Source organism: unidentified bacterial endosymbiont, assembly GCF_918797525.1.
GTDB lineage: Bacteria > Pseudomonadota > Gammaproteobacteria > Enterobacterales > Enterobacteriaceae > Enterobacter.
Map to the genome: position 1 here is coordinate 2,066,785 of NZ_OU963893.1, position 113,438 is coordinate 2,180,222.

Annotated in this window: 109 protein-coding genes, 1 other RNA gene, 5 pseudogenes and 1 other annotated feature (1 of these 116 running past the window's edge); of the genes and pseudogenes, 67 read left to right on the top strand and 48 right to left on the bottom strand. The window is 53.3% G+C overall.

Going from position 1 to position 113,438, the window contains the following annotated elements; all coding sequences use genetic code 11:
- The first annotated feature begins 226 nt into the window (after positions 1–226).
- From NL510_RS09835 to NL510_RS09845, 3 genes are all read left to right on the top strand, one after another.
- A complete protein-coding gene (locus NL510_RS09835) occupies positions 227–481 on the top strand; it encodes a putative hemolysin (RefSeq protein WP_253384116.1) in 255 nt (84 codons plus the stop codon).
- Positions 482–560: 79 nt separating this feature from the next.
- Complete coding sequence (locus NL510_RS09840) at positions 561–866, top strand: hypothetical protein (RefSeq protein ID WP_253384118.1); 306 nt, start codon at positions 561–563, stop codon at positions 864–866.
- A 144-nt stretch (positions 867–1,010) separates the two neighbouring features.
- The gene (locus NL510_RS09845) at positions 1,011–1,718 is read left to right on the top strand and encodes a CTP synthase C-terminal region-related (seleno)protein (RefSeq protein WP_253384120.1); all 708 of its coding nucleotides are present in this window, start codon (positions 1,011–1,013) and stop codon (positions 1,716–1,718) included.
- A gap of 30 nt (positions 1,719–1,748) precedes the next feature.
- Here the strand turns inward: NL510_RS09845 and NL510_RS09850 are convergent, their stop codons facing one another.
- Positions 1,749–2,936 carry a CynX/NimT family MFS transporter gene (locus NL510_RS09850; protein ID WP_253384121.1) on the bottom strand — a complete coding sequence of 396 codons (1,188 nt, stop codon included), beginning with the start codon at positions 2,934–2,936 and terminating at the stop codon, positions 1,749–1,751.
- A 99-nt stretch (positions 2,937–3,035) separates the two neighbouring features.
- On the opposite strand from NL510_RS09850, the gene NL510_RS09855 reads away from it, so the two are divergent.
- Positions 3,036–3,827, top strand: coding sequence for an AraC family transcriptional regulator (locus tag NL510_RS09855; protein ID WP_301308597.1), 792 nt, complete (start codon positions 3,036–3,038; stop codon positions 3,825–3,827).
- Here NL510_RS09855 and NL510_RS09860 read toward each other — a convergent pair.
- Positions 3,811–4,257 carry a DUF441 domain-containing protein gene (locus NL510_RS09860; RefSeq protein ID WP_253384123.1) on the bottom strand — a complete coding sequence of 149 codons (447 nt, stop codon included), beginning with the start codon at positions 4,255–4,257 and terminating at the stop codon, positions 3,811–3,813. The genes NL510_RS09855 and NL510_RS09860 overlap by 17 nt on opposite strands.
- Before the next feature lie 424 nt (positions 4,258–4,681).
- Between NL510_RS09860 and yoaI the strand changes: the two genes are divergently transcribed.
- Positions 4,682–4,786: a small membrane protein YoaI gene (gene yoaI / locus NL510_RS09865; RefSeq protein ID WP_253384125.1), complete on the top strand. Its 105-nt coding sequence runs from the start codon at positions 4,682–4,684 to the stop codon at positions 4,784–4,786.
- 424 nt (positions 4,787–5,210) lie between these two features.
- The gene (locus tag NL510_RS09870) at positions 5,211–5,582 is read left to right on the top strand and encodes a phage tail fiber protein (protein WP_253384126.1); all 372 of its coding nucleotides are present in this window, start codon (positions 5,211–5,213) and stop codon (positions 5,580–5,582) included.
- A gap of 353 nt (positions 5,583–5,935) precedes the next feature.
- Here the strand turns inward: NL510_RS09870 and NL510_RS09875 are convergent, their stop codons facing one another.
- The 4 genes from NL510_RS09875 to NL510_RS09890 all read right to left on the bottom strand — a co-directional run bounded on the left by NL510_RS09875 (position 5,936) and on the right by NL510_RS09890 (position 14,075).
- Entirely contained in the window at positions 5,936–7,189 is a 1,254-nt protein-coding gene (locus NL510_RS09875) for a hypothetical protein (RefSeq protein ID WP_253384128.1), read from the bottom strand.
- Positions 7,190–7,639: 450 nt separating this feature from the next.
- Complete coding sequence (locus NL510_RS09880; RefSeq protein WP_253384130.1) at positions 7,640–8,923, bottom strand: YeaH/YhbH family protein; 1,284 nt, start codon at positions 8,921–8,923, stop codon at positions 7,640–7,642.
- 111 nt (positions 8,924–9,034) lie between these two features.
- Positions 9,035–10,969: a protein kinase YeaG gene (gene yeaG, locus NL510_RS09885; RefSeq protein ID WP_253384132.1), complete on the bottom strand. Its 1,935-nt coding sequence runs from the start codon at positions 10,967–10,969 to the stop codon at positions 9,035–9,037.
- 1,831 nt (positions 10,970–12,800) lie between these two features.
- Positions 12,801–14,075: a type III secretion system effector gene (locus NL510_RS09890; RefSeq protein ID WP_253384134.1), complete on the bottom strand. Its 1,275-nt coding sequence runs from the start codon at positions 14,073–14,075 to the stop codon at positions 12,801–12,803.
- A gap of 374 nt (positions 14,076–14,449) precedes the next feature.
- On the opposite strand from NL510_RS09890, the gene NL510_RS22800 reads away from it, so the two are divergent.
- The 5 genes and pseudogenes from NL510_RS22800 to NL510_RS23005 all read left to right on the top strand — a co-directional run.
- Entirely contained in the window at positions 14,450–14,581 is a 132-nt protein-coding gene (locus NL510_RS22800; protein ID WP_301308598.1) for a hypothetical protein, read from the top strand.
- Positions 14,542–14,625, top strand: a pseudogene (locus NL510_RS23000) (reverse transcriptase); the annotation flags it as partial. The gene NL510_RS22800 and the pseudogene NL510_RS23000, both read left to right, overlap by 40 nt.
- A 251-nt stretch (positions 14,626–14,876) precedes the next feature.
- Positions 14,877–15,623: a MipA/OmpV family protein gene (locus NL510_RS09895; RefSeq protein ID WP_253384136.1), complete on the top strand. Its 747-nt coding sequence runs from the start codon at positions 14,877–14,879 to the stop codon at positions 15,621–15,623.
- Positions 15,624–15,714: 91 nt separating this feature from the next.
- Positions 15,715–15,834, top strand: a pseudogene (locus NL510_RS09900) (aldo/keto reductase); the annotation flags it as partial.
- A 1-nt stretch (position 15,835) separates the two neighbouring features.
- A pseudogene (locus tag NL510_RS23005) lies at positions 15,836–15,916 on the top strand (hypothetical protein); the annotation flags it as partial.
- Positions 15,917–15,954: 38 nt separating this feature from the next.
- Here NL510_RS23005 and NL510_RS09905 read toward each other — a convergent pair.
- A complete protein-coding gene (locus NL510_RS09905) occupies positions 15,955–16,839 on the bottom strand; it encodes a D-hexose-6-phosphate mutarotase (RefSeq protein ID WP_253384138.1) in 885 nt (294 codons plus the stop codon).
- 74 nt (positions 16,840–16,913) lie between these two features.
- Complete coding sequence (gapA, locus tag NL510_RS09910; RefSeq protein WP_119934614.1) at positions 16,914–17,909, bottom strand: glyceraldehyde-3-phosphate dehydrogenase; 996 nt, start codon at positions 17,907–17,909, stop codon at positions 16,914–16,916.
- A gap of 341 nt (positions 17,910–18,250) precedes the next feature.
- On the opposite strand from gapA, the gene msrB reads away from it, so the two are divergent.
- Positions 18,251–18,664, top strand: coding sequence for a peptide-methionine (R)-S-oxide reductase MsrB (gene msrB, locus NL510_RS09915; protein WP_253384140.1), 414 nt, complete (start codon positions 18,251–18,253; stop codon positions 18,662–18,664).
- 41 nt (positions 18,665–18,705) lie between these two features.
- Positions 18,706–18,981 carry a YeaC family protein gene (locus NL510_RS09920; RefSeq protein WP_253384142.1) on the top strand — a complete coding sequence of 92 codons (276 nt, stop codon included), beginning with the start codon at positions 18,706–18,708 and terminating at the stop codon, positions 18,979–18,981.
- Positions 18,982–19,030: 49 nt separating this feature from the next.
- On the opposite strand, the gene chiD is transcribed toward NL510_RS09920, so the two are convergent.
- The 4 genes from chiD to sppA all read right to left on the bottom strand — a co-directional run bounded on the left by chiD (position 19,031) and on the right by sppA (position 24,039).
- Positions 19,031–20,284: a chitinase ChiD gene (gene chiD / locus NL510_RS09925; protein WP_253384144.1), complete on the bottom strand. Its 1,254-nt coding sequence runs from the start codon at positions 20,282–20,284 to the stop codon at positions 19,031–19,033.
- 169 nt (positions 20,285–20,453) lie between these two features.
- A complete protein-coding gene (gene pncA, locus NL510_RS09930) occupies positions 20,454–21,095 on the bottom strand; it encodes a bifunctional nicotinamidase/pyrazinamidase (RefSeq protein WP_253384146.1) in 642 nt (213 codons plus the stop codon).
- Between the two features lie 9 nt (positions 21,096–21,104).
- Positions 21,105–22,121, bottom strand: coding sequence for an asparaginase (gene ansA, locus NL510_RS09935; protein ID WP_253384148.1), 1,017 nt, complete (start codon positions 22,119–22,121; stop codon positions 21,105–21,107).
- A gap of 61 nt (positions 22,122–22,182) precedes the next feature.
- Positions 22,183–24,039, bottom strand: coding sequence for a signal peptide peptidase SppA (sppA, locus tag NL510_RS09940; protein ID WP_253384150.1), 1,857 nt, complete (start codon positions 24,037–24,039; stop codon positions 22,183–22,185).
- 165 nt (positions 24,040–24,204) lie between these two features.
- On the opposite strand from sppA, the gene NL510_RS09945 reads away from it, so the two are divergent.
- The 3 genes from NL510_RS09945 (at position 24,205) to NL510_RS09955 (ending at position 27,828) form a co-directional block, all read left to right on the top strand.
- Positions 24,205–24,756, top strand: a complete 552-nt coding sequence (locus tag NL510_RS09945) for an NAD(P)H nitroreductase (RefSeq protein WP_253384153.1) — start codon at positions 24,205–24,207, stop codon at positions 24,754–24,756.
- Positions 24,757–24,872: 116 nt separating this feature from the next.
- Positions 24,873–25,916, top strand: coding sequence for a selenide, water dikinase SelD (selD, locus tag NL510_RS09950; protein WP_253384155.1), 1,044 nt, complete (start codon positions 24,873–24,875; stop codon positions 25,914–25,916).
- Between the two features lie 4 nt (positions 25,917–25,920).
- Positions 25,921–27,828: a DNA topoisomerase III gene (locus NL510_RS09955; protein WP_253384157.1), complete on the top strand. Its 1,908-nt coding sequence runs from the start codon at positions 25,921–25,923 to the stop codon at positions 27,826–27,828.
- Positions 27,829–27,877: 49 nt separating this feature from the next.
- On the opposite strand, the gene gdhA is transcribed toward NL510_RS09955, so the two are convergent.
- Positions 27,878–29,221, bottom strand: coding sequence for an NADP-specific glutamate dehydrogenase (gdhA, locus tag NL510_RS09960; RefSeq protein WP_253384159.1), 1,344 nt, complete (start codon positions 29,219–29,221; stop codon positions 27,878–27,880).
- Between the two features lie 226 nt (positions 29,222–29,447).
- Here gdhA and NL510_RS09965 point away from each other — a divergent pair, with 226 nt between their 5' ends.
- From NL510_RS09965 to NL510_RS09975, 3 genes are all read left to right on the top strand, one after another.
- The gene (locus tag NL510_RS09965) at positions 29,448–29,708 is read left to right on the top strand and encodes a YnjH family protein (protein WP_436299120.1); all 261 of its coding nucleotides are present in this window, start codon (positions 29,448–29,450) and stop codon (positions 29,706–29,708) included.
- Between the two features lie 83 nt (positions 29,709–29,791).
- A complete protein-coding gene (locus NL510_RS09970) occupies positions 29,792–30,361 on the top strand; it encodes a carboxymuconolactone decarboxylase family protein (RefSeq protein ID WP_253384849.1) in 570 nt (189 codons plus the stop codon).
- The gene (locus tag NL510_RS09975; RefSeq protein ID WP_253384164.1) at positions 30,354–30,971 is read left to right on the top strand and encodes a CDP-alcohol phosphatidyltransferase family protein; all 618 of its coding nucleotides are present in this window, start codon (positions 30,354–30,356) and stop codon (positions 30,969–30,971) included. The genes NL510_RS09970 and NL510_RS09975 overlap by 8 nt, the downstream gene beginning before the upstream one ends.
- On the opposite strand, the gene NL510_RS09980 is transcribed toward NL510_RS09975, so the two are convergent.
- The 6 genes from NL510_RS09980 to xthA form a co-directional block, all read right to left on the bottom strand.
- Positions 30,968–32,275, bottom strand: coding sequence for a sulfurtransferase (locus tag NL510_RS09980; protein ID WP_253384165.1), 1,308 nt, complete (start codon positions 32,273–32,275; stop codon positions 30,968–30,970). The genes NL510_RS09975 and NL510_RS09980 overlap by 4 nt on opposite strands.
- Positions 32,276–32,348: 73 nt before the next feature.
- A complete protein-coding gene (locus tag NL510_RS09985; protein ID WP_253384167.1) occupies positions 32,349–32,969 on the bottom strand; it encodes an ATP-binding cassette domain-containing protein in 621 nt (206 codons plus the stop codon).
- Positions 32,969–34,504: an ABC transporter permease family protein gene (locus tag NL510_RS09990; RefSeq protein WP_253384169.1), complete on the bottom strand. Its 1,536-nt coding sequence runs from the start codon at positions 34,502–34,504 to the stop codon at positions 32,969–32,971. Before NL510_RS09990 ends, NL510_RS09985 begins: the two co-directional genes overlap by 1 nt.
- Positions 34,477–35,589, bottom strand: a complete 1,113-nt coding sequence (locus NL510_RS09995; RefSeq protein ID WP_253384851.1) for an ABC transporter substrate-binding protein — start codon at positions 35,587–35,589, stop codon at positions 34,477–34,479. The genes NL510_RS09990 and NL510_RS09995 overlap by 28 nt, the downstream gene beginning before the upstream one ends.
- A gap of 63 nt (positions 35,590–35,652) precedes the next feature.
- Positions 35,653–36,285 (bottom strand): TVP38/TMEM64 family protein, encoded by a 633-nt coding sequence (locus NL510_RS10000; protein WP_436299132.1) that lies wholly within the window; start codon positions 36,283–36,285, stop codon positions 35,653–35,655.
- Between the two features lie 57 nt (positions 36,286–36,342).
- Positions 36,343–37,149, bottom strand: coding sequence for an exodeoxyribonuclease III (gene xthA, locus NL510_RS10005; RefSeq protein WP_253384173.1), 807 nt, complete (start codon positions 37,147–37,149; stop codon positions 36,343–36,345).
- Positions 37,150–37,580: 431 nt separating this feature from the next.
- On the opposite strand from xthA, the gene astC reads away from it, so the two are divergent.
- From astC to ves, 7 genes are all read left to right on the top strand, one after another.
- Positions 37,581–38,801 (top strand): succinylornithine/acetylornithine transaminase, encoded by a 1,221-nt coding sequence (gene astC, locus NL510_RS10010; protein WP_253384175.1) that lies wholly within the window; start codon positions 37,581–37,583, stop codon positions 38,799–38,801.
- Entirely contained in the window at positions 38,798–39,832 is a 1,035-nt protein-coding gene (astA, locus tag NL510_RS10015) for an arginine N-succinyltransferase (protein ID WP_253384177.1), read from the top strand. The genes astC and astA overlap by 4 nt, the downstream gene beginning before the upstream one ends.
- Positions 39,829–41,316: a succinylglutamate-semialdehyde dehydrogenase gene (gene astD / locus NL510_RS10020; RefSeq protein ID WP_253384179.1), complete on the top strand. Its 1,488-nt coding sequence runs from the start codon at positions 39,829–39,831 to the stop codon at positions 41,314–41,316. Before astA ends, astD begins: the two co-directional genes overlap by 4 nt.
- Entirely contained in the window at positions 41,303–42,628 is a 1,326-nt protein-coding gene (astB, locus tag NL510_RS10025) for an N-succinylarginine dihydrolase (protein ID WP_253384181.1), read from the top strand. Before astD ends, astB begins: the two co-directional genes overlap by 14 nt.
- 10 nt (positions 42,629–42,638) lie before the next feature.
- On the top strand, positions 42,639–43,604 hold the full coding sequence (astE, locus tag NL510_RS10030; RefSeq protein WP_253384184.1) for a succinylglutamate desuccinylase: 966 nt from the start codon (positions 42,639–42,641) through the stop codon (positions 43,602–43,604).
- Positions 43,605–43,933: 329 nt separating this feature from the next.
- Complete coding sequence (gene spy / locus NL510_RS10035) at positions 43,934–44,416, top strand: ATP-independent periplasmic protein-refolding chaperone Spy (RefSeq protein WP_253384186.1); 483 nt, start codon at positions 43,934–43,936, stop codon at positions 44,414–44,416.
- Positions 44,417–44,701: 285 nt separating this feature from the next.
- Positions 44,702–45,259, top strand: a complete 558-nt coding sequence (gene ves, locus NL510_RS10040; RefSeq protein WP_253384188.1) for an environmental stress-induced protein Ves — start codon at positions 44,702–44,704, stop codon at positions 45,257–45,259.
- On the opposite strand, the gene cho is transcribed toward ves, so the two are convergent.
- Positions 45,237–46,115, bottom strand: a complete 879-nt coding sequence (cho, locus tag NL510_RS10045; RefSeq protein WP_253384190.1) for an excinuclease Cho — start codon at positions 46,113–46,115, stop codon at positions 45,237–45,239. The genes ves and cho overlap by 23 nt on opposite strands.
- Before the next feature lie 145 nt (positions 46,116–46,260).
- Positions 46,261–47,088 (bottom strand): NAD(+) synthase, encoded by an 828-nt coding sequence (gene nadE / locus NL510_RS10050; protein ID WP_253384192.1) that lies wholly within the window; start codon positions 47,086–47,088, stop codon positions 46,261–46,263.
- Positions 47,089–47,309: 221 nt separating this feature from the next.
- On the opposite strand from nadE, the gene osmE reads away from it, so the two are divergent.
- The 7 genes and pseudogenes from osmE to chbG all read left to right on the top strand — a co-directional run bounded on the left by osmE (position 47,310) and on the right by chbG (position 53,164).
- Entirely contained in the window at positions 47,310–47,654 is a 345-nt protein-coding gene (gene osmE / locus NL510_RS10055; protein WP_253384194.1) for an osmotically-inducible lipoprotein OsmE, read from the top strand.
- 273 nt (positions 47,655–47,927) lie between these two features.
- Complete coding sequence (chbB, locus tag NL510_RS10060) at positions 47,928–48,251, top strand: PTS N,N'-diacetylchitobiose transporter subunit IIB (RefSeq protein ID WP_301308603.1); 324 nt, start codon at positions 47,928–47,930, stop codon at positions 48,249–48,251.
- 83 nt (positions 48,252–48,334) lie between these two features.
- On the top strand, positions 48,335–49,693 hold the full coding sequence (chbC, locus tag NL510_RS10065; protein WP_253384196.1) for a PTS N,N'-diacetylchitobiose transporter subunit IIC: 1,359 nt from the start codon (positions 48,335–48,337) through the stop codon (positions 49,691–49,693).
- A gap of 46 nt (positions 49,694–49,739) precedes the next feature.
- Positions 49,740–50,087, top strand: coding sequence for a PTS N,N'-diacetylchitobiose transporter subunit IIA (chbA, locus tag NL510_RS10070; RefSeq protein WP_253384198.1), 348 nt, complete (start codon positions 49,740–49,742; stop codon positions 50,085–50,087).
- A gap of 6 nt (positions 50,088–50,093) precedes the next feature.
- A complete protein-coding gene (chbR, locus tag NL510_RS10075; RefSeq protein ID WP_253384853.1) occupies positions 50,094–50,936 on the top strand; it encodes a transcriptional regulator ChbR in 843 nt (280 codons plus the stop codon).
- Between the two features lie 110 nt (positions 50,937–51,046).
- Entirely contained in the window at positions 51,047–52,402 is a 1,356-nt protein-coding gene (locus tag NL510_RS10080) for a 6-phospho-beta-glucosidase (RefSeq protein WP_253384200.1), read from the top strand.
- Positions 52,403–52,413: 11 nt separating this feature from the next.
- A pseudogene (gene chbG, locus NL510_RS10085) lies at positions 52,414–53,164 on the top strand (chitin disaccharide deacetylase).
- Positions 53,165–53,239: 75 nt separating this feature from the next.
- Here chbG and katE read toward each other — a convergent pair.
- Positions 53,240–55,489, bottom strand: a complete 2,250-nt coding sequence (gene katE, locus NL510_RS10090) for a catalase HPII (RefSeq protein ID WP_253384202.1) — start codon at positions 55,487–55,489, stop codon at positions 53,240–53,242.
- 188 nt (positions 55,490–55,677) lie between these two features.
- Between katE and cedA the strand changes: the two genes are divergently transcribed.
- Positions 55,678–55,932 carry a cell division activator CedA gene (cedA, locus tag NL510_RS10095; RefSeq protein WP_301308599.1) on the top strand — a complete coding sequence of 85 codons (255 nt, stop codon included), beginning with the start codon at positions 55,678–55,680 and terminating at the stop codon, positions 55,930–55,932.
- Positions 55,933–56,062: 130 nt separating this feature from the next.
- Here the strand turns inward: cedA and NL510_RS10100 are convergent, their stop codons facing one another.
- The 4 genes from NL510_RS10100 to hxpB form a co-directional block, all read right to left on the bottom strand.
- Complete coding sequence (locus tag NL510_RS10100; protein ID WP_253384206.1) at positions 56,063–57,454, bottom strand: L-cystine transporter; 1,392 nt, start codon at positions 57,452–57,454, stop codon at positions 56,063–56,065.
- A 127-nt stretch (positions 57,455–57,581) separates the two neighbouring features.
- On the bottom strand, positions 57,582–58,172 hold the full coding sequence (locus NL510_RS10105) for a metal-dependent hydrolase (RefSeq protein WP_253384208.1): 591 nt from the start codon (positions 58,170–58,172) through the stop codon (positions 57,582–57,584).
- A gap of 92 nt (positions 58,173–58,264) precedes the next feature.
- Positions 58,265–59,026 (bottom strand): 2-dehydro-3-deoxy-D-gluconate 5-dehydrogenase KduD, encoded by a 762-nt coding sequence (kduD, locus tag NL510_RS10110; protein ID WP_253384210.1) that lies wholly within the window; start codon positions 59,024–59,026, stop codon positions 58,265–58,267.
- A gap of 131 nt (positions 59,027–59,157) precedes the next feature.
- On the bottom strand, positions 59,158–59,829 hold the full coding sequence (hxpB, locus tag NL510_RS10115; RefSeq protein WP_253384212.1) for a hexitol phosphatase HxpB: 672 nt from the start codon (positions 59,827–59,829) through the stop codon (positions 59,158–59,160).
- Positions 59,830–59,967: 138 nt separating this feature from the next.
- Between hxpB and NL510_RS10120 the strand changes: the two genes are divergently transcribed.
- Positions 59,968–60,504 carry a YniB family protein gene (locus tag NL510_RS10120; RefSeq protein WP_253384214.1) on the top strand — a complete coding sequence of 179 codons (537 nt, stop codon included), beginning with the start codon at positions 59,968–59,970 and terminating at the stop codon, positions 60,502–60,504.
- 33 nt (positions 60,505–60,537) lie between these two features.
- On the opposite strand, the gene NL510_RS10125 is transcribed toward NL510_RS10120, so the two are convergent.
- The 3 genes from NL510_RS10125 to pfkB all read right to left on the bottom strand — a co-directional run bounded on the left by NL510_RS10125 (position 60,538) and on the right by pfkB (position 62,833).
- Positions 60,538–61,401 (bottom strand): fructosamine kinase family protein, encoded by an 864-nt coding sequence (locus tag NL510_RS10125; RefSeq protein WP_253384216.1) that lies wholly within the window; start codon positions 61,399–61,401, stop codon positions 60,538–60,540.
- 105 nt (positions 61,402–61,506) lie between these two features.
- Positions 61,507–61,797 carry a type V toxin-antitoxin system endoribonuclease antitoxin GhoS gene (gene ghoS / locus NL510_RS10130; protein WP_253384218.1) on the bottom strand — a complete coding sequence of 97 codons (291 nt, stop codon included), beginning with the start codon at positions 61,795–61,797 and terminating at the stop codon, positions 61,507–61,509.
- Positions 61,798–61,900: 103 nt separating this feature from the next.
- Positions 61,901–62,833 carry a 6-phosphofructokinase II gene (pfkB, locus tag NL510_RS10135; protein ID WP_253384220.1) on the bottom strand — a complete coding sequence of 311 codons (933 nt, stop codon included), beginning with the start codon at positions 62,831–62,833 and terminating at the stop codon, positions 61,901–61,903.
- 295 nt (positions 62,834–63,128) lie between these two features.
- On the opposite strand from pfkB, the gene NL510_RS10140 reads away from it, so the two are divergent.
- Both NL510_RS10140 and NL510_RS10145 read left to right on the top strand, forming a co-directional pair.
- Positions 63,129–63,887 (top strand): DUF481 domain-containing protein, encoded by a 759-nt coding sequence (locus tag NL510_RS10140; protein WP_253384223.1) that lies wholly within the window; start codon positions 63,129–63,131, stop codon positions 63,885–63,887.
- A gap of 259 nt (positions 63,888–64,146) precedes the next feature.
- Positions 64,147–64,380: a YdgH/BhsA/McbA family protein gene (locus tag NL510_RS10145; protein WP_253384224.1), complete on the top strand. Its 234-nt coding sequence runs from the start codon at positions 64,147–64,149 to the stop codon at positions 64,378–64,380.
- A 191-nt stretch (positions 64,381–64,571) separates the two neighbouring features.
- Here the strand turns inward: NL510_RS10145 and yniD are convergent, their stop codons facing one another.
- Together yniD and yncL are read right to left on the bottom strand one after the other, a co-directional pair.
- Entirely contained in the window at positions 64,572–64,679 is a 108-nt protein-coding gene (yniD, locus tag NL510_RS10150) for a small membrane protein YniD (protein WP_008500658.1), read from the bottom strand.
- Positions 64,680–64,775: 96 nt separating this feature from the next.
- Complete coding sequence (gene yncL, locus NL510_RS22885) at positions 64,776–65,117, bottom strand: stress response membrane protein YncL (RefSeq protein ID WP_366518950.1); 342 nt, start codon at positions 65,115–65,117, stop codon at positions 64,776–64,778.
- A 74-nt stretch (positions 65,118–65,191) separates the two neighbouring features.
- Here yncL and thrS point away from each other — a divergent pair, with 74 nt between their 5' ends.
- The 9 genes from thrS (at position 65,192) to btuC (ending at position 73,432) form a co-directional block, all read left to right on the top strand.
- The gene (gene thrS / locus NL510_RS10160) at positions 65,192–67,120 is read left to right on the top strand and encodes a threonine--tRNA ligase (RefSeq protein ID WP_253384228.1); all 1,929 of its coding nucleotides are present in this window, start codon (positions 65,192–65,194) and stop codon (positions 67,118–67,120) included.
- Positions 67,121–67,123: 3 nt separating this feature from the next.
- The gene (infC, locus tag NL510_RS10165) at positions 67,124–67,666 is read left to right on the top strand and encodes a translation initiation factor IF-3 (protein ID WP_106993634.1); all 543 of its coding nucleotides are present in this window, start codon (positions 67,124–67,126) and stop codon (positions 67,664–67,666) included.
- Positions 67,667–67,763: 97 nt separating this feature from the next.
- Complete coding sequence (gene rpmI / locus NL510_RS10170) at positions 67,764–67,961, top strand: 50S ribosomal protein L35 (RefSeq protein WP_003030583.1); 198 nt, start codon at positions 67,764–67,766, stop codon at positions 67,959–67,961.
- A 51-nt stretch (positions 67,962–68,012) separates the two neighbouring features.
- Positions 68,013–68,369 carry a 50S ribosomal protein L20 gene (gene rplT / locus NL510_RS10175; RefSeq protein WP_000124850.1) on the top strand — a complete coding sequence of 119 codons (357 nt, stop codon included), beginning with the start codon at positions 68,013–68,015 and terminating at the stop codon, positions 68,367–68,369.
- A 118-nt stretch (positions 68,370–68,487) separates the two neighbouring features.
- Positions 68,488–68,611 (top strand) — a sequence feature (Phe leader region).
- Positions 68,493–68,537, top strand: a complete 45-nt coding sequence (gene pheM, locus NL510_RS10180) for a pheST operon leader peptide PheM (protein WP_153053952.1) — start codon at positions 68,493–68,495, stop codon at positions 68,535–68,537. (Overlaps the previous feature by 45 nt.)
- Before the next feature lie 40 nt (positions 68,612–68,651).
- A complete protein-coding gene (gene pheS, locus NL510_RS10185) occupies positions 68,652–69,635 on the top strand; it encodes a phenylalanine--tRNA ligase subunit alpha (protein WP_253384230.1) in 984 nt (327 codons plus the stop codon).
- A gap of 15 nt (positions 69,636–69,650) precedes the next feature.
- Complete coding sequence (gene pheT, locus NL510_RS10190) at positions 69,651–72,038, top strand: phenylalanine--tRNA ligase subunit beta (protein ID WP_253384232.1); 2,388 nt, start codon at positions 69,651–69,653, stop codon at positions 72,036–72,038.
- A gap of 4 nt (positions 72,039–72,042) precedes the next feature.
- On the top strand, positions 72,043–72,342 hold the full coding sequence (gene ihfA / locus NL510_RS10195) for an integration host factor subunit alpha (protein ID WP_003857805.1): 300 nt from the start codon (positions 72,043–72,045) through the stop codon (positions 72,340–72,342).
- A gap of 103 nt (positions 72,343–72,445) precedes the next feature.
- Positions 72,446–73,432: a vitamin B12 ABC transporter permease BtuC gene (gene btuC / locus NL510_RS10200; protein WP_253384234.1), complete on the top strand. Its 987-nt coding sequence runs from the start codon at positions 72,446–72,448 to the stop codon at positions 73,430–73,432.
- Here the strand turns inward: btuC and NL510_RS10205 are convergent.
- Positions 73,395–74,438, bottom strand: a complete 1,044-nt coding sequence (locus tag NL510_RS10205) for a pentapeptide repeat-containing protein (protein ID WP_253384237.1) — start codon at positions 74,436–74,438, stop codon at positions 73,395–73,397. The two genes, btuC and NL510_RS10205, sit on opposite strands and share 38 nt — an antisense overlap.
- Positions 74,439–74,872: 434 nt before the next feature.
- On the opposite strand from NL510_RS10205, the gene NL510_RS10210 reads away from it, so the two are divergent.
- The 5 genes from NL510_RS10210 (at position 74,873) to selO (ending at position 79,225) form a co-directional block, all read left to right on the top strand.
- A complete protein-coding gene (locus NL510_RS10210) occupies positions 74,873–75,424 on the top strand; it encodes a glutathione peroxidase (RefSeq protein ID WP_253384239.1) in 552 nt (183 codons plus the stop codon).
- Entirely contained in the window at positions 75,424–76,179 is a 756-nt protein-coding gene (gene btuD / locus NL510_RS10215; protein ID WP_253384241.1) for a vitamin B12 ABC transporter ATP-binding protein BtuD, read from the top strand. Before NL510_RS10210 ends, btuD begins: the two co-directional genes overlap by 1 nt.
- 74 nt (positions 76,180–76,253) lie before the next feature.
- Entirely contained in the window at positions 76,254–76,718 is a 465-nt protein-coding gene (locus tag NL510_RS10220; protein ID WP_253384243.1) for an NlpC/P60 family protein, read from the top strand.
- Positions 76,719–77,007: 289 nt separating this feature from the next.
- A complete protein-coding gene (locus tag NL510_RS10225) occupies positions 77,008–77,721 on the top strand; it encodes an EAL domain-containing protein (protein ID WP_253384245.1) in 714 nt (237 codons plus the stop codon).
- Between the two features lie 61 nt (positions 77,722–77,782).
- Positions 77,783–79,225 (top strand): protein adenylyltransferase SelO, encoded by a 1,443-nt coding sequence (gene selO / locus NL510_RS10230; protein ID WP_253384247.1) that lies wholly within the window; start codon positions 77,783–77,785, stop codon positions 79,223–79,225.
- On the opposite strand, the gene NL510_RS10235 is transcribed toward selO, so the two are convergent.
- The 8 genes from NL510_RS10235 to ppsR all read right to left on the bottom strand — a co-directional run bounded on the left by NL510_RS10235 (position 79,222) and on the right by ppsR (position 87,301).
- Complete coding sequence (locus tag NL510_RS10235; protein WP_253384249.1) at positions 79,222–80,001, bottom strand: heme ABC transporter ATP-binding protein; 780 nt, start codon at positions 79,999–80,001, stop codon at positions 79,222–79,224. The two genes, selO and NL510_RS10235, sit on opposite strands and share 4 nt — an antisense overlap.
- Positions 79,994–80,986: a FecCD family ABC transporter permease gene (locus tag NL510_RS10240; RefSeq protein ID WP_253384251.1), complete on the bottom strand. Its 993-nt coding sequence runs from the start codon at positions 80,984–80,986 to the stop codon at positions 79,994–79,996. The genes NL510_RS10235 and NL510_RS10240 overlap by 8 nt, the downstream gene beginning before the upstream one ends.
- Positions 80,986–81,807, bottom strand: coding sequence for a heme/hemin ABC transporter substrate-binding protein (locus tag NL510_RS10245; RefSeq protein WP_253384253.1), 822 nt, complete (start codon positions 81,805–81,807; stop codon positions 80,986–80,988). Before NL510_RS10245 ends, NL510_RS10240 begins: the two co-directional genes overlap by 1 nt.
- A complete protein-coding gene (locus tag NL510_RS10250; RefSeq protein WP_253384255.1) occupies positions 81,804–82,832 on the bottom strand; it encodes a hemin-degrading factor in 1,029 nt (342 codons plus the stop codon). Before NL510_RS10250 ends, NL510_RS10245 begins: the two co-directional genes overlap by 4 nt.
- Positions 82,833–82,876: 44 nt before the next feature.
- Positions 82,877–84,862, bottom strand: a complete 1,986-nt coding sequence (locus tag NL510_RS10255; protein WP_253384257.1) for a TonB-dependent hemoglobin/transferrin/lactoferrin family receptor — start codon at positions 84,860–84,862, stop codon at positions 82,877–82,879.
- A gap of 72 nt (positions 84,863–84,934) precedes the next feature.
- Complete coding sequence (gene hemP, locus NL510_RS10260) at positions 84,935–85,123, bottom strand: hemin uptake protein HemP (RefSeq protein WP_253384259.1); 189 nt, start codon at positions 85,121–85,123, stop codon at positions 84,935–84,937.
- 146 nt (positions 85,124–85,269) lie between these two features.
- Positions 85,270–86,316: a 3-deoxy-7-phosphoheptulonate synthase AroH gene (gene aroH / locus NL510_RS10265; protein ID WP_253384261.1), complete on the bottom strand. Its 1,047-nt coding sequence runs from the start codon at positions 86,314–86,316 to the stop codon at positions 85,270–85,272.
- A gap of 151 nt (positions 86,317–86,467) precedes the next feature.
- Positions 86,468–87,301, bottom strand: coding sequence for a posphoenolpyruvate synthetase regulatory kinase/phosphorylase PpsR (gene ppsR / locus NL510_RS10270; protein WP_253384263.1), 834 nt, complete (start codon positions 87,299–87,301; stop codon positions 86,468–86,470).
- A gap of 335 nt (positions 87,302–87,636) precedes the next feature.
- Here ppsR and ppsA point away from each other — a divergent pair, with 335 nt between their 5' ends.
- Complete coding sequence (gene ppsA / locus NL510_RS10275) at positions 87,637–90,015, top strand: phosphoenolpyruvate synthase (protein ID WP_253384265.1); 2,379 nt, start codon at positions 87,637–87,639, stop codon at positions 90,013–90,015.
- A 107-nt stretch (positions 90,016–90,122) separates the two neighbouring features.
- Here ppsA and NL510_RS10280 read toward each other — a convergent pair whose 3' ends face one another.
- Positions 90,123–90,377, bottom strand: coding sequence for a hypothetical protein (locus tag NL510_RS10280; protein ID WP_253384267.1), 255 nt, complete (start codon positions 90,375–90,377; stop codon positions 90,123–90,125).
- Positions 90,378–90,746: 369 nt separating this feature from the next.
- Here NL510_RS10280 and NL510_RS10285 point away from each other — a divergent pair.
- From NL510_RS10285 to NL510_RS10295, 3 genes and pseudogenes are all read left to right on the top strand, one after another.
- A pseudogene (locus NL510_RS10285) lies at positions 90,747–92,148 on the top strand (MFS transporter).
- A gap of 3 nt (positions 92,149–92,151) precedes the next feature.
- Positions 92,152–94,527: a glycoside hydrolase family 3 N-terminal domain-containing protein gene (locus tag NL510_RS10290; RefSeq protein WP_253384269.1), complete on the top strand. Its 2,376-nt coding sequence runs from the start codon at positions 92,152–92,154 to the stop codon at positions 94,525–94,527.
- Between the two features lie 568 nt (positions 94,528–95,095).
- Positions 95,096–95,338 carry a hypothetical protein gene (locus NL510_RS10295; RefSeq protein WP_253384271.1) on the top strand — a complete coding sequence of 81 codons (243 nt, stop codon included), beginning with the start codon at positions 95,096–95,098 and terminating at the stop codon, positions 95,336–95,338.
- Between the two features lie 80 nt (positions 95,339–95,418).
- Here the strand turns inward: NL510_RS10295 and rprA are convergent.
- Positions 95,419–95,526: antisense sRNA RprA (gene rprA, locus NL510_RS10300), an RNA gene on the bottom strand.
- Positions 95,527–95,727: 201 nt separating this feature from the next.
- Positions 95,728–96,843 (bottom strand): AI-2E family transporter YdiK, encoded by a 1,116-nt coding sequence (gene ydiK / locus NL510_RS10305; protein ID WP_253384273.1) that lies wholly within the window; start codon positions 96,841–96,843, stop codon positions 95,728–95,730.
- 197 nt (positions 96,844–97,040) lie between these two features.
- Here ydiK and ydiJ point away from each other — a divergent pair, with 197 nt between their 5' ends.
- The 3 genes from ydiJ (at position 97,041) to NL510_RS10320 (ending at position 100,784) form a co-directional block, all read left to right on the top strand.
- Positions 97,041–100,097: a D-2-hydroxyglutarate dehydrogenase YdiJ gene (gene ydiJ / locus NL510_RS10310; protein ID WP_253384275.1), complete on the top strand. Its 3,057-nt coding sequence runs from the start codon at positions 97,041–97,043 to the stop codon at positions 100,095–100,097.
- Complete coding sequence (gene menI, locus NL510_RS10315) at positions 100,094–100,504, top strand: 1,4-dihydroxy-2-naphthoyl-CoA hydrolase (protein WP_253384277.1); 411 nt, start codon at positions 100,094–100,096, stop codon at positions 100,502–100,504. The genes ydiJ and menI overlap by 4 nt, the downstream gene beginning before the upstream one ends.
- A gap of 85 nt (positions 100,505–100,589) precedes the next feature.
- On the top strand, positions 100,590–100,784 hold the full coding sequence (locus NL510_RS10320) for a YdiH family protein (RefSeq protein WP_253384279.1): 195 nt from the start codon (positions 100,590–100,592) through the stop codon (positions 100,782–100,784).
- Positions 100,785–100,830: 46 nt separating this feature from the next.
- Here NL510_RS10320 and NL510_RS10325 read toward each other — a convergent pair whose 3' ends face one another.
- The 5 genes from NL510_RS10325 to ycgZ all read right to left on the bottom strand — a co-directional run bounded on the left by NL510_RS10325 (position 100,831) and on the right by ycgZ (position 104,906).
- A complete protein-coding gene (locus NL510_RS10325; protein ID WP_253384281.1) occupies positions 100,831–101,460 on the bottom strand; it encodes a helix-turn-helix domain-containing protein in 630 nt (209 codons plus the stop codon).
- A gap of 231 nt (positions 101,461–101,691) precedes the next feature.
- Positions 101,692–103,842, bottom strand: a complete 2,151-nt coding sequence (fdhF, locus tag NL510_RS10330; protein ID WP_253384283.1) for a formate dehydrogenase subunit alpha — start codon at positions 103,840–103,842, stop codon at positions 101,692–101,694.
- Positions 103,843–104,033: 191 nt separating this feature from the next.
- Positions 104,034–104,312, bottom strand: coding sequence for a biofilm development regulator YmgB/AriR family protein (locus NL510_RS10335; protein ID WP_253384285.1), 279 nt, complete (start codon positions 104,310–104,312; stop codon positions 104,034–104,036).
- A gap of 29 nt (positions 104,313–104,341) precedes the next feature.
- A complete protein-coding gene (locus tag NL510_RS10340) occupies positions 104,342–104,662 on the bottom strand; it encodes a hypothetical protein (RefSeq protein ID WP_253384287.1) in 321 nt (106 codons plus the stop codon).
- 4 nt (positions 104,663–104,666) lie between these two features.
- On the bottom strand, positions 104,667–104,906 hold the full coding sequence (ycgZ, locus tag NL510_RS10345) for a regulatory protein YcgZ (RefSeq protein WP_148418990.1): 240 nt from the start codon (positions 104,904–104,906) through the stop codon (positions 104,667–104,669).
- 339 nt (positions 104,907–105,245) lie between these two features.
- On the opposite strand from ycgZ, the gene NL510_RS10350 reads away from it, so the two are divergent.
- The 9 genes from NL510_RS10350 to ldtE form a co-directional block, all read left to right on the top strand.
- Positions 105,246–106,466, top strand: coding sequence for a diguanylate phosphodiesterase (locus NL510_RS10350; protein ID WP_253384289.1), 1,221 nt, complete (start codon positions 105,246–105,248; stop codon positions 106,464–106,466).
- 193 nt (positions 106,467–106,659) lie between these two features.
- Complete coding sequence (locus tag NL510_RS10355; RefSeq protein ID WP_253384291.1) at positions 106,660–107,388, top strand: MerR family transcriptional regulator; 729 nt, start codon at positions 106,660–106,662, stop codon at positions 107,386–107,388.
- 321 nt (positions 107,389–107,709) lie between these two features.
- Positions 107,710–108,078 (top strand): Fe-S cluster assembly scaffold SufA, encoded by a 369-nt coding sequence (gene sufA / locus NL510_RS10360; RefSeq protein WP_253384293.1) that lies wholly within the window; start codon positions 107,710–107,712, stop codon positions 108,076–108,078.
- 8 nt (positions 108,079–108,086) lie between these two features.
- Positions 108,087–109,577 carry a Fe-S cluster assembly protein SufB gene (sufB, locus tag NL510_RS10365; RefSeq protein ID WP_253384295.1) on the top strand — a complete coding sequence of 497 codons (1,491 nt, stop codon included), beginning with the start codon at positions 108,087–108,089 and terminating at the stop codon, positions 109,575–109,577.
- Between the two features lie 9 nt (positions 109,578–109,586).
- A complete protein-coding gene (gene sufC, locus NL510_RS10370; protein WP_253384297.1) occupies positions 109,587–110,333 on the top strand; it encodes a Fe-S cluster assembly ATPase SufC in 747 nt (248 codons plus the stop codon).
- Positions 110,308–111,579: a Fe-S cluster assembly protein SufD gene (sufD, locus tag NL510_RS10375; protein WP_253384300.1), complete on the top strand. Its 1,272-nt coding sequence runs from the start codon at positions 110,308–110,310 to the stop codon at positions 111,577–111,579. Before sufC ends, sufD begins: the two co-directional genes overlap by 26 nt.
- A complete protein-coding gene (gene sufS, locus NL510_RS10380; protein WP_253384302.1) occupies positions 111,576–112,796 on the top strand; it encodes a cysteine desulfurase SufS in 1,221 nt (406 codons plus the stop codon). The genes sufD and sufS overlap by 4 nt, the downstream gene beginning before the upstream one ends.
- A gap of 14 nt (positions 112,797–112,810) precedes the next feature.
- Positions 112,811–113,227: a cysteine desulfuration protein SufE gene (gene sufE / locus NL510_RS10385; protein WP_253384304.1), complete on the top strand. Its 417-nt coding sequence runs from the start codon at positions 112,811–112,813 to the stop codon at positions 113,225–113,227.
- A 97-nt stretch (positions 113,228–113,324) separates the two neighbouring features.
- Positions 113,325–113,438 carry the start of a L,D-transpeptidase LdtE gene (gene ldtE / locus NL510_RS10390; protein ID WP_253384306.1) on the top strand. Its footprint extends 900 nt past the window's final position, so 114 of the gene's 1,014 nt are visible here — the first part of the coding sequence; it begins with the start codon at positions 113,325–113,327; its stop codon lies off the right edge, out of view.

Genomic DNA, 113,438 nt, shown 5'->3' on the forward strand with positions numbered 1-113,438 from the left:
TGACGGACCAGGGAAAACAAAATTGTGCAACGGAAAGCGCGAGCGAAAAAAGCCCCGTTGTTGAGAACGGGGCAAAGACATCTTGATTACGGAATGATGCTCTCTGGTCATATCGAGAACATCCGCACTATAGTGTTGAAAAGTGCAGGTATGATGGAGAAATCATGGAGAAAGCGGCGCTGAACCGTTACCCTAAGATTTCATTAATGTCACAAGGAGCACGAAAATGAGATTACTGCTTCTGGCGCTGGCGCTGCCCCTTGCCGCCTGCGTTAGCAAAACAACGCCCCCTGATGCGCCACCGCACCCACGCGCGATCGGCATGGCTAACCCGGCTTCCGTTTATTGTCTGCAAAAAGGGGGGGAGCAGATCCCAGTTCAAAGTCCGCAAGGCGTTCGCACCGAGTGTAAGTTACCGGGCGGTGAAGTGATCGATGAATGGGAACTCTACCGTCGCGATCGCCCCCAACCTGCCAGGTGACAGCATCAGGTTAATTGCGTTACACTTCTCTTTAGGAATATTCTTAGTTAAATCTGGCTACATCACCCGCGAGAGAAGTATGTTTCAGTTAAAACCGGGCTGCATGGCGATTATCGTTGGCGCTCGTACGATGGCAGGCCGTCGTAACATCGGTAAATCAGTCGAGTTGTTTGGTCTTTGCCAGCCCGGCCAGCGTTTCGTCAATCCGGTGAATGGCATAATGACCCAGTTACCAGCCACTGCGGATCGTGCGCTTTGGCTGGTGACGGGCGATATTTACGCGTTTGATAATCAGCATGGCTTTGCATTTGTGCGCCCGGAACATCTGCTGCCGATTACGCCGGATGAGGCATCACAAACGCACGATGAGCTAATGCTCAGTTGATTGCCGGTGGCGCATGAATTTGCGCCGTATTACGTTAACACCTCACTTTCCCCACCCAATTTAGCGTATTGTGATAATGACAAAACATCGGTAGTTTGAGGTTCCTTATGTTATCTGAAAATACTCTGGCATAAGGAACCTTTCATGGAACACCTCCCGGCTAAAACGACGTTACGCATTGCCCTGGTTGGCGATTACAATCCCGATGTCATTGCGCATCAGGCAATCCCTTTGGCTCTCGATGACGCTGCGGCTGTACTGGAACTCACCGCCGACTACGACTGGCTTGCTACCCCAGAACTGACCAGCCCCGAAGACCTGGTGGGATACGACGCCATCTGGCTGGTTCCTGCAAGCCCTTATAAAAATACGGCGGCGGCATTTATTGCTGCTCGTTACGCACGCGAAAACAGTACGCCTTTCCTGGGAACCTGTGGCGGGTTCCAGCACGCGTTGATTGAGTATGCTCGCAATGTGCTGGGCTGGAAGGATGCCGCGCACGCAGAAACGGACAAAGAGGGCAGAATGGTTATCGCGCCACTGACCTGCTCGCTGGTGGAAAAAACCGACGCTATTGAGCTTCGCAAGAACACTTTTATTGCCAAAGCCTATGGCAGGCCTGAAATTGAAGAGGGATATCACTGCAACTATGGCGTGTCGCCGGAATTTGCACAGGTGCTGGAAACGGGCGATATGCGTGTCACCGGCTGGGACAATCGCGGCGAAATCCGCGCGGCAGAACTGATCACCCATCCCTTCTTTGTGATCACCTTATTCCAGCACGAACGTGCTGCCCTGGATGGGCGTCCGGTGGTGCTGGCGCAGGCGATGCTGCGCGCCGCGCGCGGGTAAAAAAAGGCAGATCTTCGGTCTGCCATGCGATTAACGGGGTGTGATTTCCCGGTCACGCCCGGCAAGCATACCGCACAGGGCCATGATGATTGAGGCCAGCGCGCACGTCATTAGCGGGATACGCCAGTCTGCCGTCGTATCGTGAATTTTGCCCATCAACGGTGGCCCACAGGCAGCCAGCAGATAACCAATTGACTGAGCCATGCCGGATAAGGCTGCCGCCTGATGCGCGGAGCTGGCACGTAGCCCGATAAACGTCAGGCCGAGGATCATCGTCGCCCCTGAGCCAAAACCAAACACCAGTGTCCATACCACAGCCATCCCCGGTGCGAACCAGTAGCCTGCCGCGCTTACTGCGCACATCAACGCGACAATGCCCGCGATCCCTCGCTGATCTTTCAACCGATGGAGGACCAGCGGAACGGCGAGGCCCGGTACGGCGGTAGCCAGCTGTAACAGGCCATGCATAGAGCCAGCCTGCGTTTCACTGTAGCCGTGGCTGAGCAAAATAGCCGGTAGCCAGCCGACAATCACGTAATAAATCAGTGAATTGATCCCTAAAAAGAGCGTTACCTGCCAGGCGAGGGCAGAGCGCCAGATAGCGCGATTGTGCAGCGCGCCCGCTCCGGTCACCGTCGCGGCAGGAGCCTGACGCCACTGCGGTAGCCACAGCAGAAGGGCGATCAGCGGGAAGACCATCAGCATCAGTAAGGCACCGTGCCAACCGGCATCACCGAGCGCCAGGGGGACAATCAGCGCTGAGCCGAGCGCGGCGGAGGTGCCCATCGTCAGGGAATAGGCGCCGGTCAGTTTTGCCACCTGACCTGGGAAGTCCCGCTTGATGAGCCCGGGTAACAGCACATTACCCAGCGCGATACCACAGCCGATTATCGCCGTACCTGAAAACAGCAACGTCGCCGAAGGCAGGGAGCGAATCGCAATCCCGGCGCAGATGATCAGCAGGGCGATGAACAGGCTGCGTTCCATGCCAAACCGCCGGGCAAAACCCGCGGTGAGCGGCGAAATAAGCGCGAAAGCCAATAAGGGCAGGGTAGTCAGCAGGCCGGTTTGCGCGGTGCTTAACCCATAATCCTGACGAATTGTTTCGAGCAGCGGGGCAGCCCCGGTAAAGGTGACGCGAAGCGTTGTGGCAATCATCAGGATGCCTGCAATCAACAGCGCGCCGTGTTTTCCTGAAGTTCGATTAGCTGTAGTCATTATGTTCTCTTACGTTCAAGCGAGCGCACACAATACCGATTTTTAACCGCGTTTAAATCACGCTAAAATGACAGTTTATCGCTAATATCGGACAACCTGATGATCGGTCTGGGACTCGAAGGCTACGATCCCGATAGCCAGCATGACGCGGCGGTGGCGTTTCGCATCCGCGTCGTGGCACAAGAGCAGCATATTCCGCTGCATCAACACCGTAAAGGCCAGCTCATCCTGGCCCTTGGCGGCGCAATCACCTGTGATGTAGAAAATGCCATGCTGATGGTGCCGCCGCAGTACGCGGTGTGGATCCCAGGAAAGATGCCGCACAGCAATAAAGCAACACCCGGGGCGCAATTGTGTTTTTTGTTTATTGAACCTGGCGCGGTCCGTTTACCCGAACGCTGCTGCACGTTAAAAATATCCCCGCTGGTGCGAGAGCTTATTCTGTCCCTGGCGGATAAATCACGCGATCGGCTCCTTGATGCCGCCACTTCGCGCCTGGTCAGCGTTCTTTTTGATGAACTGCCGCAACAGCGTCAGGAACATTTACAGCTCCCCGTCTCTCTGCACCCCAAAATCCGACTCATGAGTGAGAAAATGGCGGAAGAGCCTGCGGCCTGGCAGACGCTGGCGCAATGGGCGAGCCACTTTGCCATGAGTGAGCGCAACCTGGCACGGCTGGTGGTGAAAGAGACTGGGTTAAGCTTTCGTCGCTGGCGTCACCAGCTGCAGCTGATTGTGGCTTTGCAATTGTTGATTAGCGGTAAGTCGGTTTCGCAGGTGGCACAGTCACTGGGGTATGACTCTACCACTGCATTTATCACCATGTTCAAGAAGGGGCTGGGGCAGACGCCAGCACGCTATATCGCCAGCCTGACTATGACTTCCCGATGAACAGCGACACCAGTCCGGCGGCGATCAGCGGGCCAACGGGCACCCCACGGAACAGCGCCACGCCGAGTACGGTCCCCACCAGCAGGCCAGCCACCAGCGTGGGCTGGCTACTCATCAGGGTTACGCCGCGCCCGCCAAGCCATGAGACAAAAATCCCCACCGCAATAGCAATGAGCGACTTCCAGTTCATGAACGAGTGCAGCAGCGTGGACGCGGGTAACGTGCCGCTGGCAATCGGGGCCATCACCCCGATAGTCAGAATGATAATCCCGATGGTGAGACCCTGTTTTTCTATCCACGGGAAGAAGGTGTTTAACGGCGTCACGCGGACAATAATCAGCACCAGAATGGAGATGGCGACGGTAGTGTTATGACTGATAAAGCCCAGTGCTGCCAGGGCCAGAAGTATAAGCAGAGTTGGGTCGAGCATGACGGGATCCTTGCCAGAAAAAGTAAGCCTGCTTACTTTACGCGCAAACGCGTGAGTAAGCAGGCTTTTATAAAAAAATCCTCTACTTTTGGGCGTTTGCCAAAGATTGGTCGACCAGTTTATGTGTAATCATCCCGCATAATAGCTGGCGCTGCCGAGATAATAGGTAGCGAAATACATTTAAATAGGATTAACCCTCTGACGGCTATTAATAATTGCGATATTTGGCATCAGGATTACTGAAACTCTTTGCCAGTGATACTGGTAACATTCTGCTGGGAATATTTAGGGTGGTGCTGCGGTAGGGTTATTTTTCACGAATCGTTTCAGCGCGTAAGATATTCATCTGGCTGACCAGACGGTGTCATGTCATTGTCATTATGCGAGGGTAAAACAGGGTAAACGGGGCAGAAGAGGCCATATCATGCACGATCAAATGTCTGTTGAAACGCTGGTTATCTCCTCATCATTTTTAACCATCGCGATTGTTCTGGTCGCGTCGGTGCTTATTCTTGAAAAAAAGGGCTGACTATATTGCCTGCCGTCAGTTCAATCCTCTGCGATAAGTCACCCACGATACGGGGGGCCGTTGAGCAAGAGAGAAAACAGCCAGCGATGAGGCTGGCTGTTGGGTCAGGCATTGCGGGTGGCAGATTGCTTGTGGAGCAATTCGCAGTATTGCAACTATTTGTATTTTAATGGGAAATTTTATTCCCCAAATCATCCCCAAAAATACTCCCCAAAACGCATGCCGCAGTAATCAGAGATAAGGAAACATCTCTGATTTCTACATACCGTTAGATTACTAACTTTTTCCATTCCAGACCTTCAGACTTATATTCATCAATAATTGTTGCAATGAGTTTTGTGTCTACATCCTTTAGACGAATATTAGGAGCCCTATCAGCGAGAACTTGAGCACTACAGCCACACCTCAGTGGCGCAAAGTGTGGATGAAAGGAAATACTACTGTTGATACCAACGGCTTCATCAAGCGAGCATCTCCTGTAATAAAACTTTTTGGAAATGGTCAGGTTGAATGCAATGATGAGGCAGAGGGCGTAACTGCATCGAGAGTTGCAGAAGGGATTTATTGCATCGAAGGGAGTCGCGGCCTTAACCCTGAAGGGTGGACTGTGGAGATCCCCCAGGATATCAACGGCAATTTCCTGTGTTTCGTTGATATCGCGACCGCTGGTGATGGAGTGCTGACTGTATCGGTTTTCCGCCGCCGTTTTGATGTTGAAACAGCTATGGTTGTTGCTGGTGATCCAATTGATATTCCTGAGGGAAGATGGATAGATCTACGCCTTAATATGCCGTAAAGCATTATCTGAAATTTAATTTCAGAGTCGTCTCGTTAATCTTACTTATAGGATAAATAAATTACTTATCAATATTGATATGATATGTTTTTTGACTTAATCCTTTTCGGTGTTGATAATTTTACCAACAATTTGGCCTAAAAATCCGAAACTCTGATTCAGGATGCTACTTTTATAGAATGTAGCATATTTGACAATGATATTTTTGCAAATGCCTAATGAAAATTCTTTTTTATAAAACTGGGAGCCATGACGCTACCAGTCTTGCTGTTGGTTTATTGTAAGAGGCTTGTTATATTTTTGATGGTAATTCTGTGATAAGCCTTAATTCTTTTACTTTGACAGTGCTGGAATTATGACAATGGTTTAGGCGTTGCAGGAGGAAGGGAAAATATATTTTTCAACGCTAGCTCTCTTCTTTCTCTTTCATGTTTAAAGGGGTCCGTAAAGCTAGCGTTATCAAGGTTTACCTTGTGTATCTCGTATAAATCTTTTTTTATTTTTGATATATAACTTTCATCATTAATAATTCTTGTTACATTTGAGTTTGATCTCAGTATAATATTTTTATTAGTGAAGCAAGAGTCTCCACTGTATTTTTTCTTTATGTCATCATCACACTGGTACGAAAATAAATCCTTAGCCCATGAATCCAAAATATAGTTTGAATTTTCCCCGAAACAATTAAAACTTACGTTAACTACGGCATGATCGCATCCTTCTACATATTCTTCATCGCCGGTGTATGGTGTTGAGAAATAAGATACTTCAATATTCTTACAAACGTTAGCATTTAAATTCATTGAGCAAATTCTTTTTTCAAGAATGGATTTTAAGAGTACTGCTGTCAGTACAGCCATTTCATGACAGTTTCCCACATTATATTTCAATGCATAATGAATATTTACGCCGAAAGTCTCATGATCATTTTTGATACTGCGAGTCTCTAGGATAAATTCGTGGTGACTCATGAACGATGGGTCATCAACGGGTACTGGCAGACCTTTTTTATGAGCTTGGTCTATATCACGAGTTGATGAAAACATAATTATATCATTTACGTTAAAAATAATTTCATGCATCACATTTTCTAAATTCTTTTTCGCATATTCTTTATAAGAATTGAGGAAGATTTTTTCAAACGTTAAATTGTTATCACCTTTTATAGAATATTTTATAGCTCCGTTGTTACTATTGACTAGCACTTTTTCGAGAAAAGCGAGTTCTTCATTTGAAATAACATTTTCAACGAGGTTTTTATTGTAGATGCTCATATTTATTTTATGATACTCATTGCCTAGTGAGAGTATTGAAACTTTAATCGCATCTCTAAGTTCTTCTTTAATTAAGTCTAGTATCTTGACAGCTCCTAAAATAGGCTTGAAATTCTCTCCAACTATATCATGAAGGCCTGGCGTGTATTTTTCAAATATTAAATCATGAATTTTCCTATATTCGAGAATATTATTTTTTTCTGTGGTTATTTTCTGTAAGAAATCGACAAAATCATTAAAGCATGAAAGATCTGAAGTATTACCTATTATATTTTCGAATGAGCTATTATGAGTGTTAGAAGAGGCTATAATATCTGAGTTACTTTGTAACATATTCAAGATCCATCAGTAGAAACAAAGAATAGTAAAGGTATATATTATTGTATTAAATAAGGCGAAAACCTTAATAGTTTATGATAATCATTAGGCTGTGATATTGATTATCAATTTCAGATTTACATCCGCCTAAAGAAGGAAGGTAATTGATATACTGGTAATTAGTATCTGTGATAAGCTTCAAAAGAAAATGATGAAGTAGAGTTTCTCAAGAAACCGCCGCCTGTCGTATGCATTCTCACTGGCATCCGAGAGGATTTGAACCTCCGCCCTACGCCACCCCATGCAGGCCACACTAAAAATCAATGGATTCTTGCATAGCCAATTCTCACAAAATAGCATTCCCCAAAATAAAAACTAAGTGAATGAAAAAAATGGTGAAAATTAAACTTTGGAAAGTAAATAAATCAGCCAGAAAAACATGTTTAACAGGCTGATTTTTAAGGTTTAATTTGATGCTATTGAGCTTTGCTTGTGGAACAGTTCCCGGAACACCGGATAGATATCGTCCTGATCGCGGATATGCTGCATTGCAAAGTTATCAAACGTTGCCTGCAGATGTTCATATTCGCGCCACAGCGTCTGGTGGGCACGCCGCGTAATTTCAATATAGCTGTAGTAACGCACCACCGGCAGAATTTTCTTCGCCAGAATGTCGTGACACAGCGGGGAGTCATCTGCCCAGTTGTCGCCATCAGAAGCCTGCGCGGCATAGATGTTCCACTGCGCAGGGTCATAGCGTTCTTTCACCACCTCATCCATTAGCTTCAGGGCGCTGGATACGATGGTCCCACCGGTCTCCTGCGAGTAGAAGAATTCATGTTCATCCACTTCTTTTGCCTGCGTATGGTGGCGAATATATACCACTTCCACATTCTTATAGGTTCTGCTCAGGAACAGATACAGCAGAATATAAAAACGTTTCGCCATATCTTTGGTGGCCTGGTCCATTGAGCCTGAAACATCCATCAGACAGAACATGACCGCCTGGCTGGAAGGCTCCGGACGTTTTTCGTAGTTCCTGTAACGCAGGTCAAAGGTGTCGATAAAGGGCACCCTGTCGATTTTCGCGCGTAATTCGGCGATCTCTTTTCTCAGGCGCTCTTCTTCCAGTAGTTGCGCCGGTTCGGTGTTTTCCACCACTTTAAGGCTGGATTCCAGCTCGTGTAGCGCTCGCCGTTTGCCTGCGGTCATGGCGGTACGCCGCGCCAGCGAGTTCTGTAATGAACGCACAACGCTGATGTTGGCGGGCACACCGTTGGCGGTATAGCCTGCGCGATGGGTTTTATACTCGTTGAGCTGACGATGCTGGTTCTTTTTCAAATTAGGCAGAGCCAGATCCTCGAACAGCAGGTCGAGATACTCATCTTTAGAGATCTGAAAGACGAATTCATCTTGCCCTTCACCGTCCTGGCTGGCCTGTCCTTGACCGCTTCCGGAACCGCCGCTACCGCCTTGCGGCCGCTCGATTCTGTCGTTTTGAACGAAGTGATCGTTGCCTGGGTGTACGCGATGGCGCAGGCCCCCACGCCCCTGATGGAACATCGGTTCGCTGATGTCATCGGTCGGGATGGAGACTGATTCGCCGCTGTCGACGTCGGTCACCGAACGTTTGTTGATGGCCTCGGAGATCGACTGTTTAATTTGCGCTTTGTAACGACGCAAGAAGCGCTGGCGATTTACCGTGCTCTTGTTTTTGCCGTTAAGACGCCGGTCAATAAACCAGGTCATATACCCCCCGTACTGCATTTGCCAACTGAATGGTGCGCGTGTAATGCCGGATGTGCTATGCCTGTCCGGCCTACGGTATGTTATTGCAGGCCCCAACGAAGGGGCCGTTGGTTAAGACGATTTACGTACACGCAGATACCATTCGCACAGCAGGCGAACCTGCTTGCGGGTATAGCCTTTTTCCATCATACGGTCGACAAAATCGTCGTGCTTTTTCTGCTCATCGGTTGAGGTTTTGGCATTAAACGAAATAACCGGCAACAGCTCTTCGGTATTAGAGAACATTTTCTTCTCAATAACCGTGCGCAGTTTTTCATAGCTGGTCCAGTTCGGGTTACGCCCGTTGTTGTGTGCTCTGGCACGCAGGACAAAGTTCACAATCTCATTTCGAAAATCTTTCGGATTACTGATCCCGGCAGGTTTCTCTATTTTTTCCAGCTCCGCGTTCAGGGATTCACGGTCAAATAGCTGGCCGGTGTCCGGGTCGCGGTACTCCTGATCCTGGATCCAAAAGTCGGCATAGGTGACGTAACGGTCAAAAATGTTTTGCCCGTATTCCGAATAGGATTCCAGATACGCGGTCTGGATCTCTTTACCAATGAACTCGGCGTATTTCGGGATCAGGTAGCCCTTGAGGAATTCAAGGTAGCGCTCAGCCTGCTCTTGCGGGAACTGCTCACGTTCAATCTGCTGTTCCAGCACGTAGAACAGGTGAACCGGGTTTGCGGCCACTTCCGCGTGGTCAAAGTTAAATACGCGGGAGAGGATCTTAAACGCGAAACGCGTGGAGAGACCGTTCATCCCTTCATCGACACCAGCGTAGTCCCGATATTCCTGATAAGACTTCGCTTTCGGATCGGTATCTTTCAGGCTTTCACCGTCATAGACTCGCATTTTAGAGTAGATGCTGGAGTTTTCCGGCTCTTTCAGGCGCGATAGAATAGAGAACCGCGACAACGTTTCCAGCGTGCCAGGCGCGCAAGGCGCATGTACCAGTTCACTGTGGTTGAGCAGTTTTTCGTAAATTTTGATCTCTTCGGAGATCCGCAGGCAATAAGGCACTTTGACGATGTACACACGGTCAAGGAAGGCCTCATTGTTTTTGTTATTACGGAAGGTGACCCATTCTGACTCGTTCGAGTGAGCGAGGATGATCCCGTTGAACGGCAGGGCGGAGATACCTTCCGTGCCGTTGTAATTCCCTTCCTGGGTCGCGGTCAGCAGGGGATGCAGCACCTTAATCGGTGCTTTAAACATCTCGACGAACTCCATTACCCCCTGGTTGGCGCGGCACAGTGCGCCAGAATAGCCATAGGCATCCGGGTCATTCTGCGCGTGGTGTTCCAGCTTACGAATATCGACCTTACCGACCAGCGCCGAGATATCCTGGTTATTTTCATCACCCGGTTCGGTTTTGGCGATGGCAATCTGTTCCAGAATCGACGGCCATACCTTAACGACGCGGAATTTGGTGATATCGCCGCCAAACTCATGCAGGCGCTTCGCGGCCCACGGAGACATGATGGTGCCAAGATAGCGGTGCGGAATGCCAAACTCTTTATCGAGAATTTGTCCATCTTCCTGCGGGTTGAACAGGCACAGCGGATGGTCATTCACCGGGCTACGCTCGCCATTGGCGCTCAGCACGTAAATAGGGACACGTTGCATAAGCGCTTTCAGGCGTTCGGCCAGCGATGATTTACCGCCACCCACCGGGCCCAGTAAATAGAGGATCTGTTTCTTCTCTTCCAGGCCCTGAGCGGCATGCTTCAGATAGGAGACTATTTGTTCGATGGCATCTTCCATGCCATAAAACTCTTCAAAAGCCGGATATCGGGCAACCACGCGATTCGAAAAGAGACGGGAAAGCCGGGGTTGCAGGGCAGTGTCGACCATGTTTGGCTCTCCAATAGCCATCAATAGCCGTTCTGCCGCATTGGCATAGGCACTGCGATCTTGCCGACAAATGGTAAGAAACTCCTGCAGTGTGAACTCTTCGTCCTTGGCAGCTTCATAGCGCTGGCGATAGTGATCGAATATATTCATGGCATGCCGTCCTTTTGTATAATCTGGGAACATTTGCGAATCAGCACTTTTAGCGTAATTCTTCAACGGGATAAAAAATCTGCTCCGTCCTATTTGTTATGAACGTGTTTCAAGCATTCATCAAGTTCAGGAGGGAAACGGTCTGGACGACCAATGAACATCTTTAACTACTTACTTAGATATAAATTCTGATAAGTTCGTTAATGCCAGAATTTTCATTGAGCATGTGGGGTTTTCTGTATTCAAAAATGCTAATATATCTCCTTAATCTAATCTCGGGATATTTTTGCAGGATGTGGCTCTCCTCAAATAGGGCAGGGCTGACGCACTCATAGTTATTTCACTGCATCGCCTATCTCGTCGTTCAGGTGGCCAAATTCAGTAAACCATTTCAGTTGATGCTGTCGGGCATTTTTCCAGACTGATACGGAATGAAGCAGGGCGGGTTGTCGCTCCCCTCAATGTGCTTGCAGCGACGGTTCCCGGAGAAAAGGCCTGCATCTGGTCGGTCATGGTGATTTCACATCCAGTGGCAGTGATTTACCCGTTAACGGTAATGGTTCCGTCAGCGGCATTAGCGGCTATGAACGCAAAGGAGAAAAACAGAGTGACGGATAAAAGTGATTTTTTATAAACATAATCAAGCAACAAAACGAAATTTAATTGTTTCTGGGCTGGCCAGCGCGCCCTCATTGCTGAAACCCGGGAATGTATTTCCATGTCTGTCGAGTGAAGATGGATATTGTTTTACTGAAATTAAATCAGAACAAAAAATTTATTTATATTAAATTGGCCGCTATTTTTCTCGGATGATGCTGGTTAACTGGCGTTATGTACTGCATGACACAGAATATTGTAAATCATTCAGGTTTCCTCATCACAGATGTCTGGAATCGTACGGCAGCGGCAATAAAACGGCTGGAGCCATTGAATGACCTGCAGAATGCGACGGTACGGGTGCCACACAGCGTTAAAACGCGCGCAGCGCGACTATGGAACTACGTGCCGGTGTGGCCTGAGATTTTACGCCGTAGTGTACCTGTGATGACTATGATGAGCTTTAACACTGCTGAGAGTGCATAAATGGAGAGAGGAAAAGAAATAAACACCTTTTGTTAAGCAACTTTACATTGCTGATATTTAAGTCATAAATGGCAAGAGGTAAAATGGAACGTAGAGATGTTGGTCTTTTTTTAACGTTCTGTCTGGGTGCAGCTTGCATTCTGTACAAGCTGCTTCAGTTCTTATATAGTACCGCATGTATGTAAGTGATTGGATGGTCTTTGACCGCCTGACCGCTAAGCTTTATGACGGGAGCTCTGTGGTCAGGTTTTTTTTAGTATAGACAAAATGGGTGGAAAAAAAACTGTTCTAAAGGACAGGTGGGGCGTGTCAGTTTGACATATGCCTGTCACAGCCTTTCTGACTGTGATGCCATTGCATGATTACCCGTCTGTGTGCTGGTAAAGCGCAGCCAAACCCACAAAGGATATAATTCAGGCGCTACGCGCAGTAATGCCTTCATCAACACACCATCTCGTGCCGGGACATGACTGATATAGAAGCGACCGTCAGTGACGGGAATGTAGCCGCCCCAGTGCTCTATATTACCCTGACGACAAATTATCGAATATCGCGTCACCGTTGGTGGGGACTGCCTGTAAAACGCTTCCGGATAGGGGACGAAATACAATATCCATAAAACAGTGAGTCTAATTTTCAACTTTTTGAATACGGCCTTAAAATATCGAGAATAATATGTCAATCATTAAAACTCACTGTGATTAGTTAATTCAACTGCTGAATGTGGCTCCGCATGAGGGAGTTGGCGCTACTGGTTGAGTTTGGTAGGATTAACCGCACTAAAATTGTTGATTATAAAACGCTGAAGAATAGCGGCGAAAGAATAATGGACTTCCTGGGTAGGATGAACTTTATCATTAAAGAGATATTCCGGATGGGTATTCAATTCAGGTTCTTTACCTTCCAGATGTATATAGCCATGCTCAGTATAAGGCTTAATTGTGTTATAGCCCATTTCATCAGCTATTTCTGTTATTTTATTAAACGCTGAGCATGTATCAAAGTATAATATTTTTTGGGTTGGGTATCGTTTTGTTAATTCGATGACCTTTTCAGCTAATAATGCGTTGTGGGCTGTAGTTGCATCTTTCATTTTTTCTTTATCTGTGCGAAGTCGTTCATAAGGCGTTGCAGATAAATCAGGAACCCCCATTACAAGAACATTTTTAACACCCTGAGATAATATTTTATCAATGTCTTTAATTTGTTGTTCTACGACTTTCAGTACATTCTGTTTGTGCAGTGTTATATAGTCATTAGCGCCTAATAAAAAAATAGGTAGATCGGTTTTTGACGGTGAGTAACATTTTGTTTGTTTATCAATATTCGACAAAAAATCCCCGATAATGTTAAAACATGAATAACTTGCGGAAGTGCTCCCCCCTTCAGCAAGATTAAGGATTTTTTTATTCAAAAATGTTGGGGATGAGAGAAACTCACTCCAGACAAATCCGTTGGTAAACCTACCGTCGTAATATTGACTAGAGGAAGGGAAAATATGGTATGTTTTTTCGAACATTCGCCCCCTGGAATCAGAAAGACTATCGCCGAAAACAACTATCCTGTCAATGGAATCTAAAGAAACATTAAGAGTGCGTGGATATAACTTGTCGATTTCTTGGGCTAGCCGGAAGTAATTTCCTTCATAGCGTTTCGTTTGTTCAGAGACGATATCGGAAGAAATATCAAGAGAAAGAAGCACTTCACCTTTCACTCCTTTGAGGATGAACTTACTCTGAGAATCTTGATTGATGACACTGAAGAGCTCTTTATATCCTGGGGGTGCTAATTCCTGTAGCCTGATAAACGTCTTGTTAATTTGCTCTGGCGTTAAATTGAGTTCCTGGTGATGAAAGAGATTACAGATGCATTGCAGAGCCTCTGCTTGATGAGCATAAGAGAAGAATTCTTTAATTTTCTCCTGCGCACTCACTTTCGGAAGATGCATATTGTTATCTATATCATTCAACCTTTTAGTACTAATATGCACAGAGGAGAAACTATTTCCGATGCAAAGTGTCATTTTATTCCTCACTGAAATATAAGAATCGCTAATTAAACCAAAGTTCGTGTGTACAAGTCATACGATAAATACCGTATTTCATGCGGAAAAAACGTGTCCCGGTTTGGATGGTGTTGTCAGGCACTGATGCAAAGTTAGCCTTTAGGCTTATTTAAAGGTCTTATATTTCGAAAAGCCTGCTTACCAGATGCATTTAATCCAGGAGGCATCATAAAAATGCTGAGGCTTGTTCTTTGTTTAATGAGATTTAGAATCTATCCCATTAGGGGGGAGTTTGAGTTAAATTGCAGACAGTCACTAAGGGTACAGAATAATGGCAAGCCAGCGGAGTCGGAGTACTGCTATTAGGGAAACGCGCGGTGGCATACTGCCGGATGATTTTTGAATACACTAAAGCAGAGGCGGAGGCCATCAGGGAGGAGTGTCGTAGCCTGTTTGAAGACAGCCCGAACATGGACAAGACCCGAATCACGGCAAGCTCAGCGGCGAAATCCAGTACCGGCTGATAGGGCAAGGTCAGAAGCTGTTCCGCTGGTGTCTGCCTGAAGGTAAACGCAGTTACTGTGGCGATACCGGATCGGGTAGTGTATGAGTCGGCGTGGAAACTGCTGGTATGGCTGGAAGAATAGTCCAATGGAACGCTTCTTCCGGGGTCTGATGACCACTACAGTTAAGCCGTAAGCCCATTGTTCTTTCATCGGAGATTTATCATACGCAGTAGTAGTCAAAAAATTTTGGGATCGACGAGAATGGCGGTTACACTTCACTCGCTGATTATTTGACTACAGGAAAGAATGGATTGTGACCAAACTCAAACTTCTGGCATTGGCCGTACTTGCCGCAACCGCAGTTAGCACCGCTCAGGCGGCAAATCAGTGGACCGTCGGCGCGGGCGTTGGTGTGATCAACAGCCCGTACAAACAGTATGACCGTGATGTCTATCCCGTTCCGGTTGTCACCTATGAAGGCGATAACTTCTGGTTCCGCGGCCTCGGTGGCGGCTATTATCTGTGGAACGATACGACGGATAAGCTTTCTGTCATGGCGTATTATGATCCTACGTTCTTCAAACCGGGCGATAGCGACAGCAACGCACTGCGTCAGCTTGACAAACGCCGTGGCTCGTTGATGGCCGGCCTGTCATATGTCCACAACACTCAGTATGGTTTCCTGCGTACCGCACTGGCAGCGGACACGCTGGATAACAGCAACGGTTTCGTCTGGGATCTGGCATGGCTTTATCGTTACACCACTGGCGCATTCACTCTGACGCCAGGCATTGGTGTTAATTACAGTAGCGAAAACTATAACGACTACTATTATGGCGTTTCCAGAAACGAGTCACGCCGCAGTGGTCTGAAAAGCTACAGCGCTGATGATGGCTGGGATCCGTACCTGGAGCTGACCGCGAGCTACAACTTCCTCGGAGACTGGAATGTCTACGGCACGGGGCGTTATACCCGTCTGAGCGATGAAGTGAAAGATAGCCCGATGGTCGATAAATCCTGGTCCGGGCTTTTCTCTGTAGGTGTAACCTACAAATTCTGATTGTGCATTGTTACAGTGTAATCGGTGCATTTTAAAGGGGCGCTTGCGCCCCTTTTTGCTTTAGCCTGACGCAAGAACACAGGAGAGTCATATGAGCATAAAAAGCGTCACGTTTTCCGGAACACGTCCGCTGCCCGCCATTGGACAAGGCACCTGGTACATGGGTGAAAAGGCGAGTCTACGTCAAACCGAGGTGAATGCACTGCCTGCGGTCGCAGGCCGGACGCTTGCGTACCGGGCTCATGAACCATCCCGTGGTCAATGAGATTGCCCCTCATCACAATGCCAGCGCCGTCTATCCCCTCACCCCGGTGGGCGGGGAGCCCTGTCTTTAGCGCTTCACAATCTTAATTGTCTGCCCTAAGCGTGACGGTTTTTCTTCGCTCGTTTTCTGCCGCTCAGTCACACAGGCGGTTTCCACACAGACAAAAGTTTTATAACCGTCGTCAGGAATGTCTGCCATACTGACAGAGAGCGCCGGGCCTGGGTTCCAGCCCACGACATTGCTGTGATGATGGTGAACCACTTCGATACCACGGTTCAATGCGCTGTCGTTAATCATGCTGCAGGCTTCCGGGTGCAGATACACGCGGTCGGTGCGGTCAGGGAAGGTCTGCACGCCGTCGCTCAGTTTCCCTTCTTTGGCGTTATCTACTTTATCGATAAAGGTATCGCCAAGCCCGCTTACTTTCACCGCCTGGATATCACCCACGTTGAAATAGGTGTGCAGGGCGGAAGACGTTTCAAATTCACCGTGCGCTTCCAGTTCAATTTCGCAGGTTTTAGCCAGTTTAAAGCGGGCGTAGAGGGTGAACTCGTGCGGCCAAAGGGCGCGGGTTTCATCGTTTGCCTGTAGCTCAAAGGTCAGCACCGCACCGTTATCATCTTCATTGTGCGCTTTTAGCGTCCACTGTTGGTTACGAGCAAAACCGTGTGAAGGCAAACCCTGTTGCGCCGCCGGGCCAAACCACGGCCAGCAAATCGGTACGCCGCCACGGATCGCCGCCCCTTGTTTGAAAGAGGTTGCATCGCTTAGCCACAAACCCTCTTCTTCGCCTTCTGGTTTCCAGGAGAGCAGGTGGGCACCGTTCAACGCAACGGAGGCTTTCACACGCGGGTGATCAACGACGATAATATCGGTACCATCAATCTGACGGCGAGAGAGCACCGGGGTAAGTTGTTCGACTACCGGAAGTGCAAAAATTTTATTAATCATTAAGCAATCCTCTGTCTTGAAGCAATAAAAAAGGCGACCGAGGTCGCCTTATTGGATCAATTTCTCATCTCAACTTATTTAGAGATGTGAGCGATCAGGTCCAGTACTTTGTTAGAATAACCCGTTTCGTTGTCGTACCAGGAAACCAGTTTAACGAAGTTGTCGTTCAGTGCGATACCCGCTTTAGCATCGAATACTGACGTGCAGATTTCGCCGTTGAAATCGGTAGACACAACGTCGTCTTCGGTGTAACCCAGAACGCCTTTCATTGCGCCTTCGGAAGCAGCTTTGATTGCTTTCTTAATTTCTTCATAAGAAGCAGCTTTTTCCAGACGAACGGTCAGGTCCACAACGGATACGTTAGGAGTAGGAACGCGGAACGCCATACCCGTCAGTTTACCGTTCAGCTCTGGCAGAACCACGCCTACAGCTTTAGCCGCGCCGGTAGAAGATGGGATGATGTTCTGAGCTGCGCCACGGCCGCCGCGCCAGTCTTTGTGAGACGGGCCATCAACGGTTTTCTGAGTCGCGGTAGTTGCGTGAACGGTGGTCATCAGGCCTTCAACGATACCGAAGTTATCGTTGATAACTTTAGCCAGCGGTGCCAGGCAGTTAGTGGTGCAGGATGCGTTAGAAACGATGTCCTGGCCCGCGTATTTTTCGAAGTTAGCGCCTTTAACGAACATAGGCGTGTTGTCTTTGGAAGGACCGGTCAGAACAACTTTCTTCGCACCCGCAGTGATGTGTTTGCGCGCGGTTTCGTCAGTCAGGAAGATGCCGGTAGCTTCAGCTACAACGTCAACACCGATTTCGTTCCACTTCAGGTTAGCTGGGTCTTTCTCAGCAGTAACGCGGATGGTTTTACCGTTAACAACCAGGTGGCCGTCTTTCACTTCAACGGTGCCGTTGAAACGACCGTGAGTTGAGTCGTACTTCAGCATGTACGCCATATATTCAGCGTCCAACAGATCGTTGATACCAACGATTTCGATGTCAGAACGTTCCTGAGCAGCACGGAAAACAATACGGCCGATACGGCCAAAACCGTTGATACCTACTTTGATAGTCATATATTCCACCAGCTATTTGTTAGTGAATAAAAGGTTGCCTGTAAAATTACAAAAACCTTACGCAGCGTCAAGCGGAATCGTGTCAATCATTGCGACAAATCAATCCTGTGACTAACGTTTTTGCGACTGACTCGCCTCACTTTCCCTTTGAGCTAGCAACCACATGGGGGCTGCGCCCAGAATTTTAAAGGGCCCTCAGGAGAAAAGTGTGAATAAGTTCACAATTGCCTGACCGCCTCTTTGCGACACATAAGTTTAGAACAAAAGTGCACGCGCTGGTGTTAATGTTTTGTTAGAATCTGGGTTAAAAGATGTCTGTTTCTACAGCGAGATGTAAGCATATGTCGAACCAACGTAACCCTGATGATTTGAAAAAAAACCTCACCGAAATGCAGTTTTACGTAACCCAGAACCACGGGACTGAACCGCCGTTTACCGGACGATTGCTGCACAATAAGCGGGACGGTGTTTACCATTGCCTCGTGTGTGATGCACCGCTGTTCAGTTCGCACACGAAATTCGATGCTGGCTGCGGCTGGCCGAGTTTTTACGAGCCAGTGAGCGATGAAGCGATCCGCTATCTGAATGACGCCTCCTACGGCATGGTCCGCACGGAGATTCGCTGCGGCAAGTGTGATGCTCACCTTGGCCACGTCTTCCCGGATGGCCCCAAGCCAACCGGCGAGCGTTTCTGCGTGAACTCAGCATCGATGAGCTTCACCGATGATGAAAACGGCGACCAGACAAAAGGTTGAAAAAACGATTCAGCAAATTATTCCTTTGAAAGGGTGGGATAATGAATATTGATGACATGATGAATGGCATGACATTAGACGTTTATCAGCGTCTGGTGACGGCGGTTGAGCTGGGGAAATGGCCGGATGGCGTAGCGCTCACCCCGGCGCAAAAAGAGAACAGTTTACAGCTGGTCATGTTGTGGCAGGCACGCAACAACACTGATGCCCAGCATATGACTATTGATACACAGGGCCAGATGGTGATGAAGAGTAAGCGCGAACTGAAAGACGATTTTGGTATCACGCCAAAGCCGATTGCCACCTTTAAATCGTAATCGCGTTAAGTCGGCCGGGTAAGCGCTGGCGCTACCCGGCACAGCAGGTTTAGTGTTTAATTCCCAGCGAATTCGCCAGTTGTTTCGCTAACTGGTTGTTGTCATCTGCGCCATATTCCCAAAACATTGCCCCGGCAAGGCCTTTCTGTTTGATGTAGTCCGCTTTAATAGCCACGGAGCGCGGGTTTTCGTAAGAGAGGGCAAACAGCGTTTTACCGTCAGCAGACTTCACCGACAGCCACGGTACTTTCGCCTGTTCATCCCAGTGCCCGGTAAAGCGCTTCTGCGGGTCGTGTAACAGCTTCGCGACAATATCGTTGTACTTCACGTAGGTATCTTTGGTCAGGTCATAGCCGAGCGATTTAAAGAGGCCAATCTCCTGCGGGCCAAAGTAAGGCTGCGTGACTGGATTTTTTTGTGCATCGGCTTTCGTCCAGTCGATGCCTGGCTCTACTGAACGTTTCGGCACGCGGCCGTAGAAACCGATCCCGAGGTTCATTTGCTGCGGCTTAAGTCCGGCGGCAAGATAGTTGTTGACCACAAAATCGACGCTGTATTTATCCGCTGCGGCAACGGTTGGCCAGGCGCTGGAGTCATACAGGTTTGAATTAAAGTACTGAGTGCCGTAGGCCATGTCGTAGGTCATCAGGTTGATATAGTCGAGCAGCGGCGCGATCGCCTTAACATCCACCCAGCTTTTAGGACTTTGTGCATTCGCGCCGACGGCAATGGTGACCAGCTTTTTATGGCCGAAAGCGTCGCGCATCTCTTTTAGCAGGGCGGTGAAGTTATCCCGGTCCGCAGGCTGACTGGCGACCAGCCCCCAGGCACCGTTTACCGGATACTCCCAGTCAAGGTCGATTCCGTCCAGCGCGTATTTATCGACGATCGCCTGTGCTGAGCGGATGAACACCGCGCGCGTCTCTTTGGTAGCAGCCGCCCCTGAAAAACCACGCGCCCCCCAGCCGCCGACGGAGAGGAGTACTTTCAGATTCGGATTTTGTTTACGCAGGGTCGGGATTAAGGCGAGGTCGGACGCCACTTTTGGCGACAGCCAGATTTGATGCAGCTTCGCCGGATCTTTCAGCGTGGCGTTGGTTTCGTCCTTCTCATTGTTATACACCAGGCCGAACGAGTAGTTCAGGTGGGTTATCTGACGCACGTCGAGTGAATTAATATCGCCACCCGGCCCGGCAGTGACATCGCCACCGCCGTTAAAATAACCCACAGACATCAGGCTACTGGCGCAAGCGATTGAGGTGCAAAACAGGGGTAATACTGCCAACATGGGCAAACGTTTCATACATGTTCCTCTTTGACTAATTAAAAATAACCACGCCACAGAAAGGCGTGGCGAAAAAAAGCCTGAAGAGAATAACATTACCGTTTCGCCTACGATGCGAGGGAGTTCACTGTATGGGGATTGCGCGGGGAATAGCCGGGTAAGCGTTTTCATCACCCGGCATAAAAAACTACGCCTGCGTTTCCAGCCAGTCTTCGAGCGTATAGAGCGTAGCGCCCTCGCTGGCCATGCCCATAAACGCCAGGGCGCTGTCCTGCGGTTGGATATTCACTCCGCGGCAGCCGTCGGTGATGACGTTGACGGTATAACCCAGTTTTAGCGCATCCAGCACGCTAAACTTGACGCAGTAGTCAGTGGCCAGACCCAGCACAATCAACTCTGTGATCTCACGGTGACGTAACCATCCATCCAGCGCCGTTTGCTGTCGATGTCCGTTATCGAAAAAGGCGCTATAGCTGTCGATCGCCGGGTTTTCCCCTTTATAAAACACGGCATCGATGGCTTTCTGTTCCAGCAGCGGGTGCAGCTCTGCGCCCGGCGTCTGTTGCACGCAGTGATCGGGCCAGAAGGTTTGCGCCAGGCCGTTAAGCTCACCCTGATGATAAGGCTCAACGCCCTGCAGACGGGCAAAGCTGCCGTGGCCAGCAGGGTGCCAGTCCTGGCTTGCGACAACCGCTTCACCGCGCGCTTTACACCATGCAATCAGCGTATTTGCCACGTCAACCGTGCTGTCACCTTCAGCTACGGCCAGCGCGCCGCCCGCGCAAAAATCATTTTGCAAATCGACCAGTAACAGGGCGCGTTGCTTCATGGGGGCTCCTTATTCGTCCGGGGTCAGTTCACCGCGCAGATTTTGCATCATGGCGCGGCGAATAGACTGAATATCGAGGTTCTGACTCAGTAAATAGTGAAGTTTAGTCAGCGTTGCCTCGACGGTCATATCGAAACCGCTAATGACACCGGCATGCGCCAGCGCGTTCCCGGTGGCATAACCGCCCATATTGACCTTGCCAGACATGCACTGTGTCAGGTTCACCACCACAATCCCTCGCTCGCTCGCGGCCTGAAGCTCCTTCAGGAACTCACCGTTCTGCGGCGCGTTACCGACGCCGTATGAGCGCAAAATGAGCGCTTTTACCGGCTGGCGCAGGAAGTTACGCACCACGTCGGCGGAAATGCCCGGGTAGATCGTCACCACGCCAATCGGCTGCGGGGTGATAGGATGAACAACCAGCTCGCCTGCCGTATTGGGAGCAGGCGGGGTGCCCAGACGACGAATATGGATCCCCGCTTCCAGCAGCGGTTGCAGGTTCGGTGAGGCAAAGGCATCAAAACCATCGGCGTGCGCTTTCGTTGTGCGGTTGCCGCGATACAGACGATTGTTGAAAAACAACGAGACTTCGTTGATCGGGTAATTAGCCGCCACATACAGCGAGTTCAGCAAATTAATCTGCCCGTCAGAGCGCAGTTCCGCCAGCGGGATTTGCGAACCGGTGACGATCACCGGCTTGCCGAGGTTCTCCAGCATGAAGGAGAGGGCCGAGGCGGTAAACGCCATGGTGTCAGTACCATGCAGGATCACGAAACCATCGTAATGGTCATAATGGGCTTTAATATCATCTGCGATATGCTGCCAGTCTTCTGGCGTCATATCGGAAGAGTCCATCAGCGGTTGATACTCGTGAATGGTGAAGTCAGGCATCTCCGGGCGATGGAATTCTGGCATTAGCGCAAGCTGACGCTGCAGGTGGCCGGAGACGGGAATATAGCCATTTTCAGAACGCTGCATACCGATGGTACCGCCGGTATAGGCCACATAAATCGATTTCTTCTGCATGATAGTGAGTTCTTGGGCTTCAAAGAAAAAATCCCCTCATCACGCGATGAGGGGACGGGGTTTAATGCACGTTTGCGCAGGTCAGGCAAAATGCGTAACGGCTTTGAGGATCGTTAAAGGCGGCGAGCTTGTCGCTTTCCGCTTTCATTGCTTTTGCGGCCGTCGCGACGGGGGCGGGCAGATACGCCTGCACTGCCTCCGGCAGCATTGCGCGAACAGTGCCGGACATGCTGTTCAGGACCCTATCAAAGAACGACGGTTCATCCTGGTAATACTCAATATGCCACTGTTTGAGTTTCGCAAGCTCAGCGGCCTTTTTCACCGCGTCATCAAAGTCGCCCAGGTTGTCCACCAGGCCATTGTTCTTCGCATCCTGTCCGGTCCAGACGTGGCCCTGAGCAATCTTATCTATCTGCTGAGGCGTCTTTTTACGGGCGTCAGCAACCAGTGTGATAAAGCGCTTATAACCGTTCTCAATGCTCAACTGCATCATCTCGGCCACTTCCGGCGGCAGGGATTTGGTCACAGACACATCCGCCAGCGGCGAAGTTGCAACGCCGTCAGTGTGCACGCCCAGGTAATCAAGGCTGTTTTCGACGGTGTTGATCACCCCGAAGATACCAATTGAACCAGTCAGAGTGGCTGGGCTGGCGACAATATAGTTCGCGGGTGTTGAGATCCAGTAACCACCGGATGCCGCCATCCCACCCATGGAGACCACTACCGGCTTATTCGCGGCGCGCGCGGCAGCCAGTTCAGCACGGATTACTTCCGAGGCGCTGACGCTGCCGCCAGGGCTGTTTACGCGCAGGACAATGGCCTTCACCTGTGGATCAAGACGCGCGTCACGGATTTGCGCTGCGGTCGTATCTCCTCCGACGTTACCCGGTGTCTCCGGACCATCCATGATAGCGCCATTGGCAAAGATCACCGCGACGCTGTTACCCGTGTCGTCCGGTTTTTTGGTCGTATAATCGTAGAGGCTAATCGCGCTGTAGTTTTTATCTTCTTTGCTCCAGCCAAATTGTTTGGTCAGCGATTTTTCAACATCCGCACCGGTGCCCAGCGCATCAACCAGCTTGTTGTTCAGCGCGTATTGTGCGGTATCGCCATCAACTTTGCGCAGACCGTCCAGCACGCCGCGCGCGCCCGGGAAGAGCTGCTCAGTGGTGATTTGACGGTTAGCGGCTACGGTCTGGAGGTAGTTCTGCCACAGCTCGCCAATCCAGCGGCTATCCGCTTCGCGAGCGGCAGGGGACATATCGTCACGGATAAACGGCTCAACGGCTGATTTGTACGTCCCCACGCGGAAGACGTGGGTACTGACTTTCAGCTTATCAAGCAGAGATTTGTAGTACAGACCATGGGTGGCAAAGCCGTGCAGATCCACCGTACCCTGCGGCGAGAGCCAGATTTTATTGGCAAAGCTCGCCAGATAGTATTGCCCCTGGCTGTAGCTGTCGCCCACGGCAATCACCGGTTTACCGCTGTCGCGGAATTCACGCAGCGCTTTACCGATGTACTGCATGGACGGCTGGTCGCCTCCGGCAAAATCTTTCAGATCCAGCACGATACCAGTAATGTTGCGGTCATCTTTGGCCTGACGAATAATCTCAACGATATCAAACAGGGAGTTTTCCTGCAGGCGATCTGACGTGGCGCCGAACAACTGGCGACCAATCACCCCCAGCCGATTGCTGGTGGAGGGTTTATCAACAATCACGCCGGTGATGTCGAGCAGTAACGCCCCGCGTGTCGAATGTTGCGCCTGGTTGGCGTTGCTGATGTGCATCCAGATGCCCACACAAACCAGAACGAGGAAGATGAAAAAGAGGTTCATCACCAGGTTGCGGACGAAGTTGAGCAGTCGCCACGTCCATTTAAAGAAACCGGCAAAGATTCGCCAAAGGGTGTGCATGTATTCTCCCTAACCAAAATGACTGTTTCCGTCGCCACAGGACGGTAATGTGCGGTTATCGTAATGACCCAACCGCCACTTGTCAGCAGGAATCGCCTGCTGCGCTGTAACAAAATCTGCTGTCGTGTTAATTTTATGAGTAAATTTCAAAAAAGGAGTTAACTAATGGACGCACTCGAACTGCTTGTTAACCGCCGTAGCGCGTCACGTCTGGCCGAACCTGCGCCCGCGGGCGAGCAACTGGAAAATATTCTGCGCGCCGGTTTACGTGCCCCCGATCATGGCACACTTCAGCCGTGGCATTTCTTTATTATCGAAGGTGAAGGCCGCGATCGTTTCAGTCAACTGCTGGAACAGGGGGCAATCTCGGCGGGCCAGGATGAAAAAGGCATCGACAAAGCCCGCAATGCGCCGTTCCGTGCGCCCATGATTATCGCGGTAGTGGCGAAATGCCAGCCCGAACATAACGTACCGGTCTGGGAACAGGAAATGTCCGCAGGCTGCGCGGTGATGGCAATGCAAATGGCCGCGGTGGCACAAGGTTTCAACGGCATCTGGCGTAGCGGCCCGCTAACGGAAAGTGCGGTCGTCCGCGCAGGCTTATCCTGCGGCGAGCACGATAAAATTGTTGGTTTGCTTTATCTTGGCACGCCCCAGCTTAAGGCATCCAGCACCGTTCGCGTGCCGGATACTACCCCTTTCGTCAGCCGGTTCTGATAACGTGCGCTAAACTGTCTGGATTCTGAGCAACTGCCGCAGAATTCAGACAGTCAGACTTACCTCTTTAAGGAATGAGCGCTACCATAGCGCGAATGCAATGACAGGAGATGTCCATGAGCGAGCAAACTATTCGTTTAACGCAGTACAGCCACGGAGCCGGTTGCGGTTGTAAAATTTCCCCGAAAGTGCTGGAAACCATCCTGCACAGCGAACAGGCGAAGTTTGTCGACCCGAACCTGCTTGTCGGCAATGAAACGCGAGACGATGCCGCAGTGTATGATTTAGGTAACGGCACCAGCATTATCAGCACCACTGACTTCTTTATGCCGATTGTCGACAATCCGTTTGATTTCGGGCGTATCGCGGCGACCAACGCCATCAGCGATATCTTTGCCATGGGCGGAAAACCGATCATGGCGATCGCTATTCTGGGCTGGCCTATCAACACCCTTGCGCCTGAAATCGCCCGCGATGTGATTGAGGGTGGGCGCTTCGCCTGTCAGCAGGCGGGAATTGCGCTGGCCGGCGGTCATTCTATCGATGCCCCTGAACCTATTTTTGGTCTGGCGGTCACGGGCGTTGTCCCAACCGAGCGCGTAAAACGTAACAGCACCGCGCAGGCGGGCTGCAGGCTTTTCCTGACCAAACCGCTGGGTATTGGCGTGCTGACGACCGCCGAGAAAAAATCGCTGCTTAAGCCTGAACATCAGGGGCTGGCGACAGACGTAATGTGCCAGATGAACCTGGCGGGTGCCGCGTTCGCGAATATCGAAGGCGTAAAGGCGATGACTGACGTGACCGGTTTTGGCCTGCTGGGGCATCTTTCAGAAGTCTGCCAGGGCGCTGGCGTACAGGCACAGGTCTGGTATCAGGACGTACCCAAGCTGCCGGGCGTAGAAGCCTATATTGCGCAAGGTGCAGTGCCGGGGGGGACGCAACGTAACTATGCCAGCTATGGGCACCTGATGGGGGATATGCCGGAAGAGTGGCGTAATCTCTTGTGCGATCCGCAAACCTCCGGCGGTCTGCTGCTGGCGGTCACGCCAGAATCTGAAGCCGAAGTCCTGGCAACGGCCGCTGAATTCGGCATCATCCTTGCGGCGATCGGCGAGCTGGTGACCGCGCGAGGCGGCCGTCCGATGATTGAGATCCGTTAATTCGATGCGGTTGTTTATTGCCGAAAAGCCGAGTCTGGCCCGCGCCATCGCCGATGTGTTGCCTAAACCGCATCGCAAAGGCGACGGCTTTATTGAATGCGGTAACGGGCAGGTGGTCACCTGGTGTATTGGTCACCTGCTTGAACAGGCGCAGCCGGATGTCTACGATAGCCGCTACGCCCGCTGGAATCTCAACGATCTGCCCATCGTGCCGGAAAAATGGCGTCTGCAGCCGCGGCCATCGGTTACCAAACAGCTCAATGTGATTAAGCGCTTCCTGCATGACGCGTCGGAAGTCATCCACGCGGGTGACCCTGACAGGGAAGGGCAGTTGCTGGTGGACGAAGTGCTGGATTACCTTGAACTGGCGCCGGAAAAGCGCCAGCAGGTGCAGCGCTGCCTGATTAACGATCTCAACCCGCAGGCGGTGGAGCGGGCAATTTCACGCCTGCGTGCTAACAGCGAGTTTATCCCGCTGTGCGTCTCCGCGCTGGCCCGAGCCCGTGCCGACTGGCTGTACGGCATCAATATGACCCGCGCCTACACCATTCTGGGGCGCAACGCGGGTTATCAGGGCGTGCTGTCGGTCGGACGCGTGCAAACGCCGGTGCTGGGGCTGGTCGTACGTCGTGATGAAGAGATTGAAAACTTTGTCGCCAAAGATTTTTTCGAAGTAAAAGCGCACATCGTCACGCCGAAAAATGAACGCTTTACCGCCGTATGGCAGCCGAGCGATGCCTGTGAATCGTATCAGGATGAAGAGGGGCGATTGCTCCACCGTCCGCTGGCGGATCACGTGGTTAACCGTATTACCGGTCAACCGGCGATGGTCACCAGCTATAACGATAAACGGGAATCAGAACCTGCGCCGCTGCCGTTTTCCCTTTCGGCGCTGCAGATTGAAGCTGCCAAAAAGTTCGGCTTAAGCGCGCAAAACGTGCTGGATATATGCCAGAAGCTTTACGAAACCCACAAGCTAATTACTTACCCGCGCTCTGACAGTCGCTATTTGCCGGAAGAGCACTTTGCCGGGCGTCACTCGGTGATGAACGCCATCGGCGTACACGCCCCGGATCTGCTGCCGCAGCCCGCGGTGAACCCGGACACCCGCAACCGCTGCTGGGATGATAAAAAGGTGGATGCCCACCATGCGATCATCCCGACGGCGCGGGCCAGCAACGTCAATCTGACCGAGAACGAAGCGAAAGTCTATAATCTCGTCGCCCGTCAGTATCTGATGCAGTTCTGCCCGGATGCGGTGTTCCGTAAATGCGTGATCGAACTGGAAATTGCGAAAGGGAAATTTGTCGCTAAAGCCCGATTCCTGGCCGAAGCGGGATGGCGCACGCTGCTGGGCAATAAGGAGCGCGACGAAGAGAATGACGGTACGCCGCTACCGGTGGTCGCCAAAGGAGACGAACTGCTGTGTGAAAAGGGCGAAGTGGTTGAGCGTCAGACGCAACCGCCACGCCATTTCACCGATGCGACGCTGCTCTCGGCAATGACCGGGATTGCCCGTTTTGTGCAGGATAAAGATCTGAAGAAGATCCTCCGTGCCACCGACGGTTTGGGTACAGAGGCGACGCGCGCGGGCATTATTGAATTGCTGTTCAAGCGCGGTTTTCTGCTGAAAAAAGGGCGTTATATTCACTCAACCGATCCGGGGCGGGCGTTAATTCACTCGCTGCCGGAGCTGGCGGCAAGGCCTGATATGACAGCGCACTGGGAATCGGTGCTGACGCAAATCAGTGAAAAGCAGTGTCGTTATCAGGACTTTATGCAGCCGCTGGTCGGCACGCTTTATGAGCTAATAAACCAGGCGCGAAGCACGCCGGTGAAGCAGTTCAGAGGGATGGTTGCGCCGGGGGGCGGTGCGAAGAAACCGTTCAAAAAAAAGAAAAGCGCGGCCTGATACCCCCGATTTTCGCCCTCTCCCACACGGAGAGGGCACAATAAAAACCTTAAATCACACCCTGGCCTATCATCGCATCCGCCACCTTCACGAAACCGGCGATATTCGCGCCGCGCACGTAGTTGGTTTGCGATGCCCCGCCACCGTACTCTACACAGGCGTGATGAATGTCCAGCATAATGTGGTGCAGGCGCGCATCCACTTTCTCGGCTTTCCAGCCAAGACGCGCGGCGTTTTGCGCCATCTCCAGTCCTGACGTCGCCACACCGCCGGCATTTGCGGCTTTGCCCGGTGCAAAGAGCACGCCAGCTTCCAGGAACAGGTCGGTAGCCTCAATGGTAGTTGGCATATTTGCGCCTTCCGCCACGGCCTTGACGCCGTTAGTAATCAGCGTGCGAGCCGCTTCAACGTCGAGCTCGTTCTGCGTCGCACATGGCAGGGCAATATCCACAGGAACCGCCCATGGCTGTTTGCCTTCCAGATACGTCAGACCAAACTCGTGGGCATAATCCGCCACGCGCCCGTCGCGGCTGGCTTTAATTTCGCACAGGCGCGCCAGCTTCTCGGCGCTGAAACCCGCTTCATCTACCACGGTACCGCTGGAGTCAGAGGCGGTCACCACGCGGGCGCCGAACTGCATCGCTTTTTCAATGGCGTACTGCGCCACGTTGCCAGAGCCGGAGACGGCTACGCGCATGCCCTCGAAACTCAGGCCATGACGTTTGAGCATTGCTTCGGTGAAATAGACCAGACCGTAACCGGTCGCTTCCGGGCGGATCAGACTGCCGCCGAAGGAAAGCCCTTTGCCGGTAAAAACGCAGGCGCTGTTGTTGGAGAGTTTTTTCATCATCCCGGCCATAAAGCCAACTTCACGCCCGCCCACGCCAATGTCACCGGCAGGGACATCGGTATCGGGGCCAAGGTGACGATACAACTCGGTCACCAGTGCCTGACAGAAGCGCATGACTTCGCCTTCACTTTTGCCTTTCGGGTCAAAATCGCTCCCGCCTTTTCCGCCGCCCATAGGCAGGGTGGTAAGAGCATTTTTGAACGTCTGCTCAAAGCCGAGGAATTTGAGAATCGACAGATTTACGGAAGGATGGAAGCGCATACCGCCCTTAAACGGGCCGATGGCAGAGTTAAACTGCACGCGCCAGGCGCGGTTAACCTGCACCTGGTTGCGATCGTTCACCCAGGCTACGCGGAACTGGATCACGCGTTCTGGCTCGACCAGACGCTCAAGCAGTGACATCTGGCGATAGCGCGGGTTTTCTTCCAGGAACGGCCACAGGGTGGTCATGACTTCACGAACGGCCTGGGCAAACTCGCTTTGATGCGGGTCGCGCTGCTGAACATGGGCAAGGAAACTTTCCAGAGAACGTGTCTGATCCATAGATATAAGAACCTCTTATAATACGTAGATGTTTTGTACCGTTTTTTTGACTATACCACCCGCACCGCTTTGCGAGGCAAGCAGAAATTCAGGACGAAAGGGAAATTAATGAAAAAGCCTGCGTCATAACAAAAAACGATGATGAGATTAATTAAAGGTTCGGCTGCGATTTACCGTTATATTCAGTATCAGGCCACAACGGGAAGAGCGTTTTATGAATCGTTACATGATAATTGTGTTAGGGGGGCTGTTTACCGCCTGCGCTCAGGCTGACCGCATTCGCCCGGACGTGCAGGTGAATGTGCCGCCGGAGGTCTTCAGCTCCAGCGGTCAACGCGCGCAGTCGTGTAATCATTGCTGTATCTATCAGGATCGGAATTACTCGGAAGGCGCAGTGGTAAAAGCGGACGGGGTTTTGCTTCAGTGTCAGCGCGATGAACGTACCATTAGCACGAATCCGCTGATCTGGCGTCACGTAAAACAATAAAAGCTTCAAGCAGCGGGAAATGGGTGATGAAAAACAGTATATTATCGTGCCTTTTCCAGGAGTCCAGTCATCAGGAGAAACAGGTGAAAGAGAACATTGCCTGGGTTGCCCCCCTCAAATCCCTTCCGGCCAGCGTAAAACCGATTGCCGCCCTGCAGCAAAAACACTACGGCGCGGTCCTTAACCCAACGCGCTGGTGGGGACGCATGCCCCGCCTGTTCTGGCTGGTGGCGCTGTTTGTCGGTTATCTCGAACGCCGCAAGGCGCGCCTTTCCTCGGCACTCCGGGCGTTGCTGATGACGCGGGTCTCGCAGCTGTGCCATTGTGCCTTCTGTATTGATGCCAACAGCCTGCGTCTGGCCGAGCGTTCAGGTACGCTGGACAAGGTTCAGGCCGTCGGCAACTGGCAACATTCGGTTTTGTTCAGCGAACAAGAGCGGGCTGCGCTGGCCTTTGCTGAGGCAGTAACGGCGACACCACCGCAGCTGACGGAGGGCATCAGGACAGAGGTCAAACGCCATTTCAGTGATGAGACGATTAGCGAAATGACCGCATTAATCGCTTTCCAGAATCTCTCTGCCCGCTTTAACGCCGCCCTGGATATTCCGGCGCAGGGGCTTTGTGCCACGTTTAAAGAGAAACCGCATGTTTGACCGACACCTGCACCCGCGCCTCAAACCCGCCCTCAATCGACTGGCCACGATGCTGGATAAACCGGGTATCTCCCCCGACGGATTAACCCTCACCGGCTTTGCCGTCGGCGTGCTTGCGCTGCCTTTTCTGGCGCTGGGCTGGTATCCGGCGGCGTTGCTTGCCATCGTGTTGAACCGGGCGCTGGATGGCCTGGACGGCGCGCTGGCGCGTCGACGGGGGCTAAGCGATGCGGGAGGGTTTCTTGATATCGCGCTTGATTTCCTGTTGTATGCGCTGGTGCCGTTTGGTTTTGCCCTGGCCGCCCCCGCAGAAAACGCGCTCGCCGCGGCGTGGCTGTTATTTGCGTTCATCGGCACCGGCAGCAGTTTTCTGGCTTTTGCGGCGCTGGCGGCGAAACATAACATCGACAACCCCGGCTATGCGCACAAATCATTTTACTATATCGGTGGCTTAACGGAAGGGACGGAGACGATCGCGCTGTTTGTACTGTGCTGCCTGTTTCCGGCCCACTTTGCGCTGTTAGCCTGGTTTTTTGGCGCGTTGTGCTGGCTGACCACCACAACGCGCATCTGGAGCGGTTATGCGACGCTGAAATCACTCACGCGTTAGCGCGCGCTTTCAGGACCGCGCGCGCCGGTGGAGACCGGGTTTTGCGGGTGACTGCTCCACTCATACCATCCGCCGTCATAGAGCGCGACGTTTTTCCAGCCCATTGCTCGGGCGTACATAAAGGTTTCGGACGCCCGCCAGCCGGTCCCGCAGTAAAACGCGACGCGTTGTTCAGGCCGGATATGCCACGTTTTCCACATGGCGGCAATATCGTCGGCGCTGCGCATCGTGCCGTCCGGATTGTGAAAATCGTCCATGTGGGTCGCATCGCTGCCGGCGTGTCCCCAGCGTGCGCCGGCAATTTCACCTTTAGGCTTAATGTAGCTATAGCCGCTGGTTTCACCAATAAACTCAGGCCAGGAACGAATGCTGACCAGCGAGGCATCCTGACGGTGCAGCATGCTGCGGGCCTGTTCCATATCGACCACCAGCTGCGGCTGACCGGGGATCGGCGCGCCAAAATCTACGGCAGGCTTCACGCTTGCGGGCATCCCGCGTTCTACCGGCAGGTTTGCATCTGACCATGCTTTCCATCCGCCATCAAGTATGCGCACGTCTTTCACTCCTGCATAAAGCATGATTTGCGCCACGCGCGCGGCGGCATAGACGTCGCGGCCGTACAATATCACGGTAGTATCATGGCGGATGCCGTGCTTCGCCAGCATCGTTTTCAGCTTGTCGTCAGAGACTTTATTCCACAAGGGTTCGCTTTCGACTTCGTTCGTGTCGATATAACCTGCGCCGGGGATGTGGTTCAGCAGGTAAAATTTCGGCGCCCCCCAGGCGGCTTCAATCACCTTCCAGTCGCCGGCCGGTGCGCCAGCCACCTGTTTACCCTGCTGGAGCTGATGTATCCACTGCGCATAAACAAGCTGTTCAAAATGGGGCAAGCGCTGGAGCCGGTCCGGGGCCTGCAGGGCATCACTGAGTAGAGAGACTTGCGCAAACCCGGCCTTTTGCAGGCGTGCTTTCACCGCCAGGTTATCCGCCTCGCTGCCGTAAAGGGCAAGGGGGGTGGCTGGCGTAAGCTGATGCTGCTTTGCCCAGCTGGCAACTTGATCATCGCTCATCAGGCTAAGCCAGGTCGCGGAGAGGTTCAGGGCGGCAGGCTCATGCCCGGATGGCGCACGCAGTGTTTGCGGCCAGCCGTTATAAAATGCGCTGGCGCGGGTATCAATCGCCGCGCCGTGCTGTTCCTGGAGCTGTGCCAGGGTAAGAGAAGGGGGCATATCAGCCGCCACTGAGAAGAATGAGGCGAGGCCGCAGAGCATGGCCAGCGCGGTCAGTTGAGAAACACGTTTCATCGAATAACCTGACGTCAGTAAAAGAGAAGGGCATTGTCATCTCTCCTGAAACAGAAAACATTGCGTTAGCACATTATTGCCCGCGAGAAAGGACAATCACCTCTGCGCCAGCAGGAATATCCTCTTCGTCATGGGTGACCAGCACGACCGGAATGCGACGCTCGCGGACGCGTTCGAATACCCACGTCCGAAAGCCAGCCCGCAGTGTTTTATCGAGACGGCTGAAGGGTTCATCCAGCAGTAAAGCCTGTGGCTCTGCAAGCAGCGCGCGCAGCAGGCTCACCCGCGCGCGTTCGCCGCCGGAAAGGGTAGCAGGATCGCTGGCAGAGTGATTTGCAAGCCCGGCACACCGTAACGCGTGCTCTACGGCTTCCCGCCGGGTGCGCCCGGCGTAGCGCGAAGGAAGGGCAAGCATCAGGTTTTGCCCGACGCTGAAATGGTCGAACAGCAGGGCATCCTGAAACATTATGCCCAGCCCGCGTTTCTCTACGGGAAGTGTGTCGCAGCGGCGGTTGTTCAGCCACAGTTCACCCTGCGCCTGGAAATCGGCAGAGCGCGCGCCTGCCATCCACGACAGGAGCGTCGATTTGCCGCAACCGGAAGGTCCCATCAGGGTCACTATCTCACCGTGCGGGACGCAGAAATTAAGCGCATGGAAAAGGGGGGGAATAGTGAGGTTTTTGACTTCCAGCATTAACGTAATCCTTGTCGGTAGCGGCCCGCAAGCCGGGATAACAGGGCCGCTATAGCAAAAACGACGCCGGTCAAAAGCAGTAATCCCAGCGCCCCGCTGGCCAGCAGCGGCGTGCTGCCGCCGCTGCTGAGCGTTACGGCTTCAGTGGTTAAGGTGGTGAACCGTCCTGCGCCGAGCCATAGCGTAGGCATATACTGGGCCATACTGACCGAAAATCCGCTGGCGAAAGCCAGTAGCGCAGGGCGAACCAGCAGCGGGCATTTCAGTCGCCAGACTATTTTAGCCTGCCCCCAGCCGAGCGTTCTGGCAATCAGGATCAGTCGTGGATCCAGCCTGCGCCAGGCGGGTTGCAGCACCAGTAACATCCACGGAAATACCCACATCAGGTGACTCCACAGTACGGCGGTGAAATGTCCGTCAATTCCAAGCGTTAAAGCGACGAAATATTGCCCGGCGACCAACGGCAGCGCGGGCAGGGCCAGCGGCAGCCAGACCCACAGGCAGCCACGCTGCGGGCCCCATTCGAGCCAGATGACGATCAGCACAAGAGACAGCAGGCTTGCGAGCAGACCCAGCGTGAGGCTGGTGATTACGGTGGAAAACGCCACGTCGCCTTGCTGCGCTAACAGGAGCAATATCCCGGCACACAGTATACCGAAGCCGGGGAGTATCCAGCTGAGCGTTTTTTCAGGTAACGTGACGTTGGAGCGGCGACGCTGGCCGCTAAGGTCAGGCAATGAACGTCGCCAGACCCGCCAGATGCCATACCCCAGCGCAGCCAGGAGCGCCAGCAGCATTAACAACAGCAGACAGAGTAATGTCCCCCGGGCCTGCTGCTGCGCATCGCCCTGGGTAAGCCACTGCCAGGCCAGCACCGCCAGCGTGGGCGGATTTCCCGGCCCGAGAATAATAGCCACATCCACCACGGAGAGCGACCAGGCGAGCACGGCCAGCATCACGGCGCCCAGCACGGGGGCAAGAGTGGGGAGCACCAGCCAGCACAGCCTCTGAAGAGGGCCATAGCCCAGCGTTTGCAAAACCACGTTCTGCTGTGCCAGCCGGGCTTCAGGTAATACGGCATACACTGCCCACAGCACGAAGGCACTCTCTTTGACGGCGAGTGTCACGCCTAACCCGATACCGTAGCGATCGCGTTGCGGTACGCAGAACGTACATACCTGATAGAACAAACCGCCCTCGGCAAACATCAGTAAAATGCTGGTGGCGAAAGCAACGTGAGGAACGGCCAGCAGCCAGGGTAAGCGGCCACAAAGGCGACGCCAGCGAGGACCAGGCCAAAGTGCGGTAATGAATATAAGCGCGAGAGCAAGCGAGCCCAGGGTCGCAATCACGGTGGACACCAGCGTCGCGGCGAGCGCCTGAGGCAATTGCGGGTCGGCAAACAGCAACTGCCAGTTTGCTGGCGACAGCGCTGGCGCCAGCAGCATGATTCCCGCAGGCAGTAGCGGCAGATAGATGACCGCCATCGCCAGCCAGATAAACCCGCTTAACGGGTGCCGTAGCGGCGAAGCCATTCCTGCTCCAGCGCGTTAACCCAGGCGGCGTGCGGCTCTGGCAGCACGAGGGGTAATCCAGAGGGCGTGTGGCTACGCAGTTGCTGAGCCTCGTCGGCGGGCAGCGTGTCGGCATCAAGCACACTCGGGTCGCCCCAGTGTGCCGGGTCGGCTTTGCGGATCTGCGCCTGCGGTGAGAGCAGGAAATTGGCGACCACCTTTGCCCCCGCGCTGGCGCTGGCATTCGCCGGGATCGCCACAAAATGGACGTTCCCGATCATACCGCGGCGAAAACCGAATCCGTAGCTGTCTGCAGGAAGCTCGCCGCTGGCCACCTTTTGCCGGGTGTGTGCGGGGTTAAACGTCAACGAGAGATCCAGGCTGCCGCGGGTGAGCAGAGTATCCATACGGGCCGGCGAGGGCGGAAAATCGTTTCCTTCGCGCCACAGCAGGGGATGGAGTCGGTCGAGGTAGCGCCATAGCGGGGCGGTTACCTGGGCAAATGAGGCATCCGGGGGCCTTTGTAACGCCTCAGGTTGGTCAGTGAGCGTCAGCAGTAATTGTTCCAGAAACGCGGTGCCGGTAAAATCCGGAGGGCGTGGATAGGATAATTTGCCAGGGTGCGTCCGGGCCCAGGCCAGCAACGCGCGAGGATCCTCGGGCGGTATCGGCAGGGCGCTTTTACGGGCGATAAAGGTGAGCTGAGCGCCGCCCCACGGGGACTCCGCGCCCTCGGTCGGGAGAGCAAAATCTTCTGTAACGGGCAGGCAGCTATCAACGTATCGCCAGTTCGGCAGGGCCTGCGCCCACTGCGTTTGCAACAGGTTAGCCTCTTTCAGCGTGCGGAAATTTTCCCCGTTAAGCCACAGCAGGTCGACCGAACCATCGCTTTTTCGTCCGGCAGAGGCTTCCGTCTGGATCCGTTTTACCGCATCGGCGGCATCGGCCAGATGAACGATTTTAAGGTTGATGGCGTAGTGCGTTTTCATCTCGCCGCTGACCCAGTCCAGGTAGCGGTTGACGGCCCCATCACCTCCCCATGCGTTAAACCAGACGGTCTGGCCTTTGGCTTCTTGTTGAACGGAATGCCAGCTGTCGGCCGCCATAACAGGGGCGGCGCACAGCAGGATGCTCAGAAACACGCAAAAACGCACACGGCGCATAATGCCTCACTTTTTAACAGAAGGGGGGGAACGGGAAAACAGCCAGCGCGTGACCAGCGGTAATAACCCCAATAGTGTAAAGGCGAATAGCATTCCCGGCGACACAATATCGCGTAGCGATGACAACTTTCCCAGTTCTCGCCCGGCGTTCAGAAAAACGAGCGTCGCGGGCAGCATGGCAAGCTGGCTCACCCACCAGTAGCGCAGCACCGTCATTCGGGTTAACCCCATCAACAGATTAACGAGGAAAAAGGGAAACAGCGGCATCAGACGCAGGGCGAACAGGTAACGCGCGCCGTCACGTTCGATACCGCTATTGACCGTTTTCATCTGTCGGGCGAAACGCTGTTGTATCCAGTCGCGCAGCAGATATCGGCTGGCGAGCATGGCAAGCGTAGCGCCGAGCGTAGAGGCAAATGAAACCAGCAGCGCAGCGTCCCGCAGGCTGAAAAGCGCGCCGGCCAGCAGCGTCAGGAGTGCCGCGCCGGGAATCGACAGGGCCGAAACCAGCACGTAGAGGCTGAAAAAGAGCAGTGCACTGCGTAACGGCGCCAGCCCAACCTGCGCCAGTAACGCATGATGGTGCGTTTTGAGCGCGTCCAGAGTGAGCATACCCGGCGAAAGAGAGGCAAAGGTCATGATAAATGCGCCCAACAGGGCGCACAGGAGAAGCGTTTTTGGCCTGTTCACCGTGGATTACAGTGTGAAAGTAGCCCACACCGGCGCGTGGTCAGAGGGTTTTTCCATACTGCGGATGCCGTAATCGATACCGGTTTCGATACAGCGCTCAGCCAGCGGCGGGCTTGCCAGCAGCAGGTCGATACGCAAGCCACGGTTGTCATCAAAGCCTTTTGAACGGTAGTCAAACCACGAGAAACGATCCTGCGTGTCCGGGTTGGCCGCACGAAAGGTATCCACCAGGCCCCAATCCTGCAGACGCTGCATCCACTCGCGCTCTTCCGGCAGGAAAGAACATTTACCGGTGCGCAGCCAGCGTTTACGGCTGTCTTCGCCAATACCGATATCCAGATCGGTTGGGCTAATATTCACATCGCCCATGATCAGGACCGGGTTCTGATTATCAAGTTCGGTGGTCAGGTAGTTCTGTAGATCCTGATAAAACTTCGCTTTGGCCGGGAACTTGGTCGGATGGTCGCGGCTTTCCCCCTGCGGGAAGTAACCGTTGATCACGGTGATGTTACCCAGCGGGGAGGGGAGTTCAGCCATTATGATACGACGCTGCGCCTCTTCGTCATCGCCGGGAAAGCCGCGGCGTACCGAAACCGGCGTCTCTTTCGTCAGCAGCGCAACGCCATAGTGACCCTTCTGCCCGTGATAAAAGACGTTGTAGCCGAGCTTCGCCACCTCCTCGAGAGGAAACATATCGTCGTGAACCTTTGTCTCCTGCAGGCCGATCACATCCGGCTGATGTTGTTCGACAATCGCTTCAAGCTGGTGGGGGCGGGCACGCAGGCCGTTGATATTAAAAGAGACAAATTTCATAGTCGCTGCCAATGCAAGGTGAATAGTGCAAGGATGGTAGCAGAAATTGTCTCGCCTGTTATCCGCTTCGCCCAATTACTGCGACAGATCCTGTCGACGGTGGAAAATTTGCACCATTCTGACGCGCGCCGCCCCGAAACCGGGCATAAAAGGCCGATAAATTTCGCCAGCGATCACAAATCCAGAATTATATTTGGCGTGTGCATACTCTTTCTGATTTTCATGCGGCAAAGCGCCGCTTCGCGTAAAAATATTCACTTTTTATGCATTAATAGTGAATGGAGTTGTGATGTAACCTGTTGATATTCTGCTTCCTCCCACCTTTTATGCAATTTAGTGCTGGCTGGCACGAACTCTGCAATCTACATTCACAGTGTAAATTCTCAAATATTTAACATTTTAATAACCTTTTGTTTACCGGTGAGGTCGCTATGTCTTTGTCTGTTACGCGTGAAAATTTCGATCAATGGATGATGCCGGTTTATGCTCCGGCGGCTTTTATTCCGGTTCGTGGGGAGGGCTCGCGCCTGTGGGATCAGCAGGGCAAGGAATATATCGACTTTGCGGGTGGTATTGCGGTGAATGCCCTTGGGCATGCACACCCGGCACTGCGGCAGGCACTGAACGACCAGGCAGCGACGTTCTGGCATACCGGCAATGGTTACACCAACGAACCGGCACTGTGTCTGGCAAAAAAATTGATTGACGCCACCTTTGCGGAAAAAGTCTTTTTTTGTAATTCGGGGGCAGAAGCCAACGAAGCCGCGCTGAAGCTGGCACGTAAATATGCGCACGATAAATATGGCGCGCACAAAAGCGGCATCGTGGCGTTTAAAAATGCGTTTCACGGCCGCACGCTGTTTACCGTCAGCGCAGGGGGGCAGCCTTCATACTCGCAGGATTTCGCGCCACTGCCGCCGGATATCCGTCACGCCATCTTCAACGATTTGCCCTCGGCCAGCGCGCTGATTAACGAGCGCACCTGCGCGGTGATTGTTGAGCCGATGCAGGGCGAGGGCGGCGTGGTTCCGGCTGACGTCGCGTTTCTACAGGGGCTGCGTGAGCTGTGCGATCGTCACAACGCGGTCCTGATTTTTGATGAAGTCCAAACCGGTGTCGGCCGCACCGGTGAACTGTATGCCTATATGCATTATGGCGTTACGCCGGACGTGCTTTCCACCGCCAAAGCGCTGGGTGGTGGTTTCCCGGTCGGGGCAATACTCACGACGGATAAATTCGCCAGCGTAATGACGGTGGGAACCCACGGCACCACCTATGGCGGTAACCCGCTGGCAACTGCCGTGGCCGGGCAGGTTCTGGACATTGTTAATACCCCGGAGGTGCTGAACGGCGTCAAACAGCGCCATGACGCGATTGTTGAACGTCTGAACGCCATCAACAGCAAGACCGGCTTGTTCAAAGAGATCCGCGGTCTGGGGCTGTTAATTGGCTGCGAACTGACGCCGGAATTTGCCGGAAAAGCGAAACGCCTTTCCCAGCAAGCGGCAAATATGGGCGTGATGGTGCTGATTGCCGGGGCCAACGTGGTGCGCTTTGCCCCTGCGCTTAACGTCAGCGAGGAAGAGGTGCGAACTGGCCTGGATCGCTTTGCCTTAGCCTGTGAACAGATCACGTCTGGGGTGTCGTCATGATGGTCATCCGGCCCGTTGAGCGTGGCGATCTCGCCGGGCTTATGCAGCTTGCCGGTAAAACAGGCGGCGGATTGACTTCGCTTCCTGCCAATGAGACCACGCTTTCAGCGCGTATCGATCGCGCCCTGCATACTTGGCAGGGGACGTTGCCTGAAAGCGAACAAGGTTACGTATTCGTGCTGGAAGAGACCGACACCGGTACGGTGGCCGGCATTTGCGCCATCGAAGTCGCGGTGGGGCTGAATGACCCGTGGTATAACTATCGTGTCGGCACCATGGTGCATGCTTCGAAAGAGCTGAACGTTTATAACGCGCTGCCAACACTCTTTCTTTGCAATGACCATACCGGCGCCAGCGAACTCTGCACCCTGTTTCTGGATCCTGCCTGGCGTAAAGAGGGCAACGGCTATCTGCTTTCCAAATCACGCTTTATGTTTATGGCGGCATTCCGCGATCGCTTTAATGAAAAAGTGGTTGCGGAGATGCGCGGCGTGATCGATGAGACAGGTTATTCTCCCTTCTGGGAGAGCCTGGGTGAACGTTTCTTTTCTATGGAATTCAGCCGCGCAGACTACCTGTGCGGCACCGGGCAGAAAGCCTTTATTGCCGAACTCATGCCTAAACATCCTATCTACACCCATTTCCTCAGCCCGCAAGCGCAGGCGGCGATCGGCGAAGTACATTCACACACCGCGCCTGCCCGCGCGGTGCTTGAGAAAGAGGGCTTCCGCTACCGTAACTATGTCGACATCTTTGACGGGGGGCCAACGCTTGAGTGCGATATCGATCGCGTGCGCACCATCCGTAAAAGCCGGCTGGTGACCGTGTCTGAAGGCCAATCCGCACCGGGCGACTGGCCTGCGTGTCTGGTGGCGAACGAACGTTATGACAACTTTCGCGCCATGCTGGTGCGTACTAACCCGCAGTGTGAACGGCTGGTGCTGACTGCCGCACAGCTCGACGCCCTGAAATGCCACGCTGGCGATACGGTTCGCCTGGTCCGACTCTGCCCTGAGGAGAAAACAGCATGACTTTATGGATTAACGGTAACTGGATAACGGGCGAAGGCGAGCTGCGGATAAAAACCAACCCGGTGAGCAATGAGGTGCTGTGGAAAGGCAATGACGCCAGCATTGCGCAGGTAGAACAAGCCTGCGACGCTGCCCGCCGCGCGTTCCCGACATGGGCGAAACAGCCCTTCTCCGTGCGCCAGGCGATAGTCGAAAAATTTGCCGCTCTGCTGGAGGCCAATAAGGTTGAACTGACGCGGATTATCGCCTGTGAAACCGGTAAGCCACGCTGGGAAGCGACAACCGAAGTCACGGCGATGATCAATAAAATTGCTATCTCGGTGAAGGCCTACCATACCCGTACCGGTGAACAACAGACAGAGATGGGCGACGGGATGGCCACGCTTCGCCATCGTCCACACGGCGTACTGGCCGTCTTTGGCCCTTATAACTTCCCGGGGCATCTGCCGAATGGTCATATTGTGCCCGCGCTGCTGGCGGGTAATACCGTCATTTTCAAACCGAGTGAACTGACGCCCTTAACCGGTGAGGCGGTGGTGAAGCTTTGGGAGCAGGCCGGGATGCCGCCCGGCGTGCTGAGCCTTGTGCAGGGCGGACGAGATACGGGCCAGGCGCTCAGTGCGTTGAGCGATATCGATGGCCTGCTCTTTACCGGCAGTGCCGGAACGGGTTATCAACTGCATCGTCAACTGGCGGGTCAGCCGGAAAAAATTCTGGCGCTGGAGATGGGCGGAAACAATCCGCTGATAGTGGAAGACCCGGATGATATTGACGCAGCGGTGTATTTGACTATTCAGTCGGCTTTTATTAGCGCCGGGCAGCGTTGCACCTGCGCCCGACGTTTGCTGGTAAAGCGTGGGGCGCAGGGGGATGCGTTTCTGAAACGTCTGGTTGAGGTGAGCGCGCGGCTGGTGCCCGGGCGGTGGGATGCCGACCCGCAGCCGTTTATCGGCGGGTTGATCACTGAACAGGCCGCACTGAGCGTGCTGAAAGCCTGGCAGGAGCAAGTTGCCCGTGGCGCACAAAGCTTGCTGGCGCCAGGACAGGTCCAGGCGGGTACGTCTTTGCTGACGCCGGGGATAATTGAGATGAGCGACGTGAACCCTGTCCCGGATGAAGAGGTCTTTGGCCCGCTACTGAGCGTCTGGCGCTATGACGATTTTGACAGTGCCATCACCATGGCGAATAACACCCGCTACGGCCTGTCGAGCGGTTTGATTTCGCCGCAGCGCGAGAAGTTTGATCGGCTGCTGCTGGAGGCGCGCGCCGGGATCGTCAACTGGAATAAACCCCTGACCGGCGCGGCAAGCACTGCTCCTTTTGGCGGCGTGGGCGCATCGGGTAACCATCGTGCCAGTGCCTGGTATGCGGCTGATTACTGCGCGTGGCCGATGGCAAGCCTTGAAACATCCGCATTGACGCTGCCGGAAATGCTGAGCCCTGGCCTGGATTTCACCCAGGGAGGTCGCCATGAAAGCGCGTGAGGTGAACTTTGACGGGCTGGTAGGGCTGACGCATCACTATGCCGGGCTGTCGTTTGGTAATGAAGCCTCGACGAAGCACCGTTTTCAGGTATCGAACCCGAAGCTGGCGGCGAAGCAGGGGTTGATGAAAATGAAGGCGCTATCGGACGCTGGTTTTGCGCAGGCGGTGATCCCGCCTCAGGAGCGTCCTAACGTGGCGGTCCTGCGACAGCTGGGTTTTTGCGGCACGGATGAACAGGTGATTGAAAAAGCAGGTACCCAAACGCCACACCTGCTCTCTGCCGCAAGCTCCGCCTCTTCTATGTGGGTGGCGAATGCGGCCACCGTTGCCCCGTCCGCCGATACGCTGGATGGCAAAGTCCATCTGACGGTCGCCAATCTGAATAATAAATTTCACCGAGCGACCGAAGCGGACACCACCGAACGCGTGCTGCGCGCCATTTTCCGCAAAGAGAGCCATTTTGAGGTGCACCCGGCGTTGCCGCAGGTGGCGATGTTTGGTGATGAGGGAGCCGCTAACCATAACCGCCTGGGAGGCGATTACGGTTCGCCCGGCGTGCAACTGTTTATTTACGGTCGTGAAGAGGGGGGGCACGCCGGGCCAACCCGCTATCCGGCACGTCAGACGCTGGCGGCGAGCGAGGCGGTTGCGCGCCTGAACCAGGTTAATCCTTCCCAACTGATTTTCGCCCAACAAAATCCACGGGTGATTGATCGGGGCGTATTCCATAACGACGTTATTGCCGTCTCTAACCGGCAGGTTCTGTTTTGCCACGAGCAGGCATTTGCCCATCAGGAAAAACTGCTCGCCACCCTGCACGAGCATGTGTCCGGGTTTACGCCCATTCAGGTGCCAACTGAAGCCGTCAGCGTGCAAGATGCAGTGGAAACCTATCTTTTCAACAGCCAACTGTTGAGCCGGGATGATGGCAGTATGATGCTGGTTCTGCCGCAGGAATCCCGACATCATGACGGTGTCTGGCGCTATCTCAGCGGGCTGCTGAAGGCCGATAACCCGATTGACGAACTCCGGGTATTTGACCTGCGCGAGAGTATGGCAAATGGCGGGGGGCCGGCCTGCTTGCGCTTGCGCGTGGTCTTAACACCGCGCGAAATGCAGGCGGTAAACCCAGCGGTAATGATGAACGAATCGCTGTTTACTACGCTGAATGACTGGGTAGATCGCTACTATCGCGACAGATTAATGCAGGCCGATCTCGTTGACCCGCAGTTGCTGCGTGAAGGCCGTGAAGCGCTGGATGCGCTAACGGCTATCCTGCAACTGGGATCGGTTTACCCGTTCCAGCGCTAAAGGAGAAGATATGGAACATTTTCTGACGCTGACGCTGGCGGACGAAACGCCCGAACAACGTGAGGGGGAAGGCCCCTCGTTCCACTGGCGGTGGCTGGGACGCGGCGTACTCGAACTGACGCCTTACGCTCAGGGCGAGCTGTCCCTGCTGCTTTCATGCGGTATTCACGGTAACGAAACGGCGCCTGTTGAGATTGTCGACCAGCTGCTGCGCGAGTTATCCCGCGGTGACATCAGCCTGCAGTGCCGTATGCTGGTGGTGTTCGGTAATCCGCCAGCGCTTGCGCAAAACAAGCGCTATTTACTGAATGATATCAACCGTATGTTCGGTGGGCGGTGGGCGCAGTTCCCACCGGGGGGGGAGACGATGCGGGCGCAGTGGCTGGAGGCGGCTGTGACCACTTTCTTTACCGCTGCAGGGGGGGCGCGCTGGCATCTCGATCTGCATACGGCGATCCGTACGTCATACCACGTGCGCTTTGGCGTGTTGCCGCAGCGTAATCAGCCGTGGGATGAATCCTTCCTGAGCTGGCTGGGCGATGCAGGGCTGGAGGCACTGGTCTTTCATCAGTCGCCAGGCGGAACATTTACCCATTTTACCGGTGAGACGTTTGGCGCACTAGCCTGCACGCTGGAACTGGGTAAGGCGCTGCCGTTTGGGCAGAACGACCTCACGCGGTTTGCGCCAACGCATCACGCTGTACAGGCTTTACTGGGGGGCGCGACGCCAGAGCACGCGCATAATTCGGTCGTGCGTTATCGGGTCGTACAACAGATCACGCGGCGCAGCGAGGCGTTTCATCTTCATATGGCCGCCCACACGCTAAACTTCACCCCGTTTCGCAAAGGCGTGCTGCTGGCTGAGGACGGTGACGAGCGCTATGAAGTACAACGCACCACGGAGTATGTTTTATTCCCCAATCCCTCAGTGGCCTTCGGTCTGCGAGCCGGACTGATGCTGGAAAAGTTGTCATGATTGTATCCCCTCTCATTTTGCGAGGGGAAAATATTTTTTTAGCTATGAAGACGATCACGTTTATTTTGCGGAATATTCCTGGATAATTGCTTTATTTATAATCGCTGTCTGGTTATACTCCTTCATAATCTCTTTAAAATCAGTATATTGTGTATTCTTGTTTCAACTCTCCATCTTTTTTCCTTAATTCCTCCATATTTGGTGATAAATTGTTTTTAACACTTTCATTGTTTTACCGTTACTCTGAATAATTGACGATAAACCCCGTAAAGTTAATCTCGTCAACACGGCATAGCGCCGAAGAATAACTGAAAGTAAGGAAATAAATTATGCGTAAGTTAACTGCACTGTTTGTTGCTTCTACCCTGGCTCTGGGCGCTACCAGCACGGCGTTCGCCGCAGATACCGCGACTGCTGCCCCAGCCGAAGGTAAAATGATGCATCATAAAGGTAAACCGGGTATGCACCACGACATGATGTTTAAAGGCCTGAACCTGACCGATGCGCAGAAGCAGCAGGTTCGCGACATCATGAAAAGCCAGCGTGACCAGATGAAACGTCCGCCGCTGGAAGAACGCCGCGCGATGCATGACATTATCGCCAGCGACAGCTTCGATAAAGCCAAAGCCGAAGCGCAGATCGACAAAATGGCTGAGCAGCACAAGGCCGGTATGCTGGCTCGCATGGAAACCCAGAACAAGATTTACAACATTCTGACCCCGGAACAGAAAAAGCAGTTTAATGCCAATTTTGAGAAGCGTCTGACAGAACGGCCAGCGCCAGAAGGTAAAATGCCTGCACCAACCGAATAATCGGTTTACCTTCTAAAGACCGTCGGGATCCTGTCCACAATAGCGTAAACGCTGTGGGCAAGACCGGCGGTTTTTTCTTTCCACTCCTCCCCCCCCCCCTTATCTGCCTTCACCGGCGCGGCTTTGTCCCGCGAATGGCACTAAGAATAGTGAGCCGTGTCAGGATGTTATAATTTTTATTTCCGACCGGTTAAGGCCTGCCCGCTTTGCTGCCGATAACAGCTCTGTAACCCAACGATAGCGATATCTTTGCCCTGGCGCATGTTGCGCCTTTCAGGAGTGGTGATGGAGTTTTTTGATATCCGTAAAATGCCGGTAAGCCTCTGGCGTAATGGTGCTGGCGAGACGCGTAAGATTTGTTGTTTTCCCCCGGCGACGCGCGATTTTTCGTGGCGCGCCAGTATTGCGTCCATTGCCAGTAATGGAGAGTTCTCGTCTTTTCCGGGGGTGGAGCGGGTTATCACGCTGCTGGAAGGGAGAGAAGTGATGCTGGATGCGGGGCCGGCATTTTGCCATACATTAACGCATCATCAGCCTTACCGTTTTACTGGCGAACTGTCAGTGAAGGCGTTGCTCACGGAAGGCCAGATGTCAATGGACTTCAACATCATAACCCGACGGGAACACTGTCAGGCTAACGTGCGCGTCGCCGAGCGGACCTTCACGACGTTCGCTTCACGCGGTGGAGTGGTCTTGGTGTTGAGTGGTGTTTGGCAACTCGGCGAAAAATTGCTCACCGCCGACCAGGGCGCCAGTTGGGAGGAGGGAACCCATACCCTCCGTTTGCTGGAATCGAAAGGCGCGCTGTTGTTTAGCGAGATTATCTGGCAGCCGGGTCACTGAGCAAAATGACCTCAAACTTACCGGTGAGCACGGGTTTACAGAGAATTTTGTAGCCATCATGGTCGAACCCGGCGGGGGTGCGTAGCAAGCTGGCAGCGTCGTTAAGATTGTCGACCGCGCCAAGCCAAAGCCAGTTATGGATGATGTGATATTGTGTCATCACATCGCCCACCTCTTTGAGCGCCACGGCACCCTCCCACGGCCAGCAGTTAACGCTGATGGCCACCAGCCCCTCAAGTAGACGGGCCTGATGCGCCTCAACGCTCTCTTTATTGCAGCAAGCACCCGCACATCGCTTCAGGGCGAAACGGAAACAGGCGCGCCCGCGGGTGGTAGCTTCGAGGCCCAACAGGCTGTAGCAAAGCTGTAAATCATCAGCCAGGGTTTGCAGGCTTTGCAGGGCGGTGCGTTTGTTGGCGAACAGACCATAGAGGTTCGGCGCATGGGAGAAATCGATTTCGCGTGCGTATACCACCTGCGGCTTACCGGCGGTAATTTGCAATGAACAAAGCTGACGATTGCGGCGCAGTCGCTTGTTAAACAGCGGTTGCTGCTCTTTTATTAACCGGGCTTCGAGCAATAACGCGCCCATCTCTCCCGCTGTTGGATACCAGGTGATACGCCGCGACTGGCGCAGCATTGCGGCTTCATCCGCCGTGCGCAAATGGGACAACACCCGACTGCGTATATTGATGCTTTTGCCGATATAAAGCGGCAAGGTGTCGCTCTCACCGTGAAAGATATACACTCCCGGCTGTTTTGGCAGGGCCTCAAGCCAGGGGCGCAGATGTTCGGGATACTCATAGATTGCCGCCGCTTCAAATTCAAGACGCGGGGCGGATTGACGCCTGCTCACACATTGCTCCATGTACTGTTCAGGTATACAGTGTAACAGGTGTTCGCTGGTTAAAAAAGAGGCTGGAAGGTTACGCGTGTTCAGCCTGCACATAGTCTGGCCCGGCAAGCGACACGTCGCCGGGCATACCGGGCATAGAGTTGAGCTATTTTTTCCAGAAGTCATCGAACACCGTGATCGGCGTGCGACGCTTGTGCTCGGTTTTCAGATACCAGCCTTCGATAATCTTCGCCGTACTTTCATCCAGCTTTTTGCCTTCGAGATAATCATCTATGTTGTCATAGGTAACGCCCAGGGCGGCTTCATCCGGCAGGGAAGGGCGATCGTCTTCCAGGTCGGCCGTCGGGGCTTTCTGATAAAGATGCGCCGGGCAGCCTAAAGCGGCCAGCAGTTGTTTGCCCTGCCGCTTGTTCAGGCGGAAGATCGGGTTAATGTCGGTGCCGCCATCGCCATATTTGGTAAAGAAGCCGGTAAGAGCTTCCGCGGCGTGATCGGTACCCACCACAAGTCCGTTGTTCATGCCCGCGATGCTGTACTGCGCTTTCATTCGTTCGCGCGCTTTTTCATTCCCGCGGACAAAATCGCTTAGCTCAATGCCGGCTTCGCGCAGCGCCTGCTCGCTTGCCAGCACTGAACCTTTGATGTTCACGGTGAGGACACGGTCAGGCTGAATAAAGGCGATGGCGTCCTGGCAATCCTGTTCGTCTGCCTGTACGCCATAAGGCAGGCGAACGGCGATAAACTGCAGGGCGCTATCGCCCGTCTCCTGGCGCAACTCTGTTATCGCCATTTGACACAGTTTGCCGGTCAGCGTGGAGTCCTGTCCTCCGCTAATGCCGAGCACCAGCGATTTCAGGAAGGCGTTGGTTTTCAGGTAAGATTTTAGAAAATCAACGCTTCGGCGGATCTCTTCATTCGCGTCTACTGCAGGCTTAGCGCCCAGTGCCTGAATAATGTCTTGTTGCAGAGCCATTACGCCCTCCCTCTACAGAATATGTGATTTGTTAAAACTAACCCTTTAAACGGTAAACGACAAGGTTCACCGTCCTGAGTGCGCATTTTTACCGTCTTCTGCTGGCTTATCGTTGTTTTATTAGATTTTTCCGAAATTCCTCTGGCGTAACTCGCAAAGTTGAACAATCCCGGTTTTTATCCCATGCTTAGATAACACGCTGATAAACAAGAGGACGGAATATGAACAAGAACGTAGCAGGAATTTTAAGCGCAGCGGCGGTTCTGACTATGCTGGCAGGATGTACGGCTTACGATCGCACTAAAGATCAGTTCACACAGCCCGTGGTTAAAGATGTCAAAAAAGGGATGACGCGTTCGCAGGTTGCGGCGATTGCCGGGAAACCGTCTTCTGAAGTGACCATGATCCACGCGAAGGGTACCTGTCAGACCTATATTCTGGGTCAACGGGATGGTAAGGCTGAGACCTATTTTGTTGCCCTGGATGAAACCGGGCGCGTCATGAACTCAGGTTACCAGACCTGTGCCGAATACGACACCGATCCGCAGGCCCCTAAGGCTCAATAACCTTATTTGCCTGAAGATGCTAACTAACCGGCCTTGTGGCCGGTTTTTTATGCAGATGTAAATCTTATTTATTTGCGCGAATTATTTGCCCGAAATGTGAAGGTAATCAACTCGCCAGGTCAATGAGAGACAATTTTACTCTATCCAGAATTATCTCCTCTCTATACCATTGCGTATACTCATGCCAAAGATAATCAACACTAAGCACACTACCTGCCAGCCAGGAGAGCAAGTCGAGTGGTGGACGTCGGCAGGGAGTCATACATGAGGGAAATGACTATGGAAAAGAAACATATCTATCTGTTCTGCTCAGCGGGCATGTCAACATCGCTTTTGGTGTCAAAAATGCGCGCTCAGGCCGAAAAGTATGAAGTACCTGTGGTGATTGAAGCGTTTCCTGAAACGCTGGCGGGCGAAAAAGGCCAGGCAGCCGATGTCGTCTTACTGGGGCCTCAAATTGCTTATATGTTGCCGGAAATTCAACGTCTGTTACCGAATAAACCTGTCGAAGTAATTGACTCGGGCCTGTACGGCAAGATCGATGGTTTGGGTGTACTGAAAGCTGCTGTTGCGGCAATTAAAAAAGCTGCTAATTAATTTTTTATTATTTTTCCCGTCAAAGAGTTATTTCATACACACTACGCCGTAATCTAAGTTGCGGCATTTAAGGGTATTTACCTATGAGTAAAGTTATCGCTTCACTTGAAAAGGTACTCCTTCCTTTTGCTGTTAAAATAGGAAAGCAGCCACACGTCAATGCCATCAAAAACGGGTTTATTAAATTAATGCCGTTGACGCTGGCAGGGGCCATGTTCGTTTTAATTAACAACGTTTTTCTGAGCTTTGGTGAAGGATCTTTTTTTTATTCATTAGGCATTCGGTTAGATGCTTCCACGATTGAAACCCTTAACGGCCTTAAGGCCATTGGCGGCAATGTCTACAACGGTACGTTGGGGATTATGTCGTTGATGGCGCCTTTCTTTATTGGGATGGCGCTTGCAGAAGAGCGTAAAGTGGATCCGCTGGCGGCAGGTTTATTGTCCATTGCCGCCTTTATGACCGTCACACCATACAGCGTAGGTGAGGCATATGCTGTAGGCGCTAACTGGCTTGGCGGGGCAAACATTATTTCCGGTATTATTATCGGACTGGTGGTTGCCGAAATGTTCACCTTTATTATTCGCCGCAACTGGGTGATACGTTTACCGGATAGCGTTCCAGAATCGGTTTCGCGTTCCTTTTCCGCATTGATTCCAGGCTTTATTATTCTCTCTATCATGGGGATTGTTGCCTGGGCGCTCGCTCACTGGGGGACAAATTTCCACCAGATTATCATGGACTCTATCTCTACGCCGCTGGCGTCTATGGGGGGCGTGGTCGGTTGGGCGTATGTCATTTTCACCTCCCTGCTGTGGTTCTTCGGCGTGCATGGCTCCCTGGCGCTGGCGGCGCTGGACAGCGGTATCATGACCCCGTGGGCACTGGAAAACGTGGCAATTTACCAGCAGTACGGCTCTGTTGATGCGGCGCTGGCAGCGGGTAAAACTTTCCATGTATGGGCGAAGCCGATGCTGGACTCCTACATCTTCCTGGGGGGGACCGGCGCGACGCTGGGTCTGCTTATCGCGATCTTTATTGTCTCCCGCCGCGCTGATTATCGTCAGGTTGCGAAACTGGCATTGCCCTCAGGCATCTTCCAGATTAACGAACCGATTCTGTTCGGTCTGCCAATCATCATGAACCCGGTAATGTTCATTCCTTTCATCCTGGTTCAACCGCTGCTGGCTGCAATCACCCTGACGGCGTATTACCTGGGGATTATCCCGCCAATCACCAACATTGCGCCGTGGACAATGCCGGCTGGGCTGGGGGCGTTCTTTAACACCAACGGTAGCGTTGCTGCCTTCGTGCTGGCGCTGTTCAACCTCGGGATTGCCACACTGCTCTATATGCCATTCGTGGCGATAGCAAACAAAGCCGCAACCATTATCGAAGAAGAAGAGAGCGAAGAGGATATCGCCCTGTCACTGAAATTCTAGGATGAACCGGCGCGGGTATCCCGCGCCCGCTAAAAGGAGCTATAAGATGTTAGATTTAGACAGTATCGTTGCTGAAGAAAGCGCAGAGAACGATCTCGAAGAAGTGGTCATGGGCCTTATCATCAACTCAGGACAAGCACGCAGCCTGGCGTATGCCGCACTTAAACAGGCTAAGCTTGGTGATTTCGCCGCCGCAAAGACTATGATGGATCAGTCCCGTATGGCACTGAATGAAGCGCATCTTGTGCAGACGAAGCTGATTGAAGGCGACCAGGGGGAAGGGAAGATGAAGATGAGTCTGGTGCTGGTTCACGCGCAGGATCACCTGATGACGTCGATGCTGGCACGCGAGCTGGTGGCGGAGTTAATTGAGCTTCACGAGAAAATGCAGTAAATCCAGATAGCGCAGCAGGAGGTCAGCACGATGGAAATTAAAACGGCATTTGAACAGCTACTGTTTAACGGCAAGAATTTTCACGTGGTTATTTACAACAAAACGGAGAGCGCCAGCGGTCTGCATCAGCATGACTACCTGGAGTACACGATTGTTCTGACTGGCCGCTACTATCAGGAAATTAACGGTAAACGGGTCCTGCTTGAGCGTGGAGATTTTGTCTTCCTGCCGATGGGATCCTATCACCAGAGTTTTTATGAATTTGGCGCCACCCGCATCCTCAACGTTGGCATCAGTAAACGTTTCTTTGAGAAACACTACCTGCCGCTGTTACCGTTCTGTTTTGTTGCGTCGCAGGTCTATCACGTCAAAAACGAGTTTATGACCTGGATTGAAACGGTGATTGCATCGCTTAACTTCCGTGACAATGAGTTCGATGAATTTATTGAAACCGTGACGTTCTATGTGATGAACCGTCTTCGTCACTATCGCGAAGAGCAGCAGGTGACTGACGATATTCCGCAGTGGCTGCGCGGCACGGTGGAAATGATGCACGATAAATGTCAGTTTAGCGACAATGCGCTGGAAAATATGGTGGCGCTGTCCGGTAAATCTCAGGAATACCTAACCCGTGCCACCCAGCGTTATTTTCGTAAAACACCGGTGCAAATTATTAATGAAATCCGCATTAATTTTGCCAAAAAACAGCTGGAAATAACCAATTACTCTGTAACCGATATCGCCTATGAGTCAGGTTACAGTAGCCCCAGCCTGTTTATTAAAACCTTTAAAAAATTTACTTCATTTACACCGAGCAGGTACCGTAAGAATTTGACGGTAATTAATTAACACTCGACGGTTTTAGCCGTCACGAATATTGACGTAAGCGCTTGCCCAAATAGCGGGAAGAGCACGCTATACTTTGCAGGCGGTTACCCTGATACGCTAAGGGAGAAATTATGCAACAGAAATTAAACGTCGTAACCATTGGTGGCGGCAGCAGCTATACCCCAGAATTACTGGAAGGGTTCCTGAAACGTTATCATGAATTACCGGTCAGCGAATTATGGCTGGTGGATGTCGAAGAAGGTCAGGAAAAGCTGAATATTATCTTTGACCTGTGCCAGCGCATGGTTGAGAAAGCCGGTGTGCCGTTAACCGTACATAAAACCCTGGACCGCCGTCTGGCACTGAAAGATGCTGACTTTGTTACCACGCAGCTGCGCGTCGGCCAGTTGAAGGCGCGTGAGCTGGACGAGCGTATTCCACTGAGCCATGGTTACCTGGGCCAGGAAACCAACGGTGCGGGCGGTCTGTTTAAAGGTCTGCGTACCATTCCGGTCATTTTTGACATTATTAAAGACGTAGAAGAGATCTGTCCAAATGCGTGGGTGATTAACTTTACCAACCCGGCCGGCATGGTGACCGAAGCGGTTTACCGCCACACCCATTTCAAGCGTTTTATTGGCGTTTGTAATATTCCAATTGGTATGAAGATGTTCATCCGTGATGTGCTGGAATTGACCGACAATGACGCTCTTTCCATCGATCTGTTTGGCCTGAACCATATGGTATTTATCAAAGACGTGATCGTTAACGGCACGTCGCGCTTTGACGAACTGCTCGACGGTGTGGCATCGGGCCGCCTGACTGCGGCATCGGTAAAAAATATTTTTGATCTGCCCTTCAGCGAAGGGCTGATACGGTCACTGAACCTGCTGCCATGTTCATATCTGCTCTATTACTTTAAGCAGAAAGAGATGCTGGCTATTGAGATGGGCGAATACTATAAAGGCGGCGCACGTGCTCAGGTTGTGCAGAAAGTTGAAAAGCAGCTGTTTGATTTGTATAAAGATCCACACCTTAATGTCAAACCTAAAGAGCTAGAACAGCGCGGCGGGGCATACTATTCAGATGCCGCGTGCGAAGTGATCAACGCCATTTACAATGACAAGCAGGCGGAGCATTACGTCAACGTGCCGCACCACGGGCATATCGATAATATTCCGGCAGACTGGGCAATCGAGATGACCTGCATCCTCGGTCGCGATGGCGCAACGCCGCATCCGCGCATTACTCACTTTGATGAAAAAGTCATGGGGCTTATTCATACCATCAAAGGCTTTGAAGTGGCGGCGAGCAATGCTGCGCTGAGCGGTGAACTGAATGACGTGCTTCTGGCGCTGAACCTCTGCCCGCTGGTGCATTCCGACCGCGATGCGGAAATCCTCGCGAGTGAGATGATCCTTGCGCACGAAAAATGGCTGCCAAATTTTGCTGCAACGGTTGAGAAACTCAGGTTCAAGCACCGTTAAGGGGATCTACGATGGAAAAACTGCTGATCGTAAATGCCGATGATTTTGGCCTGTCGAAGGGGCAGAACTACGGGATCGTTGAAGCTTGTCGTGGCGGGGTTGTGACCTCTACAACGGCACTGGTTAACGGTGAAGCGGTTTGAACACGCGGCGCAGTTGAGCCGCGAGTTGCCGGCGTTGGGCGTGGGCATGCACTTTGTGCTGACGCTCGGAATGCCGCTTTCACCGATGCCGGGCCTGACGCGCGATGGCCTGTTGGGGAAATGGATTTGGGAACAGGCAGAGCAGGGCGCGCTGCCACTCGATGAGATTGCCCGTGAACTGGATGGCCAGTTCAATCGCTTTATCGATCTCTTTGGCCGCGAACCGACGCATATCGATAGCCACCATCATGTGCACATGATCCCGGCGATCTTTGCCATTGTCGCCGACTTTGCCCAACGTAAAGGGGTGGCGATGCGCGTCGATCGTAAAGTGCAGGGGCTATCGCCTTTTACCGTGCCATCAACTGCGGGGTTCAGTAGCGCGTTTTATGGCGATGAAATCAGCGAAGCGCTGTTTCTGCAGGTTCTGGATGATTCCACCGCGCGCGGTGAACGATCGCTGGAAGTGATGGCACACCCTGCGTTTGTCGATAATACCGTGCGTAAAAGTGCCTACTGCTGGCCACGTCTTGCGGAGCTGGAGGTGCTAACGTCGGCATCGCTGAAATATGAGATTGCCGGGCGTGGATACCGTCCGGGGACGTTTCGGGATCTGTAATAAAAGCCCGGGGCGTTTTTGTCTTACCGGGCCTGGGAATGAATGCCGGGGGAGCTTTTGCTCCACCCGGTTTTTTTACGCCGGTATCTGGTCGGTTTTACTGCTTCGTGACCAAACGCGGTGCGCGGCGAGCAGATCGAAGAGGCGAGTCATAAACGCATCGTCGACACTATCCCCTTCGACAATCCCTTCCTCCCCTTGATCCGCAACCTTCAACAGCGTTTTAAACTGGCGTGCATCGCCGGAGAGCGCAATCGGTTTCAGGTGCTTATAGGCTTCCAGCAGGTAATATGCAGCATCACCGCTTTTCAGCAAGCTGTCGATATCACCGCACGGCACAATCACCGCATCTACCGTCAACGATGGCGCGCCGGCAAAGGTCGCCGCAATGGGCAGGACAGAGCCGTCATCGGCTGTCACTTCACCCATGCGGGAGTAGAGCAGTTTAGCGTGCACGCCTTTCGCTTTGAGCGCCTGCATAATGCCCAGAACGTCGCTGGCACGGGGGGTGTCGTTCAGTAAGATAGCCACCACGCGGCCTTTGATAGTCCCGCCCGGTACCGCATACAGGCTGAGGGACGGATCCTTTTTCAGCCCGTTCACGTCTTTCGCTGGCGCAGCATTACGCTGCTCGTCAGTAAGTGTGATACCCAGGTTATCCGCCACGCTCTGGGCAAGCTGGATATCGATATGGGCTAACTGATCGACCACGCGCTCACGAATGTACGTGCGCACTACTTTACTCAGTTCAAAGCTGAAACCGCCGATAATATGCTGCTGCTCAATCGGCGTCTGGCTGTTCCAGAACAGGCGAGGCTGGGCATAATATTCACCGAACGACGGGCTACGCTCGCGGATTTTGGTCCCTTCCACGCGCTCCTGATAAGATTCGAATCCGCCGCGTTTCGGCCCCGGAGGCGTTTCGCGCGGCCAGTTATCGTTAATTGAGTTCGGTTCATAGTTGGCCGGATTGGTGTCGATATCCTGGCGATGCATCCCATCGCGCTGGAAATTGTGATACGGACAGGTCGGGCGGTTAATCGGTATTTCGTGGAAGTTAGGCCCGCCAAGACGGCTGATTTGAGTATCGGTGTAGGAGAACAGACGTCCCTGCAAAAGAGGATCGTTAGAGAAATCAAGCCCGGGAACGATATGACCCGGATGAAACGCCACCTGTTCATTCTCGGCGAAGAAGTTGTCCGGGTTGCGGTTAAGCACCATTTTGCCCACCAGTTGCACCGGTACCAGCTCCTCCGGGATGAGTTTGGTGGGATCAAGGAGGTCGAAATCAAACTTAAATTCGTCCTCTTCCGGGATGAGCTGAAGCCCCAGCTCGTATTCCGGGAAGTCGCCAGCTTCAATGGATTCCCACAGTTCGCGGCGATGGAAGTCCGGATCGCGCCCGGTCAGTTTCTGCGCTTCATCCCACACCAGTGAGGCTTTACCCGCTACGGGCTTCCAGTGGAAGCGTACAAAGGTGGCTTTGCCTTCTGCGTTGATCAAGCGGAAGGTGTGAATACCAAACCCTTCCATGGTGCGATAGCTGCGCGGGATCCCTCGATCGGACATGGCCCACATCACGTTGTGCAGTGTCTCTGGCTGCAGGGAGACGTAGTCCCAGAAAGTATCGTGCGCGCTTTGTCCTTGCGGTATGGCCCAGTGGGGTTCCGGTTTTACCGCATGGACAAAGTCCGGGAATTTGTGCGCATCCTGGATGAAGAAAACCGGTGTATTATTGCCGACCAGGTCGAAAATACCCTCATCGGTATAAAATTTCGTGGCGAAGCCGCGAATATCACGCACGGTGTCAGCCGAACCGGCCCCCCCTTGTACGGTGGAGAACCGCACAAATACCGGCGTAGTTTTATCCGGGTCGGAAAGAAAATCGGCTTTGGTGATCGCTTTCAGGCTTTTGTAAGGCTGAAAATAACCGTGTGCGGCTGACCCACGCGCGTGAACTATCCGCTCCGGAATTCGCTCGTGGTCAAAATGGGTGATTTTCTCCCGCAGGATGAAGTCTTCTAACAGCGTAGGGCCGCGCGTGCCCGCGCGAAGGGAGTTCTGGTCATCGGCGATACGGACGCCCTGATTGGTGGTAAGGGCATGATCTTCTCCATTCTTGCGGTGAGGCTCAAGAGCGTTAAGCTTCTCATTTCCAGTGTCCGGGGATTTCAGGCTCCCCGGCGCCGTCGGTTGTTCTCCTGGGGCTGAAGGGCCGGGGGAAGGGCGATGAGAGCCGTCGGCAGGGGCCAGAGAGTCCATTCCCGGTTGTGATTCTTCAGTGCCATGAATGGGTGATTGATGTGTTTTATCGTTGTTAGACATTGCACGCTACTCCTTTATTCGTTGCGAAAAACCTTATTAAGGGTAGACCAATGTGATAAAAGAGCTCAGGAAATCAGAGTTTTCAGACCCCGCTAAGAGCGAATGGCGCTATCTGCCGCACGCCAGGCGCGACGCGTGGGGGGAGAATCGGCTATGATAGAAATTTCCTGTATTCAGAATTTGCTTTAGTGAATCCGTCGCTTATGAAACCGCTTCGTCAACAAAACCGCCAGGTTGTTAACTATGTCCCCCGCGTTGAACCGGCGCCGCCTGACCACGCCCTTAAAGTGGAGGGGTTTCGCGATGTCTGGCGGCTGCGGGGCAAATATGTGGCCTTCGTGCTGACGGGCGAGCATTTCCGCCGCTCGCCGGTATTTACGGTGCCTGAAGCGGCGCAAAGATGGGCGGAGCAGATCCGCCAGGATGAAGAAATAGAAGAATAATAGCGATTAAATTGATAATGCCTTGTTCTGAGAATGTTTTTTTAACTTCATTTATGGGGTCAATTCAAAAAACGAGGTTCGTCAGCAATCTGAAACCGCCATCAGGCGGTTTCTCCATTTTGGTAAGTACTTAACGGTGCGCCAGTTCGGCGTCGTCTTCACTTTCCAGAACAGCTTTATCCGTCTGTTTGAGCCACTGGCTGGTGAGCGTACCGGCTGTCATTGAGCCGCTTACGTTCAGCGCGGTACGGCCCATGTCGATCAGCGGTTCGACAGAAATCAGCAGGGCAACCAGCGTGACCGGCAGACCCAGTGCGGGCAGAACAATCAGCGCCGCGAAGGTAGCGCCGCCGCCGACGCCCGCCACGCCTGCGGAGCTTATGGTCACAATACCGACCAGCGTCGCAATCCAGACGGGATCAAGCGGGTTAATCCCCACCGTCGGTGCGACCATCACTGCCAGCATTGCCGGATAGAGGCCTGCGCAACCGTTCTGACCAATGGTGGCGCCAAAAGAGGCAGAGAAGCTCGCAATTGACTCTGGCACACCAAGTCGGCGGGTTTGCGCTTCCACGTTCAGCGGGATAGAGGCTGCACTGGAGCGGCTGGTGAACGCGAAGGTCAGTACCGGCCATACTTTGCGGAAGTATTTCAGCGGGCTTACACCGTTCACGCCCAGCAGGATACCGTGCACCACAAACATGATGCCTAGACCCAGGTAAGAGGCAATGACAAAGCTACCCAGCTTGATAATGTCCTGAATATTGGAGCCTGCAACCACTTTGGTCATCAGCGCGAGCACGCCATAGGGCGTTAACTGCATAACCAGACGAACCAGTTTCATTACCCAGCTTTGCAGGATATCAATAGCGTTAAGGACACGCTCGCCCTTTGGCGCGTCGTCTTTCAACAGCTTAAGCGCCGCCACACCGAGGAATGCGGCAAAGATCACCACGCTAATGATGGACGTTGGGCTTGCACCGGTGAGATCAGCAAACGGATTCTTCGGAATGAAGGACAACACCATCTGTGGAACGGTAAGATCGGCGACTTTACCAACATAGTTGGTCTGGATCGCGGTCAGGCGAGCCGTTTCTGCGCTACCCTGAACCAGCCCTTCAGCGGTCAAGCCAAACAGGTTGGTCACCAACACGCCGACCAGCGCGGCGATAAGCGTCGTGAATAACAGCGTCCCGATGGTCAGGAAGCTGATTTTGCCCAACTGGGTGGCATTATGTAAACGGGCGACGGCACTCAGAATTGAGGCAAACACCAGCGGCATGACGATCATCTGCAGCAGTTGCACATAGCCATTACCAACAATGTTGAACCACTGAATGGACTCTTTCAGTACCGGGTTATCAGAGCCGTAGAGTGCGTGTAATACCAGACCAAATACCACACCCATTCCCAGACCCACCAGGACTTTCTTCGCCAAACTCCACTGTTTGTGGCGCGCCTGCGCGAGAAGCAATAGCAATACAACGAACACGACAATGTTCGCGATGAGTGGAAAATTCATCCCCGTTCTCCTGATTTATTTTGCGGTCGGTTTTTACCGAGCCTGTTGGCGCAAGGTTAGCAGAAGTGTGATGTCGCGCTTATATCCAAATGGAATGGTTTATGACAAATGTGATTATTTTGTATGTTTAATGTTCAATCTGGTGATTAATAAAACGATTGAACTGAAACTGCAAGGAGTTGATCATCTGTGACGACCAGCGCACTGCACTGTTGTCGGGCAATGTCTGCGGCATCCAGACCGCGTATGCGAACAGCGCCATACACAGGACGCGCTCAAGCTGATTACCCTTCTGCGGGGCGAGAACAGGAAAACGAAAACGCCATCGACAGGGCCAAAGTAGCGGAACCCCTGCCGGTGTCAGCATATCCGCAAGGATATGGCTCACGTAACCTAGCACCATACCCTGTATGGCATCGGCCGGCACTATCCAGGTTTCGGGCACTTTGAGATAAAACAGCGTGAGCAAACCGAACATGGCCAGCAGGCTATGGGTGAACCCACGGTGGCCGAAGGCGCGGGCGATTGGTTTTGATATCCACCGCAACCGCTGCCCAAGAAACGATTTAGGGTGATCGATGTCGGGTAACAGACAGGTCAACACGGCAGAAGGGACGATATGCCACCAGTCCCCCTGCGCCAGCACAGGGGTAAGTTCAGCATTTTTAGCAAATACTGCACACGCGATTGAAAAAAGCAGGTGGCCTTCCGCCGTCATGATATCACCCACAAAACTGTCAATTCATACAGTATAGGGTTTTTATACAGTAGGCGAAAGCGGTGACGGTGTAACTCTTTGTCAAAAAGCTCTTACCGCGCCAGCCAGCCACCGTCTACGGCTAAAGTATAACCGTTCACGTAATCTGACGCGCTCGAGGCTAAAAAGACCACCGGCCCCTGCAGATCGTCCGGGGTTCCCCAGCGTCCGGCGGGAATTCTGTCGAGGATCGCATGGCTCCGCTGTTCGTCATCCCGTAGCTGTTGGGTATTATTGGTTGCCATATACCCCGGCGCAATGGCATTAACGTTAATGCCGTGGGTCGCCCATTCGTTTGCCAGCAGTCGCGTAATGCCCAGAATACCGCTTTTGGACGCGGTATAGGAGGGAACGCGGATCCCGCCCTGGAATGAGAGCATCGACGCGATATTGACAATTTTGCCGCCCTGACCCTGGGTGATAAATTGCTTTGCCACCGCCTGGGAGAGAAAAAACACCGATTTAAGGTTAAGATTGACCACCTCATCCCACTCTTTTTCACGGAATGCCAGTGCATCCTCCCGACGAATAGTGCCAGCATTATTGACCAGAATATCGATGCGTCCCATCTCTGCAACCGCATCGTCCACCACACTTTGCAGGCTCTCTTGCTGTCCCAGGTCGGCCCGAATCGCCATAAATCGTCTCCCGAGGGCTATGACCTTCAGGGCGGTTTCCGCCGGCTCCTTACGGTTTACGCCAACGATATCGCAGCCCGCTTGCGCCAGGGCGATCGCCATGCCTTGCCCGAGACCGGTATCACATCCGGTGACGATGGCAACTTTTCCTGAAAGAGTGAAAGCATCCAGTATCATACGTGCCTCAGAGGTAGGGGTTATTATCATTCTGAAGGTAAGAATAGGAGGCAGAAGGTAGAAAAGCAGATAAAATGAAACGCTGTTTTATTTAACAATTAAGGCAGCGCGTCGCTGCCTTAGGGGGGAGATTATTCACCGCGCAAATATTGCCCGGTAAGCTCAGTCAGTGAATTCAGCCTAACGTCGGCCAGCGCAAAGCGGGGGTCATGACGGCCTTCTTCAGCAGGAACGACAATGGAACGCATGCGTGCGGCTTTACAGGCCACCATACCGTTAACGGAATCTTCCAGCGCGACACAGGTGAGCGGATCCAGCCCCAGTCTGGCAGCACAATCCAAATAGACCTGAGGGTGTGGCTTGCTGTAGGGAAGCTTTTCAGCGGAGGCCAGGGCGTCGAAGCTATCGCGCAGATCAAACATGATAAGCACTTTTTCCAGCATATGCAGCGGCGAGGCGGAGGCCAGACCGACTTTAAGACCCTGCGCTTTACATAACGCGATGGCTTCGCGAACGCCCGGCAGCAGCGGCTTATATTCTTCTACCAGGGTAGTTGCGCGGGAGATGATTCGCGCGGTCACTTCATCGCGGTCGGGACCAGCCCATGGCTGTTGGGCATACCAAAGCGCCACAACCATATCGATGCGCAGACCAAGGGTATCCGGGAGTTCATTACGACGGCTGATATCAACGCCAAGGCTGGCAATGACGTCCAGTTCGGCACGATCCCACAGCGGCTCGGAATCAATTAGCAGTCCATCCATATCAAAAATAGCGGCAAGAATCTGGCGCGATGACGACATTACAACGTCTCCTTATCTAAAGGGGCCGGGAAAGGCTAAGTATAAGCAATTTAGCATATTGCTTTTAAACAGCGGGCGAAAATGATGGGCAACAGGTAGACTTAGGCACAAATCACGCGTCTTTATAAAGGGGAACTGATGACGTATCAACAAGCTGGACGCATCGCAGTCTTAAAACGTATTGCGGGCTGGGTGATTTTTATTCCAGCCGTTATTTCCACACTGATTTCCGTGCTTAAATTTATGTACGACCGCAGTGAAAAACAGGCGGGTATCGATGCGGTAATGCTTGATTTTGCGCATGTTATGATTGAAATGATGCGATTCAATACGCCTTTCCTGAATATTTTCTGGTTCAACTCGCCAACCCCGGATTTCCACCAGCAAATGAATATTGGCTTTTGGATCATCTACGCGCTGATCTTCATCGCCATGGCATTGCAGGCCTCGGGAGCGCGCATGAGCCGCCAGACGCGTTTTTTGCGCGAAGGGGTGGAAGACCAGCTGATTCTGGAGAAGACCAAAGGGGCGGATGGCTTAAGCCGTGCGCAGATTGAGTCCCGTATTGTTGTTCCGCGTCATACCATTTTTCTGCAGATTTTCCCGCTGTATATCTTGCCGGTCATTATCATTGTGGCAGGGTACTTCTTTTTCTCGTTGTTGGGCTTTCTGTAATCTAAAAGGGTGGCGACAGGCCACCCATTCTTCCTACGCCGCCAGCAGCATGCGTTCCAGCGCGCGCTGGGCCTGAACCAAATGCCCGCCACCAAAGAGGATCGCCCGGTTCATCAGGGTGTATAGCTGATACACCGGCTGGCGTTCGAGGAAATCGGGCGGCAGCGGTGAGACAGATTGATACCCGTCGTAAATTTGCGGCGGCTGCTCAGGGTGAAGGGGGAGCATCGCAAGGTCGCATTCCCGGTCGCCCCAGTAGCAGGCAGGGTCGAAGATATAGGGCCCCTCCGGGCCCAGCGCGCAGTTTTCAGACCACAAATCACCGTGTAGCAAGGCGGGTTGGGGCTGGTGTGACGCCAGGCGTTGCTGAACATGCCCGACGATGGCGTCAATATTGCCAAACTGAAGCCCTTTCTCGGCGGCCAGCTCCAGCTGCCAGCCGATACGCTGCTCGGCGAAAAAGGTTGACCAGCGGCGTTGCCAGGTATTGGGCTGCGGCGTGGTAGAGAGATCGTTGTCAAAATCGAGGCCAAACTGCGGCTGGTCGCTCCATTGATGCAGGCGCGCAAGCTGTTGCCCCAGAATGAAGGCGTTGTGAGCATCTAACGGGCGGGCGGGAAGATATTCCATCACCAAAAAACTGTAGTCACGGTCGCTGCCTACGGCACAGACCTGTGGCACGCGGACCGTTTTACTGCGCGAGAGCAGTTCCAGCTGATCGGCTTCAGCAGTGAAAATGGGCAGTAGCTCCCGCTCATCGCATTTAACGAAAAGATCGCGTCCAGCGTAGCGTAAATGCCATGCGGCGTGGATCTCTCCGCCTGGCAGTTCGTTACGCAATTCAATTTCACCTTCACCAAGTTGCTCACGTAAAAGATGACTGATAGCCTGCCACATGATATCTCTCCCATGTTGTCTGCCAGATCATAACGTTAGCGCATAATGGCGGTAAAAAAATACGCACTAACGCACACCTGAGCGGTTTAATTTCATGCAGGGCGCTTATTCTTCTTTTTTTTGCCAGCCTTCCCAGGTGTTCACATCGATTTCGCAAGGCTTGTCGGTCACGCTTTCGGCAACGCTACTGGCCAACACGTGAACCTCTTCCTTGCTGAGGGCGCTTATCAGGCCAAACGTCAGCGTGCCTAAATCATGAATATTGCCGTCATCGTCCGTAAGCGTGAGCAGGAAATTTGCCCGGGTAAAGGCGTTATTGAGTTCATTGAGTTCCGTCAATGACGCTTCATGAATGTCGACGGTTATAACGTAGCGGATGATGTCACCACTGCTCATTGTTCACCTCATTGTTATCATGAACGTTTTCTTAGCATAGTCGATAGGGTGCGTTTGGCGACTCTAACGCGAATTTCCCCTTCAGAAAGAAGGGGAACAGGGATCAGTTTCGTGACAGGTAATCGACGATTTTTTGCGTATCGACGAGCGAACAGAGTCGGGTGCCGTGGTTAATGGTGGCCGCGCTCCCCGCTGCCACGCCGTATCGCGTCATTTCCAGCAGAGACGCTCCTTGCGCCAGTTTCAGGGTCATTGCTCCCACCATGCTGTCGCCAGCACCCACGGTGCTCCGGCTTTTCATCGGAGGCGGGACCACCTGTACCGATCCCGTTTCATCGACTGCCAGCGCCCCCTGCGGCCCAAGAGAGACGACAACGCGGCGCGCTTTACCGCTACGCACCAGTTCCTCTGCGGCCGCACGAACATCATCGGGCTGGGTCAGTTCGCGGTTGACCAACGCGCTTAACTCTTTCTGATTGGGTTTCACCAGCTCAAGATTGCCGGGTTCCAGGGCAGCATGCAGTGCATCGCCGGAGCTGTCGACAATGCAGCGAATGCCGCGTTGCTGCACTTGCCGAATCAGCGTCGTCAGTTTTTCCGCACTCACTCCTGGCGGTAGGCTGCCGCTGATCGCCAGCAAGGCACCGCTTTCTATTGCCAGGACTTTCTCTTCAAGCTTACGAAACTCATCCTCACGTAATTTTGCGCCCGGCATGACGAAGCGGTACTGCTCACCGCTGGATTCGACGTGGACGTGCAAGTTTTGACGCGTCCAGTCGCTGGACTCAATGGTATCCACGGCAACCTGTTCATCTGCCAGCAGGGAGACCAGATGTTCACCGGTAGCCCCCCCTGCTGGGAAAATCGCCGTGGCTTTCCCTCCAAGGTAAGTCACGGCGCGTGCGACGTTAATTCCCCCACCGCCGGGTTCGAAGACTGGCACGCTACAGCGCAATTTACCCTCCGGATAAATCTGCGGCGTCAGGGTGGCACAATCGAGGGAAGGGGAGAGCGTCAGTGTGTAAATCGGAACCATTGTTATCTCCTTCAGGCATGGGTTGCGTTAAGTCTGGCATCAATTTCCAGGATAGCAATGTAAATAACAGTATGATTTTAAATATGAATACTGACGCAAGCTGAGCTTGCGCTTTATAAAATAAACGTCTCTTTGAGATCGTTCTTATTCAAAAAATGAAATAAGAAAATATTGCTATGTTATTAGCGCCTTTTTATAATTTGTTACCTTTCTCTGGACGCCTTGTCATTGATCCTCATGAAAGTTTCCGGGACCGTAATGGTCTCTTTTTTTGTTGTATGGATTCCTTAATATAATGAAGCTTTTGAAGACAGTTCCTGCTGCACTGATGCTGGCGGGTGGTGTGTTTGCGTCACTGAATGCAACTGCCGATGATTCCGTTTTTACTGTCATGGACGATCCCAGCTCCGCCCAAAAACCGTTTGAAGGTAATCTGAACGCCGGTTACCTGGCGCAGTCCGGTAACACAAAAAGTTCTTCCCTGACCGCAGACACTACGATGACCTGGTACGGCAACACGACCGCGTGGTCACTGTGGGGGAATGCCAGCAACACCTCTGCTAACGATGAACGCTCTTCCGAGAAATACGCAGTGGGTGGACGTAGCCGTTACAACATGACGGACTATGATTACCTCTTCGGTCAGGCCAGCTGGTTGACTGATCGTTACAACGGTTATCGTCAGCGCGATGTCTTCACCGCTGGCTATGGTCGCCAGTTCCTGAACGGACCTGTTCATAGCCTGCGTTTCGAATTCGGTCCGGGCGTTCGTTATGATGAATTCACCGACGGTAATGACAAGACTCAACCGCTTGGTTATGCGTCTGGCACCTATGCCTGGCAGATGACCGATACCACGAAATTTACTCAGGGTGTTTCAGTCTTTGGCGCCGACGATACCACGGTGAATTCCGAGACGGCGCTAAACGTGGCTATCAATGCACATTTTGGCCTGAAAGTCGCTTATAACGTGACGTGGAACTCCTCACCGCCAGACACTGCGCCGGACCATACTGACCGCAGAACCTCGATCTCTTTAGGGTATAAAATGTAATGTAAGCGGGCCGGTATATTCTCGGCCCATTTTTTTTCAGTACTGTGTTATTTTATTTTGAACAGCGTTTTAAAATAATGAGACTGGCGCTATCTCCATAATTCCTTCACATTCCTTCAGAAGAAATATAATCAATATATTTGACACGAATTGATAAATAAATCGACTAGGCAACAGTGTGATCTGGATCTACACTGTTTCCACAGGCTGCATTTCGCCTTAAGTCGTTCAGCATTAATTCAGTAAGAGAATAATGATTATGAAAAAAATTAAAACTGCTGCCGCAGCATGGGTGTTATCAGCACTATCCTTTGGTGTCTTCGCTGCTGATGAAACCGCGCAATTTTCCCGTCACACCTCCAGCCAAATCGGTATAACCAATGCCTCTGACGTTGAAGCCGGGTCTAACATTGTGCCGGGTGCACAGTCTACGGGTCAGTCAATGAATGACGCGTTTAATGTCCATAAACTGGTCGCCGGTGAATGGTCCTGACGGATTAATTCCCGCGTTATTATTGATTATTAATGAATAAACGTTCCCGCTTTAAAACCGGATATTGATGTACCGGTTTTCGCCGCATGTAATGTAAAACTATTTAACGTAAGCGGCTCGCCTGTAATGCGTATTGAATACACTCTCATATTATTTACAGAGCAGAGACGAGTCTTAATTGGGATCCCCATTCAACCCCAAATCATCGCCGCCCATCGCAACAGCAGCATTGCCCCGCAGATGGCAATCAGCACCAGCACCATTTTCCAGTGTTTCACGGCAAAACGTTTAGTTGGCATAACCTTATCCTTGTCAGTTGATATCGATAGTCTATCAAAAAGGACGGTGAAATGCCCTCTTTCCCGGACAACCAGGCTATGCCATATCGGTTCAGGTTAGAACCACTGGAATTTATCGGCGAGAATCAACACTAAACCGGTGGCGGAAAGTATGTTCAATATCACAACCGTGCGACTGGATACGTTCATGGAATGCACCTTAGGTTTTAAGGACCTGTTCAAGATTAGCCCAGCATCTGGGGAATGCGAGCGCCGGGGGAGTTGCGTCTTTGAAAATTCACACAAAGTCCTGGAACGGCATTCTGAGCACAGAGGGTACAATCTCCCTTTTGTTAGTGTTAACATTGCAAGGCTTGCCGTAAATCCACCTTTGTCTGATTTTCGCTGGTGCATGATGAAGAACCAATTTGACGATTGTTGGTCAGATGGTTTCGACATCTATTGTTAAATAACGATTATTTTCTTTGTATATGCTCTTATGTGTGGGGCATCACTGCAAATAAGGACATAAAATGCCTGTAATTACTCTTCCTGATGGCAGCCAACGTCATTTCGACCACGCTGTTAGCCCAATGGATGTCGCCCTGGACATTGGTCCTGGACTCGCAAAAGCGACTATCGCTGGCCGTGTGAACGGTGAGCTGGTTGATGCCTCCGATCTCATTGAAACTGACGCGCAGCTGTCTATCATTACAGCGAAAGACGAAGAAGGTCTGGAGATCATTCGTCACTCCTGCGCACACCTGTTAGGTCATGCCATCAAACAGCTGTGGCCAAACACCAAAATGGCAATCGGCCCGGTTATTGACAACGGTTTCTACTACGACGTTGACCTTGACCACACCCTGACTCAGGAAGATATCGACGCGCTCGAAAAACGTATGCACGAGCTCGCTGAAACTAACTATGACGTCGTCAAGAAGAAAGTTAGCTGGCACGACGCGCGTGAAACCTTCGTCAAGCGTGGTGAGAACTACAAAGTTTCTATTCTTGATGAAAACATCTCTCATGATGACAAGCCCGGCTTGTACCATCATCAGGAATACGTTGACATGTGCCGTGGTCCGCACGTGCCGAATATGCGCTTCTGTCATCACTTTAAACTGATGAAAATTGCTGGCGCTTACTGGCGTGGCGACAGCAACAACAAAATGTTGCAGCGCATTTACGGTACCGCCTGGGCAGATAAAAAAGCCCTGAGCGCGTATCTGCTGCGTCTGGAAGAAGCGGCTAAGCGTGACCACCGTAAAATCGGTAAGCAACTTGACCTGTATCATATGCAGGAAGAGGCGCCCGGTATGGTGTTCTGGCATAATGACGGCTGGACTATCTTCCGTGAACTGGAAACCTTTGTACGTTCCAAACTGAAAGAGTACCAGTATCAGGAAGTCAAAGGCCCGTTCATGATGGACCGTGTGCTGTGGGAAAAAACCGGCCACTGGGACAACTACAAAGATGCGATGTTCACCACCTCTTCTGAAAACCGTGAATACTGCATCAAGCCGATGAACTGCCCGGGTCACGTTCAGATCTTCAACCAGGGTCTGAAATCCTACCGTGATCTGCCGCTGCGTATGGCGGAGTTCGGTAGCTGTCACCGTAATGAGCCATCAGGCGCGCTGCACGGTCTAATGCGCGTTCGTGGCTTTACGCAGGATGACGCCCATATCTTCTGTACTGAAGAACAGGTCCGTGATGAAGTTAACGCCTGTATTCGTATGGTCTACGATATGTATAGCACCTTTGGCTTCGAGAAGATCGTGGTCAAACTCTCAACGCGTCCGGAAAAACGTATCGGTAGCGATGAGACCTGGGATCGTGCAGAGGCGGACCTGGCCGTGGCGCTGGAAGAGAACGGTATTGCGTTCGAATACCAGCTGGGCGAGGGCGCATTCTACGGTCCGAAAATTGAATTTACCCTGTATGACTGTCTCGACAGAGCTTGGCAGTGCGGTACTGTACAGCTGGACTTCTCACTGCCTCAGCGTCTGAGCGCCTCTTATGTTGGCGAAGACAACGAGCGTCAGGTGCCGGTAATGATTCACCGTGCAATCCTCGGTTCTCTGGAGCGCTTCATTGGCATCCTGACCGAAGAGTTTGCCGGCTTCTTCCCAACCTGGCTTGCGCCAGTGCAAGTGGTGGTAATGAACATTACCGATTCTCAGGCTGATTACGTTAAAGAATTGACGCAGAAACTTCAAAATGCGGGCATTCGAGTAAAAGCGGACTTGAGAAATGAGAAGATTGGCTTTAAAATCCGCGAGCACACTTTACGTCGTGTCCCTTATATGTTGGTCTGTGGTGATAAAGAGGTGGAAGCAGGCAAAGTAGCCGTTCGCACCCGCCGTGGTAAAGACCTGGGGAGCCTGGACGTAAGTGAAGTGATTGAGAAGCTGCAACAAGAGATTCGCAGCCGCAGTCTTCAACAACTGGAGGAATAAGGTATTAAAGGCGGAAAACGAGTTCAAACGGCACGTCCGAATCGTATCAATGGCGAGATTCGCGCCCAGGAAGTTCGCTTAACAGATCTGGAAGGTGAGCCACTGGGGATTGTGAGTCTGAGAGAAGCGATCGAAAAAGCTGAAGAAGCTGGAGTAGATTTAGTTGAAATCAGCCCTAACGCCGAACCGCCAGTTTGTCGTATTATGGACTACGGCAAGTTCCTTTATGAAAAGAGTAAGTCTTCTAAGGAACAGAAGAAGAAGCAAAAAGTTATCCAGGTTAAGGAAATTAAATTCCGTCCTGGTACCGACGATGGCGATTATCAGGTAAAACTCCGCAGCCTGATTCGCTTTCTGGAAGAGGGCGATAAGGCCAAAATCACGCTGCGTTTCCGCGGTCGTGAGATGGCCCACCAACAAATCGGTATGGAAGTGCTTAATCGCGTCCGTGACGATCTGAGTGAACTGGCAGTAGTCGAATCTTTCCCTACGAAGATCGAAGGTCGCCAGATGATCATGGTGCTTGCTCCTAAGAAGAAACAGTAAGGCCTTCAAGTAGCAAAATCTGTGGAGCCTTAAGGCCCCATAGGTTTTGTTCGCCTATGTTTCGTTTATTTAACAATGCGAAGTGGAAGTTATTAAAATGCCAAAAATTAAGACCGTACGCGGTGCTGCTAAGCGCTTCAAAAAAACCGGTGGTGGTGGATTTAAGCGTAAGCACGCAAACCTGCGTCATATTCTGACCAAAAAATCTACTAAGCGTAAACGTCACCTGCGTCCAAAAGGCCTTGTTTCTAAAGGCGATCTGGGTCTGGTTATCGCGTGCCTGCCGTACGCATAAGCCGTTAACGTTTAATTTTTTTACTAAGAATAGAGATACAGGAGAGCACATATGGCTCGCGTAAAACGTGGTGTAATTGCACGTGCACGTCACAAGAAAATTTTGAAACAAGCTAAAGGCTACTACGGTGCGCGTTCACGCGTATACCGCGTTGCCTTCCAGGCTGTTATCAAAGCAGGTCAGTACGCTTACCGTGACCGTCGTCAACGTAAGCGTCAGTTCCGTCAACTGTGGATTGCGCGTATCAACGCAGCAGCACGTCAGAACGGTATTTCTTACAGCAAATTCATCAACGGCTTGAAAAAAGCCTCTGTTGAAATCGACCGTAAGATCCTGGCTGACATCGCAGTATTCGACAAAGTAGCGTTCACCGCTCTGGTCGAAAAAGCGAAAGCAGCACTGGCATAAGCCAGTTGAAAGAGGGAGCAATGCTCCCTCTTTTCATTTTAACTGTATCAATGCATTGACTTTTATCCATGTAGACCTTTCAATAAAGACTCTACAGTTCTTACCACATAAGGTAACGCAAGCATGAATGCTGCTATTTTCCGCTTCTTCTTTCACTTTAGCACCTGACACCAGGGGGCTTGCGCGTGAAAGACGAAACGGAAAACAGCGCCAGAAAGCCTCCAGATGGAGGCTTTTTTCGTATCTGCCGCTTGTAAATATCGCTATATAATGAGGAAAGCCATGTCACATCTCGCAGAGCTGGTTGCCAGTGCAACAGCCGCCATTAACCAGGCCTCTGATGTTGCCGCGTTAGACAATGTCCGCGTCGAATATCTGGGTAAGAAAGGGCATTTGACCCTTCAAATGACTACCCTGCGTGAGCTGCCAGCGGAAGAACGCCCGGCAGCGGGTGCGGTGATTAACCAGGCTAAAGAGCAGGTACAGCAGGTGCTGAACGCGCGTAAAGCTGAGCTCGAGAGCGCGGTACTGAACGCCCGTCTGGCAGCCGAAACCATCGATGTTTCTTTGCCGGGACGTCGTATTGAAAACGGTGGTTTGCACCCGGTCACGCGGACTATTGATCGTATTGAAAGTTTCTTCGGTGAGCTCGGCTTTACCGTGGCGACTGGCCCGGAAATCGAGGATGATTACCATAACTTCGATGCCCTGAACATTCCAGGCCATCATCCTGCACGTGCTGACCACGACACTTTCTGGTTCGACGCCACGCGTCTGCTGCGTACTCAGACCTCCGGCGTTCAGATCCGTACCATGAAGGATCAGCACCCGCCAATCCGTATTATCGCCCCGGGCCGCGTGTATCGTAACGATTACGACCAGACGCACACCCCAATGTTCCACCAGATGGAAGGTCTGATTGTTGATAAAAACATCAGTTTTACCAATCTGAAAGGCACGCTGCACGATTTCCTGAACAACTTCTTTGAGGAAGATTTGCAGGTTCGTTTCCGTCCATCCTACTTCCCGTTCACCGAGCCTTCTGCAGAAGTTGACGTAATGGGTAAAAACGGCAAATGGCTGGAAGTGTTGGGCTGTGGCATGGTGCATCCAAATGTGCTGCGCAACGTGGGTATCGATCCGGAAGTGTACTCCGGCTTTGCCTTCGGCATGGGCATGGAACGTCTGACCATGCTGCGCTACGGTGTTACCGATTTGCGTGCATTCTTTGAAAACGATTTGCGTTTCCTCAAACAGTTTAAATAAGGGCAGGACAGAACAATGAAATTCAGTGAACTGTGGTTACGCGAATGGGTGAACACCACGCTGGATAGCGAAGCGCTATCCAATCAGATAACGATGGCGGGTCTGGAAGTTGACGGTGTGGATCCCGTATCCGGTGCATTCACCGGCGTCGTCGTGGGTGACGTGGTGGAGTGCGCCCAGCACCCTAACGCCGACAAACTGCGTGTGACGAAAGTCAACGTAGGCGGCGACCGTCTGTTGGACATCGTTTGCGGCGCGCCAAACTGCCGTCAGGGCCTGAAAGTGGCCGTGGCGACCGTCGGTGCCGTGCTGCCGGGCGATTTCAAAATTAAGGCCGCTAAACTTCGCGGTGAGCCGTCTGAAGGCATGCTGTGTTCGTTCTCCGAGCTGGGTATTTCCGACGATCACAACGGCATCATCGAACTGCCGCAGGATGCGCCTGTCGGCACAGATATCCGTGAATACCTGAAGCTTGATGACAACACCATCGAAATCAGCGTCACGCCAAACCGTGCGGACTGCTTAGGCATTATCGGGGTGGCGCGTGATGTTGCCGTGCTGAACCAGACCGGGCTGAACGTACCGGCGATAGCGCCCGTTGCGGCCACCATCGGCGATACGTTGCCTATCCAGGTCGACGCGCCAGAAGCATGCCCGCGCTATCTTGGCCGCGTTGTGAAAGGCATCAACGTTAATGCGCCAACCCCGTTGTGGATGAAAGAAAAACTGCGTCGCTGCGGTATCCGTTCCATCGACGCGGTGGTTGATGTAACCAACTACGTTCTGCTTGAGCTGGGTCAGCCAATGCATGCCTTCGATAAAGATCGTATCGACGGTGGTATCGTGGTGCGTATGGCGAAAGAGGGTGAAACCCTGGTTCTGCTGGACGGTAGCGAAGCAAAACTGAACGCTGACACGCTGGTCATTGCGGACCATAGCAAAGCGCTGGCGATGGGCGGCATCTTCGGCGGCGAACACTCTGGCGTAAATGATGAAACGCAAAATGTTCTGCTGGAATGTGCGTTCTTCAGCCCGCTCTCTATCACCGGCCGCGCACGACGCCACGGTCTGCACACCGATGCGTCTCACCGCTATGAGCGTGGCGTCGATCCGGCTCTGCAGCATAAAGCCATGGAACGTGCGACTCGCCTGCTGATTGACATCTGCGGCGGTGAAGCCGGCCCGGTCATTGACGTGACTCACGAAGACGCTCTGCCGAAGCGCGCGACCATCCGGCTTCGCCGCAGCAAGCTGGATCGTCTGATTGGCCACCACGTTGCCGATGCGCAGGTTAGCGATATCCTAAAGCGTCTGGGATGCGAAGTAACCGAAGGTCAAGACCAGTGGGAGGCCGTTGCGCCATCCTGGCGTTTTGACATGGAAATCGAAGAAGATCTGGTGGAAGAAGTGGCACGTGTTTACGGCTACAATAACATCCCGGACGAGCCGGTACAGGCAGGTCTGGTGATGGGCACCCACCGTGAAGCTGATCTGTCACTTAAGCGTGTGAAGACCATGCTGAACGACAAAGGCTACCAGGAAGTGATCACCTACAGTTTTGTCGATCCTAAACTGCAGCAACTGATCCACCCAGGTGAAGACGCGCTGATCCTGCCAAGCCCTATCTCCAGCGAAATGTCTGCCATGCGGCTGTCTCTGTGGACCGGTCTGCTGGGCGCTATTGTCTATAACCAAAATCGCCAGCAAAACCGCGTGCGAATTTTCGAAAGTGGTTTGCGCTTTGTACCGGATACTCAGGCTAATTTGGGTATCCGACAGGATCTGATGCTGGCCGGCGCTATCAGCGGTAACCGCTACGAAGAGCATTGGGATCTGGCAAAAGGCACGGTTGATTTCTACGATATGAAGGGCGATCTTGAAGCGATTCTGGATCTGACCGGTAAATTATCTGAAATTGAATTCCGCGCTGAAGCGATCCCAGCCCTGCATCCGGGCCAGAGCGCAGCCATTTATCTGGACGGCAAACGCATTGGTTTCATTGGTGTTGTTCACCCTGAGCTCGAACGCAAGCTGGACCTCAACGGCCGTACCGTGGTGTTTGAGCTGGAGTGGAACCTGGTTGCAGACCGCGTTATTCCTCAGGCGCAGGACGTTTCACGCTTCCCGGCAAACCGCCGTGATATCGCGGTTGTGGTCGCTGAAAATGTGCCAGCAGCAGAAATTTTGGCCGAATGTAAGAAAGTTGGCGTAAATCAGATAGTTGGCGTAAACTTGTTTGACGTGTACCGCGGCAAGGGCGTAGCAGAAGGTTTCAAGAGCCTTGCTATTAGCCTTATCCTCCAGGATACCGGCCGTACACTCGAAGAAGAGGAGATTGCCGCTACCGTCGCCAAATGTGTAGAGGCATTAAAAGAGCGATTCCAGGCATCATTGAGGGATTGAACCTATGGCGCTTACAAAAGCTGAAATGTCTGAATATCTGTTTGATAAGCTTGGGCTTAGCAAACGGGATGCCAAAGAGCTGGTAGAGCTATTTTTCGAAGAGATCCGTCGTGCTCTGGAAAATGGTGAGCAGGTAAAACTCTCCGGTTTTGGCAATTTTGATTTGCGAGACAAAAACCAACGTCCGGGCCGTAACCCGAAGACGGGGGAAGATATTCCCATTACAGCCCGCCGCGTGGTGACCTTCAGACCCGGCCAGAAGTTGAAAAGCCGTGTCGAAAACGCAACGCCTAAAGCAGAGTAATATGAACTAACTAAAAAGGCCGCGAGAGCGGCCTTTTTTCTTTGCGCTGGCCGCTAAACCCACCGTAAAATCAACGGCATCTCACGCTGATAAAACCCTGCTCATGCTTGAATACGCCCATCGACAACTTCAGTCCGACCGACGCCGCCTGCTTATGCTGCTGCTGTTACTCCTTGTTGCCGCGGGGGTCAGCCTGTGTGCGGGTGACCGCTGGCTTGGCCCGGAAAGCTGGTTTGGCCCTCAAGGACAGCTTTTCGTCTGGCAAATTCGCCTGCCGCGTACGCTGGCGGTAATTCTGGTAGGGGCCGCGCTGGCATTATGCGGCACCGTTATGCAGGCGTTGTTTGAAAACCCGCTTGCGGAGCCGGGGCTGCTTGGTGTTTCAAACGGCGCTGGCGTGGGTCTTATTGCGGCGGTTATGCTCGGTGGAGGAGGGCTCTCCAGCCTGGGAATTAGCCTGAGCGCCATTGTCGGTGCGTTGTTTATCACGTTCATTTTATTGCGCTTTGCCAGACGGCATTTATCCACCAGCCGCCTGCTGCTTGCCGGAGTGGCGCTGGGGATCATCTGCAGTGCGCTAATGACCTGGGCGGTCTACTTTTCTACCTCATTTGATCTGCGCCAGTTGATGTACTGGATGATGGGCGGGTTTGGGGGTATCGACTGGCGGCACGGCTGGCTGATGCTGCTTCTGCTCCCGGTCATTCTGTGGACTGGCGTACAGGCTTATCCGCTAAACATGCTCGCGCTGGGCGAAACCTCTGCCCGCCAGTTGGGTTTGCCGATTGGCTTATGGCGCAATGCGCTGGTGATCGCCATCGGCTGGATGGTGGGGGTGAGCGTGGCGCTGGCAGGCGCAATTGGCTTTATCGGGCTGGTTATCCCGCATATGCTGCGCCTGTGTGGTATGACCGACCATCGCTCCCTGCTCCCTGCCTCGGCCGTCGCAGGGGCCGCCACGCTGTTGGTCGCGGATATTATCGCCCGGCTTGCCCTGGCGGCTGCTGAACTGCCTGTTGGCGTGGTAACCGCCACTCTGGGCGCGCCAGTGTTTATCTGGCTGCTGTTAAAGGCTGGTCGTCAAGCGTGACATTGATGAGTGTATTTTTCGCGATCTGGTCCTTCAGCAATCTGCTATCATACAATTGCGAATCATGTACTTCTGTACAATCCAGGTGTGTGTCGCTGAGGTTTACATGCGTTATAGTAGCCTTGTTAACATGTGTACGTGTAAGGTCTGCACCGCACATATTAATGTCATTAAAATGTGCGTTATTTATCTGTGCAAAAGGCAGCCTGGCCGATGTCATATTCACGTCCGTTAATGTGACGTTTTTCATATGCGCCCACTTGAGGTTAGCCTTGGTCAGGTTCGAATTAATTATCTTTACATTGGTTAATGTTGCGCCCCAGAGAGCGGCATTGCTCAAATCAGACTCAGACAACGTCACATTGACGAGGTTTGCGCTTTTCAGATTTGCCTCTCTGAGTTTAGCGCGGCTGAAATCAACATTCGTTAATGTGGCTGATTCCAGATTTGCATTGGTCAAATCTGTATCAGTTAAATTGGTAGCATTTAATTTTGTACATGTCAGCATGGAATTCTGAAGATTCAGTCCGCTAAGGTTGGCATTTCCAAGGTCGGTAAAGCGCAAATCCAGGCACCTCTCACCCCAATCACCATTGGTGGTCTTAAAGTGAATATCAAGCTCAGGATTTAATGCTTTAATTTCACTGAACGCCTGAGCGGCAGTAACATATTCCTGAACGCTACCCCCTTCCGAGGAATGAATGTCGTTAAGTAATAGCTGACCCTCCCGGCTGACAGTGATGGCGCATTGAGACTCTTTCCCTTCGTCTATCCTGATATCGTAATCCTGATACCTGAATTCAATTGGCAGCGCTTGTTCAGACGTCTGACTGGCTTTCCCGATAGCGATTGCCAGAGAATCTTGTTGAGAGCTAAAAGGAGAAAAAAATTCAGAAAGCTCGCTTTGGAGCTTATTTGCATCGCTACTGAGCTCACTGGCATCATCTATTTTTTCAATATTAGTAGAATATGGCTTTGTGACGTTATTGACTGGAAGTGCTTTCATTTTTTTCCCTGAAAATTAGGTGCTGATGGTATCCGTTTTAAAACGCATAGACGTCCACTGAGGGAAAATACGCTTTTTACGTCATCCGGTTTTGTTGATTTTCCAAAACCTCTATCAGTGTATTATTCTGCGTTAAGGCGCTGATTTTAATAGTTTAAAATGCGCATGGAAGTCCATTAGTGTTCCGCCAGCCAGGAAAATGGCATTGTGGCAGTGAAATCATTCTCGTTTATGGTGTGCGAACGAATAACGCTCGCGATCTCTTCTCCGTGTCACAGGCCAGCAAAAGCTCTGAGAGTTAGCGGGTTATCAGGATAATTTATCTTAATGATATTATTATGGTTTTGTAATTGTGATGGATTTACAATTGAATCTTACTACTATTAAAAGCCAAACATCAAACCACGACCGATAAAACAACCTGAGGGAAGATTATGCAGTCAGATATTCTGAACACCGAAGTGACCACCATTGATGGCGAGAAAACCACGCTGGAAGGCTATACAGGCAAAGTATTGCTGTTAGTCAATGTGGCGTCTAAATGTGGCCTGACGCCGCAGTACGAGCAACTGGAGAATATTCATAAAGCCTGGGAGAAAGACGGGTTTACAGTCCTCGGCTTCCCGTGCAACCAGTTCCTGGGCCAGGAGCCGGGCAGCGAAGAAGAGATCAAAACCTTCTGCAGCACGACCTATGGCATAACCTTCCCGCTCTTTAGCAAAATTGATGTCAACGGTGAACATCGCCACCCGCTGTATGCGAAACTGATTGCCGCCGCGCCGACAGCCGTCGCCCCAGAGGAGAGTGGTTTCTTCGCACGTATGGCGAGCAAGGGGCGGGCGCCGCTCTATCCGGACGACATTTTGTGGAATTTCGAAAAATTCCTGATTGGCCGTGATGGTCAGGTTGTGCAACGTTTTTCTCCGGATATGACCCCTGAAGACCCAATCGTTATGGAGTCTATTAAGCTGGCGCTGGCGAAATAATGACAGTGTTGATGCAGCTCGCGGACGTCGCCGTGAAGGGACGCCTTACGCCCGTAACGGCCGCCGTCAATGGCGGCGAAATAGTGCATCTGGTTGGGCCGAACGGGGCAGGTAAGAGTACGCTATTGGCGCGTATGGCAGGGCTGACCGCAGGGCCGGGCGAGATCAGGTTGCTGGAGCACGCCATGGACGACTGGTCGGCCTCATCGCTGGCGCATCGGCGCAGCTATCTGGTTCAGCAGCAGGTTCCACCGTTTGCCATGCCCGTCTGGCACTATCTGCTGCTACATCTGCATGATAAACAGCGTACGGCGCTGCTCACTGACGTGGCGACGGCTTTAGGGCTGGGCAATAAACTCTCCCGTCCCGCCAGCCAGCTCTCTGGCGGGGAGTGGCAGCGCGTGCGTCTGGCGGCAGTGATCCTGCAGATCCATCCGGCAGGCAACTCCCAGGGACGTATGCTCATACTCGATGAACCGATGAGCGGTCTGGATGTGGCCCAGCAGGCCGCGCTGGATGCCTTGTTAAGTGAACTTACCCGACAGGGTATCGCCGTGGTCATGAGCAGCCATGACCTCAACCACACGCTACGCCACGCCCATAAAGTATGGCTCCTGGCTGGCGGAAAAATGATTGCCAGCGGCGCGCGTGACAGGGTTTTGACGCCGCCAAACCTGGCCCGCGCGTATAATATGTCGTTTCGCCAGCTCGATATCGAGGGGCATAAAATGCTGATTTCCACCGCTCAGACCTAACCGTTTCTTGCCTGTTTGCACATTTGCACGCTAAATTACGAAAACTATAAATAAAGCAGAGGATTCGTCTGGAAATGCGATTCTGTTTTCTCCTGGTGGCCGCGTTATTTCTTGCAGGATGCAGCAGCCACCGTGCCCCGCCGCCTGATGCGCGGCTTTCAGATTCAATCACGGTCATTGCCAGCCTGAACGATCAGCTGAGCACCTGGCGTGGCACGCCTTACCACTACGGTGGGATGAGCCGCCGTGGTGTGGATTGTTCCGGCTTTGTCCTGATGACCTTCCGCGATAAGTTTGATTTACAGCTCCCGCGTGAAACACGCAAACAGGCTGAGATAGGGACTGAAATCGATAAAGATGAATTATTGCCCGGCGATCTGGTCTTTTTCAAAACCGGATCCGGGGAGAGTGGTCTACACGTGGGCATTTATGACACCGATAACCAGTTTATTCACGCCTCGACCAGCCGTGGCGTGATGCGCTCTTCGCTGGATAATGTGTACTGGCGTAAAAATTTCTGGCAGGCGCGCCGCATTTAGGGCCTTCAAACACATCGCTTATGTGGCACAGGGACAATTACGCCATGCCGTTTTAAAATTAAGATGATTAAAGTTAAATTTCTGACGAATTAGATCCGTCTGTATGTGTCTGTTTTATCTAAAACTGGCTATTAATCATCAACCAGGATAAGATTAATTAGGATTCAGGGATAAATCTGAAAGTTAATACGGAACGAATGAAATTAATCTTATTAAAATCAAGACTGTGGAATTGTGTCAGCAATTGCTCCAGGATGTCCTCTCTCATCTTTAATGCGGGGCGAGTGCAATGATTATTACGCTAGATAATGCCTACCAGTCTGAATTTTTGCTCCAGCCTGCGCGAAATAGCGCCGGTGAGCTAAAAGGTTTAGAGCTGTCGGTTAACTTTACTGGCGTTGGGTCCGACGTGAGGATCCCGACCGATCTGGTTATCCCGCGCCTGACACCTGCAGAAGAACTTTTACTCTTTCATGAGAAATTGCAATTGCTCGACACCTGCAAATTGTTCTTTATTCAGCACCAGCTCATTGCGTGGATCAATATCACCCCCGTTATTACTGAGTATTTATTAACGAAAGGGAACGCTGTTTCATTACTGGAGCGTTATCCCTTCGTGGAGTTAACCGTTAATGAGAGTTATCCTGGTTTAAATAATGGAAAAGACGATCTGCATTTGGCGAGAATGGCAATCCATTTTCCATTAGTATTAGCCAATGCTGGGGCGGGCGGAGCTTCGCTCAAAGCCGTTTATGATGGTTTGTTTAAACGCGTAATACTGGACAAAGGTTTTATCCAGCAGCGTGCCTGCGAACTCTCTTTTGAGCCATTTTTGCGCGCCATTCTTTGGCAAATTTCCCCGCATTGCCAGTCAGTCATTGTCTCCGGGATAGACGACCACGGCCTGTTACAGCGCGTGATACCCTTTAACGTTGGCGCCATGCAGGGGGCGCTGTGGCCAGCCGTCCCTGCAGAACACGTCACCACTCTGGTTCAGGGATAACCCTTGCTTTCGCCCGTGTTTAAGTTTAGCTAAACCCTCTACACTAAAAGCAGGAGGACATATGACCCTGTCTTTTACTGCACATTGGCATGACGAGTTGCCCGGCTTTTATTCCGCCCTTAAGCCCACACCGTTGCAAAATACCCGTCTTATCTGGCACAACGCATCGCTGGCAGATGAACTGGCGATCCCTCCTGACCTGTTCCACCCCTCTGAGGGGGCGGGCGTCTGGGGCGGCGAAACGCTTCTTGAAGGCATGAAGCCCCTGGCTCAGGTCTACAGTGGACACCAGTTTGGCGTCTGGGCGGGACAGTTGGGTGACGGGAGAGGGATCCTGCTTGGCGAACAACAGCTATCCAACGGCGAAACGGTAGACTGGCATCTGAAAGGGGCGGGCCTGACGCCCTATTCACGCATGGGCGATGGTCGTGCGGTACTGCGTTCAACCCTGCGTGAATGCCTGGCCTCGGAAGCCATGCATGCGCTGGGTATCCCCACCACGCGGGCGCTGTCTATTGTCACCAGCGACACCCCGGTGGCCCGGGAAACCATCGAGAAGGGGGCGATGCTGATGCGTATTGCGCAAAGCCACCTTCGTTTTGGCCATTTTGAGCACTTTTACTATCGTCGGCAGCCGGAAAACGTTCGCCTGCTTGCCGATTACGCCATACGCCGTCACTGGCCGCACCTGCAGCATGAGGCGGATAAATATCGCCTCTGGTTCGGCGATATTGTCGCCCGTACCGCGGCGACGATCGCCCGCTGGCAGACCGTAGGTTTTGCGCATGGGGTGATGAATACGGACAACATGTCTATTCTGGGGCTGACTTTCGATTATGGCCCGTACGGCTTCCTGGATGATTACCAGCCGGGTTATATCTGCAACCATTCGGATTACCAGGGACGCTACCGTTTTGACAACCAACCCGCCGTCGGGTTGTGGAACCTGCAGCGTCTGGCGCAAAGCCTGTCGCCATTCATTGACGTTGACGGCCTGAATGATGCGCTGGACGATTACCAGACGGTCTTGCTGCGAGAGTATGGTGCGCTGATGCGTAACAAGCTTGGACTCTTCACCCAGGAGAAAGGCGATAATGAACTTCTCAACGCCTTGTTCGCGCTGATGGCGCATGAAGGAAGCGATTATACGCGCACCCTCAGGATACTCAGCCAGACGGAGCAGCAGAGTAGTGCGTCACCGCTGCGGGATGCGTTTATTGACAGACAGGGCTTTGATGACTGGTTCGCGGTTTATCGTACGCGGTTGCAGCATGAACAGGTTGATGATGTCACCCGTCAGGCCCACATGAAAGCGGCAAACCCGGCAATGGTGCTGCGTAACTGGCTGGCCCAGCGAGCGATTGAACAGGCAGAGCAGGGGGAATACGCCGAGTTACACCGTCTGTACGCGGCGTTGCGCACCCCCTTTGCCGACCGGGAGGATGATTACGTCAGCCGCCCACCGGACTGGGGCAAACGGCTGGAAGTGAGCTGCTCCAGCTAAGGCGCAAGAAACACCTGAGGTGCGGCGTGAGCCGGATGCCTGCCGACATGAACTTGCGCGCCATACCAGTGCGCCAGCGTATCGGCCTGCAAAACGGCTTCCGGCGTACCCCGGGAGACTATCTTGCCGTTATGCAATAACATTATCCGCTCCGCCCACAGCGCCGCCAGGTTGAGATCGTGCAGCACCACGCAGACATGAAGCTGTCCTTGAGCGGTCAACGATTTCAGCAGGCGCAGCACATGCTGCTGGTGGTAGAGATCCAGCGCCGAGGTTGGTTCATCAAGAAACAGCCAGCCGCGCGGCGCGCCTTCAGACCACAGCTGCGCCAGCGCGCGGGCAAGCTGAACCCGCTGTTGTTCCCCGCCCGACAGCGCCGCAAACTGTCGTCCTGCAAGCGCTAAACAGCCGGTGAGATGCATCACCTCCTTAACCACCGCCGTTTCCGGGGTGCGCGTCCAGGGGGCTCGCCCCATCCCGATAACCGCCTCCACCGGCCAGTCAAAACCGAGCTGCGCGCTCTGGCGCATGACAGCCCGGCGACGCGAGAGCCTCTGCGGATCCCATGCGTCGAGAGGTTTACCCGCCAGAATGCAGCACCCGCTTGCCGGTTTGAGATAGCCCGTCAGTAGCCGTAATAATGTCGATTTCCCGGCACCGTTGGGGCCAATCAAGGCCACCAGTTCTCCCTGCGATAATGACAGGGAAACATCGTTGATAAGCGTGCGTTGTCCTGCCTGAAAAACGATATTTTCCGCACAGTAGCGTTCAGCCATGCTGCCCTCCAGGGCGAAAGATCAACCACAGGAACCAGGGCGCACCGAGAATGCTGGTTAACAAGCCTACCGGCATTTCTGCCGGAGCGACCAGCGTGCGCGCCAGCGTGTCGGCCACCAGCAGTAACGACGCGCCTGTTAGAACCGAACCCGGGATCACGGCCCGGTGATCGGCACCCAACCACATACGTACCAGATGCGGCACCACAAGGCCGACAAAGCCGATAACGCCGCTGACGGCCACCGCCGCGGCGACCAGCAACGCGCTGCACAACAGCAGAATTCGCTGCACAACCGCAACATCAACCCCGAGATAGTGCGCCTCCTCATCACCCAACTGCAGCAAATTGAGCGCGCTGGCCAACCGCCAGATGAGCAGTACGCTGGGCGCCATCAACGAGGTGACGGCTAACAGCGTAGACCACTGCGCCTGGCCCAGGCTGCCCATCCCCCACAGCGAAAGCTGACGCAGTTGCGCATCATTACTGAGCCACGAGAGCATGCCAACCGCGGCGCCACATAAGGCGTTGATGGCGATACCCACCAGCAACAGGCGCGACAGAGAACTGTCACGCTGCTGGCTGAGTATAAAAATGGCGAATGTGGCAACCAGCGCGCCAATAAACGCGGCAAGCATCGGGGCGTAGAGCATCACCAGCGCGGGCAGTGAAAGCGGGATAACCACCCACAGCGCGACGGCCAGCGCCGCGCCGCTGCTGATCCCGAGCAATCCCGGGTCGGCCAGCGGATTACGAAACAGTCCCTGCATCACGCAACCTGCTAAAGCCAGTGACCCGCCGATAACCAGCGCCAACAGCACCCGCGGCAAACGAATAGTGAGCCAGATTTGACGAAGCGCCGCATCCGTGCCATCCCATAGCAGGCTGACCGGCAGGCGCAACGCGCCAAAACCGGTAGCCGTTAACGTCATCACGGTGAGCAGAGCGGACAGCATCCACAGAGAAAGACGGGTACGTTGAGCCATCAGGGCAGTTGCTCCGCTTTGGCGCGTAGCTGCTGAATAGCTTCTGGCGTACGCACGCTAAAGCCCAGCAGCGCCATATCGTCTATCGCCAGCATCTGCTTGTGGCGACCCGCTGGCGTTTGCGCCAGACCGGGCAGCGACCACAGATTCTCTTCTCCGCCCAGCGCCGTTACGCCGTCCTGGGCTATTACCACCAGATCGGGCTGGCTGGCAATCACGCCTTCCTGCGACAGCGGCTGATAGCGGATAAATCCCTGCATTGCATTCTGCAGCCCGGCTGCACGAATGGCGGCATCTGCCCCCGTCTGTTGTCCGGCAGCCATGGCGGTCATCCCGCCGTGATTGAGGATAAACAGTACTCGCTTATTGAGCGGCGTCGAGGGGAGCGTTGCAAGTGCCTCACGCAGCGTCTGGCGGAGGGCTTCACCCTGCGACTGCTGGTGGATAGCTTCGGCAATCACCCGGATCTTTTCGTCAATCACGCTCAGATCGTGGCTGCCGGGAACGGTGACGACGTTGACATGGCTTTGCTCGACCTGTTTTAACGCCAGGGTCGGTTGTGCCTGGGCGCTCGCCAGCACCAGCGTCGGGCGAACGGATAAAATCCCTTCCGCGCTGAGCTGGCGCAAATATCCCACATCCGGCAGGTCGTTCGCCGCCGGCGGCCACTGGCTGGTACTGTCGCGCGCCACCAGCGAGCCCTGGGCGCCAAGGGCATAGACAATCTCGGTCACGTCACCGCCGAGGGTGATAATTTTCTCCTGCGCGGAGGCAAAGGCCAGCAGAGGCAGAGCGCTGAGCAGGACAACCCATTTTTTCATGCCGCCAGCCCTTTTGGCGTCAGGGCATCAATCTGGCTGCGCCACTGGCTCTGCTCCGGTTCACCTTCAGTACGCTGTCCGTACAGCTGGGCGATTTGCGTGCCGTCGGCGGCAAACAGCTCCAGGCTGGTAACGTGACCGTCGGCGGTTGGCTTACGCGTCACCCAGGTTTCGGCAATCGTCTCTTCCAGCAGATGCAGCGTAAACGTCGGGTTGAAGATGTTGAGCCAGCCCTTCATCGGCGCCAGTTTCTTCACTGCGCCGGTGAAAATCTGCACGCAGCCACGGTTGCCCACAAAAACCATGATCTCGTTGCCATCCCGGCGCGCGGTTTCCAGCAGTTGTTTCAGCGCGCTGTTTTCAACCTTGCAGGCAAGATCGTCGCCGACCAGACGAAACGCCTGCTGGCGGCTCAGATTATGACGTTTAAGCAGGCCAAAGAACTGATGCACGTCGGTCATGGCGCGCCACTCTTTATCGACCAGCGAGCCGTCGACGTTTTCAGCATGAGAGGGCGTGTCCGCAGCCTTCAGCGCCAGCGGTGGGTTATCGGCTAAGAGAAAGCGGGTCAGCACCTCGCCCCAGGCAGAGACGTCGGTGTTATCTGTGGTGTAAACCTTCAGCAGGGCATCACCCTGGTGGTCAAAGAACTGAATACTTTGACGCGCGCCGCGCGCGGTCGTTTCGCTGAGATGGAAAACGCTGGCCCACTGGTTCAGGAACAGGCGTAGATCCAGCCCCCGCGGGTTCAACACCAGCCCGGCGTGACCGTTAAGGTGCTGATGGGTAAAGGTGCCAACCTGTTCGTGAACCGCGTATTCATTGCGGCAGATGCATTTGGTTTCACCCACGGCTTCCAGGGCGCCTAAAATCGCGCGGATGTCGCCTTGCAGTCGCCACGCATCGTGGCCGACGCGCGCGAAGGTCAGTTCTGCTTCGCTGATGTTCATCAGGCCAGCGATGTCACGCGCATACTTCCCCGGGTGGTGTTCTTTTAGTTCAAGCCAGCGTGTGTAGTGATTCATAATCTCATCCTTTTGAATATGCCCCGGCAAAGCGGGGCGAGGGGTTACCACTGATAACTCACAAAAATCTTACCGTTACGCCCATCCTGCGGGATGCCCTGCGGTGACCAGTACTCTTTATCAAAGGCGTTACCCAGCACCAGGGTGGTGGTGACGCCTTTAAGCTGCTGCTGGCCCTTATAGCTGACGTAAAAGTCATTAACCGCATAGCCGGGCTGTTTGCTGTAGCTGCTGCTGATATGGGTGGAGCGATCGACAAACGTGCCTATCCAGCCCACGGAGAAGCCGCTTTGCGCCACCGGGATATCGAGCTTGCTGGAAACGGTGTCCGGGTTAATGCTGGAGATATATTCCCCTGTAGCAGTATCCTTACCACGTGTGCGGTTATAGGCCACATCCAGACTGAAAAGAGTAGCAGAGTATTTCGCCATCGCATCCCAGCCCCAGATTTTGGCATCAGGAACGTTATAGGACATGGTGGTCGCCGCAGCAAAATCGACGGTGGTGGAGATGTAATCTTTCGCTTTGGTATCAAAGTAGCTGGCTTTGAACTCCAGCGCATCGTTGGCGAGAATCAGATCGTCAACGCGAAGCCCGAAACCGTACTCCTGGGTTTCGTTAGTTTCCGGGCGCAGGTTCGGGTTCGGCACCCAGTAGTTGGTGTAGAAGTTGCCGATGGAGAAGTGTTTAGCATCGTTATACATCTCGCCCATCGTCGGCGCGCGGAAGGCCTGAGCGTAAGAGCCAAACAGCATCAGCCAGTCAGTCGGGCTGACGGTTAACCCCGCGCGGGATGACCACCTGTCGGCGTTAACATCGTCGTAACCGCTGCTGCTGCCGCGATAATTATCGTAGCGGGTGCCGCCGAGGATCGTCACCGGCAGGTCGCGCAGGGTGATTTCATCCTGCAGCCAGCCGGAGCTGAAATCGATTTTTGCATCCGGGAAGCCGGTGGTTGCCCCGCTCGGGCTTTGCTCCTGACGAGAGTATTCTCCGCCGTAGGTCAGCAAGTGTGATGCGAAGGCGTCGCTGAAGAGGTGAGAGCGGTTTTCCACTTTACCGCCCTGGGTGGTCTGCTTGCGAAATTCGCCGCTGCCGTCGATATTCTGGGCATTGATACGCGCCTCAGACCAGTAGACCTTAAGGTCGGCATTAAGCCACTCGTTACCCGCCGGGTCGATTGTATAGCCAAGCTGAGCATCGCGCTGGATGGTGGAGCGGTCGGTCATTGGGTTGCTGCTGTTATCCGCTGCAGGGGTTTGCGGGTTTTTCGGCTCCCGGGCAGCGTTGTTATAGTAGCGAAGGGAGCCGCTCAGCGTCTGGGCCGGGTCGAACTTCCAACTGCCTTTCGCCAGCATATTGCTGATGGATTCGTCGTTAGGCGCCGTTGCGCCATCGCTCTGGCGGAGATCTCCGCGATCGCGACTGGACCAGGAGAGCAGGCCGTCCAGGGTGTCGGTGCGGCCATAGGCGCTGGCGCCCATACCCATACTGCGATCGCCCGTCGCGCCCGTACCGAATACGCGGTAGCCGCTGTTTTTTCCCGGCTCAAGCATGTCTTTTGCGTCGACGGTGTCGTACGAAATTACGCCACCGAGCGCGCCGCTGCCGTATAGCAGGGCGGAGGGGCCACGGACCACTTCGATGCGTTTGATTAACGCGGGGTCCACGAAGGTGCTGTTCAGGTGACCGGTGTCGGTACCTTGACGCACGCCGTCAACCAGCACCAGCACGCCACGGCGGTCGTAGCCGCGCAGGTTAACGTCCTGTCCATTGGTACGCCCTGTACCGTCCAGCGTCAGGCCAGGGACGTTTCGCAGCAGATCGGCACCCGTACTGGCAGTCTGGTTTTCCGCTGCGGTGGTATCAATCACGCTCACCATCATCGGGGCTTCAAAGGTACTGCGGGCATTGCCGGTAGCGGTCACGGTAATATCATCTGCCCCGGCAAAGGCGACGCCCGGCAAGGAACTGACAATCGCCAGCGCCAGTAATGACGGGCGTAAAGGCGCGGAATGCAGGTGTGGCATAGCAACTCTCCATTTAGAATCGAAAGCGCTGGCTGCCTGGGGGTCACCTGGGTGGCTGGCGTACTGTTTTGTTTATTTAGTGAGGATCAGTTTTCCGGCATGCGTCTGGCGCAGTAAATAGTGCTGGCCGTCATGCTCGATAATGACCCGCCCTTCATCACCCAGCAGACTTTTGCTGTCGATTCGGCGATCGTTGGGGGCGGGGAAAGGCGCTGTATGTATTTTTGCTGGCGTAGCCGCGCGGTTGTCCGTAGGTGACATAATGTATATAAATAACAATCAATGTAACAATGATAATCATTATCAATAAACTATAAATTCACGGCAAGCGTTTTTATGAAAATAGTGGACGGGATCAAATTTGGCGAAAAGCGGCGGCCGCTGAAAGGCCGCCTCTGGATAAATAATCAGAAGCGGGTATCAACCGCCGCAGCCAGCCTCTCCAGCAGTAGCTCGCTGTCATCCCAGCTCAGGCACGGGTCGGTAATTGACTGGCCGTAAACCAACGGCTGGCCGGCCACGATTTTCTGCGTGCCTTCCTTGATAAAGCTTTCAGCCATGATACCTGCCACGGCAGTTGAGCCGCTGCGGATCTGCTGGCAGATTTCATCGCATACATCCAGCTGGCGGCGGTGCTGTTTCTGGCAGTTGCCGTGGCTGAAATCCACGACCAGCTGTTCAGGCAGGTCAAACTCGGCCAGCGTTTCGCAGGCTGTTGCAATATCTTCTGCATGGTAGTTCGGTTTTTTCCCGCCGCGCATGATGATATGGCCGTAAGGATTGCCGCTGGTTTGGTAGATGGTCATCTGGCCGGACTTATCCGGCGACAGGAACATATGGCTGGCGCGCGCCGCGCGAATAGCATCGACCGCAATGCGCGTATTACCGTCCGTACCGTTTTTAAACCCGACCGGGCACGAGAGCGCAGAGGCCATTTCACGGTGGATCTGGCTTTCGGTCGTCCGGGCGCCAATCGCCCCCCAACTGATGAGATCGGCGATAAACTGTCCGGTCACCATATCAAGGAACTCGGTCGCAGTGGGTACGCCCAGCTCGTTCACCTGTAACAGCAGTTTACGCGCCAGCTCAATACCGTGGTTCACGCGATAGCTGCCATTGAGATCCGGGTCAGAGATCAACCCTTTCCAGCCAACGACGGTACGCGGTTTTTCAAAGTAGGTACGCATCACGATCTCGAGGCGATGCTGATGTATATCGCGCAGCCCCTGGAGCCGCTTTGCATATTCCATTGCCGCATCCAGGTCGTGGATGGAGCAGGGGCCGATGATCACCAGAAGACGCTTGTCTTCACCCTTGAGGATTTTTTCAATGCGGCGGCGTGAAGCCGTCACCTGTTCCGCAACCTCGGCGGAAACGGGATGCCGTTGGGCCAATTCAGCCGGCGTGACCAGGCTATCAATGCGCGCGGTGCGCAGTTCGTCGGTTTTGTTCATGGGATATCTCAGAAATTTTTTGCTTCATCGGCAGACTACCGGGAAGTGATGGGCATCACCTTAAACCAATCCCTGCTGATTTCAAGTTCGGGACGATGCCGCCCCGATGATGCCCTCAGGATAACTGAAACTCGGTTAATGTACTAGCATATTAGTACATTCGGCGACTCAATCCCATGATGTCGAGAATTTTGGTGGCGATTTCTTCTACAGAATAGTTAGTACTGTTCAGACACGGGATCTGGTTTTTGCGATACAGGGCCTCAACTTCAGCGACCTCCATGCGGCACTGGCGCATTGAAGCATAGCGACTGTTCTCGCGGCGCTCTTCGCGGATTGCCGCCAGACGTTCCGGGTTAATGGTCAGACCAAAAAGCTTATGTTGCAACGGCTTCAGCGCGGCGGGGAGAACCAGGTTATCCATATCATCGGCAATAAAGGGGTAGTTCGCGGCGCGAATGCCAAACTGCATTGCCAGATAGAGGCTGGTTGGCGTTTTGCCGCAGCGCGATACGCCAAGCAAAATTACCTGGGCCTGATCCAGATTACGCATAGAGATACCGTCGTCATGGGCGAGGGTATAATCAATGGCGGCGATACGCGCATCGTATTTTATCAGGTTGCCCGGGTTCAGTCCGTGGGTGCGGTGAGCGACAGGCGTGGGATCGAGCTTCAGTTCATTCTGCAGCGGGGCGACCAGCGCCTGCACGATATCCTGACAAAAGCCTTCACTTTGAATAATAATGGCGCGAATTTCGGGGAGTACGATGGAATAGAAGACCAGCGGGCGCATGCCGGTTTGCTGGTAAATGGCGTCTATCTGGTCTTTAACCGCTTTGGCGCGGCTCTCGTTTTCCACAAACGGCAGCGTGATGCTGTTTATCGACACGGGGAATTGCGACATCACCGCGTGTCCCAGCACCTCGGCGGTGATCGCCGTCCCATCAGAAATATAAAAAACGTGGCGATCGACAACATTATCCATTTTATCCACCCTGAATATCGGATCTAATTGCCTGAAAGCATAAATTAAAAAACGAAAACAGGCATTAAAGAACATCTTCTGATTATAAATGAAAGGGTGTTTTTAATTTTACTGAAAAGCGTATTTCATTTTCCGGATTGCCGCTCTATTTGTATGGTTTTCGCTGGAAGCCATAGGAATCATCGGGTTAGCGTGGGATGGGAAAGTGTCCGAAAAATTGAAAATTTATATTGCTTACACGATTCACCGTTTTTTAAGCGCACATAATTATGCCAGTATAAATGCGAAGTCAGGCGTTACTTACTCCGATCAAATATCACAAAAGGATTGTTTCGATGTCCAACAATGGCTCGTCACCGCTGGTGCTTTGGTATAACCAACTCGGCATGAATGATGTAGACAGAGTTGGAGGCAAAAATGCCTCCCTGGGTGAAATGATTACAAATCTGTCCGGTATGGGCGTTTGCGTACCCACCGGGTTTGCCACAACGGCCGATGCGTTTAACCTGTTTTTAGACCAGAGCGGCGTGAACCAGCGCATTTACGAGCTGCTGGACAAAACGGATATTGATGATGTTACCGCGCTTGCCAAAGCCGGATCGCAGATCCGCCAGTGGATTATCGACACACCTTTCCAGCCGGAACTGGAAAAAGCTATCCATGATGCCTACAGCCTGCTCTCCGCTGACGATGCGCAGGCCTCCTTTGCCGTGCGCTCTTCTGCGACCGCAGAAGATATGCCCGATGCCTCGTTTGCCGGACAGCAGGAAACCTTCCTGAACGTGCAAGGCTACGATGCGGTGCTGGTGGCGGTGAAGCACGTTTTCGCTTCCCTGTTTAACGACCGTGCGATCTCCTATCGCGTACACCAGGGTTATGACCATCGCGGCGTGGCGCTCTCCGCTGGCGTACAGCGTATGGTGCGTTCCGACGTGGGTTCTTCCGGCGTGATGTTCTCTATCGATACTGAATCCGGCTTTGACCAGGTGGTGTTTATCACCTCCGCATGGGGGCTGGGCGAAATGGTGGTCCAGGGGGCCGTCAACCCTGACGAATTCTACGTACACAAACCTACGCTTGCGGCTAACCGTCCTTCGGTTGTGCGTCGCACCATGGGATCAAAGAAAATCCGCATGATCTATGCCCCGACCCAGGAGCATGGCAAGCAGGTCACGATTGAAGATGTGCCGCAGGCGCAGCGCGACCGCTTCTCGCTGACTGACGCCGAAGTGGAAGAGCTGGCCAGGCAGGCGGTGCAAATAGAAAAACATTACGGCCGTCCGATGGACATCGAATGGGCGAAAGACGGGCATACCGGCAAGCTGTTTATTGTACAGGCGCGCCCGGAAACCGTGCGTTCCCGCGGCCAGGTGATGGAGCGTTATACGCTGCATGCGCAGGGCAGCATTGTGGCGGAAGGCCGTGCCATCGGGCATCGCATCGGGGCCGGCCCGGTGAAAGTGATTCACGACATCAGCGAGATGAACCGTATTCAGCCAGGCGACGTGCTGGTCACCGATATGACCGACCCGGACTGGGAGCCGATCATGAAGAAAGCGGCAGCCATTGTCACTAACCGGGGCGGACGTACTTGTCACGCGGCGATCATCGCCCGTGAACTGGGTATTCCAGCGGTGGTCGGCTGTGGCGACGCCACCGAGCGCATGAAGGACGACGAGAAAGTGACTGTCTCCTGCGCCGAAGGTGATACCGGCTATGTGTATGCCGACATCCTTGACTTCAGCGTGCAAAGCTCCAGCGTCGATACCATGCCGGACTTGCCGCTGAAGATCATGATGAACGTCGGTAACCCGGATCGCGCCTTTGACTTCGCCTGCCTGCCAAACGAAGGCGTAGGTCTGGCGCGCCTGGAATTTATCATCAACCGTATGATCGGTGTTCACCCGCGCGCGCTGCTGGAGTTTGACGACCAGGACGTGAAGTTGCAAAACGAAATCCGCGAGATGATGAAGGGCTACGACTCACCAAAGGCGTTCTACGTCGGCCGTCTGTCGGAAGGGATCGCCACGCTCGGTGCGGCGTTCTACCCCAAACGCGTAATAGTGCGCCTGTCTGATTTTAAATCCAACGAATACGCTAATCTGGTCGGGGGCGAACGGTACGAGCCGGAAGAAGAGAACCCCATGCTGGGCTTCCGTGGGGCTGGACGTTACGTGTCTGACAGCTTCCGCGCGTGTTTTGCGCTGGAGTGCGACGCGGTGAAACGCGTGCGCAACGACATGGGGCTGACCAACGTTGAGATCATGGTTCCGTTCGTGCGTACTGTCGACCAGGCAAAAGCGGTGGTGGACGAACTGGCGCGTCAGGGGCTCAAGCGCGGCGAGAACGGGCTTAAGATCATCATGATGTGCGAAATCCCGTCTAACGCCCTGCTGGCGGAGCAGTTCCTGGAGCATTTCGACGGCTTCTCCATCGGTTCGAACGATATGACGCAGCTGGCGCTGGGGCTGGATCGTGACTCCGGGGTCGTCTCCGGGCTGTTCGATGAACGTAACGAGGCGGTGAAAGCGCTGCTATCGATGTCCATTCGTGCAGCGAAGAAACAGGGTAAATACGTCGGGATTTGCGGTCAGGGGCCTTCAGACCATGAAGACTTCGCTGCCTGGCTGATGGAAGAGGGGATAGATAGCCTGTCCCTTAACCCTGATACCGTAGTGCAAACCTGGCTAAGCCTGGCTGAACTAAATAAATAACACGTTTTAAACAAAAAAAGGTTCCCCTTTAAAAGGGGGAACCTCAATCATTACATGCGGGCGGCACGAATTCGTGCAGATTATGAACCTCCGCAGCCCTACGGGCGTTACTTTCCAGCGCTATAGCTTCCTTTAACCTTACTGGCCTCCATGACCTTACGCTCCAGTTCAGCCCTACGTTTATCTGCGTTTCTACGGTCCTGTGAAGTACTGCGCTCGTTACGCTCCTGTGCCGCTTTCGCTTCTCGTGAACCAGGATCAGGGCCTCCAGCGGGATCATTTGCAGGCCACCCCATAGCCATGGCGCCAGGCGTGTTAAGCAAACATAAACCTAAAAGGATGGTTTTAATTAATTTAGTCAAAGCAGGTTCTCCATAATGATAAAAAAAGGCTGATAACCTTGTTTACGCGTCGCAGGGAAGAGACTGTAAAATGAAAAATCTGAACAGCCAGTAGGGTTATTCCCCCATTTTTACGCAGATGATAAATAAAACAAGGTTATGCGTTCTGTTCAAAGCATTGTTGCAACGCTCGCGATGAAACAGGCTTTTGCCTTATTTTATGCTGCCCATCACAAATAAAACAAAAAACCAAATATCGTAATTTACCTGTGAGTTTAGACAATTGTTAGTGCGCAACGCGTTGCTGATACTTGAGCCTTACCGCGCATTCCCCAGGGCGATGCGTGACTGGTTGAAATACGTTTTAACCTGATAAAAGGCAAATAAAAAATGACACTTCCCTCTGTTTTGCGTACTAAAGACAAAATAGGCTATGGCTTAGGTGATATGGCCAGCGCGCTGGTCTGGCAAACGGCAACGTTATTTCTTGCCTATTTCTACACCGACGTTTTTGGTTTACCCGCGGCCGTGATGGGAACCATGTTTTTAGTGGTTCGCGTGGTGGATGCGTTTGTCGACCCCTGCATTGGCGCGATGGTGGATCGCACTCAGACGCGTCACGGGCGTTTTCGTCCCTGGCTGCTGTGGTTCGCAATTCCGTTTGGCGTGAGCTGCCTCATCACCTTTTATGTCCCGCAGGTGGGGGCGACGGGCAAAATTATCTACGCCTGCCTCACTTACACCCTCCTGAGCCTGATTTATTCCGCAATTAATGTCCCTTACTGCGCCATGCCGGGGGCACTCACGTTGGATCCTCGTGAGCGGCACTCTTTACAGTCCTGGCGCTTTGGCCTGTCGTTTATCGGCGGGTTGGTCGTCACGGTCATCGCCCTACCGCTGGTCTCGCACCTGGGCCAGGGTAACGTTCAGAAAGGCTATTTTTATGCCATGAGCCTGATGGGGTTGCTGGGTATTGTTTTATTCTTCTGCTGTTTCTTTATGACCCGCGAGCGTTATTCTCCCCGTAATGATACCTCCGGCTCCATGCTCACTGATTTAAAACTGCTGGCCGGAAACAGCCAATGGCGGATTGTTTTCTTGTTTAATATTTTGCTGTTAACCGCCGTGGTGACGCGTGGGTCCGCGACGATGTATTACGTCAACTATGTGCTGCTGCGCCCGGATCTGGTTTTCGCCTTTATTGTTTCCGGCATGGTGGCGTCCTTAAGCGGCGCATTATTATCGGAACGTCTGTTAGGGAAATTTGACCGCATTCGCGCCTATCAATGGACCATTATTTCCTTCGTTATATTTGGTGCGCTGATTTTCTTTCTTCCTCCCTCACAGGTGTGGCTGATATTTGGCCTGAACATTATTTTTAGCTTTATTCAAAACCTGACTACACCGCTGCAGTGGACCATGTTTTCCGACGTGGTCGACTACGAGCAGCACCGTAGCGGCCGTCGGCTGGACGGTCTGGTCTTCTCCACCGCGCTGTTTGCCATCAAGTTTGGGCTGGCGCTGGGGGGGGGCCGTAGTCGGCTGGGTGCTTGGTATGGTGGATTACGCGCCCGGCCAGGCGACGCAGGCACCGCATGTGCTCTCAACCATTAATGCTCTTTTTACCCTTATCCCCTGTGCGCTTTTCCTGTGCATGGTGGCGCTGCTTTCCATCTACAAGCTTAACAGCCAGCTGGTAGATTCCATCGCCCGCGAACTTGCCAGCAAGCGCGACGTGCGACCCGATGCAGGGCAACTCAGCCCGGCCACCCATTCTGCAATACAGGAGTAAAACATGACGGTTATCTATAAGGACGCGGGACGTCCGGTGCACGAGCGCGTCGCCGATCTGCTGGCGCGTATGACCCCGGAAGAAAAATATGCCCAGATGCACGCGTACTGGCTGATCCTCGATGAGAACGGCAACCACCGCGAGCGCAGCGATTTGAGCGATGAATTTGCGGGGGTAAGTGAACAGGCCGCGCTTAGCGAACGGCTGAAGCTGGGAGTCGGGCAGATCACCCGTCCGCTGGGCACCCACATCGTCGATGCCAGAACCGGGGTGCGTGCGGCAAACGCTCTTCAACGCATGATGATGGAAGAGACCCGGCTCGGCATCCCGGCGCTGTTTCACGAAGAGTGCCTGGTGGGGCTGCTGTGCAAAGAGGCCACGCTGTTTCCCTCTTCCCTGAACTACGGTTCAACCTGGGATCCCGAACTGGTGCAGCGGGCGGCAAAACAAATTGGCCAGGAAGCACGTTCTGTGGGGTGCCAACAGGGCCTGGCACCCGTGCTGGATGTGTCCCGGGATGTGCGCTGGGGGCGTACGGAGGAGACCTTTGGTGAAGATCCCTGGCTGGTGGGAGTGATGGCGACCGCCTACGTAAAAGGGTTGCAGGGTGAAAAGCGCGATCTGCTGGCAACGCTCAAACATTACGTGGGTCACTCGTTCAGTGAAGGGGCGCGTAACCATGCCCCGGTCCACCTGGGTTTTAGCGAACTCAACGACACCTTCCTTCTGCCGTTTGAAATGGCCGTGAAGCTGGCAAACGCCGGGTCGGTGATGCCTGCCTATCACGATATTGATAATCAGCCCGCGCACAGCGACCACTTCCTGCTGACCACGGTACTGCGCGAGTGGTGGGGTTTTGATGGCATTATTGTGGCGGATTATGGCGGCGTGAGCCTGCTGCACCAGCATCACGGGACCGCGCACGATGCGGCGGGTTCGGCGGCGCTTGCATTTAACGCCGGGCTGGACGTTGAGTTACCGAAGGACGACTGCGCACGCCATCTGGCCGACGCGGTCGATCGCGCGCTGATCGCACCGGCGAAAATCGATGAAATTGTCGCTCGTGTGCTGACGGAAAAATTCCGCCTCGGGTTGTTCGAAAAACCCTACGCCGATGAGAACAACATCGATCTGCAAAATGAGACCACCCGGCAGGTTGCGCGTGAGGTGGCGACAAAGTCGCTAACGCTGCTTGAGAATAACGGCATTTTACCTCTTGGCGGTAAACCCCACGTGGCGGTGGTTGGGCCAACGGCTGACGATCCGCTGGCCTTGCTGAGCGGCTACAGTTTCCCGGTGCACTTGATTATCAGCGATATGGTTGAGGAGACTTCGCAGGTGACCACCCCGCGCGCGGCGCTGGAACACCGCCTCGGTACCTCGCAGGTGCGTTACGCTAAAGGCTGCCACATTATTGAAACGCGGATGGCCGGTGCGCCGGTATTTCCCGGAGACAGCGGCGGTAAACCGATGCAGCAGTCGCCGGTTTCGCAAAGCACCGCACTGATCCCCGAGGCCGTGAATGCTGCAAAAGAGAGTGACGTGGTGGTCGCCTGCGTCGGCGATCTCGCCGGGCTGTTCCAGAGTGGGACGGTAGGCGAAGGTTCAGATACTGATTCTCTTAACCTGCCGGGCGTGCAACAGCAACTGCTGGAGGCGCTGGTAGCAACCGGCAAACCTGTGATTGTGGTGATGACCGGCGGGCGCCCTTACAACCTGCAGGGGCTGGAAGATAGGGTTGCTGCACTGATGATGGCCTGGGCGCCAGGGCAGGAAGGCGGCTGGGCGATTGCCGATGTGCTTACCGGTCGCGCCGAGCCGCAGGGCAGGCTGGTGGTCAGCGTGCCGAAGAGCGCAGGGGCGATGCCGTACTATTACAACCACAAACTTAAAAGCGGCGGCACGCCGTTCGCGTTTCACTTCGGTTCCCGCTATCCCTTTGGTTACGGTCTGGGCTGGACGCAATTTAACTGGGGGACGGCGCGCGTGGCGCACCCCCACATCCCTGTCGACGGTGAGGTGGTGCTAAGCCTGGATATCACTAATACCGGCGAGCGCAGCGGCAGTGAAGTGGTCCAGGTCTATGTCCGGGATAAGGTCGCGACTCAGGTCCGGCCGCTTCAGGAACTGAAGGCGTTTCAGCGCGTGACGCTCTCGCCGGGTGAAAGCGCAACGCTCACGTTCACCTTGCCGGTGGAGATGTTCAATTTCACCCGTCGCGACGGGAAACGTATCGTTGAACCCGGTGAATTTGAGCTACAGATTGGCACATCGTCGGCGGATATTCACGAGGTGGTCGGCGTGGCCGTAACCGGTGAGACACGTGTGCTGGCCGCTGAATGGAAAATGGTAAGTAAATGTAATGTAACAAGAACATAAAGGAATGGGCTCGCGCTTGTTCGCCGGGACGAGCCCTGTTTTTATGATTAACCGAGTTAATATATTCCAGAAAAGCACGAATACCTCATAAAATGAGATCGCATAAGAATATTCTTGCCCGCCTTCATAATGAATCAACCCCATGAAGCTTCCTGTATGGATTGTATTTATTAATTCTGGAGAAAATTACGGTGATTATCGACTTGTCTGTGATTTTGGTTATCTTGCTTTTAATAATTTGTGCTTTTCTTTATCGTCTGTCGGTTATGGAGGATAAACTTTTGGCCATGGAAATAAGGCATTTAGCAGAGGTTAATGCGGCCAGAAGGGAAGGTTATATTAACTGTATGAACTTACATTCAAGCATTGAAGAGCATTTAAGGAACGGTGAGAAAAGAACGAGAATATCCTATCCCTATGATCGCTAAGATAATCTGAGTACAGCATTACCTGTAAACAACGCGGCGTAATGTATCTGGGGCAGCGCAAAAACATAAAAATATCGGGTACAGGTGAGGGCTGATAAGCCTTTGGAATTTTTTAACGAAACGTTTTGAGAGCTTTCGATATGCAACATGTGACAATGAAATCCAGCCACTTCGGGGCATGGATGATGCATCTGATGCTAACAATGTGGGGTGGGGCGCTTACCGGTGGGTTGGTCGGCTTTGTGATTAGCCTGATTGATGGCGACTCACGATCTTTCGACGTCGGCCTGTGTGCGGCGATGGGAATGATCGTTTATATTGTTTGTTTTTTGGTTTATGTATTTGTACGGACCGCTTTAGGCTATTCTGATTTCAATCATTAGCACACGCTTTGCACACACGAGCGTCTGTGTCTGCAACATCCCTGAAATGCCGTCACGGCGGGTTGTGCTGCGAAATCAGGATAAAAAAAAGCCCATCGTGGGAGATGGGCAAAGACTACACACAGCAATTCGTTGTTTCACTCAGGGGATTTCCATGCTTATAAATCAAGGTGTTGATTTATAACCGTGTCCTAATAGTAGGCATCTCAGCTTTTAGCGTCGATCGGATTCGTCTCAATAGTTAAATAGACGTAAAGATTTCTTGCGGCGAATAACTTACAAAGCGGATCAGACCAGTGGATATACAGTAAATAGTTTAGCATTGCTTAAGTATTGATGCAGCGACAGGCTGCCGGGTAGCGCAATACTCCCCGGCGACTCGGCTCATTTTACCGTGTATTTCTCTCTTCTAACTCTTCCAGCTCACTTAAGATAGCGTCCGGGTCGGTTGCCGGGGGAGGAACTTCGTACACCCAGGCCGAGAACAGTCGCCATGTCACAGCCAGAAGCACCGGGCCGATAAACAGGCCAATCATCCCAAAGGCGATCAACCCGCCAATCACACCGGAGAGAATCAAGATCAGCGGCAAATCGGCACCCATACGGATCAGTATCGGGCGTATGACGTTATCCATAGTTCCCACCACGCAGCTCCAGACCAGCAGCACTGTGCCCCAGGTGGTATCGCCCGTCCAGTAGAGCCAGACGATGCCGGGCACCAGCACCAGCAGCGGGCCCAGTTGCGCAAGGCAGGTCATCAACATGATAACCGTAAAAACGGTAGCATACGGCACGCCAGAAATCGCAAGGCCGATGCCTCCCAGCACCGCCTGCACCAGCGCGGTCACCACAACGCCCAGCGCAACGGCGCGAACCGCCTGAGCCGCCAGCAGCACGGCGGCATCGCCGCGTTTGCCCGCCAGCCGGATGGCGAAATGACGCACGCCCAGCGCAACCTGTTCCCCGCGCCAGTAAAGCAGGGCGCTGAACAGCAGCATTAAGCTACAGTGCATCATAAAGCGGCCGATGTGCGCCGCCTGGCCGACGAACCAGGTGGTGGTGGTGCCAATATAGGGCCGCACCTTTGCCATTAACGCGCTGCCGCCCATCTCCAGCAAACTGTGCCATGCGCCGTAGAGTTTTGACCCAACCAGCGGAATGGTGTTCAGCCAGGCAAGATCGGGCAGGGTCATATCGCCGCTGGTGATGGCCCGGACGATTGGGCCGCTCGAGTCGACAAGGCTGTTGACCAGCAAGGCAATGGGAATAATGAACAGCAAGAACAACAGCAGGGTCATGACCAGAACCGCCAGTCCGCGCCGTCCAAACAGCAACTTCTGCAAGCGTAAAAGCAAAGGCCAGGTGGCAACCACTACGGTGGCGGCCCAGGCGAAACCGAGAACGAACGGTCTAACAATCCACAGGCACGCGATTATCATGAGGGCCAGGAACAGCACCGATAACAGAATTTGCGCTACATCCCTGGGCTGACGAAGATTAACCATAAACGAAACTTTCCTTAAATGAATACCCGCTGGGCTGGTAAGAACACAAACCGCATGTCTTTAATGATTGGTGATAGCAGCCGTTTTTGACAGGCAAATTCTGCCTGTAATTCATCAAAGCACATAAGAAAAAAATGTGATAAAAAGTTGTAATACAACGCAAACGATTCCCACCACTCTCATTAGGGTCGACAGTAATGATCCCACAGATTTCTCAGGCACCTGGCGTCGTTCAACTGGTGCTTAATTTTTTGCAGTCACTGGAGCAACAGGGTTTTACGGGTGATACCGCCACGAATTATGCCGACAGGCTAACGATGGCAACCGATAACAGTATTTACCAGCTCCTTCCCGATGCGGTCGTTTTCCCACGTTCAACCGCTGATGTGGCGTTAATCGCCCGTCTGGCGTCGCAGACGCGGTTTAGCTCTCTGGTCTTTACCCCACGCGGCGGGGGGACAGGTACCAATGGTCAGGCGCTGAACCAGGGCATCATCATTGATATGTCCCGCTATATGAACCGCGTTATTGAAATCAATCCTGAAGAGGGATGGGTACGGGTTGAAGCCGGAGTCATTAAAGATCAGCTCAACCAGTTTCTTAAGCCTTATGGTTTTTTCTTTGCGCCGGAGCTTTCCACCAGCAACCGCGCCACCATTGGCGGAATGATAAATACCGATGCCTCCGGTCAGGGGTCGCTGGTGTATGGCAAAACCTCAGATCACGTAATGGGCGTGCGCGCGGTGCTGCTGGGGGGCGATATCCTTGATACGCAGCCGATCCCGGTTGAGCTGGCAGAGACGTTAGGCAAAGAGAGTACCGCGAGCGGGCGAATTTACCGTACCGTACTGGAACGCTGTCGCGAAAACCGTCAGCTTATACTGGACAACTTCCCGAAACTGAACCGCTTCTTAACCGGCTACGATCTGCGTCACGTCCTTAACGACGACCTGAGCCAGTTCGACCTCACCCGCATTTTGACCGGTTCGGAAGGGACGCTGGCCTTTATTACTGAAGCGCGTCTTGATATCACCCGGCTGCCAAAGGTGCGTCGGCTGGTGAACGTCAAATACAACTCCTTCGATTCTGCGCTGCGCAATGCGCCGTTTATGGTCGAGGCGCGCGCGCTGTCGGTCGAAACCGTCGACTCTTCCGTGCTAAACCTGGCCCGGGAAGATATTGTCTGGCACTCGGTGAGCGAGCTAATTACCGATGTGCCAGATAAAGAGATGCTTGGCCTTAATATTGTTGAATTCGCCGGTGACGATGGCGAACTGATCGAAAGCCAGGTGGCTGCGCTGTGTCAGCGCCTTGATGAACGGATAGCCCTGGGGGAAGGCGGGGTGATTGGCTGGCAGTTGTGCAACGAGCTTTCCGGCATTGAACGTATCTACGCGATGCGTAAGAAAGCCGTGGGCCTGCTCGGCAATGCTAAAGGCGCCGCCAAGCCGATACCCTTTGCTGAAGACACCTGCGTTCCGCCAGAGCATCTTGCCGATTATATTGTTGAATTTCGCGCGCTGCTGGATAGCCACGGCCTGAGTTATGGCATGTTCGGACACGTCGACGCCGGGGTTCTGCACGTGCGACCGGCGCTGGATATGTGCGATCCGCAGCAGGAGATGCTGATGAAAGCGATCTCTGACGACGTGGTGGCATTAACGGCAAAATACGGCGGTCTGCTGTGGGGTGAACACGGGAAAGGGTTCCGGGCGCAGTACAGCCCGGCGTTTTTCGGTGAGCAACTCTTTGCCGAACTGCGTAAGATCAAAGCGGCATTCGACCCGGAAAACCGGCTCAACCCGGGGAAAATATGCCCACCCGAGGGCGTTGACGCGCCCATGATGCAGGTAGATGCCGTCAAGCGAGGCACCTACGACCGACAAATTCCGATTGCAGTACGCGGCTCGTGGCGCGGTGCGATGGAGTGCAATGGCAACGGTCTGTGCTTTAACTTTGACGTGAAAAGCCCGATGTGTCCGTCGATGAAGATCACCAGCAACCGTATTCACTCGCCAAAAGGGCGGGCGACGCTGGTGCGCGAATGGTTGCGTTTACTGGCCGACCGCGGCGTCGATCCGCTTAAGCTTGAGCAGACGCTGCCGGAAAAACGGTCCAGCCTGCGTTCGCTTATTGAACGTACCCGCAATAGCTGGCATGCCAACAAGGGGGAGTATGATTTCTCCCATGAGGTAAAAGAGGCGATGTCTGGCTGTCTGGCCTGCAAAGCCTGCTCAACCCAATGTCCGATCAAGATTGACGTGCCGGAATTCCGTTCGCGCTTCCTGCAACTCTATCACACGCGCTATCTGCGCCCGGTGCGCGACCATCTGGTGGCGACGGTTGAAAGCTATGCCCCGCTGATGGCGCGGGCGCCAAAGACCTTTAACTTTTTTATCAATCAGCCGCTGGTGCGTAAGATGTCCGAAAAGCATATCGGAATGGTGGATTTACCGCTGCTGTCAGTGCCGTCTCTGCAACATCAGATGGTGGGACATCGCTCGGCGAACATGACCCTTGAGCAGCTTGAGGCGCTAAGCCCTGCAAAGAGAGCGAAGGTGGTGCTGGTGGTGCAGGATCCCTTTACCAGCTACTACGACGCACAGGTGGTGGCTGATTTTGTGCATCTTGCGGAAAAGCTGGGCTATCAGCCGGTGGTCCTGCCGTTCTCGCCTAACGGTAAAGCGCAGCATATCAAAGGCTTCCTGACCCGTTTTGCCAAAACAGCGCAGAAAACTTCAGACTTCTTAAACCGCGTGGCGCAGCTCGGCATACCGATGGTCGGCATCGATCCGGCGCTGGTGCTCTGTTATCGGGACGAGTATAAGCAGACGCTGGGGGAAGATCGCGGCGATTTCCACGTTATGCTGGTGCATGAATGGCTGCCTGCGGCGTTACAGCCCGCTGCCACCGAGGACCTGGGTGGGGAACCCTGGTATCTGTTTGGCCACTGTACCGAGGTAACCGCGCTGCCGGGGGCACCGGCTCAGTGGGCCGCTATTTTCGCGCACTACGGCGCGAAACTCGAAAGCGTCAGCGTAGGCTGCTGCGGAATGGCCGGTACCTACGGCCATGAAGTGAAGAATTATGCTCACTCGCTGGGCATTTACGAGCTGTCCTGGCACCAGGCGATGCAGCGTTTGCCGCGCAACCGCTGTCTGGCAACGGGCTACTCCTGTCGCAGCCAGGTAAAGCGCGTTGAAGGTAATGGCGTTCGCCATCCCCTCCAGGCTTTACTGGAGATTATAGGATGATCTGGAAACGTGCAGTGACACTACAGGTGCTCAACGCCATGGGTGAGGGGAATATGGTGGGACTGCTGGATATTCAGTTTACCCGCATTGGTGAGAACGACCTGGAAGCGACGATGCCGGTTGATAGCCGTACTCAGCAGCCGTTTGGCTTACTGCATGGCGGGGCGTCCGTCGTGCTGGCCGAAACGCTGGGCTCCGTGGCCGGTTACTTGTGTACCGAAGGGGAGCAGAAGGTCGTCGGGCTGGACGTTAACGCGAACCATATGCGCCCGGTGCGCAGCGGACGCGTGCGGGGTCTCTGCCGTGCGCTTCATGTCGGTAGACGCCATCAGGTGTGGCAGATTGATATTCTGGATGAGCAGGATCGCCTGTGCTGCTCATCGAGGCTGACCACGGCAGTGGTGTAATGTGAGTCGCTGTTTTGCTTTTGGTCAAAAACTCGCCAATAAGGTGTGATATACTGGTCAGGATTTGTACATCAACGAGGACATCATGGATACTGAAATAACACCCACCCAGCTGGCACTTGAATATATTCGTCGCGATAAGAGCAACCTGTCTCCGGCGCAGTACCTGAAAAAACTGAAACAGCTTGAGCTGGAATTTGCAGATTTGCTGGCGCTCTCTTCGAATGAGCTTAAAGAAGAGATCTACTTTGCCTGGCGGTTGGGCGTTCACGTCCATTAATACTTAGCGAAAAGGCCGCCGATGCGGCCTTGTTTGTCTTCTGAAGTCAGTACCTGGCGGGGAGTTTGTTAATTTTAATGAGCCTGCCTTCTTCCACTTCAATAAATCCCCCGGTTTTCAAATCGGCCAGAATGCGCATAACACCGCTGCGTGAGAGCAGGGTTTTATCCCTGATGTACCTTTCCGCTGCCACGCTACGCCGATAACTCTCGTCCTCTTCCATCAGGTTAATTAACTGGTGGCGAATCATCGCGTATGCCGTGGTGCCTCCCTGTGGCATGATGTCATGATAAAGTCGGTTATAGACAAACATCAGATGACGGGATAAAAGCCCCCATAACGCTTTCTTAGTGATAATTTCGGCCACCTTTTCAGTGGTGATGATCCCAATAAGACCAGGGCTTACGTTTTTAAGATAATCATTGAAATAATTATCCGTCAGGTTCGCCACGCCGAAAATTGCGGGATTGCGCGCCGTGGAGAGCATCATGTTATCGCTTTTTCTGTAAACCGCGATGGTGCCTTCAAGGATTAAGTAACACATGCCCTGGCCATTGACCTGCAGATCGAGTCGTTCGCCACGGACCGCTCTGCGCGTCGTGCAGTGAGGCAGAATGTGGTTGATAAGTTCCTGAGCGTAAGGAGAACCGCGATGAGAGTGAACTGATGAAAACATAGCCATTAACCAGCAAGGTGACCAAACGTGTTCTAGTGTCGCTCTAATCTTGCATCATCTCCAGATAAAATGTGCTTTCAATACGGGTGGTTAAAGGGAAACGTAACCCCCGACGCCAATGCTGAAGCAGGAACCGGTGCGCTTAAAGGCACCGGCTCCAGTATCACAGACATTCTTGCGCCAGACGGGCCCCAGCACGACTCCTCAGCCGAAGGGCAATTCGAGGCAACGTCAAACGTTCACCGCACCGATCAACCGGGTCTTCATCGTTTGATAGGCAGACGCCGCATAGTCTTCCGCCCAGCGCTGATCCTCTATCGCTTCCAGTTGCACCGCACAATATTTCGTTTCCGGTGTTTTGGCGATCGGGTCGAGATTATCCTGCGTCAGTTCATTACAGGCGCCAATCCACCACTGATAGGTCATATAGACGGCGCCGGCATTGATGCGATCGCTGATGCTGGCGCGAGTCATCACCTTGCCTCTGCGTGAACGGACCCACACCAGTTGCCCGTCCCTGATACCGCATTTTTCGGCATCGACAGGGTTCATCTGTACTTGACCCGGTTCGTCAGCCAGACTTTGCAGCGCGGCGCAGTTACCGGTCATTGAGCGACAGGAGTAATGGCCCACTTCACGTACCGTACAGAGCACCAGCGGATAGTCATTATCCGGCACTTCTGCAGGCGCGCGCCAGGGGGCAGCAAACAGCTGGCCTTTGCCCGTAGGGGTATCGAACTGATTATCTTTATACAGATAAGGGGTACCCGGGTGGTCCAGCGTCGGGCATGGCCATTGTACATGGCCCATCTCGCCCATTTTTTCATAGGTCACGCCAAAGAACAGTGGACACAGTTCGCGCATCTCATCCCAGATCTGCTGGTTAGAGTCGTAGTGCATCGGGTAGCCCATTTCTGTCGCCAGCAGGCTGATTATCTCCCAGTCGCGCTTCACGTTGCCGGTCGCGTCGATGGCTTTTCCGAAACGCTGGAAGCCACGGTCAGCGCAGGTAAAGACGCCCCCATGTTCGCCCCAGGAGGTTGCCGGGAGCAGCACATCCGCGACCTCGGCGGTTTTGGTCATAAAGATATCCTGCACCACGACAAAATCGAGTGCCTCAAACCCGCTGCGGACCAGCCCAAGGTCGGCCTCAGTCTGCAGTGGATCTTCCCCCATGATGTAATAGGCCTTAATCTTGCCCTCCAGCGCCAGATGCGGCACTTCGGTGATGCGCGTTCCAACCTGGGTGTCCATTTTTTCGGCGTCAATACCCCACGCATCGGCGAATTTTTTGCGGGCGACGGGATCGGTGACGTCCTGATAGCCAGGGAACAGGTTAGGCAATACGCCCATGTCACATGCGCCTTGCACGTTATTCTGCCCGCGTACCGGCCCTACACCCACCGCCGGACGACCGAGATTACCGGTCAGCAGCGCCAGGCTGGACAACCCCTTCACTACGTCCACCGCCTGACCGAACTGCGTTACGCCCATCCCCCACATGACGGTGGCTGAAGGGGCTGCAGCGAATGTGCGCATCGCCTGGCGCACGTCGCGGGCAGGAATGCCGGTAAGGTGTTCGACGTTCTCCGGCGCGTAGTCTTTAACCGTCTGCCGATAGGCATCAAGCCCTTCGGCAAAGCGGGCCACGTAGTTCTTGTCATACAGCTCTTCTTCAAGCAGAACATAGCCGAAGGCGTTGACCAGGGCCATGTTACTGCCATTTTTTAGCGGCAGATGTTGATCGGCAATACGTGCGGTTTCAATCCGCCGCGGGTCGCAGACGATGATTTTTGCCCCATTTTCTCGGGCTTTCAGCACCCGGCGGGCCACGATTGGGTGAGAGTCGGCGCAGTTGTAGCCAAATACCAGCAGGCATTTTGAGTTTTCAATATCGTTAATAGCGTTGCTCATCGCACCATTGCCGAGCGTCTCTTGTAAGCCGGCGACGGAGGGGCCGTGGCAGACGCGCGCGCAGCAGTCAACGTTGTTGGTATTAAGCACCGCGCGGGCAAATTTTTGCATCACATAGTTGGTTTCGTTACCGGTGCCTCTTGAGGATCCGGTGGTCATGATGGCGCGCGAGCCGAACTGCGCCTTGATGCTGCTGAGCTTGTGCGCAGTATAGCGAATAGCCTCTTCCCAGGTGACAGGGGTAAATGCCTCGCCTTTTTGATAGCGGATCATAGGTTGCGTCAGGCGGGGGGTAAGCAGGCGGGTATCGTTGAGGAAGTCCCAGCCGTAAAAACCTTTCAGACACAAGGTGCTCTGGTTGGTGACGCCGTCTGCGGCTTCGGCTCGGAGAATACGGTTATTTTCAACGACAAGATTAAGTTTGCAGCCCGCACCGCAGTAAGGGCAGACACTGGCGATTTTTTTCATCAATAACAGACCTGTTAAGAAATGAAGCAAGAGTTAACTGGAAAGCCCAGTCCCGTAAACAGGGAGTAAGCAGGATCCATGCCATCATGTTTTAACCGGTTTTTGCGAGGGTACGGACGGGAAGGGGTGTCATCGTCAGCGGTTTCGTCAGATTTGACGATGACACACAGAAAGGCGCAGAGGCTGAGGGACTACAGGTCATCCATGGTATAGCCGACAACGATTTCCAGCGTTTTGCGGATAACATCGGCCTGCACGACGTCATGAGTGGCTTCCAGCGTCTGGATCAGCCAGAGAATAATGGCTTTATTGGTCAAATGCCCTTCAGAGGCAAGCACGCAGCGTACTGCAACTGAAAAAACAGCGGACTCTTCAGCAAAATGTTCGCCAGCGTGGCGAAAATATTCCGACAACGCGCTATCTAAAAAGGCAGAATGGTATTCTGGTTGCGGCTGAATATTTTGTCTCATTTGTTCTCACCGTAGCTGTTAGGTTGTAGTCAATGTATGTTTTTGGGGTCTGACGGTTTTCCATTTCCAAATAAAGGCACGACATTGTCTCTGTTATTTTTAAGAGATCCCTCTCTTATAAATCGTCCTTGCGCGGTTCTGCGACGCGTAAAGGCGGTGGCATTTTCGCCGATATCGGCAATCACACGGGCCAGTGTCTCCCGCCGCTGGGGATCCTTTTCATGCGCTTTCATATCGTGCAGTCGCTGTACCAGAGTATCGGTTGTCACTGTTCCGCGCTCTTTCAGAAGTGAAAGGACGGCTTCACCGATGAGTCGGTCGATCAGTCGATCTGCGTCACTGCTGTTCATCCCGTTACCGTTCGAAGAGCAGGCCAAGCAGCATGTGATAATGTTGTTCCTCTTCCGGGCCATCGGCCTTTTCGAGGCGACTTAACAATTTGGTGCAGAGCGATTTGCGATTAAGATTTCGCCCGTCGCTAAGAATTTCAACCACAACCTGGCCCAGCGTCTCCTGTTGAGTCGGCAGAGCGGCTTTCTCAAAGTACTGCGCAATCGCTGCGGCTGAATCTGCGACGTAACCGTTCTGGTGCATGTTTCGCTCCTGTAAAAAACTGTAATCAGTAACGTTACATTTAAGGTATACATAATTTCTAAATCTGTACATGAAAAATGTACATATTTTTTAACTTTTTTGGATGTATCTTATAATTCTTTTTGTTTTTTATAAGGATATGATTGGTTTTTTTTACCATTTTACACAGGTTATATTGTACAAAAGGCTTAAGTATTACAGAGTTGTACAAAATGTGAAGGGGGGCGTTTGTAGGCCGTAAACCGTTGAGATGTAAATTATTTGTCAGGCATTTAATGTGCTATAACAGAAGTCTACCCACGATATTCGTGGTTTATCCTTATTTACCCCAGGAAAAGCATGCTAACAACCATCATATACCGCAGCCATATCTGCGAGGACGTTCCGGTGAATACGCTGGAGGAAATGGTAGCAACTGCGAATAGTAAAAACCGGCACGCCAATGTCACGGGGATCCTGCTGTTTAACGGCACGCATTTTTTTCAGTTACTTGAAGGACCAGCGGAAGATGTTACGGCTATTTATCAGCATATTTGCCGCGACCCCCGTCATCATAACGTGGTAGAACTGCTAAGCGATCACGGCCCAAATCGACGTTTTGGCAATGTGGGTATGGAGCTCTTCGACCTGCGTAAATACGACCGGGATGAAGTGTTGCAGAAGGTGCTCGACAAAGGCACAACCAAATATCAGATGACCTATAACGATCGTGCGCTGCAGTTTTTTCGCACCTTCGTCGATGCCACTGAAAAAGCCAACTATTTTGAACTCCCACCCGCGGACTCCTGGGATTTTATTCCTGAAGATACGCCATTGTCATTGCAGCCAGAGGTGGTGGCAAAAGGGGCGGATTGTAGCTTTGCTTTCCAGCCCATTGTGGATCCGTTCATGCAGCAGGTGGTCTCCTGGGAGGCGCTAATTCGCACGCCAACCGGTGATTCACCTAAGGCCTATTTCGACACGCTGTCACAGGCGGAAATCTATTGGGCCGATCTCAACAGCAAACAAGTCGCACTCTCAATGGCCTGCACGCTTGGGCTGCAGACTCAGGTATTATCTCTTAACCTGTTGCCGATGACGCTCGTTAATGTGCCTGGCGCGGTTGATACGCTCCTGACGGCCATTGCCGCGAATGGATTTGTGCCAGAGCAGATCAACATCGAGTTTACAGAAAGTGAAGCGATCTCGCGATTCGACGAGTTCTCCCATTCAGTGAGACAGTTAAAAAGCGCGGGTATTAGCGTGACTATCGATCACTTTGGCGCCGGTTTTGCCGGGCTGCAGTTACTCGCACAATTTCAGCCGGACAGAATTAAGATAAATCGGGATTTGATTGCTAATGTGCACAAAAGCGGACCGCGACAGGCCATCATACAGGCGATCATAAAGTGCTGTGCGTCGCTGGAAATTCGGTTCTGCGCCGTGGGGGTTGAGCTGGCTGAAGAGTGGATGTGGCTTGAGTCTGCGGGGATTTCGGAGTTCCAGGGACATTTGTTCGCCAGCCCAAGGCTTGGGGCAATTCCGGCGATAGCCTGGCCGGAAAAAAAATACGGACTCTGATAAAGCTGTACGTTATCCTTCAGGGGTAGTTGTACGTACGGCCAAATTTATACAACAATGTATTAACCAGTGAATGGTTTTTTCGCCATTCACTTGCTCTGAAACGGGCAGTTAGTTATACACGTTGTTTGTACAATCTGATAAGGTTGGTTTGGTTTGGTTGGGTATGGAAGTATTAAGCGTGAGGGAGTTAATGGCCTATTACAGTATCGGCGAAGTCGCCGAACGATGCGGTATCAACCCCGTTACGCTGCGTGCCTGGCAGCGCCGTTATGGATTGTTGAAGCCACAACGTAGCGAAGGGGGTCATCGTCAGTTTGACGATGAAGATATCCTGCGTATCGAAGAGATCAAGCGCCTGATGAAAAGCGGCGTGTCGGTCGGTAAAGTGAAAGCGCTGCTGGAAAACAAAGAAGTGATGACCCAGGGTAACTGGGCCTCTTTCCAGGAAGAGATGATGACCGTTCTGCGCTATGCCAGTCCGGCAAGGCTGCGCGCGAAAATTGCCGAGTTTCGCCGTGACCATGCCGTGGATCCGCTCATCGACAATATCATCACGCCTGTCCGCCAGCGAATGAACCAGGACCAGAACACGGTGCGTCATATGGCGAGCCTGCTTGACGGTGTACTGATTGAGTTCGCCCTCTCAAGCGTTGCCGAGTCACGTAAAAAACCCGGCAAAGATGCCCTGCTAATTGGCTGGGAGTGCGACGACCGCACCCATCTTTGGCTGGAAGCGGCGCGACTGTCGCACAGGGGCTGGCATATTGATGTCCTGGCTGAGCCGATTGACTCTCCGCGGCCGGAACTGTTTCCGGGGCAAAATATTTTCGTCTGGACAGGAAAATCGCCGACGCTACGTCAGCAGGAGCAGCTCGACCACTGGCACGATCAGGGGTTTGCCGTCTCATTTCACGTCTGATTAAGGGGTCCGGAAGGGCCTTTTTTGTTATTGCTGTGTCGTTTACCGTGCAGGTCACCCTCTATCTCAAAAATAGGCATTTTCGATGCATATTTTATTATTCTACTCAACCTCTCCATTATTCTTATGAAATTCCTTACTTATCAATTTATTGAGAAATTAAATCCATCCCGTCCGCATCTTGTGACAGGGTCTATGCTTAATAAAAGTAGCCAAAAAGGGCGATTAAGCGGAAAGCCCCTGCTCACAAGGGGTTGAAGTGATAATCGTTATCACTAACATGAGGTGATGCCCTGGTGGCTCATTAGATGAGGTGGACCTATGGAATTACATTCAGAAACCTTCAATCCTGCCGACTTCGCCTGGCGCGGCCTGACGCTGACGTCTGCGGCGGCGGCGCACATACACGAGCTGGTGGCAAAAAAGCCTGAGATTCTCGGCGTGCGGTTAGGTGTGAAACAGACCGGCTGCGCAGGCTTTGGCTATGTACTGGACACCGTCACCGTACCCGATAAAGACGACCTGGTGTTTGAAACCGACGGGGCGAAATTATTCGTCGCGCTGCAGGCCATGCCTTTTATCGACGGAACGGAAGTAGACTATGTCCGTGAAGGACTTAACCAGTTATTCAAATTTCATAACCCGAAAGCCCAGAACGAATGTGGCTGCGGCGAAAGCTTTGGGGTATAGGCGGTACTATGTCTCGTAATACTGAAGCAACGAGTGATGTTAATACCTGGAGCGGCGGAAACCTCAATTACAAAGAAGGGTTCTTCACGCAGCTACAGACGGACGAACTGGCGCAAGGCATCAGTGAAGAGGTGGTGCGGGCGATATCGGCCAAGCGCAATGAACCAGAGTGGATGCTTGAATTCCGCCTGAGCGCCTTCCGCGCCTGGCTGGAAATGGAAGAGCCACACTGGCTTAAAGCGCATTACGACAAGCTTAACTATCAGGACTACAGCTACTACTCTGCGCCATCTTGCGGCAGCTGTGATGATACCTGCGCCTCACAGCCTGGCGCCGTACAGCAGTCCGGTGCGGAAAACAGCTTTCTGAGTAAAGAGGTTGAAGAAGCCTTTAACCAGTTAGGCGTCCCCGTGCGTGAAGGCAGAGAGGTGGCGGTAGACGCCATCTTTGACTCCGTCTCGGTGGCGACGACCTATCGTGAAAAGCTGGCTGAACAGGGCATAATTTTCTGCTCATTTGGCGAGGCTATTCACGACCATCCCGAGCTGGTGAAAAAGTACATTGGCACCGTGGTGCCGGGTAATGATAACTTCTTTGCCGCACTCAACGCGGCCGTGGCCTCTGACGGTACCTTCATTTACGTGCCGAAAGGGGTACGCTGCCCGATGGAGCTGTCGACCTACTTCCGGATTAACGCAGAAAAAACCGGCCAGTTCGAGCGCACGATTCTGGTGGCCGATGAAGGCAGCTATGTCAGTTATATCGAGGGCTGCTCAGCCCCGGTACGTGACAGCTACCAGTTGCACGCCGCCGTGGTAGAAGTCATCATCCACAAAGATGCCGAAGTGAAATATTCTACGGTACAAAACTGGTTCCCGGGGGACGGCAATACCGGCGGTATTTTGAACTTCGTGACCAAGCGTGCGCTGTGCGAAGGTGAAAACAGCAAAATGTCCTGGACACAGTCTGAAACCGGTTCAGCGATTACCTGGAAATACCCGAGCTGCATCCTGCGCGGGGATAACTCCATCGGCGAGTTTTACTCCGTGGCGTTGACCAGCGGTCATCAGCAGGCCGATACCGGCACCAAGATGATCCATATCGGTAAAAACACCAAATCGACCATTATTTCGAAAGGGATCTCTGCCGGTCACAGCCAGAACAGCTATCGCGGACTGGTGAAAATTATGCCGACGGCGACCAATGCCCGTAACTTCACCCAATGTGATTCGATGCTGATTGGCACTGAGTGCGGGGCGCATACGTTCCCCTACGTTGAGTGCCGCAATAATAGCGCCCAGCTTGAACACGAGGCGACCACTTCGCGCATTGGGGAAGATCAACTCTTCTACTGCCTGCAGCGCGGGATCAGCGAAGAAGATGCGATATCAATGATTGTGAACGGCTTCTGTAAGGATGTGTTCTCTGAACTGCCGCTGGAATTTGCCGTTGAAGCACAAAAACTCCTCGCCATTAGTCTTGAACACAGCGTCGGTTAAGGAAAGCACATGTTAAGCATTAACGATTTACAGGTAAGCGTGGAAGATAAAGCGATCCTGCGCGGCCTCAATTTTGACGTCAAGCCGGGTGAAGTTCACGCCATCATGGGGCCAAATGGCTCCGGCAAAAGTACGCTTTCCGCGACGCTGGCAGGGCGTGAAGATTACGCGGTTACGCATGGCTCGGTTGAGTTTAACGGCAAAGATCTGCTGGAGATGTCTCCGGAAGAGCGTGCGGGCGAGGGCATCTTTATGGCCTTCCAGTATCCGGTGGAAATCCCGGGCGTCAGTAACCAGTTCTTCCTGCAAACCGCGCTCAACGCGGTGCGGAAATATCGTGGTCTTGAGGCGCTGGATCGCTTTGATTTTCAGGACCTGATGGAAGAGAAAATCAAGCTGCTGAAAATGCCGGAAGATCTTCTCACCCGTTCCGTTAACGTAGGCTTCTCGGGCGGCGAGAAAAAGCGTAACGACATTCTGCAAATGGCGGTGCTTGAGCCTGAGCTGTGTATTCTTGATGAGACCGATTCCGGCCTGGATATCGACGCGCTGAAGATTGTTGCCGACGGTGTGAACTCCCTGCGCGACGGTCATCGCTCGTTTATTATCGTGACCCACTATCAGCGCATTCTGGACTACATCAAGCCGGATTTTGTTCACGTACTGTATCAGGGACGTATTGTAAAATCCGGTGATTTTACGCTGGTTAAACAACTGGAGGAGCAGGGGTATGGCTGGCTTACCGAACAGCAGTAACGCGCTCCAGCAGTGGCATCGTCTGTTTGAAGCGCAGGGGCAAGCGCGTTCTGAACAGGCCCGGCATCATTTTCAGCAGATGCTGCGCCTCGGCTTGCCCGGTCGCAAGCATGAGAACTGGAAATACACCCCGCTTGATGGTCTGTTAAACGGCCAATTTGTTACGCGTCTGGCCACTATCACTCCTGCGCAGCGCGACGAACTGGCGCTGGACGTGGATGCCGTACGCCTGGTGTTTGTGGACGGGGCGTTCCGTCAGGAGTTGAGCGACCTCCCCCAGGACAGCGGCTTCGAGATTGCGATTAACGATGACCGCCAGAGCCTGACTGGCGCAATACAGCCTGACGTGTTTTTGCACCTTACTGAAAGCCTGGCGCAGTCGGTAACCCATATTCGCGTGAAGCGCAACCAGCGTCCGGCGAAGCCGCTGCTGTTGATGCACATCACGCAGGGACTGGAAGGGGAGGAGATCAATACCGCGCACTATCGTCACCACCTTGAGCTGTCGGAGGGCGCAGAGGCTACGGTCATTGAGCATTACATCAGCCTCAACGATACCCGGCATTTTACCGGCGCACGTCTGACGATGAATGTGGCGGCCAATGCTCAGCTTGAGCATATCAAGCTGGCCTTCGAAAACCCGTTAAGTCATCACTTCGCCCACAATGACATGGTGCTTGGGCAAGACGCCGTGGCGTACAGCCACAGCTTCCTGCTTGGCGGCGCCGTTCTGCGCCACAACACCAGCACCCAGCTTAACGGTGAAAATACTACGCTGCGCATTAATAGCCTGGCGATGCCGGTTAAAACAGAAGTCTGTGACACCCGCACCTGGCTTGAGCACAACAAAGGCTATTGCAATAGCCGTCAGTTGCACAAAACCATCGTCAACGATAAAGGCCGCGCGGTCTTTAACGGCCTGATTAACGTCGCGCAGCATGCGATCAAAACCGACGGGCAAATGACCAACAACAATCTGTTGCTGGGGCGACTGTCGGAAGTGGACACTAAACCGCAGCTGGAAATTTATGCTGATGACGTGAAGTGTAGCCACGGTGCGACGATCGGACGGATCGATGACGAACAGATGTTTTATCTGCGCTCGCGCGGTATCGACCAGCAGGCGGCGCAAAAGATGATCATCCACGCCTTTGCCGCTGAATTGACTGAAGCGCTGAATGACGAGGTTTTAAAACAGCAGGCTCTGGCCCGTATTGGTCAGCGCCTGCCTGGAGGCGATGCATGAGTTTTCCCGTAGACCAGGTTCGGGCCGATTTCCCGGTTCTGACCCGTGAAGTAAACGGTCTGCCGCTGGCCTATCTCGACAGTGCGGCCAGCGCGCAAAAACCGAACCCGGTGGTGGATGCTGAAGCCGAATTCTACCGCCACGGCTACGCTGCCGTGCATCGCGGTATTCACACGCTGAGCGCAGAGGCAACGCAGCGCATGGAGAACGTGCGCACGCAGGTAGCTACCTTCCTCAACGCCCGCTCGCCGGAAGAGCTGGTGTTTGTGCGTGGCACAACGGAAGGGATTAATCTTGTCGCCAATAGCTGGGGCAACGCGCAGGTTCAGGCAGGCGACAACATCATCATCACCCAGATGGAGCATCACGCCAATATCGTGCCGTGGCAGATGCTCTGTGAGCGTGTCGGCGCACAGTTGCGGGTGATCCCGTTAAACGTCGATGGGACGCTGCAGCTTCAGCTACTCGACACCCTGCTGGATGCGCAAACGCGGCTGGTGGCGGTCACGCAGGTTTCCAACGTGCTGGGCACTGAAAACCCGGTGGACGAAATTATCAAAAAGGCCCATCTGGCAGGGGCAAAGGTTCTGATTGATGGTGCTCAGGCGGTGATGCACCATGCTGTCGATGTCCAGGCGCTGGATTGTGATTTCTACGTTTTCTCCGGGCATAAGCTCTATGGGCCTACCGGTACAGGCATCCTGTATGTGAAAGAGGATATTCTGCAGGCCATGCCGCCGTGGGAAGGGGGCGGGGCGATGATCGCCAGCGTTAGCCTGTCGCAAGGGTCCACCTACGCGCCCGCGCCGTGGCGTTTCGAGGCGGGTACGCCGAATACCGGCGGCATTATTGGTCTGGGGGCGGCCATTTCGTATGTTACGCAACTGGGCCTTGATGCCATTCAGGCCTACGAGCGAGAGCTAATGCACTATGCGCTGCAGGCGTTGAGCAGTGTCCCGGATCTCATCCTGTACGGCCCGGCCGACAGGCTTGGCGTCATTGCGTTTAATCTTGGCAAACATCACGCCTATGATGTGGGCAGTTTCCTCGATAACTACGGCGTGGCCGTGCGGACTGGACATCATTGCGCCATGCCGCTGATGGCGTTTTACCAGGTGCCGGCAATGTGCCGCGCGTCGCTTGTGATATATAACACGACGGAAGAGGTCGACAGGCTGGTGGCGGGGTTAAAACGCATTCACCAGCTGCTGGGCTAACGGAGAGGCGAAAGATGGCAGAACTGCCGGACAAAGATAAATTGCTGCGTAACTTCGAACGTTGCGCAAACTGGGAAGAAAAGTATCTTTATATCATTGAGCTGGGCCAGCGCTTACCCCCGCTCAGTGCAGAGGCGCACAGTGCGGAAAACACGATTCAGGGCTGCCAGAGCCAGGTGTGGATCCTGATGCAGCAAACGCCTGACGGTGCGATCGAATTGCAGGGCGACAGCGATGCCGCCATTGTAAAAGGGCTTATCGCCGTGGTGTTTATTCTCTATCATCGGATGTCGGCGCAGGACATTATTGCTTTTGATGTCCGTCCGTGGTTTGACAAAATGGCTCTCACCCAACATCTCACCCCCTCCCGCTCTCAGGGGCTGGAAGCGATGATTCGCGCGATCCGCGCCAAAGCCGCAATCATTAGCTAGACTTACTGGACAGCATTCATTCTGTTTCGCGAGGTGGATCCCGCCTCGCTGGTTTTTCAGCTTTCTGGCGTCCTGCCAGTGAATAAGGAATCTCAGCATGAAGCGCGCGTCTCTAATAACTCTTTTACTTCTTGGTTCGCTCGGTGCCCTTAATTCGGCCTGGGCGGTAGATTATCCGCTTCCGCCTGCAGGCAGCCGCCTGATTGGGCAA

Bases quoted from the DNA above. Each gene is read 5' to 3' on its own strand.
- NL510_RS09835 (WP_253384116.1), top strand. From the start codon at position 227: ATGAGATTACTGCTTCTGGCGCTGGCGCTGCCCCTTGCCGCCTGCGTT.
- NL510_RS09840 (WP_253384118.1), top strand. From the start codon at position 561: ATGTTTCAGTTAAAACCGGGCTGCATGGCGATTATCGTTGGCGCTCGT.
- NL510_RS09845 (WP_253384120.1), top strand. From the start codon at position 1,011: ATGGAACACCTCCCGGCTAAAACGACGTTACGCATTGCCCTGGTTGGC.
- NL510_RS09850 (WP_253384121.1), bottom strand. From the start codon at position 2,936: ATGACTACAGCTAATCGAACTTCAGGAAAACACGGCGCGCTGTTGATT.
- NL510_RS09855 (WP_301308597.1), top strand. From the start codon at position 3,036: ATGATCGGTCTGGGACTCGAAGGCTACGATCCCGATAGCCAGCATGAC.
- NL510_RS09860 (WP_253384123.1), bottom strand. From the start codon at position 4,257: ATGCTCGACCCAACTCTGCTTATACTTCTGGCCCTGGCAGCACTGGGC.
- yoaI (WP_253384125.1), top strand. From the start codon at position 4,682: ATGCACGATCAAATGTCTGTTGAAACGCTGGTTATCTCCTCATCATTT.
- NL510_RS09870 (WP_253384126.1), top strand. From the start codon at position 5,211: ATGAAAGGAAATACTACTGTTGATACCAACGGCTTCATCAAGCGAGCA.
- NL510_RS09875 (WP_253384128.1), bottom strand. From the start codon at position 7,189: ATGTTACAAAGTAACTCAGATATTATAGCCTCTTCTAACACTCATAAT.
- NL510_RS09880 (WP_253384130.1), bottom strand. From the start codon at position 8,923: ATGACCTGGTTTATTGACCGGCGTCTTAACGGCAAAAACAAGAGCACG.
- yeaG (WP_253384132.1), bottom strand. From the start codon at position 10,969: ATGAATATATTCGATCACTATCGCCAGCGCTATGAAGCTGCCAAGGAC.
- NL510_RS09890 (WP_253384134.1), bottom strand. From the start codon at position 14,075: ATGACACTTTGCATCGGAAATAGTTTCTCCTCTGTGCATATTAGTACT.
- NL510_RS22800 (WP_301308598.1), top strand. From the start codon at position 14,450: ATGATTTTTGAATACACTAAAGCAGAGGCGGAGGCCATCAGGGAGGAG.
- NL510_RS09905 (WP_253384138.1), bottom strand. From the start codon at position 16,839: ATGATTAATAAAATTTTTGCACTTCCGGTAGTCGAACAACTTACCCCG.
- gapA (WP_119934614.1), bottom strand. From the start codon at position 17,909: ATGACTATCAAAGTAGGTATCAACGGTTTTGGCCGTATCGGCCGTATT.
- msrB (WP_253384140.1), top strand. From the start codon at position 18,251: ATGTCGAACCAACGTAACCCTGATGATTTGAAAAAAAACCTCACCGAA.
- NL510_RS09920 (WP_253384142.1), top strand. From the start codon at position 18,706: ATGAATATTGATGACATGATGAATGGCATGACATTAGACGTTTATCAG.
- chiD (WP_253384144.1), bottom strand. From the start codon at position 20,284: ATGAAACGTTTGCCCATGTTGGCAGTATTACCCCTGTTTTGCACCTCA.
- pncA (WP_253384146.1), bottom strand. From the start codon at position 21,095: ATGAAGCAACGCGCCCTGTTACTGGTCGATTTGCAAAATGATTTTTGC.
- ansA (WP_253384148.1), bottom strand. From the start codon at position 22,121: ATGCAGAAGAAATCGATTTATGTGGCCTATACCGGCGGTACCATCGGT.
- sppA (WP_253384150.1), bottom strand. From the start codon at position 24,039: ATGCACACCCTTTGGCGAATCTTTGCCGGTTTCTTTAAATGGACGTGG.
- NL510_RS09945 (WP_253384153.1), top strand. From the start codon at position 24,205: ATGGACGCACTCGAACTGCTTGTTAACCGCCGTAGCGCGTCACGTCTG.
- selD (WP_253384155.1), top strand. From the start codon at position 24,873: ATGAGCGAGCAAACTATTCGTTTAACGCAGTACAGCCACGGAGCCGGT.
- NL510_RS09955 (WP_253384157.1), top strand. From the start codon at position 25,921: ATGCGGTTGTTTATTGCCGAAAAGCCGAGTCTGGCCCGCGCCATCGCC.
- gdhA (WP_253384159.1), bottom strand. From the start codon at position 29,221: ATGGATCAGACACGTTCTCTGGAAAGTTTCCTTGCCCATGTTCAGCAG.
- NL510_RS09965 (WP_436299120.1), top strand. From the start codon at position 29,448: ATGATAATTGTGTTAGGGGGGCTGTTTACCGCCTGCGCTCAGGCTGAC.
- NL510_RS09975 (WP_253384164.1), top strand. From the start codon at position 30,354: ATGTTTGACCGACACCTGCACCCGCGCCTCAAACCCGCCCTCAATCGA.
- NL510_RS09980 (WP_253384165.1), bottom strand. From the start codon at position 32,275: ATGAAACGTGTTTCTCAACTGACCGCGCTGGCCATGCTCTGCGGCCTC.
- NL510_RS09985 (WP_253384167.1), bottom strand. From the start codon at position 32,969: ATGCTGGAAGTCAAAAACCTCACTATTCCCCCCCTTTTCCATGCGCTT.
- NL510_RS09990 (WP_253384169.1), bottom strand. From the start codon at position 34,504: ATGGCTTCGCCGCTACGGCACCCGTTAAGCGGGTTTATCTGGCTGGCG.
- NL510_RS09995 (WP_253384851.1), bottom strand. From the start codon at position 35,589: ATGGCGGCCGACAGCTGGCATTCCGTTCAACAAGAAGCCAAAGGCCAG.
- NL510_RS10000 (WP_436299132.1), bottom strand. From the start codon at position 36,285: ATGACCTTTGCCTCTCTTTCGCCGGGTATGCTCACTCTGGACGCGCTC.
- xthA (WP_253384173.1), bottom strand. From the start codon at position 37,149: ATGAAATTTGTCTCTTTTAATATCAACGGCCTGCGTGCCCGCCCCCAC.
- astC (WP_253384175.1), top strand. From the start codon at position 37,581: ATGTCTTTGTCTGTTACGCGTGAAAATTTCGATCAATGGATGATGCCG.
- astA (WP_253384177.1), top strand. From the start codon at position 38,798: ATGATGGTCATCCGGCCCGTTGAGCGTGGCGATCTCGCCGGGCTTATG.
- astD (WP_253384179.1), top strand. From the start codon at position 39,829: ATGACTTTATGGATTAACGGTAACTGGATAACGGGCGAAGGCGAGCTG.
- astB (WP_253384181.1), top strand. From the start codon at position 41,303: ATGAAAGCGCGTGAGGTGAACTTTGACGGGCTGGTAGGGCTGACGCAT.
- astE (WP_253384184.1), top strand. From the start codon at position 42,639: ATGGAACATTTTCTGACGCTGACGCTGGCGGACGAAACGCCCGAACAA.
- spy (WP_253384186.1), top strand. From the start codon at position 43,934: ATGCGTAAGTTAACTGCACTGTTTGTTGCTTCTACCCTGGCTCTGGGC.
- ves (WP_253384188.1), top strand. From the start codon at position 44,702: ATGGAGTTTTTTGATATCCGTAAAATGCCGGTAAGCCTCTGGCGTAAT.
- nadE (WP_253384192.1), bottom strand. From the start codon at position 47,088: ATGGCTCTGCAACAAGACATTATTCAGGCACTGGGCGCTAAGCCTGCA.
- osmE (WP_253384194.1), top strand. From the start codon at position 47,310: ATGAACAAGAACGTAGCAGGAATTTTAAGCGCAGCGGCGGTTCTGACT.
- chbB (WP_301308603.1), top strand. From the start codon at position 47,928: ATGACTATGGAAAAGAAACATATCTATCTGTTCTGCTCAGCGGGCATG.
- chbC (WP_253384196.1), top strand. From the start codon at position 48,335: ATGAGTAAAGTTATCGCTTCACTTGAAAAGGTACTCCTTCCTTTTGCT.
- chbA (WP_253384198.1), top strand. From the start codon at position 49,740: ATGTTAGATTTAGACAGTATCGTTGCTGAAGAAAGCGCAGAGAACGAT.
- NL510_RS10080 (WP_253384200.1), top strand. From the start codon at position 51,047: ATGCAACAGAAATTAAACGTCGTAACCATTGGTGGCGGCAGCAGCTAT.
- katE (WP_253384202.1), bottom strand. From the start codon at position 55,489: ATGTCTAACAACGATAAAACACATCAATCACCCATTCATGGCACTGAA.
- NL510_RS10100 (WP_253384206.1), bottom strand. From the start codon at position 57,454: ATGAATTTTCCACTCATCGCGAACATTGTCGTGTTCGTTGTATTGCTA.
- NL510_RS10105 (WP_253384208.1), bottom strand. From the start codon at position 58,172: ATGACGGCGGAAGGCCACCTGCTTTTTTCAATCGCGTGTGCAGTATTT.
- kduD (WP_253384210.1), bottom strand. From the start codon at position 59,026: ATGATACTGGATGCTTTCACTCTTTCAGGAAAAGTTGCCATCGTCACC.
- hxpB (WP_253384212.1), bottom strand. From the start codon at position 59,829: ATGTCGTCATCGCGCCAGATTCTTGCCGCTATTTTTGATATGGATGGA.
- NL510_RS10120 (WP_253384214.1), top strand. From the start codon at position 59,968: ATGACGTATCAACAAGCTGGACGCATCGCAGTCTTAAAACGTATTGCG.
- NL510_RS10125 (WP_253384216.1), bottom strand. From the start codon at position 61,401: ATGTGGCAGGCTATCAGTCATCTTTTACGTGAGCAACTTGGTGAAGGT.
- ghoS (WP_253384218.1), bottom strand. From the start codon at position 61,797: ATGAGCAGTGGTGACATCATCCGCTACGTTATAACCGTCGACATTCAT.
- pfkB (WP_253384220.1), bottom strand. From the start codon at position 62,833: ATGGTTCCGATTTACACACTGACGCTCTCCCCTTCCCTCGATTGTGCC.
- NL510_RS10140 (WP_253384223.1), top strand. From the start codon at position 63,129: ATGAAGCTTTTGAAGACAGTTCCTGCTGCACTGATGCTGGCGGGTGGT.
- NL510_RS10145 (WP_253384224.1), top strand. From the start codon at position 64,147: ATGAAAAAAATTAAAACTGCTGCCGCAGCATGGGTGTTATCAGCACTA.
- yniD (WP_008500658.1), bottom strand. From the start codon at position 64,679: ATGCCAACTAAACGTTTTGCCGTGAAACACTGGAAAATGGTGCTGGTG.
- yncL (WP_366518950.1), bottom strand. From the start codon at position 65,117: ATGTCGAAACCATCTGACCAACAATCGTCAAATTGGTTCTTCATCATG.
- thrS (WP_253384228.1), top strand. From the start codon at position 65,192: ATGCCTGTAATTACTCTTCCTGATGGCAGCCAACGTCATTTCGACCAC.
- rpmI (WP_003030583.1), top strand. From the start codon at position 67,764: ATGCCAAAAATTAAGACCGTACGCGGTGCTGCTAAGCGCTTCAAAAAA.
- rplT (WP_000124850.1), top strand. From the start codon at position 68,013: ATGGCTCGCGTAAAACGTGGTGTAATTGCACGTGCACGTCACAAGAAA.
- pheS (WP_253384230.1), top strand. From the start codon at position 68,652: ATGTCACATCTCGCAGAGCTGGTTGCCAGTGCAACAGCCGCCATTAAC.
- pheT (WP_253384232.1), top strand. From the start codon at position 69,651: ATGAAATTCAGTGAACTGTGGTTACGCGAATGGGTGAACACCACGCTG.
- ihfA (WP_003857805.1), top strand. From the start codon at position 72,043: ATGGCGCTTACAAAAGCTGAAATGTCTGAATATCTGTTTGATAAGCTT.
- btuC (WP_253384234.1), top strand. From the start codon at position 72,446: ATGCTTGAATACGCCCATCGACAACTTCAGTCCGACCGACGCCGCCTG.
- NL510_RS10205 (WP_253384237.1), bottom strand. From the start codon at position 74,438: ATGAAAGCACTTCCAGTCAATAACGTCACAAAGCCATATTCTACTAAT.
- NL510_RS10210 (WP_253384239.1), top strand. From the start codon at position 74,873: ATGCAGTCAGATATTCTGAACACCGAAGTGACCACCATTGATGGCGAG.
- btuD (WP_253384241.1), top strand. From the start codon at position 75,424: ATGACAGTGTTGATGCAGCTCGCGGACGTCGCCGTGAAGGGACGCCTT.
- NL510_RS10220 (WP_253384243.1), top strand. From the start codon at position 76,254: ATGCGATTCTGTTTTCTCCTGGTGGCCGCGTTATTTCTTGCAGGATGC.
- NL510_RS10225 (WP_253384245.1), top strand. From the start codon at position 77,008: ATGATTATTACGCTAGATAATGCCTACCAGTCTGAATTTTTGCTCCAG.
- selO (WP_253384247.1), top strand. From the start codon at position 77,783: ATGACCCTGTCTTTTACTGCACATTGGCATGACGAGTTGCCCGGCTTT.
- NL510_RS10235 (WP_253384249.1), bottom strand. From the start codon at position 80,001: ATGGCTGAACGCTACTGTGCGGAAAATATCGTTTTTCAGGCAGGACAA.
- NL510_RS10240 (WP_253384251.1), bottom strand. From the start codon at position 80,986: ATGGCTCAACGTACCCGTCTTTCTCTGTGGATGCTGTCCGCTCTGCTC.
- NL510_RS10245 (WP_253384253.1), bottom strand. From the start codon at position 81,807: ATGAAAAAATGGGTTGTCCTGCTCAGCGCTCTGCCTCTGCTGGCCTTT.
- NL510_RS10250 (WP_253384255.1), bottom strand. From the start codon at position 82,832: ATGAATCACTACACACGCTGGCTTGAACTAAAAGAACACCACCCGGGG.
- NL510_RS10255 (WP_253384257.1), bottom strand. From the start codon at position 84,862: ATGCCACACCTGCATTCCGCGCCTTTACGCCCGTCATTACTGGCGCTG.
- hemP (WP_253384259.1), bottom strand. From the start codon at position 85,123: ATGTCACCTACGGACAACCGCGCGGCTACGCCAGCAAAAATACATACA.
- aroH (WP_253384261.1), bottom strand. From the start codon at position 86,316: ATGAACAAAACCGACGAACTGCGCACCGCGCGCATTGATAGCCTGGTC.
- ppsR (WP_253384263.1), bottom strand. From the start codon at position 87,301: ATGGATAATGTTGTCGATCGCCACGTTTTTTATATTTCTGATGGGACG.
- ppsA (WP_253384265.1), top strand. From the start codon at position 87,637: ATGTCCAACAATGGCTCGTCACCGCTGGTGCTTTGGTATAACCAACTC.
- NL510_RS10290 (WP_253384269.1), top strand. From the start codon at position 92,152: ATGACGGTTATCTATAAGGACGCGGGACGTCCGGTGCACGAGCGCGTC.
- NL510_RS10295 (WP_253384271.1), top strand. From the start codon at position 95,096: ATGCAACATGTGACAATGAAATCCAGCCACTTCGGGGCATGGATGATG.
- ydiK (WP_253384273.1), bottom strand. From the start codon at position 96,843: ATGGTTAATCTTCGTCAGCCCAGGGATGTAGCGCAAATTCTGTTATCG.
- ydiJ (WP_253384275.1), top strand. From the start codon at position 97,041: ATGATCCCACAGATTTCTCAGGCACCTGGCGTCGTTCAACTGGTGCTT.
- menI (WP_253384277.1), top strand. From the start codon at position 100,094: ATGATCTGGAAACGTGCAGTGACACTACAGGTGCTCAACGCCATGGGT.
- NL510_RS10320 (WP_253384279.1), top strand. From the start codon at position 100,590: ATGGATACTGAAATAACACCCACCCAGCTGGCACTTGAATATATTCGT.
- NL510_RS10325 (WP_253384281.1), bottom strand. From the start codon at position 101,460: ATGTTTTCATCAGTTCACTCTCATCGCGGTTCTCCTTACGCTCAGGAA.
- fdhF (WP_253384283.1), bottom strand. From the start codon at position 103,842: ATGAAAAAAATCGCCAGTGTCTGCCCTTACTGCGGTGCGGGCTGCAAA.
- NL510_RS10335 (WP_253384285.1), bottom strand. From the start codon at position 104,312: ATGAGACAAAATATTCAGCCGCAACCAGAATACCATTCTGCCTTTTTA.
- NL510_RS10340 (WP_253384287.1), bottom strand. From the start codon at position 104,662: ATGAACAGCAGTGACGCAGATCGACTGATCGACCGACTCATCGGTGAA.
- ycgZ (WP_148418990.1), bottom strand. From the start codon at position 104,906: ATGCACCAGAACGGTTACGTCGCAGATTCAGCCGCAGCGATTGCGCAG.
- NL510_RS10350 (WP_253384289.1), top strand. From the start codon at position 105,246: ATGCTAACAACCATCATATACCGCAGCCATATCTGCGAGGACGTTCCG.
- NL510_RS10355 (WP_253384291.1), top strand. From the start codon at position 106,660: ATGGCCTATTACAGTATCGGCGAAGTCGCCGAACGATGCGGTATCAAC.
- sufA (WP_253384293.1), top strand. From the start codon at position 107,710: ATGGAATTACATTCAGAAACCTTCAATCCTGCCGACTTCGCCTGGCGC.
- sufB (WP_253384295.1), top strand. From the start codon at position 108,087: ATGTCTCGTAATACTGAAGCAACGAGTGATGTTAATACCTGGAGCGGC.
- sufC (WP_253384297.1), top strand. From the start codon at position 109,587: ATGTTAAGCATTAACGATTTACAGGTAAGCGTGGAAGATAAAGCGATC.
- sufD (WP_253384300.1), top strand. From the start codon at position 110,308: ATGGCTGGCTTACCGAACAGCAGTAACGCGCTCCAGCAGTGGCATCGT.
- sufS (WP_253384302.1), top strand. From the start codon at position 111,576: ATGAGTTTTCCCGTAGACCAGGTTCGGGCCGATTTCCCGGTTCTGACC.
- sufE (WP_253384304.1), top strand. From the start codon at position 112,811: ATGGCAGAACTGCCGGACAAAGATAAATTGCTGCGTAACTTCGAACGT.